General features: G+C 33.4%; 101 protein-coding genes and 2 tRNA genes (2 of these 103 only partly in view). 27 read left to right on the top strand and 76 right to left on the bottom strand.

The features are described 5' to 3' along the window. From O5O44_RS03715 to O5O44_RS03700, 4 genes are all read left to right on the top strand, one after another. Positions 1–860, top strand: the 3' portion of a protein-coding gene (locus tag O5O44_RS03715) for a 4Fe-4S binding protein (protein WP_289195789.1). 730 nt of this gene lie to the left of the window's left edge; only the last 860 of its 1,590 coding nucleotides appear in the window; its start codon lies off the left edge, out of view; its stop codon occupies positions 858–860. A gap of 116 nt (positions 861–976) precedes the next feature. Then, entirely contained in the window at positions 977–1,666 is a 690-nt protein-coding gene (locus O5O44_RS03710) for a glycosyltransferase family 2 protein (RefSeq protein WP_289195788.1), read from the top strand. Then, positions 1,666–3,156 carry a cellulose synthase family protein gene (locus O5O44_RS03705; protein WP_289195787.1) on the top strand — a complete coding sequence of 497 codons (1,491 nt, stop codon included), beginning with the start codon at positions 1,666–1,668 and terminating at the stop codon, positions 3,154–3,156. The genes O5O44_RS03710 and O5O44_RS03705 overlap by 1 nt, the downstream gene beginning before the upstream one ends. A 250-nt stretch (positions 3,157–3,406) precedes the next feature. Continuing rightward, the gene (locus O5O44_RS03700) at positions 3,407–4,795 is read left to right on the top strand and encodes an MptA/MptB family glycosyltransferase (protein ID WP_289195786.1); all 1,389 of its coding nucleotides are present in this window, start codon (positions 3,407–3,409) and stop codon (positions 4,793–4,795) included. Positions 4,796–4,828: 33 nt separating this feature from the next. Here O5O44_RS03700 and O5O44_RS03695 read toward each other — a convergent pair whose 3' ends face one another. From O5O44_RS03695 to O5O44_RS03615, 17 genes are all read right to left on the bottom strand, one after another. Beyond that, on the bottom strand, positions 4,829–5,206 hold the full coding sequence (locus O5O44_RS03695; RefSeq protein WP_289195785.1) for a hypothetical protein: 378 nt from the start codon (positions 5,204–5,206) through the stop codon (positions 4,829–4,831). Between the two features lie 144 nt (positions 5,207–5,350). Continuing rightward, positions 5,351–6,130 (bottom strand): RMD1 family protein, encoded by a 780-nt coding sequence (locus O5O44_RS03690; RefSeq protein WP_289195784.1) that lies wholly within the window; start codon positions 6,128–6,130, stop codon positions 5,351–5,353. Continuing rightward, entirely contained in the window at positions 6,130–6,540 is a 411-nt protein-coding gene (locus tag O5O44_RS03685) for a VOC family protein (protein WP_289195783.1), read from the bottom strand. The genes O5O44_RS03690 and O5O44_RS03685 overlap by 1 nt, the downstream gene beginning before the upstream one ends. A gap of 10 nt (positions 6,541–6,550) precedes the next feature. Further along, on the bottom strand, positions 6,551–6,772 hold the full coding sequence (locus tag O5O44_RS03680) for a hypothetical protein (protein WP_019386183.1): 222 nt from the start codon (positions 6,770–6,772) through the stop codon (positions 6,551–6,553). 17 nt (positions 6,773–6,789) lie between these two features. After that, a complete protein-coding gene (locus tag O5O44_RS03675; RefSeq protein ID WP_019386182.1) occupies positions 6,790–7,113 on the bottom strand; it encodes a hypothetical protein in 324 nt (107 codons plus the stop codon). Positions 7,114–7,161: 48 nt separating this feature from the next. After that, on the bottom strand, positions 7,162–8,688 hold the full coding sequence (locus O5O44_RS03670) for a GNAT family N-acetyltransferase (protein WP_019386181.1): 1,527 nt from the start codon (positions 8,686–8,688) through the stop codon (positions 7,162–7,164). A 2-nt stretch (positions 8,689–8,690) separates the two neighbouring features. Next, on the bottom strand, positions 8,691–9,668 hold the full coding sequence (locus tag O5O44_RS03665; protein WP_289195782.1) for a deoxyhypusine synthase family protein: 978 nt from the start codon (positions 9,666–9,668) through the stop codon (positions 8,691–8,693). Next, positions 9,655–11,127 (bottom strand): arginine decarboxylase, encoded by a 1,473-nt coding sequence (locus O5O44_RS03660; protein WP_289195781.1) that lies wholly within the window; start codon positions 11,125–11,127, stop codon positions 9,655–9,657. The genes O5O44_RS03665 and O5O44_RS03660 overlap by 14 nt, the downstream gene beginning before the upstream one ends. A gap of 515 nt (positions 11,128–11,642) precedes the next feature. After that, on the bottom strand, positions 11,643–12,485 hold the full coding sequence (locus O5O44_RS03655) for a pseudouridine synthase (protein ID WP_289195780.1): 843 nt from the start codon (positions 12,483–12,485) through the stop codon (positions 11,643–11,645). 182 nt (positions 12,486–12,667) lie between these two features. Next, positions 12,668–13,570, bottom strand: a complete 903-nt coding sequence (locus O5O44_RS03650) for a geranylgeranylglycerol-phosphate geranylgeranyltransferase (RefSeq protein ID WP_289195779.1) — start codon at positions 13,568–13,570, stop codon at positions 12,668–12,670. 51 nt (positions 13,571–13,621) lie between these two features. Continuing rightward, positions 13,622–14,551 carry a mevalonate kinase family protein gene (locus O5O44_RS03645; protein ID WP_289195778.1) on the bottom strand — a complete coding sequence of 310 codons (930 nt, stop codon included), beginning with the start codon at positions 14,549–14,551 and terminating at the stop codon, positions 13,622–13,624. Positions 14,552–14,622: 71 nt separating this feature from the next. Continuing rightward, positions 14,623–15,732 carry a diphosphomevalonate decarboxylase gene (locus tag O5O44_RS03640; RefSeq protein WP_289195777.1) on the bottom strand — a complete coding sequence of 370 codons (1,110 nt, stop codon included), beginning with the start codon at positions 15,730–15,732 and terminating at the stop codon, positions 14,623–14,625. A gap of 164 nt (positions 15,733–15,896) precedes the next feature. After that, positions 15,897–16,427 (bottom strand): DUF1697 domain-containing protein, encoded by a 531-nt coding sequence (locus O5O44_RS03635; RefSeq protein ID WP_289195776.1) that lies wholly within the window; start codon positions 16,425–16,427, stop codon positions 15,897–15,899. After that, positions 16,420–16,833, bottom strand: a complete 414-nt coding sequence (locus O5O44_RS03630; protein WP_289195775.1) for a DUF4174 domain-containing protein — start codon at positions 16,831–16,833, stop codon at positions 16,420–16,422. Before O5O44_RS03630 ends, O5O44_RS03635 begins: the two co-directional genes overlap by 8 nt. Before the next feature lie 2 nt (positions 16,834–16,835). After that, positions 16,836–18,053, bottom strand: coding sequence for a BaiN/RdsA family NAD(P)/FAD-dependent oxidoreductase (locus O5O44_RS03625; protein ID WP_289195774.1), 1,218 nt, complete (start codon positions 18,051–18,053; stop codon positions 16,836–16,838). Next, on the bottom strand, positions 18,050–18,724 hold the full coding sequence (locus O5O44_RS03620) for a glycerophosphodiester phosphodiesterase (RefSeq protein WP_019386171.1): 675 nt from the start codon (positions 18,722–18,724) through the stop codon (positions 18,050–18,052). The genes O5O44_RS03625 and O5O44_RS03620 overlap by 4 nt, the downstream gene beginning before the upstream one ends. A 5-nt stretch (positions 18,725–18,729) precedes the next feature. After that, the gene (locus O5O44_RS03615) at positions 18,730–19,596 is read right to left on the bottom strand and encodes an acyl-CoA thioesterase (protein ID WP_289195773.1); all 867 of its coding nucleotides are present in this window, start codon (positions 19,594–19,596) and stop codon (positions 18,730–18,732) included. 134 nt (positions 19,597–19,730) lie between these two features. On the opposite strand from O5O44_RS03615, the gene O5O44_RS03610 reads away from it, so the two are divergent. Further along, the gene (locus O5O44_RS03610) at positions 19,731–20,531 is read left to right on the top strand and encodes a hypothetical protein (RefSeq protein ID WP_289195772.1); all 801 of its coding nucleotides are present in this window, start codon (positions 19,731–19,733) and stop codon (positions 20,529–20,531) included. On the opposite strand, the gene O5O44_RS03605 is transcribed toward O5O44_RS03610, so the two are convergent. The 7 genes from O5O44_RS03605 to msrB all read right to left on the bottom strand — a co-directional run bounded on the left by O5O44_RS03605 (position 20,528) and on the right by msrB (position 28,968). Continuing rightward, positions 20,528–24,235 (bottom strand): metallophosphoesterase, encoded by a 3,708-nt coding sequence (locus tag O5O44_RS03605; protein ID WP_289195771.1) that lies wholly within the window; start codon positions 24,233–24,235, stop codon positions 20,528–20,530. The genes O5O44_RS03610 and O5O44_RS03605 overlap by 4 nt on opposite strands. A 90-nt stretch (positions 24,236–24,325) precedes the next feature. Continuing rightward, positions 24,326–25,288: an aldo/keto reductase gene (locus tag O5O44_RS03600; protein ID WP_289195770.1), complete on the bottom strand. Its 963-nt coding sequence runs from the start codon at positions 25,286–25,288 to the stop codon at positions 24,326–24,328. A gap of 42 nt (positions 25,289–25,330) precedes the next feature. Then, a complete protein-coding gene (locus O5O44_RS03595; protein WP_289195769.1) occupies positions 25,331–25,870 on the bottom strand; it encodes a peptide-methionine (S)-S-oxide reductase in 540 nt (179 codons plus the stop codon). A gap of 1 nt (position 25,871) precedes the next feature. After that, positions 25,872–27,434: a protein adenylyltransferase SelO gene (locus O5O44_RS03590; RefSeq protein WP_289195768.1), complete on the bottom strand. Its 1,563-nt coding sequence runs from the start codon at positions 27,432–27,434 to the stop codon at positions 25,872–25,874. 9 nt (positions 27,435–27,443) lie between these two features. After that, the gene (locus O5O44_RS03585; RefSeq protein WP_289195767.1) at positions 27,444–27,932 is read right to left on the bottom strand and encodes a peroxiredoxin family protein; all 489 of its coding nucleotides are present in this window, start codon (positions 27,930–27,932) and stop codon (positions 27,444–27,446) included. A 45-nt stretch (positions 27,933–27,977) separates the two neighbouring features. Then, positions 27,978–28,517 (bottom strand): peptide-methionine (S)-S-oxide reductase MsrA, encoded by a 540-nt coding sequence (gene msrA / locus O5O44_RS03580; protein WP_289195766.1) that lies wholly within the window; start codon positions 28,515–28,517, stop codon positions 27,978–27,980. Then, on the bottom strand, positions 28,507–28,968 hold the full coding sequence (gene msrB / locus O5O44_RS03575; RefSeq protein ID WP_019386162.1) for a peptide-methionine (R)-S-oxide reductase MsrB: 462 nt from the start codon (positions 28,966–28,968) through the stop codon (positions 28,507–28,509). Before msrB ends, msrA begins: the two co-directional genes overlap by 11 nt. Positions 28,969–29,123: 155 nt before the next feature. Between msrB and O5O44_RS03570 the strand changes: the two genes are divergently transcribed. After that, complete coding sequence (locus O5O44_RS03570; RefSeq protein ID WP_289195765.1) at positions 29,124–30,404, top strand: Pycsar system effector family protein; 1,281 nt, start codon at positions 29,124–29,126, stop codon at positions 30,402–30,404. Here O5O44_RS03570 and O5O44_RS03565 read toward each other — a convergent pair. The 10 genes from O5O44_RS03565 to O5O44_RS03520 form a co-directional block, all read right to left on the bottom strand. After that, positions 30,401–32,773 (bottom strand): GAF domain-containing protein, encoded by a 2,373-nt coding sequence (locus O5O44_RS03565; RefSeq protein WP_289195764.1) that lies wholly within the window; start codon positions 32,771–32,773, stop codon positions 30,401–30,403. The two genes, O5O44_RS03570 and O5O44_RS03565, sit on opposite strands and share 4 nt — an antisense overlap. A 99-nt stretch (positions 32,774–32,872) precedes the next feature. Further along, entirely contained in the window at positions 32,873–34,525 is a 1,653-nt protein-coding gene (locus tag O5O44_RS03560) for an alpha-amylase family glycosyl hydrolase (RefSeq protein WP_289195763.1), read from the bottom strand. Positions 34,526–34,579: 54 nt separating this feature from the next. After that, positions 34,580–36,460, bottom strand: coding sequence for an alpha-amylase family glycosyl hydrolase (locus tag O5O44_RS03555; protein ID WP_289195762.1), 1,881 nt, complete (start codon positions 36,458–36,460; stop codon positions 34,580–34,582). Beyond that, a complete protein-coding gene (locus tag O5O44_RS03550) occupies positions 36,460–37,644 on the bottom strand; it encodes an alpha/beta hydrolase (protein WP_289195761.1) in 1,185 nt (394 codons plus the stop codon). Before O5O44_RS03550 ends, O5O44_RS03555 begins: the two co-directional genes overlap by 1 nt. Before the next feature lie 45 nt (positions 37,645–37,689). Further along, a complete protein-coding gene (locus O5O44_RS03545; RefSeq protein WP_289195760.1) occupies positions 37,690–39,669 on the bottom strand; it encodes a glycoside hydrolase family 13 protein in 1,980 nt (659 codons plus the stop codon). An 8-nt stretch (positions 39,670–39,677) separates the two neighbouring features. Continuing rightward, positions 39,678–41,795 carry a glycoside hydrolase family 97 protein gene (locus tag O5O44_RS03540; protein ID WP_289195759.1) on the bottom strand — a complete coding sequence of 706 codons (2,118 nt, stop codon included), beginning with the start codon at positions 41,793–41,795 and terminating at the stop codon, positions 39,678–39,680. 30 nt (positions 41,796–41,825) lie between these two features. Beyond that, a complete protein-coding gene (locus tag O5O44_RS03535) occupies positions 41,826–44,135 on the bottom strand; it encodes a glycoside hydrolase family 65 protein (protein ID WP_289195758.1) in 2,310 nt (769 codons plus the stop codon). 3 nt (positions 44,136–44,138) lie between these two features. Beyond that, on the bottom strand, positions 44,139–44,804 hold the full coding sequence (gene pgmB / locus O5O44_RS03530) for a beta-phosphoglucomutase (protein WP_289195757.1): 666 nt from the start codon (positions 44,802–44,804) through the stop codon (positions 44,139–44,141). Positions 44,805–44,807: 3 nt separating this feature from the next. Then, positions 44,808–46,169, bottom strand: a complete 1,362-nt coding sequence (locus tag O5O44_RS03525; protein WP_289195756.1) for an MFS transporter — start codon at positions 46,167–46,169, stop codon at positions 44,808–44,810. A gap of 189 nt (positions 46,170–46,358) precedes the next feature. Next, entirely contained in the window at positions 46,359–47,432 is a 1,074-nt protein-coding gene (locus O5O44_RS03520) for a LacI family DNA-binding transcriptional regulator (protein WP_289195755.1), read from the bottom strand. A 321-nt stretch (positions 47,433–47,753) separates the two neighbouring features. On the opposite strand from O5O44_RS03520, the gene O5O44_RS03515 reads away from it, so the two are divergent. The 5 genes from O5O44_RS03515 (at position 47,754) to O5O44_RS03495 (ending at position 57,764) form a co-directional block, all read left to right on the top strand. After that, positions 47,754–50,921 (top strand): SusC/RagA family TonB-linked outer membrane protein, encoded by a 3,168-nt coding sequence (locus tag O5O44_RS03515; RefSeq protein ID WP_289195754.1) that lies wholly within the window; start codon positions 47,754–47,756, stop codon positions 50,919–50,921. Positions 50,922–50,933: 12 nt separating this feature from the next. Then, a complete protein-coding gene (locus O5O44_RS03510) occupies positions 50,934–52,481 on the top strand; it encodes a RagB/SusD family nutrient uptake outer membrane protein (protein ID WP_035105927.1) in 1,548 nt (515 codons plus the stop codon). Between the two features lie 20 nt (positions 52,482–52,501). Then, entirely contained in the window at positions 52,502–53,857 is a 1,356-nt protein-coding gene (locus O5O44_RS03505; RefSeq protein WP_289195753.1) for a SusF/SusE family carbohydrate-binding protein, read from the top strand. An 89-nt stretch (positions 53,858–53,946) separates the two neighbouring features. Next, on the top strand, positions 53,947–56,826 hold the full coding sequence (locus O5O44_RS03500) for an alpha-amylase family glycosyl hydrolase (protein ID WP_289195752.1): 2,880 nt from the start codon (positions 53,947–53,949) through the stop codon (positions 56,824–56,826). Positions 56,827–56,837: 11 nt separating this feature from the next. After that, on the top strand, positions 56,838–57,764 hold the full coding sequence (locus O5O44_RS03495; RefSeq protein WP_289195751.1) for a T9SS type A sorting domain-containing protein: 927 nt from the start codon (positions 56,838–56,840) through the stop codon (positions 57,762–57,764). An 87-nt stretch (positions 57,765–57,851) separates the two neighbouring features. Here the strand turns inward: O5O44_RS03495 and fsa are convergent, their stop codons facing one another. Further along, positions 57,852–58,508 carry a fructose-6-phosphate aldolase gene (gene fsa / locus O5O44_RS03490; RefSeq protein WP_289195750.1) on the bottom strand — a complete coding sequence of 219 codons (657 nt, stop codon included), beginning with the start codon at positions 58,506–58,508 and terminating at the stop codon, positions 57,852–57,854. A 13-nt stretch (positions 58,509–58,521) separates the two neighbouring features. After that, the gene (locus O5O44_RS03485) at positions 58,522–60,573 is read right to left on the bottom strand and encodes a transketolase family protein (RefSeq protein WP_289195749.1); all 2,052 of its coding nucleotides are present in this window, start codon (positions 60,571–60,573) and stop codon (positions 58,522–58,524) included. A 261-nt stretch (positions 60,574–60,834) separates the two neighbouring features. Between O5O44_RS03485 and O5O44_RS03480 the strand changes: the two genes are divergently transcribed. Continuing rightward, on the top strand, positions 60,835–61,932 hold the full coding sequence (locus O5O44_RS03480; protein ID WP_289195748.1) for an endonuclease/exonuclease/phosphatase family protein: 1,098 nt from the start codon (positions 60,835–60,837) through the stop codon (positions 61,930–61,932). A gap of 54 nt (positions 61,933–61,986) precedes the next feature. Here the strand turns inward: O5O44_RS03480 and O5O44_RS03475 are convergent. Beyond that, a tRNA-Leu gene (locus O5O44_RS03475) sits at positions 61,987–62,068 on the bottom strand. Between the two features lie 101 nt (positions 62,069–62,169). On the opposite strand from O5O44_RS03475, the gene O5O44_RS03470 reads away from it, so the two are divergent. The 3 genes from O5O44_RS03470 (at position 62,170) to O5O44_RS03460 (ending at position 65,704) form a co-directional block, all read left to right on the top strand. Then, positions 62,170–63,558, top strand: coding sequence for a dipeptidase (locus O5O44_RS03470; protein ID WP_289195747.1), 1,389 nt, complete (start codon positions 62,170–62,172; stop codon positions 63,556–63,558). Between the two features lie 100 nt (positions 63,559–63,658). Then, positions 63,659–64,519, top strand: a complete 861-nt coding sequence (locus O5O44_RS03465) for a DMT family transporter (protein ID WP_289195746.1) — start codon at positions 63,659–63,661, stop codon at positions 64,517–64,519. Between the two features lie 84 nt (positions 64,520–64,603). Beyond that, the gene (locus O5O44_RS03460; protein WP_289195745.1) at positions 64,604–65,704 is read left to right on the top strand and encodes a DUF4407 domain-containing protein; all 1,101 of its coding nucleotides are present in this window, start codon (positions 64,604–64,606) and stop codon (positions 65,702–65,704) included. Here the strand turns inward: O5O44_RS03460 and O5O44_RS03455 are convergent, their stop codons facing one another. Continuing rightward, positions 65,705–65,983: a hypothetical protein gene (locus tag O5O44_RS03455; RefSeq protein WP_019386139.1), complete on the bottom strand. Its 279-nt coding sequence runs from the start codon at positions 65,981–65,983 to the stop codon at positions 65,705–65,707. Between the two features lie 289 nt (positions 65,984–66,272). On the opposite strand from O5O44_RS03455, the gene O5O44_RS03450 reads away from it, so the two are divergent. After that, positions 66,273–66,704: a YybH family protein gene (locus O5O44_RS03450; protein ID WP_289195744.1), complete on the top strand. Its 432-nt coding sequence runs from the start codon at positions 66,273–66,275 to the stop codon at positions 66,702–66,704. 4 nt (positions 66,705–66,708) lie between these two features. Here the strand turns inward: O5O44_RS03450 and O5O44_RS03445 are convergent, their stop codons facing one another. The 5 genes from O5O44_RS03445 to O5O44_RS03425 all read right to left on the bottom strand — a co-directional run bounded on the left by O5O44_RS03445 (position 66,709) and on the right by O5O44_RS03425 (position 71,942). Then, complete coding sequence (locus O5O44_RS03445) at positions 66,709–67,956, bottom strand: NAD(P)/FAD-dependent oxidoreductase (protein ID WP_289195743.1); 1,248 nt, start codon at positions 67,954–67,956, stop codon at positions 66,709–66,711. 60 nt (positions 67,957–68,016) lie between these two features. After that, positions 68,017–69,027, bottom strand: a complete 1,011-nt coding sequence (locus O5O44_RS03440; protein ID WP_289195742.1) for a 4-hydroxyproline epimerase — start codon at positions 69,025–69,027, stop codon at positions 68,017–68,019. 21 nt (positions 69,028–69,048) lie between these two features. After that, complete coding sequence (locus O5O44_RS03435) at positions 69,049–70,635, bottom strand: aldehyde dehydrogenase (NADP(+)) (protein ID WP_289195741.1); 1,587 nt, start codon at positions 70,633–70,635, stop codon at positions 69,049–69,051. Next, positions 70,632–70,940, bottom strand: coding sequence for a DUF1272 domain-containing protein (locus tag O5O44_RS03430; protein ID WP_289195740.1), 309 nt, complete (start codon positions 70,938–70,940; stop codon positions 70,632–70,634). The genes O5O44_RS03435 and O5O44_RS03430 overlap by 4 nt, the downstream gene beginning before the upstream one ends. A 72-nt stretch (positions 70,941–71,012) precedes the next feature. Beyond that, a complete protein-coding gene (locus O5O44_RS03425; protein WP_289195739.1) occupies positions 71,013–71,942 on the bottom strand; it encodes a dihydrodipicolinate synthase family protein in 930 nt (309 codons plus the stop codon). Between the two features lie 157 nt (positions 71,943–72,099). Between O5O44_RS03425 and O5O44_RS03420 the strand changes: the two genes are divergently transcribed. Next, positions 72,100–72,945 (top strand): AraC family transcriptional regulator, encoded by an 846-nt coding sequence (locus O5O44_RS03420; RefSeq protein ID WP_289195738.1) that lies wholly within the window; start codon positions 72,100–72,102, stop codon positions 72,943–72,945. On the opposite strand, the gene O5O44_RS03415 is transcribed toward O5O44_RS03420, so the two are convergent. From O5O44_RS03415 to O5O44_RS03380, 8 genes are all read right to left on the bottom strand, one after another. Next, on the bottom strand, positions 72,942–73,520 hold the full coding sequence (locus tag O5O44_RS03415) for a PhnA domain-containing protein (RefSeq protein ID WP_289195737.1): 579 nt from the start codon (positions 73,518–73,520) through the stop codon (positions 72,942–72,944). The genes O5O44_RS03420 and O5O44_RS03415 overlap by 4 nt on opposite strands. Positions 73,521–73,638: 118 nt before the next feature. Then, positions 73,639–74,466, bottom strand: a complete 828-nt coding sequence (locus tag O5O44_RS03410) for a hypothetical protein (protein ID WP_289195736.1) — start codon at positions 74,464–74,466, stop codon at positions 73,639–73,641. 156 nt (positions 74,467–74,622) lie between these two features. Then, the gene (locus O5O44_RS03405) at positions 74,623–74,988 is read right to left on the bottom strand and encodes an MmcQ/YjbR family DNA-binding protein (RefSeq protein WP_019386129.1); all 366 of its coding nucleotides are present in this window, start codon (positions 74,986–74,988) and stop codon (positions 74,623–74,625) included. Beyond that, the gene (locus O5O44_RS03400; protein WP_289195735.1) at positions 74,988–75,596 is read right to left on the bottom strand and encodes a DUF4230 domain-containing protein; all 609 of its coding nucleotides are present in this window, start codon (positions 75,594–75,596) and stop codon (positions 74,988–74,990) included. Before O5O44_RS03400 ends, O5O44_RS03405 begins: the two co-directional genes overlap by 1 nt. Beyond that, entirely contained in the window at positions 75,597–76,346 is a 750-nt protein-coding gene (locus O5O44_RS03395) for a cyclase family protein (protein ID WP_289195734.1), read from the bottom strand. Further along, positions 76,343–77,494, bottom strand: coding sequence for a radical SAM family heme chaperone HemW (gene hemW, locus O5O44_RS03390; RefSeq protein WP_289195733.1), 1,152 nt, complete (start codon positions 77,492–77,494; stop codon positions 76,343–76,345). Before hemW ends, O5O44_RS03395 begins: the two co-directional genes overlap by 4 nt. Further along, complete coding sequence (gene ruvC, locus O5O44_RS03385) at positions 77,494–78,048, bottom strand: crossover junction endodeoxyribonuclease RuvC (protein ID WP_019386125.1); 555 nt, start codon at positions 78,046–78,048, stop codon at positions 77,494–77,496. The genes hemW and ruvC overlap by 1 nt, the downstream gene beginning before the upstream one ends. Continuing rightward, positions 78,041–78,682 carry an outer membrane beta-barrel protein gene (locus O5O44_RS03380; RefSeq protein ID WP_289195732.1) on the bottom strand — a complete coding sequence of 214 codons (642 nt, stop codon included), beginning with the start codon at positions 78,680–78,682 and terminating at the stop codon, positions 78,041–78,043. Before O5O44_RS03380 ends, ruvC begins: the two co-directional genes overlap by 8 nt. Before the next feature lie 30 nt (positions 78,683–78,712). Here O5O44_RS03380 and O5O44_RS03375 point away from each other — a divergent pair, with 30 nt between their 5' ends. The 3 genes from O5O44_RS03375 to O5O44_RS03365 are packed head-to-tail and all read left to right on the top strand — an operon-like array spanning position 78,713 to position 81,581. Then, positions 78,713–79,687 (top strand): lysylphosphatidylglycerol synthase domain-containing protein, encoded by a 975-nt coding sequence (locus tag O5O44_RS03375; RefSeq protein ID WP_434088352.1) that lies wholly within the window; start codon positions 78,713–78,715, stop codon positions 79,685–79,687. After that, positions 79,684–80,826, top strand: coding sequence for a glycosyltransferase family 2 protein (locus O5O44_RS03370; protein ID WP_289195730.1), 1,143 nt, complete (start codon positions 79,684–79,686; stop codon positions 80,824–80,826). Before O5O44_RS03375 ends, O5O44_RS03370 begins: the two co-directional genes overlap by 4 nt. A gap of 20 nt (positions 80,827–80,846) precedes the next feature. Beyond that, positions 80,847–81,581, top strand: coding sequence for a Bax inhibitor-1/YccA family protein (locus tag O5O44_RS03365; protein ID WP_019386121.1), 735 nt, complete (start codon positions 80,847–80,849; stop codon positions 81,579–81,581). 128 nt (positions 81,582–81,709) lie between these two features. Here O5O44_RS03365 and O5O44_RS03360 read toward each other — a convergent pair whose 3' ends face one another. From O5O44_RS03360 to O5O44_RS03350, 3 genes are all read right to left on the bottom strand, one after another. Continuing rightward, a complete protein-coding gene (locus O5O44_RS03360; RefSeq protein ID WP_289195729.1) occupies positions 81,710–82,186 on the bottom strand; it encodes an energy transducer TonB in 477 nt (158 codons plus the stop codon). A 112-nt stretch (positions 82,187–82,298) separates the two neighbouring features. Then, positions 82,299–83,921, bottom strand: coding sequence for a M56 family metallopeptidase (locus O5O44_RS03355; RefSeq protein ID WP_289195728.1), 1,623 nt, complete (start codon positions 83,919–83,921; stop codon positions 82,299–82,301). A 2-nt stretch (positions 83,922–83,923) separates the two neighbouring features. Further along, positions 83,924–84,286 carry a BlaI/MecI/CopY family transcriptional regulator gene (locus O5O44_RS03350; protein WP_289195727.1) on the bottom strand — a complete coding sequence of 121 codons (363 nt, stop codon included), beginning with the start codon at positions 84,284–84,286 and terminating at the stop codon, positions 83,924–83,926. A gap of 143 nt (positions 84,287–84,429) precedes the next feature. Between O5O44_RS03350 and O5O44_RS03345 the strand changes: the two genes are divergently transcribed. Next, positions 84,430–84,933: a DUF456 domain-containing protein gene (locus tag O5O44_RS03345; protein ID WP_289195726.1), complete on the top strand. Its 504-nt coding sequence runs from the start codon at positions 84,430–84,432 to the stop codon at positions 84,931–84,933. Positions 84,934–85,192: 259 nt separating this feature from the next. Here O5O44_RS03345 and O5O44_RS03340 read toward each other — a convergent pair whose 3' ends face one another. From O5O44_RS03340 to O5O44_RS03265, 16 genes are all read right to left on the bottom strand, one after another. Next, entirely contained in the window at positions 85,193–85,867 is a 675-nt protein-coding gene (locus O5O44_RS03340) for a response regulator (protein ID WP_019386115.1), read from the bottom strand. A gap of 9 nt (positions 85,868–85,876) precedes the next feature. After that, positions 85,877–87,712 carry a tetratricopeptide repeat-containing sensor histidine kinase gene (locus tag O5O44_RS03335; RefSeq protein WP_289195725.1) on the bottom strand — a complete coding sequence of 612 codons (1,836 nt, stop codon included), beginning with the start codon at positions 87,710–87,712 and terminating at the stop codon, positions 85,877–85,879. Between the two features lie 106 nt (positions 87,713–87,818). Next, positions 87,819–87,965, bottom strand: a complete 147-nt coding sequence (locus O5O44_RS03330) for a hypothetical protein (protein ID WP_289195724.1) — start codon at positions 87,963–87,965, stop codon at positions 87,819–87,821. A gap of 367 nt (positions 87,966–88,332) precedes the next feature. Next, entirely contained in the window at positions 88,333–89,337 is a 1,005-nt protein-coding gene (locus O5O44_RS03325; protein ID WP_289195723.1) for a LacI family DNA-binding transcriptional regulator, read from the bottom strand. Positions 89,338–89,538: 201 nt separating this feature from the next. Next, positions 89,539–90,120: a hypothetical protein gene (locus tag O5O44_RS03320; RefSeq protein ID WP_289195722.1), complete on the bottom strand. Its 582-nt coding sequence runs from the start codon at positions 90,118–90,120 to the stop codon at positions 89,539–89,541. An 11-nt stretch (positions 90,121–90,131) separates the two neighbouring features. After that, positions 90,132–91,184: a PAS domain-containing protein gene (locus O5O44_RS03315; protein WP_289195721.1), complete on the bottom strand. Its 1,053-nt coding sequence runs from the start codon at positions 91,182–91,184 to the stop codon at positions 90,132–90,134. After that, positions 91,171–91,632, bottom strand: a complete 462-nt coding sequence (locus O5O44_RS03310; RefSeq protein ID WP_289195720.1) for a DUF7793 family protein — start codon at positions 91,630–91,632, stop codon at positions 91,171–91,173. Before O5O44_RS03310 ends, O5O44_RS03315 begins: the two co-directional genes overlap by 14 nt. After that, positions 91,598–92,011: a hypothetical protein gene (locus O5O44_RS03305; protein ID WP_289195719.1), complete on the bottom strand. Its 414-nt coding sequence runs from the start codon at positions 92,009–92,011 to the stop codon at positions 91,598–91,600. Before O5O44_RS03305 ends, O5O44_RS03310 begins: the two co-directional genes overlap by 35 nt. 183 nt (positions 92,012–92,194) lie before the next feature. Next, entirely contained in the window at positions 92,195–94,681 is a 2,487-nt protein-coding gene (locus O5O44_RS03300; RefSeq protein WP_289195718.1) for a sigma 54-interacting transcriptional regulator, read from the bottom strand. A gap of 15 nt (positions 94,682–94,696) precedes the next feature. Next, complete coding sequence (locus O5O44_RS03295; RefSeq protein WP_019386106.1) at positions 94,697–95,068, bottom strand: response regulator; 372 nt, start codon at positions 95,066–95,068, stop codon at positions 94,697–94,699. Between the two features lie 66 nt (positions 95,069–95,134). Further along, positions 95,135–97,291 carry a sensor histidine kinase gene (locus tag O5O44_RS03290; protein WP_289195717.1) on the bottom strand — a complete coding sequence of 719 codons (2,157 nt, stop codon included), beginning with the start codon at positions 97,289–97,291 and terminating at the stop codon, positions 95,135–95,137. Between the two features lie 38 nt (positions 97,292–97,329). Further along, complete coding sequence (locus O5O44_RS03285) at positions 97,330–99,849, bottom strand: PAS domain-containing protein (protein ID WP_289195716.1); 2,520 nt, start codon at positions 99,847–99,849, stop codon at positions 97,330–97,332. A 355-nt stretch (positions 99,850–100,204) separates the two neighbouring features. Next, positions 100,205–100,822 (bottom strand): hypothetical protein, encoded by a 618-nt coding sequence (locus O5O44_RS03280; RefSeq protein ID WP_289195715.1) that lies wholly within the window; start codon positions 100,820–100,822, stop codon positions 100,205–100,207. Between the two features lie 248 nt (positions 100,823–101,070). Further along, the gene (locus O5O44_RS03275) at positions 101,071–101,901 is read right to left on the bottom strand and encodes a DUF4382 domain-containing protein (protein ID WP_289195714.1); all 831 of its coding nucleotides are present in this window, start codon (positions 101,899–101,901) and stop codon (positions 101,071–101,073) included. A 173-nt stretch (positions 101,902–102,074) separates the two neighbouring features. Beyond that, positions 102,075–102,635 (bottom strand): hypothetical protein, encoded by a 561-nt coding sequence (locus tag O5O44_RS03270; protein ID WP_289195713.1) that lies wholly within the window; start codon positions 102,633–102,635, stop codon positions 102,075–102,077. A 10-nt stretch (positions 102,636–102,645) separates the two neighbouring features. Beyond that, positions 102,646–102,855 (bottom strand): hypothetical protein, encoded by a 210-nt coding sequence (locus tag O5O44_RS03265; protein WP_019386100.1) that lies wholly within the window; start codon positions 102,853–102,855, stop codon positions 102,646–102,648. 281 nt (positions 102,856–103,136) lie between these two features. On the opposite strand from O5O44_RS03265, the gene O5O44_RS03260 reads away from it, so the two are divergent. Continuing rightward, positions 103,137–103,706 (top strand): CHRD domain-containing protein, encoded by a 570-nt coding sequence (locus O5O44_RS03260; protein ID WP_202801133.1) that lies wholly within the window; start codon positions 103,137–103,139, stop codon positions 103,704–103,706. Between the two features lie 267 nt (positions 103,707–103,973). Here O5O44_RS03260 and O5O44_RS03255 read toward each other — a convergent pair. The 6 genes from O5O44_RS03255 to O5O44_RS03230 form a co-directional block, all read right to left on the bottom strand. Beyond that, positions 103,974–104,047 (bottom strand) — tRNA-Asp (locus O5O44_RS03255). A 144-nt stretch (positions 104,048–104,191) separates the two neighbouring features. Further along, positions 104,192–105,121 (bottom strand): DUF58 domain-containing protein, encoded by a 930-nt coding sequence (locus O5O44_RS03250; RefSeq protein WP_289196464.1) that lies wholly within the window; start codon positions 105,119–105,121, stop codon positions 104,192–104,194. 142 nt (positions 105,122–105,263) lie between these two features. Beyond that, positions 105,264–105,806 carry a ClpP family protease gene (locus O5O44_RS03245; protein ID WP_019386097.1) on the bottom strand — a complete coding sequence of 181 codons (543 nt, stop codon included), beginning with the start codon at positions 105,804–105,806 and terminating at the stop codon, positions 105,264–105,266. 81 nt (positions 105,807–105,887) lie between these two features. Further along, positions 105,888–106,205, bottom strand: coding sequence for a thioredoxin (trxA, locus tag O5O44_RS03240; RefSeq protein ID WP_019386096.1), 318 nt, complete (start codon positions 106,203–106,205; stop codon positions 105,888–105,890). 237 nt (positions 106,206–106,442) lie between these two features. Next, the gene (dnaE, locus tag O5O44_RS03235; RefSeq protein WP_289195712.1) at positions 106,443–110,831 is read right to left on the bottom strand and encodes a DNA polymerase III subunit alpha; all 4,389 of its coding nucleotides are present in this window, start codon (positions 110,829–110,831) and stop codon (positions 106,443–106,445) included. A 159-nt stretch (positions 110,832–110,990) separates the two neighbouring features. Continuing rightward, the gene (locus tag O5O44_RS03230; RefSeq protein WP_289195711.1) at positions 110,991–111,455 is read right to left on the bottom strand and encodes a ferritin-like domain-containing protein; all 465 of its coding nucleotides are present in this window, start codon (positions 111,453–111,455) and stop codon (positions 110,991–110,993) included. 265 nt (positions 111,456–111,720) lie between these two features. On the opposite strand from O5O44_RS03230, the gene O5O44_RS03225 reads away from it, so the two are divergent. The 5 genes from O5O44_RS03225 to O5O44_RS03205 all read left to right on the top strand — a co-directional run. After that, positions 111,721–112,782 (top strand): lactonase family protein, encoded by a 1,062-nt coding sequence (locus O5O44_RS03225; RefSeq protein WP_289195710.1) that lies wholly within the window; start codon positions 111,721–111,723, stop codon positions 112,780–112,782. 120 nt (positions 112,783–112,902) lie between these two features. Continuing rightward, positions 112,903–113,433, top strand: a complete 531-nt coding sequence (locus tag O5O44_RS03220; protein ID WP_019386092.1) for a 30S ribosomal protein S16 — start codon at positions 112,903–112,905, stop codon at positions 113,431–113,433. A gap of 139 nt (positions 113,434–113,572) precedes the next feature. Further along, the gene (rimM, locus tag O5O44_RS03215; RefSeq protein ID WP_289195709.1) at positions 113,573–114,103 is read left to right on the top strand and encodes a ribosome maturation factor RimM; all 531 of its coding nucleotides are present in this window, start codon (positions 113,573–113,575) and stop codon (positions 114,101–114,103) included. A 59-nt stretch (positions 114,104–114,162) separates the two neighbouring features. After that, on the top strand, positions 114,163–114,822 hold the full coding sequence (locus O5O44_RS03210) for a tRNA1(Val) (adenine(37)-N6)-methyltransferase (RefSeq protein WP_289195708.1): 660 nt from the start codon (positions 114,163–114,165) through the stop codon (positions 114,820–114,822). A 185-nt stretch (positions 114,823–115,007) separates the two neighbouring features. Then, positions 115,008–115,343 carry the start of an acyl-CoA dehydrogenase family protein gene (locus O5O44_RS03205; protein ID WP_289195707.1) on the top strand. 843 nt of this gene lie beyond the right edge of the window, so only the first 336 of its 1,179 coding nucleotides appear in the window; the start codon lies at positions 115,008–115,010; its stop codon lies off the right edge, out of view.

The following is a 115,343-nucleotide window of genomic DNA, read 5'->3' as shown; positions in this document are numbered from 1 at the left end:
TTGTTTCGATTTTTGTGGTCTCACCTATATTGACTTACAAATACGGTAAACGTTGGTACTGTTCTTGGGTTTGTGGCTGTGGGGGTCTTGCCGAAACAGCAGGCGATTCTTTTAGACAATTATCATCAAAAAAACTATCAGCTTGGAAAATAGAGCGTTGGTTAATTCATACTGTGCTCGTGTTTTCAGTAATAATGACCACCGTTATGATTTACACCTATTTAGGCTACGATAAAAATGATTTCTGGCTTACTCGAGGTCTTTTTATTTCCCTAGTTATTGGACTTCTAACATTAGTTTTTACGGGCGTAATACTCTTTAAAAGACATGAATTGGGTAAAGACGCAAAATATGGTGCCATTGGCTTCTTTGTTGTAATTATGGTTTTGTTATTGATGCATTTTACTGGAACTACCAACCATGTATTTTATATAAAAGGAAGCGCAATGCGTTCTGCTTACGGCCTTTACATAGGCTCGATATTTTCAGGTGTGATAGGTACTGGTTTTTATCCCATTTTAGGTAATCGGGTATGGTGTCGATTTGGATGCCCTATGGCCGCTATTTTAGGGTTCCAACAACGTCTATTTTCAAAATTTAGAATCACAACTAATGGCGGACAATGTATTTCCTGCGGAAATTGTTCAACCTATTGCGAAATGGGTATTGATGTACGAGCCTATGCCCAAAAAGGAAAAAACATTGTAAGGTCGAGTTGCGTAGGCTGTGGTATATGTGCTGCAGTATGCCCAAGAGGTGTTTTAAAACTAGAAAACGATAGTATAGATGGACGAATTAATCCGAATGAAATATTACTAGGTAACGATGTCGTTTTAATGGATTTGGTGAATAAACAATAGCTATAAACCCGTTCATTCTAAAACAAAGATATTCAACTCAAATTACTAGTGACTAAAATTAAAAGAATAGGTTACCTTTGCAACTTTTAAAACAAGAAAATACGAAGTAGCCTTAAATGACACATATTAAAGTCATCATTCCAGCGTATAACGAAGCTGATTCAATATCTCATGTTATCAATGACATTCCTAGCAATGTGAACGAGGTTATTGTTGTAAGTAACAATTCTACCGATGATACTGAATTTAATGCTAAAAAAGCAGGAGCTAAAGTTTTAACCGAAACAAATAAAGGCTATGGCTATGCTTGTTTAAAAGGGATGCAGTATATAAGTGAGCAAAACAAAAAGCCAGATATTATTGTATTTCTTGATGGCGATTATAGTGATTACCCGGAAGAATTAAACAAAATTGTAGCACCAATAATTAACGACAATATTGATTTTGTTATTGGTGCCCGAGATAAAAAACTTAGAGAAAAAGGTTCTATGACCGTACCTCAAATTTTTGGGAATTGGCTAGCAACAACAATAATGAAGTTACTCTTTAATGCTAAATTTACAGATTTAGGGCCTTTTAGAGCCATAAAATACGACAAGTTATTAGGATTGAATATGGAAGACAAAACCTATGGCTGGACTGTAGAAATGCAGCTTAAAGCCCTTAAGCAAAATCTCACATATACTGAAATTCCTGTGAATTACAGAAACAGAATTGGTGTTTCAAAGGTGTCTGGTACGTTAAAAGGTGCTATATTTGCAGGCATTAAAATCTTAAGTTGGATTTTTAAATACAGTTTTAAATAATGATTTTACAAACAGTAGTTATAGTTATATATACTATTTCACTCTTACTCATTTTTATGTATGCTTTAGCGCAGCTAAATCTGTTATTTAACTACCTATCGTCAAAAAAGGAAGAAGATGACAGCCCAAAATTCGACTTCTCTAATCCAGACGAAATACCTTTTGTTACCATACAACTTCCTGTTTACAACGAGATGTATGTTATGAAACGTTTACTTAAAAATATCGCAAAAATAGACTACCCAAAAGATAAATTCGAGATTCAAGTTTTAGATGATTCAACCGATGAAACTGTTGAAACCACAAAAGCTCAGATAGAAAAACTGCAATCCACTGGTTTAGATATTAAACATATAACCAGAACAGACCGTAAAGGTTATAAGGCAGGTGCCTTAAAAGAAGGACTTACAGTTGCAAAAGGCGAGTTTATTGCTATTTTCGATTCAGACTTTCTTCCTAAAAAAGACTGGCTAAAGCTTACTGTTCCTTATTTTAAAGACGATTCCGTTGGGGTTGTACAAACCCGTTGGGGACATATAAACAGAAACTATTCTATACTCACAAAAATTCAGGCCTTTGCTTTGGATGCGCATTTCACATTAGAGCAAGTTGGCCGAAATAGTAAAGGGCACTTTATAAATTTTAACGGTACTGCAGGTGTTTGGAGAAAAACTTGCATTATCGATGCCGGTAATTGGGAAGGCGATACCTTAACCGAAGATTTAGATTTAAGCTACCGTGCACAACTTAAAAACTGGAAATTCAAGTATTTAGAAGATGTAGAAACTCCTGCCGAACTTCCCGTAGTCATAAGTGCTGCACGCTCACAACAATTTAGATGGAACAAAGGCGGCGCAGAAAACTTCCGTAAAATGCTTAGTCGCGTCGTAAAAAGTAAAAATATTTCTGCCAAAACAAAAATTCACGGTTTACTGCATTTACTTAACAGCACCATGTTTTTAAACGTGCTTATTGTAGGGGTATTAAGTATCCCAATGCTTTATATAAAAAACGAATATGCCCATTTACGCCCATACTTTTATGTTATGAGTTTTTTCGTAATGAGCACGGTAATCTTTTTTGTTTGCTACTGGTTTATGTACAAAAATATTTATGGTAGCGGATTCAAAAATTTTATACGCTACATTGGCATGTTTTTCGTGTTTTTCTCAATAGCCATGGGCTTCTCACTGCATAATTCTATAGCAGTTTTAGAAGGTCATTGGGGTAAAAAATCAGAATTTGTACGCACACCAAAATTCAATCTGTCAAAATATAAAGACAATTGGAAAAACAACAAATACATGAAACGCAACATCTCTGTTCATGTAATTTTCGAAGGGTTACTAATGCTCTATTTTGCATTTGGCATGTATAGCGCTTTTATAGTAGGCAACCAAGGTGGCGATTTTGGACTTTTCCCATTTCACCTCATGTTATTTATTGGCTTCGGTTATGTCTTTTTTAAATCCTTAGCTTCTAAGGTTTAAATTATTTGGGCGCCTGCCTGCCGGCAGGCAGGTTACCACAAGGGTCGCGCTTTCACTACTCGCTTCCTCCTGCGTCGGCGAGCTCAAACATGTCGTTCAATCGCTAAAGCAAAACGTATGAGTTCGCGAAATCATAAAGTATCCTACTTAGCAACTTATTAAAAATAAAGTAAATCGTGATATTATTCTGTCTATCAAAAGGAGTAAGTTTCTATTCATCATCACAAACAAATAATCATATATTTACGGCATGCTTTTAAACCCATCGTTTTTAAAACTAAATAAAACGCCATTACTCATGGTGTTGTTATGCCTAGTTTTTTATTGGGTTTTCGCTTACAATTTAGTTAGAACGGATTATATAAAACTCCTATCGCTTTACATCGCTCTATTTGTTTTGTTCTATAAACTCGTACAGCGTTTCAAAAATAACAGCTCATTTTTAACTTATTTAGCTTTTGGGTTTCGCGCTATTTTTATTTTAGCCATCCCTAATCTATCTCAAGATTTTTATCGATTTATTTGGGACGGCCGTATGATTTTAGAAGGTTTCAATCCGTATTTACATACCGTAGAATCGTTTATAAGTCAAGGCCAATTTCCAGTAGCTCAAGCGCAAGAATTACGAGCAGGTATGGGGTTTTTAAATGCATCACATTACACTAATTATCCACCTATTAATCAATTGTGTTTTGTTATTGCTGGTTTATTTGCAGGTAAAAGTATCTTAGGATCGGTTATGGTTATGCGAATCATAATTATAGCTGCAGATTTCGGAACACTCTATTTTGGAAAACGACTACTGCAACAACTTAAAATCCCAGTTTACCACATTTTTTGGTATATTTTAAATCCGTTTATTATTATTGAACTTACAGGTAATCTTCATTTTGAAGGTATTATGATTTTCTTTCTTATTTGGAGCATGTACTTGCTATATTCTGGAAAATGGTCATGGGCAGCAGTTGTTCTGGCCTTATCAATTTCAGTAAAATTGATTCCATTAATTTTTCTGCCCTTGTTTTTTCAATGGTTTACAAAACAGGATGCTTCAATTTCATATTTCAATCGCATTTCAAAATTATTAGGATTCTACAGCATTGTTGGAATTACTACTCTATTACTATTTGCTCCTTTTTATTCCTCTCAGTTTATAGACAACTACACCAAAACTGTTGCCCTTTGGTTCCAAAATTTTGAGTTTAATGCGAGTTTATATTATATCGCCAAAGCCATTGGCTACACTTTTAGGGGTTACAACGAAATTGCTATTATTGGAAAAGCAACAGCGCTAATTGTGCTGTTATTTGCATTAGCAGTTACTTTTATTCGAAAAAATAAATCTTTTATTGCACTCATTACAGCCATGTTATTGGTGCTTTCTTTTTACTACTTTACTGCAACAACAATTCACCCTTGGTATTTGGCAACACTTTTAATTTTGTCTGTTTTTACAAAATACAAATTCCCATTAGTTTGGAGTTTTGTAATTATACTAAGTTATTTAGCTTATGTGAATCTAAATTCAGCTGATAAGTCTGAAAACTTATTCGTCATTGCTTTAGAATATACCGTTGTTTACGGTGTGTTTATTTGGGAAGTGTTTATAAAAAAGGCCCCCAGAAATTTGGAAGCCTAATATTGATCTAAAACTGTAATCTATCTTTAAAAATTAAAGTTTTTCTAGCTTAGTGATGGTGTTAATTTCATCTTCATCATCCATATTATCTTCATCTTTTGAAAGTTTTAAATCTCTATTAAAAGTGATTTTGAACTTAGCGCCTACTAAAGAATTATCGTTTAAATTAAAGGCGCTCAATACATCTTCTTCAACTTGTTGAAAAGTTAACATATGCTCTTCGCCATCTTTACCTGTAGCTATAAAATTATAACCATAATCTTCTTTACCATCAAAAGTAGCATAAACAACCAAACCTTCTTGAGCAACCACCGTTTCAGAAGTATTAGCAACCATTGCAGAATTAAAACTAGATAGTGAGAATAAAGCCAATATTAATCCACTAATTAACATTATTTTTTTTGCGTTCATTTTTAAAAAATTAAAATTTTATAAATATTATTATTCGGTAATTACTAAACACCAAGCCCGAATTGCTTTGAGATGACTTCAACCTGAAACCACCTGGTAATCATTGCATTAAATATACGTTTTATTCCTTTTGTTCAGATTAAATTATGTAAAAATTTTTGCTATAAATAAATCAATAACTTCAATAACAATCAGGATAATAATAATCCATTCTAGTCGACTACTTTCTTTATGATCCATAATATCTTTAAAGAGTTCTAGGTTTTCTTTAATAATTTCAATGCGATCATGTATTAATCGGTACCTATCTTTTAAATCGAAAGAACGTTTTAAATCTTGGTTTAGTCTATTTAGCTGTTCGTTTTCCCAAGTAATTTCAGGAGAATCGAAAATATATAAGTTCTCTGAAATTTTATTTTTAATGTTCAACACCCTACCAATAAAACGTTTTAATTTATTTCCAGTGATATCTAGCTTGCCTTTTTCTTCAAGGTAAGCAGTGTGTGTATTGGTTTCATTAAGCAACTCTTCAGTAATCTCAGAATACCTATCTAAAGCAACAGATTGGGATGTGTTTAACATAACCAAACGAATCATTTCTTCGTTTAGACTAGGCAAAACAATTTTATCAAACTCTACTTTAATGGTGTTTGGTTTAACAATAACCTCAATAGATTCGGATAATTTATCAAAAAAGTAATGTGTGCAAAAAGGCTTAATTTCTTGCAAAATTTGGTCAATGGCGTTTTTTTCAACATTAAAAAAACTTACCATTCCGTACTGAAAAAGATATACAAAAGCATCATCTGATACTTTGTAATACAACTCATCACTATCTTGAAAGCGTAATTGCCATGTTAAATGCGTTTTACTTTCTTTTATATTGATGGCACTTGCTACTTGATAAGCAACAGTTACGTACATTATGAATTAAAAATGTCTTTTGGAGTTTTAAAACTTTTAAATTCCAACATATACTCGTTAGGATCTTTGACAAAAAAGGATTGGTGTTCACCAGTTTTATCTTTTAAGAATACCGATTCAGTTACTAAATCTAGATTTTGCTCTTTGAGTTTTTTATAAACTGAATTCCATGTTTCTGAATCTAAAATGACTCCAAAATGGAATGACGGCAGTATTTTACCTTCAAACACGTAATTAGGATTACTAAAATTAAATTTCCCTGATTTAATGAAAGTCATTTGATGTCCATACAAATTTACATCAACCCAATTCTGGGTTTTTCTCCCCAGAGAAGCACCAATATTGGTGTAAAAACTGCTAGTCTCTCTTACACTCTGGCAAGGTAAAGACATGTGGAAAGCTGTTTGCATATTGCATAAATTAAAGAGGTTTTAAACTTTCTACTCTATAGATAGGATTCTCGTCGTCACCATCTTCAATGAAGGTGATTCTAAACTCCGTTTCTCTTAGGCTTTTGTCATTTTTTAAATCAAATTGTTTTAATACGCGAGGATGTACTTCCTCAAAAGAGAGTTCCTCTCCATTTTCAAACCAAAACTTGTAAAGACCGTTTTTGTAAGACTTAAAAACAGCTGTTCTCATAGTACTTTATTTTTATTTTATTCTTCATTATCATCATCCATCAACTCAGGGTCTGGGTCTTGTACAGCTTCAGGATCGTTGTTATCAAAATCGTCGTAATCATCTTCATCATAATTCTCCATTGTTACAGATAGTTTTGAACTTACTTTTACCAAGTATTTGGTATCTTCAGTAGTTACTTCTACAGCTTCAATAATTTCATTATGTTGGTTTCTAAACGAAATAATATGGTCATCGTCATATCCATCTGGGTATTTTTCAACTAATAACGCCAAAATTTCAGGGGTTAATTTTTTGAAATCGACAATGACTCTTTTTAAATTATCGCTTTTGTTTTTCATTTTTTCGGTAATATTTCTTACTGACAAGTTAAATATACTATTTTATGATTATTTTTTTCGAATAACATCGTAAAAATCTTTTCTTCTATCTTTTAAATTTTTTACTGCGCCAAATGTGTGCAATTCTCTTAGCAAACTAATATCAACATCTGCCACTAAAATCATTTCGGTATTTGGAGTGGCTTCGGCCTTTATGCCATTACTAGGAAATGAAAAATCGCAAGGCGTAAATACGGCAGATTGGGCATATTGTATATCCATATTGTTTACATTAGGCAAATTACCAACGCTGCCCGCTATAGCCACATAACATTCGTTTTCAATAGCTCTTGCCTGAGCGCATAATCTCACTCTTGAATATCCGTTTTGAGTATCTGTTAAAAACGGCACAAATAGAATGTCCATTCCTTCATCCGCTAATAATCTTGATAATTCTGGAAATTCTGAATCGTAACAAATTAGAATGCCTATTTTACCACAATCGGTTTCATAGGTTTGCAAATTATTTCCTTTTTGCATCCCCCAAACTTTGGCTTCATCTGGTGTTACATGTATTTTTTCATAACGCTCAAAACTCCCATCCCGTCTACATAAATATCCAACATTATATAATTTATCATTAACCACCTCTGGCATACTACCAGATATAATATTAATATTATACGAAATGGCTAATTGTTTTAATTTGTTAATTATGGTCTCCGTAAATTCGGCTAATTTTCGAATGGCTTCAGGCTCATGCAAATGGTTAAACTCCGCCATAAGTGGCGCGTTAAAAAACTCCGGAAACACTGCAAAATCTGATCTGTATGCTGCTAAACTATCTATAAAATACTCAGATTGTTGCATTAAATCATCCAAACTATTATAGCTACGCATTTGCCATTGGATTAAACCCAAACGTACTATAGTTTTTACTGTGGCAGCTTTTTTAGTGGGTTTGGTATAATAAATATTATCCCATTCCATCAAAACTGCATATTCGTTTGATGCTGTATCGCCTTCTAAATAACCTTTTAATATTCTTACTGGATGGAAATCGTTTGAAATCTGGAAATTCAAAACAGGATCATGAATTTCTTTACGCTTTACCTTCTCAATATAATCTTTAGGCGAATACTCTTTATGCTTATGATAATTTGGCATTCTGCCACCAAAAATGATACTTTTTAAGTTTAGGTTTTCGCAAATTTCTTTACGATAATCGTACAACCGTCTTCCTAAACGCAAGCCTCTAAACTCTGGTTTGATAAAAACATCGATGCCATATAAGACATCGCCATCTGGATCGTGATTTTTGAAAGATTCACCTGCAATAATATCAGCATAGGTGTGGTTATCATCAATCTTATCATAATCAACAATCAGGGATAATGCACAACCAGCAATTTCACCGTCTATTTTAATAACTACCTGTCCTTCAGGAAAAATTGAAGTGAGTTGCTCAATATGTCCTTTCTTCCAATAAGAATCAAGTACACCTGCGTACGATTCTAGAGTTGCTTCCTTTAATTCTTGATAATCATCAAGAGTTAAATATTTAAGCTCGATATTGTCTATATTTTGTGTATCCATGGTTACTGACCTAAAAGGTATGCAAAAATTAAAGGCGCAACAATGGTTGCATCACTTTCTATAATGAATTTTGGTGTATTAATATCTAACTTACCCCATGTAATTTTCTCATTTGGAACAGCTCCAGAATAAGATCCATAACTTGTGGTAGAATCTGATATTTGACAAAAATAACTCCAAAATGGTGTATCTGTACGTTCCATATCTTGATATAACATAGGCACAACACAAATTGGGAAATCGCCCGCAATACCGCCACCAATTTGGAAGAAACCAATACCGTTTTTTGAATTATCTGTATACCAATCTGCTAAAAAGGTCATGTATTCTATGCCAGATTTCATGGTACTTGCTTTTAACTCGCCTTTTAATACATAGCTTGCAAAAATATTCCCCATCGTACTATCTTCCCAACCCGGGCAAACAATAGGTAAATTCTTTTCTGCTGCTGCATACATCCATGAATCTTTTACATCAATTTCGTAGTATTGCTCTAAAACACCAGACATTAACATTTTGTACATATACTCATGAGGCAAGTAGCGTTCACCTTTAGCCTCGGCATCTTTCCAGATTTCATAAATATGTTGTTGTAAACGACGGAATGCTTCCTCTTCTGGAATACACGTATCGGTAACACGGTTAAGTCCTTTTTCCAACAAATCCCACTCTTCTTGAGGTGTTAAATCGCGATAATTAGGCACACGTTTGTAATGTGAATGTGCTACTAAATTCATGATATCTTCTTCAAGATTAGCTCCAGTACAAGAAATGATTTGTACTTTATCTTGACGAATCATTTCTGCAAAACTTTTGCCTAACTCTGCAGTACTCATGGCTCCTGCCAAAGACACTAGCATTTTAGCACCATTGTTTAACTGAGCCTCATATCCTTTTGCAGCATCAACTAATGCTGCAGCATTAAAATGTAGATAATGCTTTTCTATAAATTGAGAAATTGGTCCTTTAGTAGTTGTCATTTTCAGAAATTTTTACAGTGTTTTTAGTACTTTCGATTTTTTTATTATTGATTTTTGTAGTGCTTTGTTTATAACCTAATATGTTTAGCAAATCTTCGCTCTTTTGTTGTTCGCTAAATAATTTGGTAGTTAAATTACCTTCATCATCTCTATCAATTAGAATATGCTTAGGCGACGGAATTAAACAGTGTTGAAGCCCGCCATAGCCGCCAATAGTTTCTTGATACGCGCCTGTATTGAAAAATCCTATATATAATGGCTTATCCTTATTGTATTTTGGCATATAAATGGCATTCATATGCTGTTCGCTGTTATAATAATCGTCGCTATCGCAGGTTAAACCGCCTAATAAAATGCGTTCGTAACTATCTTGCCACCTATTTAATGGTAATAAAATAAAACGCTTATTTATTGCCCATGTGTCGGGTAAAGTTGTTATGAATGATGAATTAATCATATTCCACTTCTCTCGGTCATTCTGTTGCTTTTGGTATAACACCTCGTAAATAGCGCCGCCACTTTCACCAACAGTAAAGCTTCCAAATTCTGTAAAAATATTTGGCACATCCACATCTTCTTCCTCGCAAGTTAATTTTATTTGATTAATGATTTCATCAATCATGTACTCGTAATCAAATTCAAAAGCTAACGAGTTTTTTATAGGAAAACCACCGCCAATATTTAAGCTATCTAAGGTTGGGCAGATTTTTTTAAGACTCGTATAGACCTTTAAACATTTAAGCAATTCATTCCAGTAATAAGCATTATCACGAATTCCTGTATTAATAAAAAAGTGTAACATTTTAAGGTTAACTTTCTTATTATTAGCAATCTGGTTTTTATAAAAAGGTAATATATTTTTATACCCAATTCCTAAGCGCGAGGTATAGAATTCAAATTTTGGCTCTTCCTCTGATGCTATTCTAATTCCCACATTAAATTTGCCTTTTATTTCTTGCGAAAGCAAATCTATTTCTTCGTAATTATCAATAATAGGAATAGCATTTTTATGCCCATCATTAATCAATCTAGCAATATTTGTAATGTATTGTGCACGCTTAAAACCGTTACTGATAACATAAGTATTATCATTTATTTTTCCTTCTGCTTTTAAATTTTCAACAATATCAATATCAAACGCCGATGAGGTTTCAATATGTATATCGTTTTTTAAAGCCTCATCTAATACGTGCTTAAAATGACTACTTTTAGTGCAATAGCAATAGTTGTACTTTCCTTTATAGTTATGCTTTTCAATGGCATTTGCAAACCAGCTTTTTGCCCTATTAATATTGTTCGAGATTTGCGGTAAATAGGTAAACTTTAATGGTGCACCGTATTGTCTGGTAAGCGCCATCAAATCAATATTATGAAATTGCAATTCGCCTTTGGCTACTTGAAATTCTTCCTGTGGAAAATCGAAGGTTTGATTTATTAAATCAATATATTTTGTATTCAAATTGTATATTTAAAAAGTTAAAGATAGAGATAGGTGTATTAACTACTAGTTAAAATAATAAAAAAATAACAATATCAAATCTGAAACTCTCGGCAAGTTGTAGGCACAAAGGCGTATTTATGCTGTATAGCATATATGGGTGAAACGGAAGTTAGCTTTAAAATTCGGTCACTTAATCTGTAAGCTGCTTTTGAATATGACTTCCTAATTTTCAAAAGCCCGAACATAGAAACAGGTATCAATGTGTTCAGCTAATAGTGCAGCAAAAATAATTGTTTTTTTGATATACAATGTTTTTTTACCTTTTTTTTTACATTTTTTTTATTCGTTTTTTTATATTGATTATCAGGTAGTTATAGCGAATTTTTGTGTGCTATTTTGGTTGTGTTTAATTAAAGATATTTTCTGAACCGATAGAAAAAGAAAATCAGTATAACTACATGGGTATTTATTAATACCCTCTTGTAAGTCACACTGATTTTGATGTAAATTTTAAAGCTGAATTAAACTGTTAACTATAACATTTTTAAAGTATTCAACTCTTGCACTGTTAAATGTTTCCAGTGCCCTCGAGGAATATCTTTTTTGGTTAAGTGCCCAATGGCTACGCAGTCTAAACTTATAATATCATATTTAAAATATTCAAAAATAGTTCGGATAATAGTATTACCTGTATTTTTAATTTTTAGTCCTATCTCTTTTTTTGAAGCACCATCTATATAACTTATTTCTTCAACTTCAATAAGTTTACCTTCTACTTTAAATCCGTTTTGAATCTTTTTTAAATCTTCTAGTTTTAAATTTTTATCGAGTTCGATATGAAATAAACGCGCCACCCCGTGTTTAGAGTTCGTGAATTTCTTAACTACAGCATCGTCGTTTGTAAATAACAACAACCCCTTTGAGTTTCGTCCTAAACGACCAATAGGCTTTATTTTAGAAGATGTAGCGTTGGCAACTAAATCCATTACTGTTCTACCTTTACCTTCGCTAGTAGTTGTTGCAAATCCTTTAGGTTTATTAAGCAATACATAAGCTTTTTTTTCTGGGTTTATTCTGGCACCATCATAACGCACCTCATCTCCTGGTTTTACTTTATAGCCCATTTCTGTTATAATTTTTCCGTTTACAGAAACTAAACCTGTAGCAATATGCACATCTGCTTCACGACGTGAACACATACCCGAGTTGGCTACATATTTATTTAGCCTTATTTCATCAGGATTACTCGCCTTTTTAGGTGATGATGGTCCTTTTTTAATGGGTGCATTTCCGCGAGCATAACTTGTAAAACGTTTGTTACCTCCTCCTCGTCCTGATGGCTTTCCTTTTCCTTTACTCCCTTGATGTCTGTTCATTACTTATAATTTTTTGCAAAGATATACTTAAAAATTATGAATCTTTATTTAAAGCTTATCGATTTGTTGCTATAACGTTAGCGATTGTAGTGGAAAGCCCACAGTGAGGCACGAACGAGGACTTGCAACGCAAAGCGCGACCTTTGTGGTAACCTGCCTGCCGGCAGGCAGGCGGCCAAAATTTAAATGCGGTTTAGTATAACACTTACATCGATTAAAAGAATGCTGAATACACCTGCAAGAATGATAAATTTTAGGATGTTGTGAAGTATTAAATACTGTATTTTGGTTTTAGACCTCCAAAGTAAAAACAAAAATATAATGAGCAGAAATATACTTAAGTAGAAGAAAAAATACATGTAACCTACCTGAAATTTAAAAAGTAACAAGTAAGCTGGCACCAGTGTTAATAGCGCTAAAATGGTTAGCATGACTTTGGATGTTTTTTCTCCATACGCTACTGGAATGGTTATATAGTTTTGTGCAATATCGCCTTTTATATTTTCGAGGTCTTTGGTGAGTTCGCGCATTGAAATCATTAAAAACAAGAAAATAGCATGGACAAAAATGACGGTTTCGAAATTTTTGTAATACATAAAAATAGCAAAGAACGGTGTAATAGTAAGAATAGCAGAAGTGAGATTACCAATAAACGGCAGTCGCTTGAGTTTATGCGAGTACAACCAAATACCAAAAATGTATAAGGAAAAGAATATTACTGCTTTGAAAGACACATAACTGGCCATTACTGCGGCTATAAAATTGAGAACGAAATAAAATGAGAGTTTGGTGTTTTGACTCACCAACCTATCTAATCTTGATTTTACGGGGCGGTTTATTAAATCTTTCTCTGAATCATAAAAACTATTTATAATGTAACCTCCAGCAATAGTTGCCGCCGATGCTAAAACTAAGACTAGTAAATTAATATCGAAAACGACTTCTTTTAAAGGTTTATCGTGCGCCAGAATGTAAATAGATGTGAGGTATTGAGCGATAACTACAACTAAAATGTTATAACCGCGAACTACAGAAAACATACTAAAAAATTTAAGTAGAATATGTTTCTGTTTACGAGATAGCATAAGTCTTTTTTTAGACTCTTCGACTGCGCTTAGAGTAACAATTTGGAAAGTTTAGAAGTTATAAACCACTTCTAATTTATATTCTGATAGTGCTTTTTTGGCCTTCTGAATATCTTCTGTAAAGCCTAAGATATATCCGCCGCCGCCAGAGCCACATAGCTTTAAATAGTAATCGTTTGTATCAATTCCTTTTTTCCATAGCTCATGAAATTGCTGAGGAATCATAGGCTTGAAATGATTAAGTACAACTTTTGAAAGTTGTTTTGTGTTTCTGAACAACGATTTTATATTACCATTAAGAAAATCGTCAACACAGGCATCGGTATGTTTAATAAATTGATTTTTAAGCATGCTTCTGAAACCTTCTTGCTTCATGTTTTCCATAAACAAGCTAACCATTGGTGCAGTTTCTCCGATAATACCACTATCAATTAAAAAGACAGCGCCTTTACCTTCGCTTTGTTGCGCAGGAATACCTGTAGCTTCAATATTATCTTGTGAATTGATAAGAATTGGAATACTTAAATAACTATTTAAAGGGTCTAAACCTGAAGATTTTCCATGGAAAAAAGATTCCATTGCAGAAAAAATAGATTTTAGTTTTAACAGTTTTTCTCTGGTTAAATTTTCTAGAACGGTAATTTTATCGAAAGCATATTTATCATAAATAGCTGCAACTAAGGCACCACTGCTTCCTACACCGTAGCCTTGAGGAATTGAAGAATCGAAATACATTCCAGAATTAACATCTTCAATTAATCTATCGATATCAAAACGAACTATACTATCGTCTATACTTTGAATGTGGTTAGCGAATTGCTTTAGACTTTGATTAGATTTCAAAGCAGCTTCAGATGGATTTTCATCCTTTTTTAAAGCGCCATTATAGAAACTATAAGGGATGGATAAACCTTTGGAATCTTTGATAATTCCGTACTCTCCAAAGAGTAGAATTTTCGAGTAAAAAAGAGGTCCTTTCATAAATAGCTATTTTAGCTGGAGTGATTTGTTTAACAAATATAGTTTTTTTTAAAACAAAAAATAAATAATTCTTATAATTTACTAGCTCCCAAACCAATAACGTCGCAAATATACTGTCCATTTTGACAATATGCAACTAATTCATTCTGAATGAATTCTAATACTGAAGTAGCTTCAGACTCAGGATATAGTACATGTACATTTGCACCGGCATCTAGTGTAAAGCTAACTTTAGAGCCTATACGTTTTCTGTAACTCCATATTTTATTAATAATTTCTAGAGTATTTGGTTTCATTAAAATAAAATATGGCATACTCGTCATCATCATCGCATGCAGAGTTAAGGCTTCACTTTCAACGAGTGCAATAAAGGCATCTAAATCACCATCTTTTAAAATAGTTACCATGTTCGTTAGATTGGTATTAGCTTGTTTAAATCGCTGTTGCGCAAAAGGATGTCCGTGCATTAAATTATGACCTACAGTGCTGCTAACTTGTTTTTCTCCTTTATCTACTAATAAAATAGTGTCTTGATAATTTTTGAAATGACTGTGAACTTCATTTGGGTACTTAACACCAAATAAATCTGAACTTCCTGAAATCGCTTCATGTTTTCCCCATACCACCAAATCGCCTTCTAAACTTCTACACGCACTTCCTGAACCTAACCTCGCTAAGAACGATGCCTTTTGAATGAAATGTTCATTACTTAGAGCACTTTCTTCTGCGCTCATGGCCTCATCAGACTCAATTATTAACTTTTCAATACTCATTAGACACAATGCCAAAGCGCTCATTCCTGATGCCGAAGAAGCAATACCAGAACTATGAGGAAATGTGTTTGATGTTTCAATTTTGAAATGATAAGCTTTCAGAAAGGGTAAATATACTTCAACACGTTTAAAAAATGTTTCAATTTTAGGTTTGAAATCGTCTTTTTTTTCATCATCTAAAAACACTTCAAAAGAGTAACTATCATGATTCTCTTTCTTCGAAAAACCCACTGTAGTAATCGTTTTACAATTGTTAAGCGTAAAACTTATAGATGGATTTTCTGGTATTTGATGTTCCTTTTTGCCCCAATATTTAACTAAAGCAATATTACTAGGAGACGACCAAGTAAAACTTCCGTTTTCAACTGAATTTGAATATTTTTTTGGGATGAAGCTTTCTTCTATCATAAACTAATTATCAGCTGACAAAGATAATAAAAGACAACCATAGTGTAGTCATTCATGAAATGACTAAAAGCAAGTTGAATTAAACTGTTTTCTAACTTGGATCCCGCTTAAAAAAGCGGGATTAGTTCAACTATCGATTATTAGTGCGTCTGTTTCTCAAACTTCTAAAAATCGTGTTTCACTAACTTTACCATGGTTTTATAATTTCTTGCAGTAGCAGTAACTTTTAATTTCCGTTCGAAAAAATTATTGCTAAATTTTGATTTCCCGTAGCCGATAGCAGAATAAAAATAAATACACGTATCCTTGATATGAAATGTTTCATTGGAATATGATAAATTTGAGACTTCTTCGACTAATATCTTATCCGGCACTTCATACAACATCATAAAATAACTATTTGTTTTCTGATCTTCCGGGAATGGGCATGCATCAAAAATCGCTTTTAATTCTTTCGATTTTAATACCAGAACTGGCACTTCAAAACCAAAATGGGCTTTTATTGCATTATGCATTTGCAACGCTAATTTTGCTTTATTTGATTCTGATGACTGAAAAATTACGTTACCACTTTGAATGTAAGTTTGAACATTTGAAAGACCCATTTTAGCAAGTAACTCACGAAGCTCCACCATTGGAATTTTCTTTTGTCCGCTAACATTAATACCACGAAGTAGTGCAATAAACTTAGTCATTTTTCTTTCTGCGATTTTCGAGTTCTTGACGTCTTATTGGCATGGTATCAATTAAATCTAAAAACACACTAACATTCTCTATTTTATTGGATTTATATTTTTGAAATCCATCCAACCCAATTAAAACACAACTATAATCACGTATTGAATTATTAATTTGAAACTTTTTCGGTTTTTGTTTCCAATTATAAAACACACAGGTATTTGCTACACATTTATAAAGGACAATTTTCCTGTCTAAAAGTTTTTGCTGTTCAACTTTAAAAAGCTCATATTGTGAATCTGCTAACTCTCGAAAATTTTCTGCAGCATTAATAACAATAACGCGGTCCTTCCATTGATGAGGTTCCAAGTTTTGAGACCACATAACGTTTGAAAGTAACAAAATAGCTATGACATATTTCATATTTATTCTGAATTTAGAATAGACTTTGCTGCAATGTAAGCCCCAGTCCAAGCATTTTGAAAGTTAAAACCACCCGTAACCGCATCAATATTTAAAACTTCACCAGCAAAATAAAGATGTTTTACAATTCTGCTTTCAAAGGTTTTAAAATTGATTTCTTTAAGATTTACACCACCTGCAGTTACAAACTCTTCTTTAAATGTACTTTTTCCATCTACTTGAAATACCGCTTGTGTTAACTGGCTCGCTAACGTTTCTAATTGTAATTTATTTAAATCTGCCCAACGTGTTTCCATAGTCATATTTGAGGCTAACACCAATTTATGCCACAATCGTTTCGGAATATCGTACTGTGTCGATTTGAATACTGTTTTTTTAGCTAAATCTTGTTTCAGTGCTTTTAATGTATCTAAACAATCTTTAAAAGTCATTTTTATAAAATTGATTTCAATTTCAAATTTATAGTTTCTTTCAGCCAATTCTAACGCACCAAAAGCTGATAGTTTTAGAATTGATGGCGCACTTAATCCCCAATGCGTAATTAATAATGGTCCTTCACTCCATAAATTTGTTCCTAATACTTTTACTTCTACATTTTTAGCCACTACACCCGGAATATCATTGATGCGTTCATCTATAATATTGAATGTAAATAACGAAGGTACAGGTTGAGCAATGGAGTGCCCTAAACGCTCTAAAAGGTTCCAGATTTTAGGATTACTCCCTGTAGCAACTAAAATTTTTTCTGCTAAAAATTCACCTTGAGAAGTTTCAATTTTAAAAGCGTCTTTTGTTCTTTCAATGTTTTTTACAGCATGATTATATAACACTTCTACTCCATATTTATCGGCTTCGTTTAAAAAACAATCTATTATAGTTTGCGATGAATTAGAAACTGGAAACATTCTGCCATCATCTTCAATCTTTAATTCAACACCTCTGTTAGCGAACCACTCAATAGTATCTCCCGTCATAAATTGATGAAAAGGTCCCAATAATTCTTTTTCACCACGAGGATAATTCTGTATTAAATCTTGAGGAATAAATTCGGCATGTGTAACATTACAGCGTCCGCCACCAGAAACCTTAACCTTGGCTAATCCTTCTTTTCCGCGTTCTAATAATGTAACTTTTAAATTTGGTTTTTGTTCTGATATGTTTATTGCTGCAAAAAAGCCTGCTGCACCTCCGCCAATTATCACAACATCCTTTTGAATCATAATCTGTCGGGGTAATCAGAAATAATACCATCAACTCCATAAGATTTAATTCGTGCGATGGGATTTAAGTTATTTACGGTATATGCATAAACCTTGAAGTTTTGTTTTAAATCTTCAACAATCTCTGCAGTTAACATCGTATAATCTATATGTATTGATTTCGCATTTATGGTTTTAGCAAAAGTAACTGCTCTATTTACATTAATATCTGTTAGTACTCCTAATGGAATTTTATCATTAATCTTAAATACGGTTTCTAACAAATCTTCGTGAAAACTTGAGATGACAATGTTTTGATAATCCCATCCTTTTTTATCTACAAAAAACGCCACTATTCTGGCTGCTTCTTTTGCCGTATCGAGTCCTTTGAGTTCAATATTTAAGAGGCATTTGTTATTTATTAAAGTTAAAGCTTGAGATAAAGTTGGAATTTCAAAATTCCCTCTTGTTTTAAATTTTTTAAGCTCTTTATAAGTTAATTTAGACACTTCTCCACTACCATTAGTCATTCTATCGACTGTAAAATCATGAAAAACGACTAACTCGCCCGAAGCACATCTGTGTACATCTATTTCAATACCATCAACACCTAACTTCAAAGCCTTTTCAATAGAAGCCAATGTGTTTTCTGCTGCGTGCCCTTTAGCACCTCTATGTCCTATTTTTAACATGTCTTTTATTTTTTTATGGGACGTATTAAACCCTCTTGAGCAACGGTTGCAACCAACTCACCGTTTCGTGTAAAAATATTGCCTCGAGCAAAACCTCTTCCCCCCGAAGCACTGGGTGACTCCGTGGCATACAATAACCAATCGGAAAAATCAAAATCTCTAAAATACCACATGGAGTGATCCAAACTTGCGGTTTGTGTATTACCCCAATGTGCTTTACTTGCGTGTGGGTTTAGAGTAGATGTCAATATATTATAATCTGAAATATACGTTAAAATTTGTTGTTTTGTATTTAAATCTAAACCATTTATATCACCTTTAAGTTTAAACCAAACATGGTGTTTTGGTGGCAAATTTTTCGGGTCTAAAGGGTTTGCAAAAGCCGTAGGTTTAAATTCAATTGGACGCTTAATTTCTAAAAACGACTTTAAACCTTTTGGTAAAGCATCTCCAAACTCTTCCCGCATCTCAGTCCAACTTAACAACTCTTCAGGTTGTTTTATATCAGAATTCATTGTTACTTGATGATTATAACCTTCCTCTTTTTTATGAAATGAAGCCGATAAAATAAAAATTGTTGAATCCTTTTGATGCGCTGTTACTCGTCTTACTGAAAAGCTCCCTCCATCTCTAACCAAACTCACATTATAAGTTATTGGCAACTCTAAATTGCCTGCTTCTAAAAAATAAGCATGCATTGAATGTAATACTCTTTTGTTAGTAATGGTCCTACTCGCCGCATTTATTGCTTGAGCTAAAACCTGACCGCCAAACACAATTGGGCTTCCAATGGCTTTACTTTCACCATTGAATTCGGTGTCACTTATTTTATCTAAAACCAGTAGATTTAACAAATCATCAACTGTTGTCATATTTTACTTTTCAATTTCAGGATAAAACTATTAAATATATTAGGGTTTTCATGCATCTTTTATAAATAGTTTATGATTTTAGCCTATAATTTAAAACTTCTAAATTGTAATTTTGAAATAAATTAAAGAAAGCTATGTATTATTTTCGAAATTTAATCATTATAACTGTTCTGTTCACCGCTTGCCACACTGGTAAACTTGATGTTATTGCCGATTTACCAAATAGCTTAGAAGAAGCTTCGGCTGTGGAAAAGGTTTCTGGGTCAAATTTGCTCTGGACGATAGAAGATGCTGGAAATAAAAACAATATTTACGGATTCAACACAAAAGGAAAACTGATAAAAGATATTGACATTAGTAATTCAAGTAATATTGATTGGGAAGATTTAACTTCTGATAATGAAGGTAATTTGTATATAGGAGATTTTGGCAATAACAGTAAAAATCGTGATGATTTTACCATTTATAAAGTTTCTGATCTTAAAAATGACAAAACAACTGCCGAACGTATTAATTTCACCTTACCAAAAAAGGTTAATTCGGAAGACTTTGAAGCATTTTTTCTCTACAATAATTTCTTCTACATTTTTAGTAAAGAAAACAAATCTAGCATATTACTAAAAGTGCCCAATAAGATTGGAAAACATACCGCTATTTTAGTTGAAAACTTTAATTTAGATGGAAAACATCATAAAATAACCTCGGCGGATATTAGCGATAATGGTGAAATTATTGTGCTTTTAAATCATGATAAACTCTGGAAAATATCAAATTTTAAAGGCGATAATTTCTTTGATGGTAACATAGACGAACAAAAGTTTGACCACGATTCTCAAAAAGAAGGCATTTGCTTTAAAAACAATACTACCGTTTATATTACCGACGAAAAAGACAAAAGCGAAGGTGGTAATTTGTATACTTTCAAATTGAATTAAAAGTTAAGTCCGAAACCGAACGAAAATCTTAATCCTTCTTTACTATTGAAAAAGTTAAAGGTTCCTGATAAACTTTCGGCTGCTGTAATCCAGAAACCGCCCCCGTAATCGTTATGCCAAAGTTTTGATGTATCGTTAGCAACCCATACTCTTCCCACATCGCCACCGGCAAAAATTCCTATTTGCAAAGGCAACGTATTTGTTTTGAATGACGGAAAGCTATAGCGCAAATCAGCACTACTAACAAAGGCATTTTTTCCTGTAAATCGCTCGGTTCTATATCCTCTCAAACCGTTTTTACCACCAATATTTGCAGCCTGATAAAATAGTAACTCATCGCCTATACGAATTTGTGTTCTTACATCTGTTTTTAAAACTAGCTTTTTATTTTTTGTCAAAGCGTTGTAAAAACCAAGATTGGAGTTTATATATCCGTAGGTGTTTTTAGTTTCTTCAAATTCTGTTTTCCCTCCAATTTGTAACATAAATGTCATACCACGTTTTGGGTTAATTTTATCATCAAAGCTTTTATAATTAAACTGCGCTTCTAAACCACCAAAATAGCGACGTTTGAAATATTCAGTCTCAGAAGCAGGAACATGATTATCGGTAATAAATCTATCTGGAGTATTTTCAATTTCAATACCTTCAAGAATGGTTCTAAACCCATAATCGCTACCAAAATTTCCTTTTTTAATTATGCCTGCTCTCACCGCATAAATACTTGTTTTTACACGATTGTAATCCAGATCTAAATCGTCATCGTTATTAACGGTTTCATTTCCGTATCCGAAAAAGTTATTTGTAAAATTCTCAGTAGTAAATTGCCCACCTAAATGCAAATTCCAATCGTTCATTATGTTAGCTATTTCACTATCATATTGTAATGAAAATCCGGAAGTTGCAAAATAGTAACCACCTTTAAATCTGTGTTGAACCGAAAATGGATTTCTTTGAAAACCTTTGGTGGTTTTAGAGAATGACACTCCCAATAAAAAACCATCGTCTGGATTAAACCCTATTGCTGGCGTAATCACACTCGACTTTGTTATATTCTTATTAAAATCAAACAAATTAAGCTTATAAACATCGGTTAATCGAATCTGCGCACCTTTGTTTTCTTTAATTGTATTTGTCTTACTCTCATGATCATACACCTTAATTTTAGTTCCATTTTTTATAATATAAGTATCGGTTTCCTGCCCACCAATGAGCCTTATAAAAATAGGATTACTTGCTTTTCCTGTAACTTCAAAAATATCTTTATCATCTAAACCATAAATCCACATTTCCTTTGTAATGTCCTTATTGAAGGTTTTATCGACAATAACTTCACCTTTTTCACCATCAATAATTCTTGATATTTTAATATTGGTTTCTTTATCACCTGTTCGTGTAATTTCAATATAATCATCTTTATCGGTTCCAGTTAAAACAACCAATTCATTTAAATAATTATAATAACGCAAAGCAATATCTTGCAAGTTACCTCTCCGTCCTTTTAGTTTTTCTTTAATATCAATGAGGGTTTTATCTTGAACTTCTATTGGTACTTTCGAGAATGCTTTTTCTATGACCTCATCGGTTACATTTTCTTGAAGAAATTTGGCGTGCTTTAACCAAGTTTCCTTATCAGCTTGTTGCACCAATACGCGATCTAGTTTTATACCTGCGGCATTCATCCATTCTATATCTTCCAACTTTTCATCATAAACTTGAAGTTGTTTTGTAGAGCCTGAAATAATTTTCATAACATCGAGTAAAGCACCGTCAAAATTTGAAAATACTTGGTCTCTATCTCTAGGAATAGGTCTATAATATTTATCGCCATTCTCCATGTTAAATTGCGCCCATCGCCACTGGTCTTGGTGTCTGTCCCAATCGCCAATAAGCATATCAAAAAGTCTTGCTCTTACAAAAGCATTTTCGTCAATTTTATGTTTTTCATCTTCTCTAATTTTCTCGATAATGTCGTGTGTACTTTCAATATCATCGGCATACCCAAAGTTTCTATCATCGGTATAATTTTCTTCAGGTCGTTCTTCAATTAAATATAATTCACCTCCATACTCTTCATTATATTCCCCTAAGTGTTTATGTTTCGGAATAAAATATAATTTAGGATTGGTATGATAAATTTTTGCAGCATCTGATAAATCTGGAACCACAGCAAACGCATATGGGTGTGCAGCCGTATAAAAATCTAGAATCAATTCTTCTATGGCTGTTTTTTCAAATTCATTTTGTACATAAGTATCTTTAAACAATACCGTTTGCAAATATTGTGTCGCACTCTTTTTTAGAGCACGCATATTTAATTCTCTACCATCTTTAGTCTTTAAACGTAACGATCTGGTTTGGTGACCTCCGCCTTTTCTAACTACTTCCAAGCCTCCGTAAAGTGTATCTAGCGTCGCTACTTTTGCCTTTATTTTTGTCCCATAAATATCGCGATAATGGCTACCCCAAACCGATTCAAAAAATCCAGAGACATCGGTTTCGTCCTTTGAATAGATGGATACTTCCACCTCCTGTGGAAATGATTCAGGTAAATGTGATAAATCGTATGTTCTTCTCGGTGGAAATACTTCTTTAGTAAACGCTAATTTTGGGTGTTCATTTTCGGCAACATAGTACCGTACCCAATTACTTCCATCTTTGAAAATAGTGAGTTCAGCAAACCCTTGTTTTCCAGTAGAAAATAATCCGCTAGTACCAAGTTCCGCAAAAGATTCTTTAGCTCCAGAACCCGATACAATTTGTTTTAATCCTCTTTGCTCAATATACTGAAGCGTATGTTCATGACCAGATACGAAAACTACATTTTCGGCATTTAAAGTCATCGTTTCTAAACGACTCATTAACTCATGGTAACGCTCGTTATAACGGTCTTGAATAGAAACGCCTCCTTGCGTTCTTAACTGAGTAATAAAAGATGCTATACCAGGAAGCGGAATTTTTTGTTGAAAAGGATAAAGATGTTTTTTTAGTGCATATTTACCTCCATGAGAACCATTTGTAAACATAGGATGATGCATTGCAAATACAGTTGTTTTATTCTGAGCTTTTTTTAATTCACCTTCAATTTCTAGAAAAAACCGTTCTCTAGTTTTTATTTCGCATTCGTCATTAATTGTGGGGTGCAAATTCCAATTTTCTAAATACCACTGAGTGTCAATAATAATTAATTGGATGGTTTCACTAACATCAATACTTTCTAACGGACAACCATTTTCAGGCTGAAAGGTATTTTTACCAACTAAATCTTCAATATATTTTTCTTCGCGTTTTAGTCCTTTTAGTCCGTTCGCGTACCAATCATGATTTCCAGGAATAAATACGGTTTTACCTTTAAACCCAGCTATCGCTTTTGCTTGCGCATTCAATGCATTTTCTGCACTGGCTCTTTTTTTAGAATTTTTAGATGGCAAACCATCAGGATAAATATTATCACCAAGAAAAATAGTATAATCGCCTTTGGTTTTTTTACCTTCAAGGTGCTTATTAAAAGCTGCTAAGGCATGAGACATGCCATCTTGGGGAGATAAACCTGCGTCTCCAACCAAATAAAACCGCTTATCAATTTCTTTATCGGGAAACTGAACTTCGTTATGTTTTTCATCGGCATATTGTGGCGCATAAGTTGCACATGCTGTAAATAGAAAAGTAATTGTAGAAATTAGCGCAATTCTTATAAACTTCATAGATCTTTTTTTGTGTTCAATTCTTAAACAAACACTTTTTTAAAACTATTGGATAAATTAATGATTAAAATATAAGTAAGCAAATTAATATTAGTTCCATGATAAAGCACTACGCTCCTGCCAGTAATTGTCTGGCGATACAACCATCGATTCTAAGATACTCAATTCAGGGTTAGTTAAATGAAACGACTTTGCTTTTAAGTTTTCTTGTAATTGATTGAGGTTTGATGCACCACTGAGTACGAAAGTTGGTTGAAGATTATCCATTACAAATCGTAACGCAATAGCATCGGCACCTACTCCATATTTTTTAGAAAGTTGATCTAAAATTCTGTAAGTTTCAGAATAATGCTGAAATTTTTCATTTTGAAAAATGCGCCCATTGGCTAAAGCTTCCTTAATAATAACCGATCTACCAGTATTCAAAATGGTCTTTAAAATTGAAAAAGTAGATTGCTCAAAAATATTATAGGTAACTTGAAAACTATCGAATAAAGGCCCATTTTCAATCTGAATTTTTAAAGCTGCTTCAATAATATCTTTTTGATTTGCACCACTTGTTGTAATACCAATTTTTAAACCTGTTTGTTTTTTAATGAAATGTAATTGATTTAAAACTTCTTCATTTTCCAAAATACCGCTATCAAAAGTTGCAGAATGCACTTGGTAATATTTTAAATTTGGCAATAGCTTTTTTGAAACCTCCCATTGCTCTAGCAGTTTGTTTAAAGAATGTTCTTTTATTTCGTGTTTACCTTCATACCCTAGTTCCCAGTTCGCCACATAAGTATAACCCCATTTTGTTCCTAAAATAACATCTTGATGCTTTCTTGTATCTATCCACTCTTGTAAAAACGCCTCTCCTTTTCCGTATGAAGGTGCCGTATCAAAATAACGAACGTCTAATTGGTAAGCTTCATCTAATACTGAAAAGGTGTTTTGCTTGAAAGCTTTTTCAGATTTATCAATAGATTCGTCCTCCCTAATATTAATGTATTCTGGTCTACCTAATGCGGCCAACCCTAATCCCAATTTTGTTATATTCTTTCCCATAAATCTATTGCTTTTGATGATTGGATTAAATGAATTTTGCTATTATTCTGAATAATTAACCAATCGCGACTCTTGTATATGTTTTAATTTGTTTTGATCTGCAAAATCGGAAAACTTATTAAGTAATAATTCTAACTTCGGATTGATAAACCTTTCGCAAAACGGTTTTTTAGGATTGCTATAATAATAATTTTGAATTTGTTTTCGAGAAGCTTTAAACTCATTAAATGGCAAGATTTGAGTAATTAATTGATGTTGAAATTGAAACTGAAATAATTCCAATTCAGATTGTACTTTTTTATTTTGCACTTCTGAAAAGGTATAAATAGCAGACCTGTATTTGCTTCTCATGGAGTGATTTGACGTGCTTTTATGTGTATGCAAATGAATTTCAATAAGGGTTTTAAGCGCTATTTTAGAATCTTCAAAATGCACAATAACAGCTTCTGAAAAACTGTTATTATTTTTAGTTGAAGCTACAAATCCTTGTTCGACCTTTAAAACTCCCTTTAGTGATTGAAACACTGCTTCTGTACACCAATGACAACCACCACCAAACGCTATTTTTTGAGCATAATTCATCTTAAGAACTACAAGATAGCATGGAACAACCAATTTTATGACGCGCCCATTCAGGACGTTTAGCAAACCAGTTTTCAAATTCTGGTTGCTCATCATAAGGTTTTTTTAGTATTTGAAATAGTTCATCTATTAAGCCATAATCAGCTTTATCAGCTGAATCAATAGCCAATTGTGCCATATAATTTCGTAACACATATTTTGGATTAACTTCATTCATTTCTTTCTGTCTTTCATTATTTGAAAGTGATTCTAGCCGCAATCTATCGGCATACCGATTAAACCAATCGTCCCAACGCGTTTCAATGTTTCCAACAATTTCATCGGGTTTGTAAAAAGCATCCCTAATTATTTTTATGCCCTCTGAAGGATTTTCCTTTTTAAAACTACTTAAATTTCTAAAGAAAATGGTCATATCCGTTTCCGTTAAGTGCAAAATATCTTCAAGGTCTTGAATCATTTTTTGATCATTCTCATGCTCATTTTGCAATCCTAGTTTAGAACGCATCATGCTAAGTAAACCCGATTCAAAATCGATTTTATATTGATTAAGAATGGCCTCTAAGGGTTCAGCTTCATCAATTAATGGATAAAGTGCATTTGCTAATTGCAATAAGTTCCATAAACCAATATTGGGTTGATTGCCATAACGGTAGCGCTTGTGCTGCCTATCAGTAGTATTTGGTGTCCAGCCATAATCGTAGCCTTCTAACCAACCATAAGGTCCGTAATCTATAGTTAAACCTAAGATTGACATATTATCTGTGTTCATAACCCCATGAACAAAACCAACCCGTTGCCAATGAATTATCATTTTTAAAGTACGTTCTGAGACTTCCTTGAAAAACTGAATATAAGTACCTTTTGAAGGTTTACCTAAATGCGAAAAATGCTGTTTTATGGTATAATCAACTAATGTCTTAAGCGTTGCTTCATCCTGTCTCGACGCAAATATTTCATAACTTCCAAAACGCAAAAAAGATTCAGCTGCCCTACATACAATGGCACCTTTTTCGTAGGCTGGATTGCCATCGTACATGATATCTCTCATAACATTATCCCCTGAAAGCGCTAAAGACAAAGCTCTGGTAGTTGGCACTCCCAAATGAAACATAGCTTCGCTACACAAATACTCTCTAATCGATGAACGTAATACCGCTAAACCATCAGCGGTTCTTGAATATGGCGTTTCGCCAGCACCTTTTAATTGTAACTGCCAGTTCTTAGAGTCATGTTCAACTTCACATAAATTTATGGCGCGACCATCACCTAATTGTCCTGCCCAATTTCCAAATTGATGTCCGCCATAGCACATGGCATAAGGTTTCGTGTTTTGTAAAACTTTATTGCCTGTAAAAATGTTTAAGAAGTCTGTGCTTTTAGCATCTTTTTCTGATATCCCCAAATTTTTCAACATTTCTGGAGACACGTGCATCAATTGCGGTTTTGAAGTCTGTTTTGGATTTACATATGAAAAACAGGCATTTGCAACCTGCCTTCTTGAGTTTTCCAGAACAGGATCTGCAGGTAAAATTTTATTGAATTTATCTTTTATGTTTAATTTCATTGTAGTGTTTTAAACAGTTTTAAGCACTTCGATAGCTGCATCTGGATTCAAATGAAAATCACTAAAAACCACATTATCGTGCTTATCTATAAACAAAAACCAAGGGGTTCCGCCTGTTTGATAGTTTTTCATGACATTAGAAATGGATTTACCATCATCTCCAGCGTCATGTCCGAAAGGTATTTTTAAATCATATTGTTTTTGAGTTTCTATAATTTTATCGAAAGTATTTTCTTCATGTCCTTCAAAAACCGTTTGAATCGCTAAAAAAGCGACATTTTCATTGCCCTTTAGAGTCTTCACCATTTTTTGTAAATCTGGAAATCCCTTTTTATGACAACCAGGGCACCAACTTTGAAAACAATATACCACCTTAAATTTTCCTCTGAAATCCGAAAGCTTTATAGCTGGCGTGGTAAATCCATGAGCATCAATCCATTCTTTAACTCCAAATTCTGGTGCTTTATACACTTGTTTATCCTCTACTTGATTAGACATATTATTGTCCCTTTCTTTTAATTTGTTTTTTGAAACACTTATTAATTATTTCAATTTATCTGCATGTAACTTTCTAAGTTTCGCCAATTTGGGCGTGATAACAAAACTGCAATAACCTTGGTTTTGATTATTCCTGTAATAATCTTGATGTTCCTTTTCCGCCTCATAGAAAACATCTAAAGGTGCTATTTCTGTAACAATAGCATCTTCATAATATTTGGCAACTTCTTTAACTACATTTTCGGCTATTACTTTTTGAGTGTCGTCATGATAAAAAATTACCGAACGGTATTGCGTACCTCTATCTGCCCCTTGTCTATTTAATGTTGTAGGATCGTGGGTCGTCATGAAAATAACCAGAATTTCTTCATAAGAAATTACATTAGGATCAAAAGTAATTTGCACCACCTCAGCATGACCTGTTAATCCAGAACAAATTTCACGATAGGTAGGATGCCCTGGTACAGTACCACCAGAGTAACCAGACACTACTTTTTCTACACCTTTTATTTCTTGAAATACGGCTTCTGTACACCAGAAGCAACCACCTCCAACCGTGGCCATTTTTAAAATTTTATTGCTCATTTGAAAACTCCTGTTCTAATTTCATAGATTCTGAATTGATACAATATCGCAAACCACTTGGCTTGGGTCCATCAGGAAAAACATGTCCTAAATGCGCATCACAAGTATTACACATCACCTCAACACGTACCATCCCAAAAGCAGTATCGCGCTCATATTTAATAGCATTCTCTTTAATAGGTTGTGTGAAACTAGGCCATCCTGTTCCCGATTCAAACTTTATTGTAGAATCGAATAATGGCGTGTTACAACACACACAATTGTATTTTCCAGCTTCATGAATACTGCAAAGTGCACCACTATGGGGGCGTTCTGTTCCTTTTAGTCTTGTAATTCTAAATTGTTCTGGAGTTAATTGAGACTTCCATTCGGATTCAGTTTTCTCGACACGTTGGTCTGGAGTTGGATTTCCTTTTACGGAAAAGTTGATAACTTCTTTCCAAGTTAGCATAATAGGATCCTTTCTTTTTTTATTAATTATTATCTGCTTTTCAAGATAAAGGTAGTCGATATTTTTGTATTTACCTTACGACATAATAGAATGCTAAATATTACTATACTTTTATTAAATTTCGTAATTTGTGAATTCAAAATAAAAAAGATTATATGTCGAAATTGGTAGAAAATGCTGAGAAATTTGTGTTCGATTTGTTTAAAAACGAATTAGATCAAACTTTTATATATCACAACTATACGCACACCGATCGTGTGTTGCGAAGCGTAAGAGAAATTACAGAAAATACAAAAATCAATAAAAAAGACGCAGAAATTCTTGAATTAACAGCGCTTTTACATGATACTGGCTATACCAAATCAAGAGAAAACCACGAAGAGGAAAGTGTAAAAATTGCAACAAAATTTTTAAAAGAACAAGAAGCAGACGATAAAGTTATTGAGGCTGTAAGCGAATGCATTATGGCAACAAAGTTTAAAGATTCGCCTAAAACAGAACTTGGCAAAATTATAAGGGATGCCGATGCCTCACATTTTGGAAAGAAATATTTTGCAGAAGCTAGTGAGTTTTTAAGAAAAGAATTAGAAGTGCAAGGTATTGCAACTTATTCGCCTTCTGAATGGCTAAATGAAAATATAAAAGTACTAACTAAACAACATGAGTTTTATACAGATTATGCTTTAAAAAACTGGCAACCACGAAAGGAAAAAAACCTTTCGAAACTCATGAAATCTAAAAAGAAAAGAAAAAGCAAACTCAACACCGAAGAGCTTAAAGCCAAATACAAAGCACAGTATAAAAATGAAAGCCCAGAACGAGGTATTCAAACTTTTTATAGGGTAGCTTTGAGGAACCATATTAAACTTAGTGATATTGCAGATACAAAAGCTAATATTTTACTCTCGGTTAATGCCATTATTATTTCTCTTGTATTAGCAAATTTAATTTCTAAACTAGATACCAATGCTTATTTGGTATACCCAACAGCCATTTTTACCTTGTCCTGTGTTATCTCAATGGTTTTATCCATTATTGCTACCAGACCAAATATTACAAGAGGCGAGTTTACAAAAGAAGATGTTGCCAACAAAGATGTAAACCTTACGTTTTTTGGTAACTTCCATAAAATGGAACTAAAAGAATATGAATGGGCTGTAAGTGAGCTTTTAAAAGACAAAAACTACGTTTACACCTCTTTAACAAAAGATTTATATTTTTTAGGAAAAGTGTTGGAGCGCAAGTATAGAATTCTTAGAGTTACTTACACTATTTTTATGATAGGTATGATCGTTTCTGTAATTTCTTTTGGAGTTGCTTTAAAAATAAATGGTGCTAAATTGGAGGATGTTTTACCTGATGAAGCTCTCCCTAATTCCAGCATTCAAAATAACATTGAACAAACTAGTAAGGAACATGATATTGTAATCTCTTAAGATTCTATTTCTTTCATTAAATCTTGGTAGGTATAAAATGCTTTATCATCTTCATTTTTATGATAAAGTACACTTACACGAATGGCTTTTAAGCCTGTTACCGCTTGTAGATCTTGAAGCTCAACAATTTCAACATCGTCATCTAAATAGTGTTTAGACTGCAAGAATTTAATATATCTTAGGTATTCTATTTCGTCTTGTTTTTGCGAGTATACAATACTTATTTTACCTTTTTGGGTAACACGCTCATTAGTCCCTTTAATAAAGGCTTTATCTACACGCTTCTTTACAATTTCGTATCGTGCATTGTAAGTTCCATCTACATCAAATTGTTTTTCGTCCATTCTAAAACTAATGGATAAAGGCTGACTAAACACTAAGATCATAGAGGCCACATCAAGAGCTACTGGAAAATCAGATTTCATCTGGTAATAATTATTTTCCATTTCGCACATCACTTGCAATTGCCATAAACGCAAATTATACAGGTAAATAGGATTGAAGCTATCTTCCCTTGTAATAGATTCACCAATGTACATATTATGCTCCACGCCATCAGTTTTAAAACGTTCAAAATAATGTGGATACATAGCTTGTGCTTCTTCTTGCTTTTTATCTAACAAGAAAGCCATTTCAGAATTTATTTTTGCGATGGTTTCATCATAAGCCTTTCTATGTTTATAAAGCACATTCAAGCTATCATCTATACTTTCGCGATATTGTTGTATTTGTTCTTTCCATTTATCATTGACTTGCAAATGCTCTAAAACGGGTTCTATGTCATCTTTTAAAAATGACGAGATTTGCTGCTCACTATCTACCTGAAAATTCGATTTTATACCTTCCAGGTAATTATTAATTTGATAAATATACTGCTCGTAAATAGGAAGCGGTTCTTCTTTTAGAACACCTTCAATAATATCTTTTACAGCTTTGAGTTGTAATGATAAATCTTGTTGCGTAGCCGTATTTCTCGCTTCTGAAGATCCTTTAATATCCATTTGCCCATAAAGAGGATAAATATTATCAAAAGCTATCTTTTTAAAATTTGGTTCTAGACCGTTAAGTTCATCTTTAATGAAGTTTCTGGCTTCCATTATAAATCGCCATTTCACACTAGGGTGAATAGAGGTGCATTCTTGCTGAATAATGGCCTCAATTAAATTTTCTTCTTCATTTTTAGAACGTTCTACCGCTGAAACGATGAATGGCATCACATCAACCAGTTTGTTGGCATTAATACTGTTTAAAACCCTTGGTTTATCGGATACAATTTCTAGAATCCCCATTAAACCATCGTCATTAGCAATGGGTGCAAAAATGGCACTTTTAATCTGTTGATTGTATAAACTTAAGATATGAGGTGCACGTCCTTTGGATTTTTTATACATGGCATCAACATCTGACACCGAAAAGTATTTATTTTCTTTTAATAATCTGTTATAAGACCAACTACACAAAGCATCAACACAACTGTTACTTTCTAAATCTCCGAGTAAATAACTATTCATTCCCACGCCATGAACATGCTGAAACGTATCCGTTTCTTCGTCATAAATTGAAAAACCAACTTTAATGTTTTTAATACCTAATAATGAAGAAAAGATTTTATGAAACTCATTCATAAAGCTTTCGTCTTTTCGCTTTTCTTCACCAATAAGACTTGATTTTATATTGGAAATGGATTGATCGTCGGTAACATCAAACATATTAGATATTACGAAGCCTTTAAATGTATAACTGTTAGGTGGAAATTTCTCTTTCCAAAGCGCTATGTTTTCAAAATTATCCAACAATTCATTGTAATCTGCTTCAGTAATTTTTTTTGCATTTTCAGTGGGAGTGATTTCGCAAAAGTCTGCATTATAAAGAATTTTATAATAACGGATGACTCCATTTGCATCCGGAATTTCGTAATAAAAGGGTCTTTTAAAATTTAAATCGTAACCGTAACAGAAATTTAAAATAATAGCACATGCAAAAATGTAGGTATCATCTTCTGGCATGTTTTTTATTTGAAGTTCAAAATCTTTCCCTGCCGTTTTTATTATATTCTTAAAACGTTCTGAAGCATTAAATACCAAATTATGAAGAGGTACTGATGCTGTTTTAATCTCGTTATGAGTTAAAATAGGATTAAAGGTATCGCGCAAGACAGCTTTAATTTCGTTTTCTTTACTTTTCAGCATAGATAAATCGCTAAAACCCTCACGTAACTCTGGGTGGTTTTTAGCAATTTTTAAAATGCGAGAAGCATTAGCAACTACAAATTCGTCTTTGCTTTTAGCCAAAGTTTCATAGTGCTCTAGCAACTTACTAAAACTAATTTTTAATTTAAAAGGCGAATTAATATTGTCGTTGATATCCATTGAATAACATGCTTATAATACAAAGTTACAAATTAATGACTTAGTCGATATCTAAGAGACTACCTAACAGCATTTTTGTTACTCCAATAACGTATCATTTTAAAGCTTTTCCAGAAGAACAATATTGAATTTTGAATCTATAATAATTTTGCCATCCTTTACTTTCTGAGACTTATTAGAATAGTTATCTAGTAACATATCTCCATCATTGAATATTCTAGAAACATTAATAACCTTTTGGCCTAAAGGTAAATCTAAACCTACAACCACTAAGTCATTAAAGTTATCTTTTGAAAAGCTTCTATAAAAAACATAGGGTTCTTCCGTAATCATTTGGTGCATACCAGCTCCAATGGCAGGATGGTTCGCCCTAAACTTCCCTAGTTTTTGCCAATGTAATAATATGTGTTGTGTTTCCGGATTATTATCAATAGCCTCCCAATTCATGAAAGAACGCAAAGTAGCATCTCCAACAGTGCCTTCTACAACCAAGGAGCGTGCAGATTCATCACCATAATACACCTGAGAAGCACCAGGACATAACAATAATTTCGTTGCAGTTTCAAATGGCTTTTCTCTGTTTGCATCAAAAGGCTGTCCGTCGTCATGAGAACTTAAATAATTCAAAACGCTATAGCCTTTTAATTCTGAATTTAAAATATCAGAATATTTTTTAAACATAGCCTCAGTTGATATTTGAGACGCATTCCATTTTAACTCAAAATTGATTAAACCGTTAAAAGCATCGTCAAAATAGTTGACTTTTTTATCGCCAAAGTCAAACGCTTTTGCAGCCGAAATTCCATAATTATAAACTTCGCCAACTAAATAAAAATTATTATTATCAAGAACTTTATCTGGATTATTCTGTTTAAACTTTTCAAAGGCATAATCACACTCGTCTTTAAATTCTTGCCAAACATATTCTTCAACATGCTTTACGGTATCCACTCGATAACCATCAATCCCAAATTCTGTTATGTAATCGGTAAGCCATTTCATAATGTAAAATCTCGGAGCTCTTGGGTGTCCTGTTCGTTCAAAAAAAGCATTTAACTCTTCAACCTCCTTATCATATCTGCCTTCTGCTTTCCACTTTTCTACAAGTTGTTCTGGCAATTCTACAGGCTCGTTACTCTCTGTTTTAATATCTGGTAAGTTTTTAACCAAAGTACAAGTAATAGTATTCTCGTAAGATTGATAATCGCATTGCGGTTCTGTTCTAACCCAGCTTGATGGCCATACTGGGTCTTTTACTGTTACTGGCCCTGTGTGATTTATAACCGCATCTAATAAAACACGAATGCCTTTTTTGTGTGCAGCTTCAATCAATTCGTGCAAGTCTGCTTTGGTTCCAAAATTAGGATCTAAGGTGGTCCAATCGCTAGCCCAATAACCGTGAAACCCATAACTTAAACCAGTGCCTTCATCTGTTCCACCATGAATTTGCTCCACAATCGGAGTCATCCAAATAGCATTTATTCCTAAATCGGAAAAATAGTCCTCGTTTATTTTTTGTGTAACACCTTTAATATCGCCACCTTTAAATCCACGAAGTTTTCCTGTTTCCAGTGATCTATCAAAATTAACATCGTTAGAGGTGTCGCCATTATTAAACCTATCGGTAAGTAAAAAATAGATATTGGCACCTTCCCATACAAAAGGCGCTTCTGGTTTTTCTTGGGCTACTGTTTTTTTGTTATCGCAATTAAAAAAAACTAAAAAAGCAAAGAGGATTAAATAATACTTCATGATGTTTCTATTTTTTACAACTTTAAGGGTTTAAAAATAAGTTAGACTTATTTATTAATTCAATTTCAAAATAAACGACTCCAATGGTTTAATATCCACCCTAACTTCTGCTTTATTACCGCTAACTTTTAATTTCGAAGTATAGCTTTTATATAATTGATCAACAACAGTATAATCACCATTTTTTAAATCCCATTTCTCTATAATATTTTGAGGAATACTTAACTCAAATCCGTACGTGTTTTTTGCATTAAAATTTGAAATAATTATTAATTTTTCATTATGACTCCAACGTACAAAAGACAGCACTTTGTTATTATACCATTCGGTATTTTGAATGTTATGTATGTGTATGTCTTGATAATATCCTGTTAGAGCAGAACTGTTTAAGGTGAAGTTTAACAACCGCTTATAAAAATCTCTTAATTCATTTTCATCTGAAGTCAGTTGACCACCATCAAATTTTTTATTATTTAACCAACGCTGATGCGCGGGAACACCAATATAATCAAATATTGACGTTCTGGTTGGTGATCCAAATCCTGCATGTTCTGATCCATCTTCGCCTACTTCCTGTCCGAAATAAATCATTGTAGGAGCCGTTGTTGATGTTGCAGAAACAACCATAGCAGGCTTGCCTTTTCTAGCATTTCCTGCAAAATCCGGACTTGCAATACGTTGTTCGTCATGATTCTCAAGAAAATGAAGCATATGGTGTTCTATATCTTTTAAATCATCTAAAATTGGAGGGATGTGCTTGGTTTTGCCTTTACCCTGCATGATGCTTTTTATGGTATCATACAACTGTACTTTATCATACAGATAATCCATTTTTCCCTTTTTTATATAATCTCTATACAATGTAGGATTGTAAACTTCGGCCAATAGAAAAGCATCGGGGTTTTTCATTTTTATAGCTGAGTTCATAAAACTCCAAAATTCAACTGGAACCATTTCTGCCATATCGTAACGAAACCCATCCACACCTTTTTCTATCCAATACAAAGCAATATCTCTAAACTTAATCCATGAATTAGGAACTACTTTATCTTGCCAAAATTCGAAATGCTTTTTATAATCTTCATTTTCAAAGCCTGCTGGAAGCTCATCAAAATCTTTTTGACCGTCAGGAGTAATTCCGTAATTTACCTTTACCGTTTCATACCAATCGTTCATGTCAGGTTGAGACTTTCTTGATCCATTTCCTGTCCATTTAGAGGGCTTTTCTAAAAATTTCCCGTCTTCTAATGGGTGCTTTTCATCTCCCAAAGGCGAGTAACCATGTTTCCATATTGGTACTTTAAAACTTTCGTTCGGATTGTAATAGAAGTTATTGTTTACATGATAAACCACCGAATTGTCATCTTCTTCTCCGAAATCTTTAACTCCTTTTGGTTTTGATAAACTTATATAATTTCGTGCTACATGATTGGGCACAATATCAATAATCACCTTCAAGCTAGCTTGATGAGTTCGTTCAATCAAGGCTTGAAATTCTTCCAACCTATTTTCAACATTTTCTGCCAAATCTGGATTTACATTGTAATAATCTTTTACCGCATAGGGAGATCCTGCACGTCCTTTTACAACATCTGGGTCGTCGTTTGAGATACCAAATTTTGAATAATCGTTTATAACAGCGTGGTGAGGAACACCAGTATACCAAATATGACTTACACCCAAATCTTTAATTTCTTTTAAAGCTTTCTCTGTAAAATCGTTGAATTTACCTATGCCATTTTCTTTAATGGTTCCCCAAGGTTTATTAGTGGTATTTGTATTACCAAACAAACGTGTAAAAACCTGATATACAACGTACTTCTTCTTTAAAGTTACATCTTCATTTCCTTGCGTTTCCTGATCCGCTTTCTTACTATTTTCGCAGCTTAATCCCATTATCATTATTACTAAAACTATATTTTTTATTGATTTCATTATTTATTGTTATTCAAATTAAATAACCAGGTTATGGCTTCTTTAAACTCAGATTTCCAAAACGACTCACTGTGAATTCCATTGGCAACTGTTTTTTCATGAATATTTTCACTGTTAAACCCATTTTCTTTCATGAGCGAAACCATGTTTCGAGCGTTTTCCACCATATTATCACTCTCTTTTCCACCTGTTAAAAAATACATGCGGTTCTCTTTTAAATTAGCACGCGATTTTGTGAATTCAAAACTTTCATTCGCGTACCAAAAAGAAGGAGAAAAAACACCTGCTTTTCCAAATATCTCTGGTTTCGACATAGTAGCATAAAACGAAAATAAGCCTCCTAAAGACGAACCCATAATAGCGGTATGTTCAGCATCCGATTTGGTTCGAAAAGCCTTATCTATTTCAGGCTTTAATGTATTTATAAGGAAATCTAAATATTGCTCCCCTTCACCTTTGCCATATTTATCATTGTCCCATGCCGAATATTCATTTATCCGTTTTTCTTCACCATGATTAATAGCAACCACAATGAGACCAAAACCTGATTCTTGATGCAATGTGTTTAAAGTTTCATCAACCTCCCATTCACCACTATAAGAGGTGGAAACATCAAAAACATTTTGCCCGTCTTGAATATAAAGTACGGGATAATGAGATTTGGTAGTTTTATAATTGGGCGGCAAATACACACTTATTTTTCGCTTTCTATTTAATTGAGGAATGAAAAATTCTTCTGAAAAAATATGAACATTTTCAGTGGCAGTTGATGGCTTACTTTGTAGCTGTCCATCATTCCAATTCAAGATACTTACTAAAACTGTGTCCTTAGTATTATTAAACGAATAAATGCGGTTATCAATAGGGTTTCCATCTAATTTACACTCTACATTACCCCAGTTTCCTTTTGTGAATTTATAACTTATGGTTTCCTTATCCTTTGGTATGTTTATAAGGTAGGTGTTCTTAACTTTTTTTAATTTGAATGGTTCTTGACCACCCGTCCACCCTTCAAAATCACCCGAAATAAAAACTTTATCTTTAAAATTGTGATTTTTGGGCAAATCTTTTACAATGAAAGTTACAACCTCATCTGCTAAAATAGTATTTTCAGTTTGTGCCTGTGTTGTAACACAAGAGAATTGAATTAAAACTAAAAAAATTATGAAAAACTGATTTTTCATTTGATACAAAGATTACTAAAATTACTCTAAATTATTAAAACCTATTTAATTTAGTTTCGTGGTTAAAATCACGCTTCCTTTATCTTCTAAAGTAATATTATCACTCCAAAAAAATTGATGATTTGATATAATATTTGTAACAGCCTTTCCTTTTAATCCTATTTCTGCAAATCTAGTTAAATCTAATTCAAAAGGTTTGTCATTTTTATTTATAATATGAATGACGGTCTCATCTTCGTGAATTCTAAACAAAACATAAACTCCATCTTCTGGTGCAAAATGAATGGTTTTTCCTTGGTGAATGGCTTGACTCGTTTTTCTATAATTTAGAACCTTTTTCAAGTAGGATTGCATGTCTTTTTGATCTTCGGTGAGCCCTTCCTCAGTAAATGCATTAACTTTGTCTCCATCCCAACCTCCAGGGAAATCTGTACGAATTAATCCATGGTCTCCAGGTTTATCAAAATCATTCATTAAAATTTCGGTGCCGTAATAAATCTGCGGAATACGTGGTAAGGTTAAAATATAACTTAACGCCATTTTTGTATTAGTAATATCACCTTTTAATTGAGTATAAATCCTGCTCATGTCATGATTATCTGGAAAAACCATAAGATCCTGAGGTTTTACATAAGCAAAATCATTAGCCAATGCTCTATAGATTTCAATTAAACCAGAACCCCAATCTTCTTCTTCAGAAAGCCCTTTAACCACTTTTTCTTGCATCGCAAAATCCATTGGTGATTTAAGATTGGAATTATAACCGTCTTTATTAGGATTTCCTTGTTGCCAATAGGCAATCAGTAGTGGATTACTTGTCCATTCTTCGCCAACAATACTGAAATTAGGATACTCATTCATTATTTCACCTGCCCAACGACTCATGAAGTTTTTGTCTGGATACGGATATGTATCTTGACGAATCCCACCTAAATTTGCAGTTTCTATCCACCAAATGCTATTTTGAATCGTGTATTGAGCCATAAATGGATTGCGTTGGTTTAAGTCTGGCATAGCAGAAACAAACCAACCTTCCGTCATGCTTTTTTTATCAATGTTTGATGCATAAATATCCTGATTGGTAGTTCTACGATGATTAGTAGTGATGCTTCTATAGCCATCTGAATTATGGGCATTCTTTTCGAAATGTGCTTGATGATTTATCCAATCTTTAAAAGGTAAATCTTTCATCCACCAATGCTCTAAACCGCAATGATTCGCTACTTGATCCATTATTAATTTCATGCCTTTTTTAGACATGGAATCAGACAATTCCAAATATTCTTCTAATGTTCCAAAACGCGGGTCTATTTCATAAAAATTAGTCATGGCATATCCATGATACGATCCTTGAGGCATATCATTGGTAAGTAACGGACAAGGCCATATAGCAGTGAAACCTAAATCTTCTATATAATCTAAATGCTTTGTAATGCCTTGAATATCTCCACCATGCCTAGCGTAGTTATCATTTCTATCAATGGTTTTTTCGTTAAGAGATTCTACAATATCGTTATCTGGATTACCATTTGAAAAACGATCTGGTGTAATTAAATAAATAGCATCACTACTATTAAAACCTACATAGTCTTCTGATGGTTTTTGTCGTGGTTTTAATTCGAAAGTATACAATAAATCCTGATCATCTTCCTTTTTAAAAATGATGTTGAATTTACCAGCATGTGTGTCTTCGGAAATATCTAAATCAATAAACAGATAATTTGGGCTATCAGCTTTATGAACTTTATCAATTGATACGCCTTGATAATTAATTTCTACTGTTCTTTTTGAAATATCAGGATGCTGAACAAGAAGTTGCAACTTTGGGTTTTTAAATCCAACCCACCAGTTTAAAGGCTCTACTCTAGCAATATCTCGTCTGTCAGTTATTGAAGTAGAATCTTGTTGCGCATCTGCATCCATTTCATTGTTATTTTTACAAGATAAATTTACTGCAAATACAATTAGAATCATCATAAAACCCAAGTGTTTTAAAATGTTTTTTTCAATGGCGTAAGTTTTCATAAATCGCTTTATTTAATTTCTTTAATACTTATTGCAAATCCACCACCTGGTGCAGACCAAATTGATAATTTTGATTTGTAATTTACTTTTTTTGATGAAATCGTATAAGCTTGCGGGTTTGTTTTATAATGGGCATTTTTTGCATCGGCATAAATAGTAGCTGTATATTTTTTGCCTTTTTCAAGAAAATCTAGATTAAAAGTTGATGTTCTTGCTTTTGTTCCGTTTACATTACCAACAAACCAATTGGTGCTTCCTTTTTCTTGACGGGCAATAGTTACATAATCTCCTGGTTCAGCCTCTAAATACCGGCTTTTATTCCAATCAATGGCAACATCTTTTATAAACTGAAAGGCATCCATAAACTGCTCGTAATGTTCAGGTAAATCTGCTGCCATTTGTAACGGGCTGTACATAGTAACATACAATGCCAATTGATTTGCCAATGTACTATTGACATGTGAGTTATTGTTTGGATTTAATTTTGAAATATCCATCTCGAAAATCCCAGGCGTATAATCCATAGGCCCTCCTATTAATCTTGTAAATGGTAAAACAGTAACATGATTAGGTTTTGAACCGCCGAAGGCTTGAAACTCGGTTCCTCTAGCCGATTCATTACCTATTAAATTAGGATATGTTCTGCAAATACCTGTAGGTCGTGCAGCCTCATGAGCATTAATCATAACTTCGTATTCAACAGCTTTTTCAAGAGCATATTGATAGTGATTTACAATCCATTGGCTGTAATGATATTCTCCTCGAGGCAAAATATTACCAACATATCCGCTTTTTACCGCGTTGTATTCATGGTCTTTCATGAATTGATAGGCTTTATCCAAATGGCGCTCGTAATTTCTAACAGAACCTGATGTTTCGTGATGCATTATCATTTTCACTCCTTTACTTTTGGCGTAATGGTGAATCTCTTCAACATCAAAATCTGGATAAGGTGTTACAAAATCGAATACGTAATCTTTAGATTTTCCGAACCAATCTTCCCAACCTTCATTCCAGCCTTCAACTAAAACACCATCAAAACCATGCTCTGAAGCAAAATCGATATAGCGTTTTACATTCGCATTATTAGCGGCGTGATTATCGTTTGGTTTTACTTTTGAATAATCGGTGACACCTAATTGTACCGAAGGCAAATCATTAGTATAAGCCCAAGAACTTTTACCGGTAATCATTTCCCACCAAACACCAATATATTTTACAGGTTTTATCCAAGAAGTATCTTCGATTTTACAAGGTTCGTTTAGATTTAATGTTATTCTGGAAGCTAAAATATCTCGAGCATCATCACTTACCATAATAGTTCTCCATGGTGAACTACAAGGCGCTTGCATGTAGCCTTTATCGCCATTTGCATCAGGTGTTAACCACGATTCAAAAATCATGCTTTCGTCATCTAAATTGAGGTGCATACATGCATAATTAATTAAAGCGGCTTCGTGTAAATTAATGTATAATCCATTTTCGGTTTTCATCATTAATGCCGTTTGTACACCAGTTTTAGAAAATTGTATTTGTGAAGCGTTTCCAGTTACTGCATTATCAAATTTTGAGCTTATTTCTGAAAGTTTTGATTTTGTATAATCATATTCCTGACTATCATAATCACCTGGAATCCAAAAAGCTGTATGATCGCCAGTCATTGCAAATTGCGATCGCTCTTCCTTTATAACGAAGTAAACCAAATTTTCCTGTGAAGGAAACTCGTATCGAAAGCCTAAGCCTTCATTAAACAATCTAAAACGAATGATAATAGTTCGATTGGTTTGGTTTTGTTTTAGACTTACTGCTAATTCATGATACTCATTTCGTATTTCCTTTTCTTCGCCCCAAACTGGAGTCCAAATTTCATTAAAGGTTGAATTTTCAGTATTAAGGATTTCGAAATCATCTAACAACGATTTTTCATCATCTTTCAACTCCAATCCTAAATGACTCGGCTTTATAACTTCTTGATTTTTATAAGATAATTGATACGTTGGTACGCCTCCATCTTCTAAATAAAAATTCATTGTAATCTCGCCATTGGGTGATTTCAGCTCTTGAGCATTTCCAAAATTGAAAATTGACAATAAGATTGTAAGACTTAAAATATTCAGAAATTTCATTCTTTATTTTTTTAATTAAGTGGTTCTATATTAACTAACCGACTTCAAAATTTTATTTTTCAATACAACTGGTTTGTTGTTAACCAAAATTTCTAAATCGTTGCCTGTGAGCAATTCAAAATTTAATTGCTGTTGAGATACATTAATTTTTATAATCTGGTTTCTGAAATTTATTTTGAAGGAATACGCTTTCCATTGTTTTGGGATTTTTGGTGTAAACGAAAGTTTGTTATCTATAATTCGCATACCTCCGAAACCTTCAACAATACTCATCCAAGTTCCTGCCATTGAGGTAATATGTAATCCTTCATGTACTTCGTGGTTATAATCGTCTAAATCTAATCGCGATGTACGTAAATAGAATGTATAAGCTTGATCCATTCTATTCAATTTTGCAGCTTGTATACTATGAACACAAGGCGACAACGAACTTTCATGCACAGTAAACGGTTCGTAAAAATCGAAATGTTGTTCCAATTCTTCTTCCGTAAATTGATCTTCAAAAAAGTAGAAACCTTGCAAAACATCGGCCTGTTTAATATAAGGTGAACGCAAAATTCTATCCCAACTCCATTTTTGATTTATTGGTCTTTCTGATTTTGGTAAGTTTGCTACAGTTATTAGTTCTTTATCTAAAAAACCATCTTGCTGTAAATAGACTTGATGTTTTTCTGAATAAGGAAAGTACATATTATCTGCAACAGCCTTCCATTCTTTAATTTCAGCCTCAGATAATTTTATTTTGTTCATGATTTTGGTATAATCTGTGGCGTATTCTGCAGCTACTTTATTTATATTTTCAATAGCATAATTGATGCACCATTTTGCAAGATAGTTTGTATACCAGTTATTATTTATATTATTTTCATATTCATTTGGTCCTGTAACGCCTAAAATGACATACTTATTTTTATCAGTAGAAAAGTTAGCACGTTGATGCCAAAAACGAGCAATGGCAATTAATACTTCAAGCCCCTTTTCTGGAATATAACTATAATCGCCTGTGTAACGATGGTAATTGTAAATAGCAAATGCAATAGCACCGTTTCTATGAATTTCCTCAAAAGTAATTTCCCATTCGTTATGGCACTCTTCGCCGTTCATAGTTACCATTGGATATAACGCAGCGCCATTTTTAAAGCCTAATTTTTCAGCATTTTCAATAGCTTTCTCTAAATGATTGTAGCGATATTCCAGAAGTGCACGCGCCACATTTTGATCTTTAGTAGCCATATAAAACGGAATACAATACGCTTCGGTATCCCAATAGGTACTTCCGCCGTATTTTTCGCCAGTAAATCCTTTTGGTCCTATATTTAATCTAGAATCTTTCCCTAAATAAGTTTGATTTAATTGGAAGATATTAAAGCGAATGCCTTGTTGCGCTTTGGTATCGCCTTCTATAGTTATATCTGCCATTTCCCAGATATTCGCCCAAGCTTGATTTTGATCTTCAAGTAATTGATCGAAGCCCTTTGTAATGGCGGTTTTTAATACCACCTTTGCTGCATCAACAAGTTTAGTCTTATCATGATTTCTATCTACTGTATAACCACCAAATTTTTGAATGCTATATGTTTCACCCTTTTTTATTTGGTTAACATAGCTTAAAGCAATGTAATTAGATTCTTTTTTAACCTTTGGTGCTGAGAAAATGGGGTCTCCAGAACTAAAAACTTTAGACTCCATAAATGTACAAGTATGGAAATCGGTTTTCATGGTTTTCGATTCAATAAAGGCTTGATTATCTTCGAAACTTATATTTGTTGTGTCCCAAAACTGATCGTCCCAATTGGAATCTTCATTGGTAATACCAGAATCTAAATATGGTTGAAATTCAATTTCAGCATCTGTATTTAAAGGTTTAACTTGATAATGAATAGCACCAACTTCATCTAAAACTAAACTCAAAAAGCGTTTAACAGATACCTCAACTTGAACATTATTTGGCAATGTTGCGATGAAATGTCTGGACAACCAGCCTTCTTTCATATTGAGCTCGCGTTTAAAACCTTCTACAGTTTTACAGGTATTTAAATCTAATGGTTCTCCGTTTATTGTAACGTTTATTCCTATCCAATTTGGTGCATTTAATACTTTAGCAAAATATTCAGGATAGCCATTTTTCCACCAACCTACTCTGGTTTTATCTGGATAATAAACACCAGCAATATAACTCCCTTGAAAGGTATCGCCAGAGTATTGCTCTTCAAAATTTGCACGTTGACCCATAGCACCGTTGCCAATACTGAACAAACTTTCTGAGGATTTAACTTGACTTGCATCAAATCCTTCTTCTATGATGGACCAATTATTTGGTATTATGTAATCTTGGTTCATTTTTTACATTATTTTTTCTGGAATTACCGCAGTAAAGAAATCATGTGGTATTTCAGTTAAACTTTTAAAATTAAAATCGGCTTCGTGGAGTGTATTACTATCTCCAATCCCGACAGATATCATATTTGCTTTATTTGCAGCTTCAACACCCGCAATAGCATCTTCAAAAACCACGCATTGTTCGGGCTTTAAATTCAATTTTTGCGCACCAATTAAAAACACTTCTGGGTCTGGTTTGGCTTTAGTAACACTATTGCCATCAACAATTCCAGAAAATCTTTCAAACAGATTCACTTGTTTCAAAATTAAGGGCGCATTTTTACTTGCAGAACCCAAAACATATTCTATGCCTAAGTTATCTAATTTATCTAAAAGGGCATTAGCACCAGGAAGTATTTCTTCTGGCCCCATTTTCATTATGTATTTTAAGTAATGTTCATTTTTACTTTTTAGATACTCTTGTTTTTTTTCTTCGGAAAGTGAAACCTTACCAATATCTAAAAGGATTTCTAGAGAACGCACACGACTAACACCTTTTAAAAGTTCGTTATGTGCTTCTGTAAACTCGAACCCTAAGTGGTTAGCAAGTTGTTTCCAAGCTAGAAAATGATATTTAGCGGTATCTACAATAACTCCGTCTAAATCGAATATAACTCCTATTTTGTTCATCTTTTATGATTGAATTACGTCATCAACATCCTTAACTTTATACACTAAAGATGCTGCAATTAAAAAACTAAATCCACTCATCATTAATGCGAAAATGGCATGATTGTCATAAGCATATTTAACAAGTGGACCGCCAATTAAGGCATTGATAATTTGAGGTATTACTATGAAGAAATTGAAAATCCCCATGTAAACACCCATTTTTTTTGGTGAAATTGAACCAGCTAGAATTGCGTAAGGCATTGCCAAAATACTTGCCCATGCTATACCAACACCTATCATTGAAACGATAAGCCAATTTTTATCTGGCATAATGTAGATGGATAATAATCCTAGTCCTCCAATAATAAGCGATACTGAATGTGTTTTTTTACGACCTATTTTTTTAGCTATGTAAGGGAGAGCAAAGGCGTAAAGTGCAGAAATTAAATTATACACTCCAAAAAGAATGCCTACCCAATCGCCTGCATTTTGGTACATAGAACTGCTACTATCGGTATATGGTAAACCGTAAACATGTTGCGCAATGGCTGGTGTAGCAAACACCCACATACCAAACAGCCCAAACCAAGAAAAAAACTGCACCCAACTTAATTGGCGCATCGTTGTTGGCATTTTTTTAAAATCTTCAAAAATATCCAACAAACTTGATTTTACATCTTCAGTTTCAACTGTTTTATCATTTGCTTCCAAATGTGCTTTTTCAAAACTTACTAACTCTTGTGGAGTATATTCTTTAGTTGTAAAAACAGTAATTAAAATTGAAACGATTAATACAATGGCACCAATAATAAAAGATAAGATTAAATTAAATGGCACCGTACCTTCAATAGTTTCGTTTGAAATACCAAACCAATTGGTTAATACATAAGGCAACCATGACCCAACAACGGCTCCAAAACCTATGAGTGCAGTTTGCACACTAAATCCTAAAGTACGTTGATCTGTTCTTAAATTATCTCCTACCAATGCACGGAATGGCTCCATGGCAATATTGAAAGAAGCATCCATAATCATTAGCATTCCGGCACCAACCCAAAGCGCTGGCAAAAATGCTATAAAAATATCTGCTTGTGGCATGAGCACTAAACCAATGGATGCTAGAATGGCCCCTACTAAAAAAAAAGGTTTACGTCTACCAAATTTCCCCCAAGTTTTATCGCTGTAGTGTCCAACTATTGGCTGAACAATTAAACCCATTAAAGGTGCTATTATCCAGAACCATGATAGTTCGTGAACATCGGCTCCAAAAATTTGAAGAATTCTACTTGCATTGGCATTTTGGAGTGCAAACCCCATTTGTATTCCTAGAAACCCAAAACTCATGTTCCAGATTTGCCAGAAACTTAATCTGCGCTTTTCCATTAAAAAGTATTTAACATTGATACTATTTGATAAGCAATAACACACCTCATAATTTATTAAGCTATATGGATGCACCTTATCAAAACTTATTCATGAGAAGTGAAAATATAAGTTTTGATTTCGAATCAAAGATAAAAAAGAATTTTGTTTTTCCTAATACATACATTCATGTGTTGGGATTCTACGAAATTATTTAGTTGATTCTCTTTCAATAATTTCGGTTTCAATTACCACTTTTATAAAGTCTTTTTTTTGTTCATTATTTGTAAAGTATTGCTCGGGTTCAGCTTCTTCAGCCTCCAACCTATCTATCAATAAATTGGCAGCTTGCTCACCAATTTTTTGCCCATGTTGGCTAACGGTTGTAAGGCTTGGTGTTGCGTGTTTAGACAAAACTCCATCGGTAAACCCAATAACCTGAACATCGTCTGGTATTTTTAGCCCGAGTTTCCTAGTCACTTTCATAGCAGAAACTGCATAAAGCTCATTAACCGCAAAAACGCCATCAATATTAGGATTCGATTTAAAAAATTGCGCTATTTCTGCTTCCAAAACATCCAAATTATTTTCAACATCTAAGCTATCGTCAATTTTTAAAATAAGATTAGAATCGGCTTCTATTCCATTACTTTGTAAGGCCTCTAAATAGCCTTGAGTCCTTAATTTACCCACGCTTACATAATCTAACGTGGTAATTAAAGCTATGTGTTTGCAACCGTTTCCAATAAGTTTCTTTACTGCTTTTACAGCGCCATTAAAATCATCGACAATTACCTTGTCGCAATTTACTTCATCAACAACCCTATCAAACATAACAATAGGCATACCTTGGTTTATTGTGGCATTAAAATGATGATAATCTTGCTTTAGCAAAGTTTCTTTTGAAATGGAAAGAATAAACCCATCAATACTACCATTAGCAAGCATTTCCATGTTTATAATCTCTTTGGTAAACGACTCATTTGATAAACCTACAATAACGTTATAACCTCTACGATTGGCTACGCGCTCTATACCTCGAATAACTGTAGAGAAAAAGTGATGCACAATTTCTGGTATTAAAATACCTATGGTTTTAGTTTTTCTGTTCTTTAAACTAAGCGCTATATTATTGGGTTTATAATTATATAATTTAGCAAAAGCTTGGATTTTTTGAGTAGTATCTTCACTAATTTCTTTGCTATTGCTAAGCGCTTTAGAAACCGTAGAAACCGAGACATCCAACTCTTTTGCAATTTGCTTTAATGTTATCTTTCTTTTCATATAATTAAAATAGTGTACCGCTTAAGCAGAAATATTTTGTTTAGTAAACGTAGTGAGATAAAGGTTTTACCAACACGTTTCTTAATGTAAAAATAGCTATAAAAATATTGTTGCTGTAAAGATAGAAGATTATTTAAAATAGCGCTAAATATATGAAATTCTTATTTTAAAGCCTGAAAATTAAAAAGTTGTTAACACGAAATCGTTTTCGTAGAATATTTCGTAATTCAAATTTACTTCTTTACAAACGCTTTACATATTTTTGACATGAGGAGTGAAAATATAACTGAATTATTCAAACTAAAATTTAAACCAAATTATATGAAAACAAGTATTCATAGTTTGCTGTTTATACTGTTAATGGCACCCGTCTATGTTTTTGGACAAACATCATTATCAGGAACAGTAACAGAACAATCTACTTCCTTACCGCTCCCGGGTGTTAATGTTGTTGTAAAAGGAACAAATACTGGTTCTGCAACAGACTTTGATGGGAATTACCGGATTGAAGTGAATAACGGCGACGTTATTGTATTCTCCTATATAGGATACCAAACATTAGAAGTAACTTACACTGGGCAACTAAATCTAGATGTACAATTAACAGAAGACGCTTCGCAATTAGACGAAATTGTAGTTATTGGTTACGGTAGTGTTAAAAAAGAAGATCTCACAGGTTCAGTAGATGTTATTTCTTCAAAAGATTTTAACCAGGGAGCAGTGATTTCTCCAGATCAATTACTTCAAGGTAAAGCTGCTGGTGTTAGAATTACTAGTGCTGGTGGACAACCAGATGCTGCTCCAAATATTAGAATTAGAGGTGGATCTTCCCTTTCCGGAAACAATTCTCCTTTAATTGTTATTGATGGTGTGCCGTTAGATAACGGTGGTGTTGCTGGTGTAGGCAACCCTTTAAGTTTAATAAACCCGAATGATATTGAAAGCTTCAGTATTTTAAAAGATGCATCGGCAACCGCTATTTACGGTTCTCGTGCCTCTAATGGTGTACTTATTATTACTACTAAAAAGGGAACTTCTGGTGAAGCTAAATTTAATTTTTCTGCTAGAACCTCAATAAGTGAAATTGGTACTAACAATCAAATACCTGTGTTTGATGGCAACGAATTTTTACGATTTGCTAATCAATATTTCCCAGATGATATCGGTTCTATAGGTGTACCTTTAGGCTCTGTAGATACTGACGAACCTTTTAGAGTTTTTAACACGCCTGCAGGCGATCGTGCTATTTACAATACCAATTGGCAAGATGCTATTTATAGAACAGCCGTAACTCAAGATTACAATTTTGGAGTTAGAGCTAATTTATTTGAAAAAATACCATTTAGAGCATCTGTAGGTTACAACGAAACGGAAGGTGTTGTTAAAACAAACGATTACGAAAGATTTACGGCATCTATTAGATTAACGCCAAAACTTTTAGACGATCATTTAAAAATAGATTTTAATGCGAAAGGTACATCGGTTAACAAGAATGCTGTTGATGAAGGTGGTGCTTTAGGTGGTGCAATTTCTGCAGACCCAACAAAACCTATTTATGATGCAAATTCTATGTTTGGTGGATACTATCAGCAATTACAATTGTCTTCGTTTACAAATGCACCAAATGCGAAAGCTGGAGCTAGTAACCCATTAGCGGTATTGCTACAAAGACAAAGACCTGAAAAAGTAAAGCGTATTTTAGGAAATTTAGAATTAGACTATAAATTCCATTTTTTACCAGAATTACGTGCTGTTGTTAATTTAGGTTTAGAAGCCTCAAGAGCTGAAATTGAAGAGCAGTATTTAGACAATGCAGTTAATAGCTACACACAGATTTTTAGTGCAGATTTAGCTAATCCGCTTGCAGATGGAACTTATATTCTTCAACCAGGTTTAACTTATGCTGAAAGACAACACATTACCAACGTAACTGCTGAATATTATTTAGCTTATCGAAAAGAATTTGATGATTTGTTCATTAACAATTTCGATGTTCAAGCTGGTTATTCATATCAGAATTTTAAAAACGATGGTAATAAAGATGAGTTTCAATCTGACCCAATTGCAACAGCTGATGGTGTAGCAGGTGAAGATTTTGATTTAGATCTTGATGGTATCACAGGAGATAGAGTTCCAAACATCAACCCTAATAATCCTAACAGTAGATTTTTTAACGAACTAAACTTACAATCGTTCTTTGCTAGAGCCAACGTTAATTTAGGCAACAAGTACTTGGTAACCGCTTCGTTCAGAGCTGATGGCTCGTCTTTCTTTACTGAAGAAAATCGTTGGGGTTATTTCCCTTCAGCTGCTTTAGCGTGGAAAGCGAAAGAAGAAACATTTTTACAAGATGTTGATTTCATAAACGATTTTAAAGTACGTTTAGGTTGGGGTGAAACTGGTCAGCAAGATATTTCTGGTCAAGTTGGTTTCTACCCTTCAATTCCATTGTTTGAAATTGGATCACAGAACAGTCAATATCTTTCTGGTGTTAATCTTTATAACGCTAAAGAATTTAATCCTGATTTAACTTGGGAAAAAACAACAACTTACAATTTAGGTGTTGATTTCGACTTTTTCAAAAACAGTTTTATATCTGGTTCTTTCGATATTTATAAAAGAGACACTAATGATTTATTAGTATTAACTGGGGTGCCTCCAGGGCAAGCCTTAAGTGATCAAGTTATTCAAAATGTAGGTTCTACTGAAAGTAAAGGTTTCGAGTTAAACTTTAATCTTAACCCAGTTAGAACTACAGATTTTAATCTTTCATTTAACGGAAACCTATCCTATAACTTCACCGAGGTTACAGACTTAAAAGGTGTAGAACAAATCAATGCGCCAAATGGCGGATTAGCAATTGGTACAGGTAATATTTTATTACGTCATGCTTTAGGTGAACAAGCTGGTTCTGCTTGGGTTTTAAAACAAGTATATGATGCTGACGGCGATCCTGTTTTAGGTTCGTTTGTAGACTTAAATGATGATGGTAGAATTACAGAGGCCGATAGATATTACAGAGCCATTCAACCAAACTGGACTTTCGGTTTTGGATTTAACATGACTTACAAAAATTGGGATTTCAGTGCAAGTTTTAGAGGTCAATTAGATGGAGAAATTTACAACTCAAGACGTTTAACACATGGAGCTATAGATAATGCTAAATCATTAGATGGTACGTTCTTCGTGAACTCATTAGACTTCTATAGCGGAGAGGCAAACCCAGTGTTTACTGATATTCTAGATCCAGTTCAGTATTCTGATTACTTCTTAGAAGGCGCGTCCTTTTTAAGATGTGAAAACATTGTAATTGGACATACTTTAACTAATTTAGTAAAAAACGCAAACGTTAAATTATACGGTGCAGTTAACAATCCTTTCTTAATCACAAATTATTCAGGGCAAGATCCAGAGAATTTTACGGGAATCGATAACGACTTCTACCCGAGAGCTACTGTATATAACATTGGTGTAAATATTGATTTTTAAACTATGAAAATTATGAAAAATAACATTTTAAAATTTCTATTTGGTTTAGTGGTTGTTTGCACTTTCACGGTGAGCTGTACAGACGACTTAAATACCGAACCTCTAATAGAATTATCTTTAGATGAGCTTTTAGCTCAAGACCCACAAGCTGTTGAAGGCATTGTGTCTAGACTTTATGGTTCTTTCGCGCTTTCTGGCGCAAACGGTCCTGGAAGTTCAGATATTAGTGACGATGCAGGAGAATCGCCTTTTTTAAGAGGAATTGTTAACCTTCAAGATTTTGCAGCAGATGCTATGAAAAATCGTTGGGGAGATAATGGTTTAGACCAATTAACAACAACTAGTGATTGGACTGCCGAAAATAAATTCTTCAGATATTTATACAATAGAATATTCTTTACGATTCCGCAGTGTAATAACTTGCTTTCTATTTTACCAAATGTTGATGTTGAAAACAAAGACGCGGTAATTTCTGAAGTGAGATTTATTAGAGCACTTGCAAACTATTATTTAATTGACGTATTCGGAAAAGGTGTAATTGCAACTGAAGAAAACTTTGGGCAATCAGAATCATTACCAGAAGCTTCAAGACAAGAATTATTCGAATATGTAGAATCTGAATTATTGGAAATTGAAGCACTTCTACCAGAAACAAACACTTATGGTAGAGCAACTAAAGGTGCTGCGCAAATGCTACTTGCTAAATTGTATCTTAACGCAGAAGTATATACAGGTACGCCGGAATATGACAAGGCAGCAACATTTGCTAATAAAGTTATTACGGAAGGCCCTTATAGTTTAGCTACAGATTTCGTGAGTATTTTTTCCGCTGATAATGATTCATCGCCAGAAATTATATTCCCCTTAATTGCAGATGCTCAAGTGAGTCAAAGTTTCGGAAACACAACTTATATTGTAAATGGAAGTTTAAATTCTGATACTACGCCATTAGCGCAATTCGGTGCAACTGAAGGTTGGGGAGGTCACAGATCTTCAAAAGCCTGGTATAGTTTATTTGGCGATTTAGGTACTTCAACCGATGTGAGAGCAAGTTTATTCTGGACAGACGGACATAATTATGAAATGGAAGATTACAAAGAATGGACCGATGGGTATCCTGTTGTAAAATTCAGAAACACTAGTTTTAGTGGTGCTTCTTCTCCATCTGCTTTTTCTAGTACAGATTTTCCATTATTCAGACTAGCCGATGCCTATTTAATGTATGCAGAATGCGCTGTTCGTGGAGCTGCAGGTGCAGATATGGGAACTGCTGTGCAATACGTTAATGCAGTAAGAACAAGATCGAATGCGAGCAGTATAACGCAAACAGATTTAACAGAACAATTTATTCTTGACGAGCGCGCAAGAGAGTTAAATCTTGAAGGTCACAGACGTACAGATTTAATTCGATTTGGAAAGTTTACCGGAGGGTCTTATTTATGGCCTTGGAAAGGTGGTGTAAAAGATGGTACTTCAATACCAGATACTTATAATTTATATCCTATTCCGTCTTCGGCATTACAAGCAAACCCTAATCTAACACAAAACCCAGGATTTTAAAAAACTAAATTTAAACGATTATGAAAAATATAAAAATTTTATCACTCTTATTACTAGCTATCATTGGCTTCAATGCCTGTGATCAGGATGATGATTTAGTATTCACCGCACAAGAACCTACCGATGGTATTGTATTCTCTAATTCATTTTTAGATGAGTATGTTCTTACTGTTGCAGCTTCTAATAATTTAGGTGAACGCTTCACTTGGAAGGATGCTAATTTTGGAGTTCCAACAAATGTAACTTACGAATTAGAAAATTCAATCATAGGTGATTTTACTGATGTAACAACAGTAGGCACTACCGACGGGAATGAACTTGCAGTGACCATTGGTAAAATGCTCGAATTTGCCACAGCAGCTGGTTTAGATAACGACCCAAATACTGATTTACCGAACACAGGAACACTTTACTTTAGAGTAAAAGGGTTTATTGGAACCGAAGGGCTTCCAACCTATTCTGCAATACAAGAATTAAACGTTGTATTACCAGAAGAAGTTGTTGGTGGCGGTGGCGCTTTTGAAATTGCATCGTGGGGTGTTGTTGGTTCTGGTTATAATAACTGGGGCGCATTTGCCGATGGTAAATTTTACACAACGGCAACGCCAGGAGTTATCGTATCATACGTTAATTTACTAGATGGTGAAATTAAATTTCGCGAAAACAATGCTTGGGATAATAGCTTAGGTGATGCTAATAACGATGGTATTTTAGATACAGATGCCGATAATAATATTGCGGTAACAGCTGGTGATTATAAAATTACTATTGATACTAATGATAACGCTTATACTATCGAGCCATTTTCATGGGGTGTAGTTGGTTCTGGATTTAATGATTGGGGAGCAACGCCTGATGCTAAATTCTACTACGATTACACAACCGATACTTTTAAAGCAGGCGTTCAATTATTAGACGGCGAAATTAAATTTAGAATGAATAACGCATGGGATGTTAGTTTTGGTGATGCCAATGCTGATGGTATTTTAGATACTGATGCTGATAATAATATAGCATCAACTGCCGGACACTACTTAATTACAATTAACCTAAATGATAATTCTTATACCATAGAAGAATCAAATGTATATGGTGTTGTTGGTTCTGGATATAACGATTGGGGAGGCGCTGGACCTGATGCTTCATTAACCGAAATTCAACCAGGTGTATGGTTTGCTGAAAACATCACGTTGTTAGATGGTGAAATTAAATTCCGTCAAAACAATACTTGGGATGTAAGTTATGGCGATGCTACTGGTGATAATATTTTAGATACCGACGCCGACAATAACATTGCATCTGAAGCTGGAAACTATGTTATTAGCATAGACTTTAATGATGCCGAGGGTATTAAATATTCTATCGGAAAAAGGTAAACTCTTTAAAAAGAAGTAAATTTTTTTTGAATTAAAAAGAGGTTGCACGCTTAAAATATGCAACCTCTTTTTTTATAAAACATTATGGCATGAAGAAACTTGTACTTATTTTTTTATTATTTATTAATTGGTGTTTCGCACAGCAGCAAACAGTTACACACACTGTTTCGCCTTCTCCTTTTGAGGAAGACGATAACATAACCATTACCATACAAGGCAGCAGTATTAATGAAGTAACTTGGGGCGTAACAGGAAACGAACTTTATCTTTGGGCTTGGTCTTTAGACACCAATTTAACCAACGAACAAGGCTGCCCTACTAATGGCTCTTGGGACAACTCTAATGAAGCGAATAAACTAACCTATAATAGCGGTGCAGACACTTATACTATTTCATTTGTACCTACCGCATTTTTTTCTAGAACAAATATTGGAAGAATTGGCTTTTTAGTTAAAGCTAAAGATGGTTCTGGCGATAAAAAATCGCAAGATATCCTTGTTGATGTTGGTGCATTTCAACTATCACTTACTGCTCCTACTAACACGACTACCATTCTATCTTCAGGCAGTAATTTAAATATTACGGCAACAAACACTGGTGGCAACGCAAATTATGTTTTAAAAGCAAACGGAAGTACTATTAATACGCAAACAGGTATTTCTTCATATTCGTATACAGACTCTAATATTACAATTAATAAAAATTACACCCTTGAAGCTACTTTTAACGGAACTACAAAATCAAAATCATTTTCTGTTATTGTTGATCCAGGATCAGATTTTAGCATCATGCCACAAACCTATTTAGATGGTATCAATTTTGATGACACCGATCCTACCACTGCGACTTTAGTACTATATGCGCCGGGTAAAGATTTTGTTTATGTTGCAGGGAGTTTTAATAATTGGGAACCAGATGCAGCGTATGCCATGAAAAGAGATCCTTCTAGAAACAATAAGTTCTGGATTACCCTAACTGGTTTAACACCAGGACAAATTGAAACGTATCAATATTGGGTTGTAGATAAAACACCGGCAACGAATTCACCTGCATTGGTAAAAACTGCAGATCCTTATTCAACTTTGTTATTGTCACCTTTTGATGACCCTTGGATTCCTTCTAGTACATATCCTAATTTACCCGCTTATCCAACAGGGCAAGAACGTGAAGTTACGGTTCTACAAACCGACAAAACACCTTATAACTGGCAAATTACAAACTTCAATAAGCCTAAAAAAGAAGACTTAGTTGTATATGAGCTTTTAATTAGAGATTTTGATGCAGACAGGAATTTTCAAGATGTTATTGATAAAATAGATTACTTTAAAAATTTAAACATCAATGCCATTGAACTCATGCCTGTAATGGAATTTGAAGGCAATGAAAGCTGGGGTTACAATACAGCGTATCATATGGCTTTAGATAAATTTTATGGTACCGAAGATAAATTTAAAGAACTTGTAGATGTTTGTCATCAAAATGGTATTGCTGTTATTCTAGATGTCGCATTAAACCATGCTTTTGGTAGAAACCCAATGGTACGTATGTGGATGAACGACCCAGATGGTGATGGTTGGGGCAATCCAAGTTCTGAAAACCCTTATTTTAACGAAACTGCAAAACACGCTTATAGTGTTGGTTCAGATTTCGATCATTCAAATTCTTTTACAAAAGTTTACACAAAACGTGTTGTAAAACATTGGATTGAAGAATTTAAAATTGATGGTTTCCGTTGGGATTTAACCAAAGGATTTACACAATTATGTTCTTCCGGAGATGAGGGTTGTACAAATAGTTACAAGCAGGACCGTGTAGATGTTTTAAAAGAGTATGCCGATTATTCATGGAGCTTAGATGAAACTCATTACGTTATTTTTGAACACTTAGGAGCTGATAATGAAGAACAGCAATGGGCTAATTACAGACTAGGAGATGCCATTCCTAAAGGTGTTATGATGTGGAGTGAAATGTGGACGCCTTATAAAAACTTAGCTCAAGGGCAGTCAAGCGATATCAATTTCGATAGAATGGGACATACCGCACATGGATTTACAGAAAAACGAACATTAGGATACCCAGAAAGTCATGATAAAGATCGTATCATGTACGAAATGACAGAATTCGGTATAAGTACCAATCCATCTCATGATGTTAAAGATTTAAATACAGCTTTGTCAAGAATGTCCGCTTTAGGAGCAGTAACTTTAACTATTCCAGGTCCTAAAATGGTGTGGCATTTTGCAGAATTAGGAATGGAAAACTCTATATGGACATGTAACAATGGCGTAGTTAATTCTGATTACGACGGTAATAATGATGGCGATTGTAAGTTAGATACTAAACCACAACCACAATGGGTTAACAACTGGCTTAGTGATCCCAACAGAAGTCAAATTTATAACGATTGGGCTAGACTAAATGCTTTAAAAATTAACGAACCTGTATTTGAAGGTAGTTACAACATAAGCTCAGGTACACAAACACCAAGAATAAGTATTTACACTGGTAATGAAAACACTTCAGGTACCGAACTTAAAAATGTAATTGTTCTTGCTAATTTTTCAGTAACAACTCAAGTGGTAAATCCAAATTTTCCTTATACCGATGATTGGTACGATTTGATGGATAATACCGGGAGCACGGTTATAGCTGGAACCACAACTGCAATCACTCTTAATCCAGGGGAATTTAGAGTGTATGGAAATCAGCCTTCAACATTAAGTTCGAATAATGAAATTTTTGCTGGTGATTTTGTTATTTATCCGAACCCTGCAAATAACAACTTTAGCATCAACAAAGCCGTTGAATCTGTTTCAATTTATGACACTACTGGAAAATTAATTTCAACTTTTAAAGGCGGCTTTCAAATGAACCATGAATTTAATATTTCGAACATAACCCAAGGTCTATATATTGTGAGTTTTAAAACTGAATCTGCTTCTGTTTCTAAACGATTAATTATTAACTAAATTTTTAAATTATGAAGAACTTTTACTTTTTATTATTCTTTATCTCAGCTGGATGTTTGAGCGCACAAACAACTGTGAATTATGTTCAACAAGCTGAAAATTACAATGCTTTTTTTACTGATAGCGGTGGATCGTTTAACAATGGAGCTACCGAATTCGGAATGTGGGCTAATGGCGGAGGTGCTAAACAATCAGTGGCTTGGAGAAACTTTACTCAAGACGGAACCACCACTGGAACACCATCAACAATGGCAATAGGAGATAAATTCACTATTACAGTATCTGCAACCCAAGCATCATTTGGTGTAATTGGTTTAGCATTATTATCTAGTCCAACAGCAACAACAACTTGGGCAGACAGAATTAATAATTATGCGGTACAGGTGAATTTAAATGGAAATAGTGGTGCAAACGACCCGTGGGAGGTTGTTTCAAACGGTGGAACAACAAATGCGTCAAGCATTGGTAGTTCTGATAGTTATGCTGATTTTAAATTTGAGTTTACATTAAATACAGCAACTACAATGACCGTATCCATAAATGATGGAGCCGAAGTTTTCAATATCACATTAAATAATCAAGATATTACAGGTTATTCTGTTTATTTTCAAGATGATTGGAATGGTACTGCGAATGCGAATATTTATTGGAAACCAACAAGCGAATATACCTATGCGGTTACTTTAAGCACTAGAAAACTTGCAACTAATGATGGTATAAAAGTATTCCCTAATCCAGTTTCAAAAAGTTTTTCACTTAACCAAAATGTTGAGCGATTAGAAATTTATACAATTACAGGTAAACTTTATAAAACTACTATAGGTAGCTTCGAAGTAGGACATGTTTTTGATGTTTCAATGCTAAATAAAGGTATTTATTTAGTAAAAGTAATTAATACTGAAAACGAATTAAGCATTATTAAGCTTGTAAAAAATTAAAATAGCAAACTTGTTTATTCCAAAAAAAAGCTTCTCAATGCCTTTAAGGGAAAAGAGAAGCTTTTACTTTTTAAGGAATCCTGTTAACTAGCTGTTTCCTTTTTTATAATCTTCCAAAAATTTAGCAAGACCTATGTCAGTTAATGGGTGTTTTAACAACCCTTTAATGGCCGATAAAGGTCCAGTCATAACATTACTTCCTAATTTAGCGCAATCAATAACATGCATGGTGTGACGAACAGATGCTGCTAAAATTTGAGTTTGAAAACCGTAGTTATCATAAATCTGTCTGATTTCTGCAATTAGATTTAATCCATCGGTTGAAATATCATCTAACCTTCCTATAAAAGGAGATACATATGTTGCACCCGCTTTTGCTGCTAAAAGTGCTTGTCCTGCAGAAAACACTAATGTTACATTAGTCTTTATCCCTTTATCTGAAAAGTATTTGCAAGCTTTTATTCCATCTGCAATCAATGGTAATTTAACTACAATTTGAGGGTTTAAAGCAGCTAAAGCTTCACCTTCTCTCACCATACCTTCAAAATCTGTTGAAATCACTTCTGCACTCACATCGCCTTCAACTAAGTCACAAATTTTCTTGTAATGTGCAATAATATTGCTTTCACCAGTAATGCCTTCCTTAGCCATTAACGATGGATTAGTGGTTACACCATCTAAAACACCTAAAGCTTGTGCTTCTGCAATATCATCTAGGTTTGCTGTATCTATAAAAAATTTCATCTTATTGTTTTATTTATTGTTTAACTGAAACGGTTTCGTTAATATATTCTAATACATTTTTAGCTACTTTCTCACCAGTAAAACCAAATTTATCGTCTAATACTTTCGCTGGAGCTGAATAACCAAAATGTTCCAAACCAAAAACTTTCCCGTTTTCTCCTACTAGTCCTTCTAAATTCACTGGCAAACCTGCTGTTAAGCCATATAGTGGTTTGTTTTTTGGAATCACACTTTCTTGGTATGCTTTTGATTGTTGTCTGAAGACACCTTCTGAAATAATAGACGCAATACTAACTTTTAAATTCTCTTTTTCTTCCAGAATTTGTGCGGCATCAATTAGTGTTGAAACTTCAGATCCGTTAGCTATTAATACAACATCAGGATTATCAACCTTTTTCACTAAATACCCGCCTTTTGTAGCTTCAAGTGCTTCATGATACCTCGATTGGCCTTGAGCCGGAATATCTTTGATGCCTTGTCTTGATAAAATTAAACCTGTTGGTGTAGCATTGTTTTCTAAAGCCATTTTCCAAGCCACACTTGTTTCTGCCGAATCTGCAGGACGTAATGCTAGGAAGCTTGGTTTACCACTATGATTTTTTAATTTTTCTAATAAACGAATTTGAGCTTCTTGTTCAACAGGTTGATGTGTTGGCCCATCCTCACCTACTCTAAAGGCATCGTGTGTCCAAACATATTTCACGCCTAATTCTTGAATTCCACTTAATCGAATGGCAGGTTTCATATAATCAGAAAACACAAAGAATGTTGCTACAACCGGAATAATACCACCGTGTAAAGCAATACCATTTGCAATACAAGACATGGTTAATTCGGCAACTCCAGCTTGTAAAAATGAACCTGAAAAATCTCCTTTTTGTAATGCAGACGATTTCTTCAAGAACCCATCAGTTTTATCACTGTTCGATAAATCTGCTGAAGACACAATCATATTTTCAACATTATCAGCTAAATAAGCTAATACATTTGACGATGCTGCTCGTGTTGCTAATCCTGCTTTGTGTTCGATTGATTCAAAATCTAATTCTGGCAGTTTTCCAGATAAGAAAAAATCTAATTTATCGGCTAATGCTTTATTTTCGTTTCTCCAAGCATTTATTGTAGCTTTCTTTTTAGCTGCTTGTGCTGTTTTTTCTGAAATCAAATTCTTGTAAAAAGCACTTACATCGTCGTAAATATCAAATGGACTCTCAACTGAGGCCCCTAAATTCAATAGGGTCTTTTCGTAATCAGCACCGGTATGTCCTATTGGCTGACCGTGTAATTCGCAGTAGCCTTCAAACATACTGCCATCGGCTGCAACAGCTCCCTTACCCATAATGGTTTTTCCAATTATAAGTGTTGGTTTTTCTGTTTCGTTATTTGCATCATTTAATGCTTGTCTGATTTCATCGTGGTTATGACCATCAATTGTCACAACTTTCCATCCCCAAGCTTCATATTTTTTAGCGGTATCTTCACTTGTTACCTCATCTGTGGATGTTGATAATTGTATATCGTTTGAATCGAAAAACATAATAAAGTTATTCAATCCTAAATGCCCTGCAATTCTACCAGCACCCTGTGATATCTCTTCTTGAACACCTCCATCGGAAATAAAACCATATACTTTATGGTTCATCCAATCACCGAATCTTGCCTTTAAAAATTTGGCTGCAATAGCAGCTCCTACTCCCATAGTATGTCCTTGTCCTAATGGACCAGATGTGTTTTCAATACCTCTTGCTACATCAACTTCTGGATGCCCAGGTGTGATAGACCCCCATTGTCTGAAATTTGCAACATCTTCCTTCGCATAGTTTCCTAAAAGGTAATATTGTGCATACATTAAAGTAGATAAATGCCCTGCATCCATAAAGAAACGATCTCTAAATGGCCAAGTCATATCTGAGGGATCATAATTAAAAAATTCTGAATAAAGAATATGCATGAAATCTGCTCCTCCCATGGGACCACCTGGGTGACCCGAATTTGCCTTTTCTACCATGGCTACTGCTAATGCTCTTATATTGTCGGCAGACCTTTGATCAATGTTTTTGTTCATTTTTTAATTATAATTTATGTTTATTTTCTATTCTTCAGGAGACTTACTATGAAGGCTTTAATGAAAATTATAAACCTTATTTTATTGAATAAACCACCAAAAAAACCTAAGTTTTTGCAAATATATAATCTTTACTTTGCTTAGCTGTCCTGTATCTGAAAATAATTTAATAACAGATGTTAACATCTATATTTTTATTACCTTTAAGTCTCCTTAATCTTTTCGATAGTACTCTAACCCATTCATTAAGAAATTTAAATTATGAGTACCATTAAAATCGCAACTTTCAATGTAGAAAACCTATTTGAACGTCCTATTGTTTTTAACTTTAAAGACCACTCTATAGGTGACGAAATTCTAGAAAACGTAGATAAACTTAGGAAACTTTTAAAGTATACTAACTACACCCCCTATAGAAAAACTAGAATTTTGAATCTGTACAAGGATTTGAAAAAATATATCATTATTCGAGAAGATCGAGGTAAATTATTCAAAAAAAGAGGATGGGCAGTAATTGGCGTAAAAGCGAATGGTAGCGGTGATTGGGATGGCTCTATTGAGTATAAAAAAGCAAGTTTTTCTGATATGGCCCGCGAAAACACCGCCAAAGTAATTAAAAAAGTGAATGCCGACATTGCATGTGTTATTGAAGCAGATAACAGAATTGCATTAAAACGTTTCGATACACATTTGCTTAATTCAAAATACAAACATGAAATGCTAATTGACGGCAACGACCAAAGAGGAATTGATGTTGGAATAATCAGTAAACATGTATTTGGCAATATTCAAACCCACATCTATGATAAAAAAAGTAACAAAACGGTTTTTAGTAGAGATTGTTTAGAAGTAGAAGTTAAAATTTCAGCTACTAAATCTATTCACTTCCTTATAAATCATTTTAAAAGTAAAGGTTATGATATGGATGGCTCATCAGCAACTAAAAGAAAACGGCAAGCAAATCGAGTTAAAGAAATCCTCCAAAACTATGATTTGGATAATGATCTCGTTGTCGTTGCGGGCGATTTAAATGACACACCAAACAGCGATCCTTTAAAACCACTTTTAAACATGACTAAAATGCACGATGTTTTGTTTTTAGAGCACAGCAACGACATGTCGAAAAGATGGACGTATCATTATAATGATTTCGAGCAAATTGATTACATACTTGTTTCGAGCGCATTAAAAAATCATTTTGTAAGCGCAGGCGTTGAACGAAGAGGTATGTATAATTTAAAGAAGCTCACTACAAATTCTAATGGAGCCATTCCCATTGAAGAACAATTTGACACGGTTACCCATTGGACCAATCAGGCTTCAGACCATGGTGCGGTTTGGGCTAAATTTGATATTTGATTATCTCCCAAAATAAAAAAAGCTTCTTGTTAACAAGAAGCTTTTCCTTTACAGTGCGGGCGGGGAGACTCGAACTCCCACACCTCGCGGCACTAGATCCTAAGTCTAGCGTGTCTACCAATTCCACCACGCCCGCTAAAGGACTGCAAATATAAACAACATTTTTAAATTGCAAACTTTATAGTCTCAAAAAACATTCTTTTTTATACTTTTGGTTTTATCCTTACAAAAACAACTATGAAGCAATTACAATCCTATATTTCAGAACATAAAGACCGATTTTTAAATGAGCTTTTCGATCTTCTAAAAATCCCATCTATTAGTGCAGATACTGCCTATAAAAACGACGTTTTAAAAACTGCGCAAGCCATTAAAATAAGTTTAGAAAAAGCAGGTTGCGATCATGTTGTAATTTGTGAAACCGATGGCTATCCTATTGTTTATGGCGAGAAAACCATCGATAAAAATCTACCAACAATTTTAGTTTATGGGCATTATGATGTGCAACCACCAGACCCTTTAGATTTATGGACGTCTCCACCCTTTGAACCCGTAATTAAAAAAACAGAAAAACATCCAGACGGTGCTATTTTTGCTCGAGGTGCTTGTGATGATAAAGGCCAAATGTACATGCACGTTAAGGCTATGGAGTTTATGACAAGTACGAATCAACTGCCTTGCAACGTTAAGTTCATGATAGAAGGTGAAGAAGAAGTAGGAAGTGCAAACCTCGCAACCTTTGTAAAAAACAATCAAGAAAAATTAAAAAACGATGTCATTCTCATTTCAGACACAGGAATGATTGCTAATGATGTGCCATCAATTACTACCGGACTAAGAGGTTTAAGTTACGTTGAAGTTGAAGTTACAGGACCCAATCGCGACTTGCATTCAGGTTTATACGGTGGCGCCGTAGCCAACCCCATAAATGTATTAACCAAAATGATTGCATCGCTTCATGATGAAAACAATCATATAACCATTCCCGGATTTTACGATAAAGTTGAAAACCTATCAAAAGAAGAACGTGCAGAAATGGCTAAAGCACCTTTCAACCTCGAGAATTACAAAAAGGCTTTAGATATTGAGGCTGTTTACGGTGAAGCAGGCTACACCACCAACGAACGTAACTCAATACGTCCAACACTCGATGTCAACGGTATTTGGGGTGGCTACACAGGCGAAGGCGCTAAAACCGTTATTGCGAGTAAAGCCTATGCCAAAATCTCCATGCGATTGGTACCTCATCAAGACTGGATAGAAATTACCGAATTATTCAAAAATCATTTTGAAAATATTGCTCCCAAAGGCGTAAAAGTAAAAGTAACCCCACATCACGGTGGTCAAGGGTATGTTACTCCAATAAACAGTATAGGCTATCAAGCGGCTAGTAAAGCTTACCAAAATACGTTTGGAAAAACCCCAATTCCACAGCGTAGTGGTGGCAGCATTCCTATTGTTGCACTTTTCGAGCAAGAATTAAAAAGTAAAACTATATTAATGGGCTTTGGTTTAGATAGCGACGCCATTCATTCACCAAATGAACATTTTGGCATATGGAATTACTTAAAGGGTATTGAGACTATCCCCTATTTTTACAAATATTTTACAGAGTTATCTAAATAAATTTTGGGTGTTACCACAAGGGTCGCGCTTTACACTATATCTTTTGCAAAAAAAGCAAAAGGATGCCGTTTCAATCGCTAACACGTATTAGCAACAAACAATGAAAAACCAACATAGCAATCACCTTTTATTACTCGCCTTTGCCACCTTACTCATTAGTACTTCGGGTGTTTTAGGGAAATTTATAGATTTACCAACTCCCGTAATCATTTGGATTAGAAGTGCATTAGGCGCAGTTTTTCTATATGTTTTTTGTCGTTTTAAAAAGTTAAATCTTAAAATTCAATCAAAAAATGACATTCCAACTATTATTTTAGGCGCTATATTATTAGGCGTCCATTGGGTTACCTATTTTTATGCCTTAAAATTATCCAATGTTGCCATTGGCATGCTCGCTATGTTTACGTTTCCTGTAATTACGGCATTCCTAGAACCCTTGTTTACAAAATCTAAATTAAACCCAATCCATATTATTTTGGGTCTCATGGTTTTATTAGGCATTTATATGCTCGCACCCGATTTAAATTTTGAAAACACCTATTTAAAAGGGATTCTAGTCGGTATTTTTTCAGCTGTTTGCTATTCCTTAAGAAACCTCATTTTAAAACGTCATGTACACAAATATGATGGCACGGTACTTATGATGCAACAGGTTTTTATTGTTAGCATCCTATTACTTCCTGTTATGTTTACAATGGATATTAGTAATATTCAATCGCAAGTACCATACCTTCTGATTCTAGGGTTAGTTACCACCGCAATTGGTCATTCATTATTCATTAGTAGTTTTAAGCATTTCTCGGTAAGTACTGCCAGTATTATTGGAAGTGCACAACCTATTTTCGGAATAATTATGGCTTTCTTTTTCCTTAATGAAATTCCAACCTTAAACACCTTTTTTGGAGGATCTTTAATCATTGCAACCGTAATTATTGAGAGTGTTCGATCTAGAAATAGATAAACACATTGATTTTTTGTTGCTAAAAATGTAACAAACTCACCTGTTTTACGTTCTAATAGTCAATCAATCAACAAAACGAAAATCATGTTAAAAAAATTCTTCATCATCTGCTCTGGTGCAGACACACATATTCTAGAAGATTGTTCCATAGGTGAGCAAAACAAATACGCAGGAATTGGCGCTACTGTTTTCTTTACCGCCGTTATGGCATTTATTGCTGCTAGTTATGCGCTTTATACTGTTTTCGATAACTTATATACATCCATTTTCTTCGGACTTATTTGGGGCTTACTTATTTTCAATCTAGATCGCTATATCGTTTCAACCATAAAAAAAACAGGAAATGCTATTGACGAGCTCATTCAAGCCTCACCAAGAATTGCACTAGCAGTTATTATAGCTATTGTTATTTCAAAACCATTAGAACTTAAAATTTTCGAGAAAGAAATCAATCAAGTTTTATTAGAACAGAAAAACGCCATGTCGTTAGCAAATAAAATTCAACTTGCTGAACAATACACCCCAACTATCACATCCCTCCAAAACCAAATTTTGAGCTTACAAAATGATATTGAAATTAAAGAAGCAGAAGTTAATGCGCTTTACAACACTTATATCGCTGAAGCCGAAGGGACTGCAGGCACCAAACTACTAGGAAAAGGACCAGTTTACAAAGAAAAAAGAGAAAAGCACGATGCGTTATTAGCCGAATTGCAACAGCTTAAAATCGAGAATAAAGAAAAAATAAATAACATCGAAACAGAAATAGCCTCTCTTAAAGGCGAATACGATACCCAAGTTGCAACTACGCAGCCCATAATTAATAATTTTGATGGTTTAATGGCACGAGTGAATGCCCTAGGGAAACTACCTTGGCTACCATCGTTTTTTATATTCATGCTCTTTTTGGCTATTGAAACCTCTCCAATATTCGCTAAACTTCTGTCACCAAAAGGCGCATACGATTTTAAACTAGACGACCAAGAATCTGCTTTAAAAACAAATGTGCTACAAAATAAAAACCAGCGCGAAGCATTATTAAAGACAGATTATGCCATTAACGATCGTATTTACAGCGATATCGAACAAGAGGATGAATTATACACCTACAAGCGCAAAAAAGCGAGGGAACTTATGCAGTTGCAGGCAGATGCCTTCTATAAAAAACAGAAAAATATTTTATAATTAAGCTGCCTTTTCCGTTTTAAAATGATCGTATAATTCTTTACAACCGAATCCGACGATAGATAATCTTTTGTTTTTTGATAATGCCTCTTCATGAAGTTTGGCAATAGCATCAACACCATATTTATCCATACTTTCTATGTCTTCAATACTGATAGTTAAGTTATTTACACGCTCAAAAACATTTTTAAATTCTTTTTGAAAAAGGTTGAGACTGTTCTTATTAAGAACACCTTTCATTTTGAAAAAATTGTTGCAATTAGTAATTTGAAATTCCATAATAAACTGATTTTAAAGGATTAATATAATAGATCTGAGAGAGAGAAAGTTTTTGATTAGTGTTTAAATTTAAAAAATCATTTACGCAATTCATCATTTTTTCGACTAAGAGAAATTTACAATAGATAAAAAAATTCTTTCTGCTCATTTCATCGATGAGCAACCTTTTTTAGTTCCAAGATTTTGTTACTTTTACTTTCGATTAACAACTATTAAAGTAATATTGGTATGGCTTTTGTTTAATCATGCCCGAATGAGAATCTAATTAAGTAGAGAAATATTTATAGTTATGAAGAAGTTGATTGTATTATTATGTCTGGTATGTTTTTGTAATACCTATGCTCAAAGTAATGAGGAAGATGACATCAAAGCGATAAACAAAGTTTTGAAAAAACAACGTATTGCTTGGTCTAACAATAATCTGGAAGAATTTATGGAAGGGTATTGGAAGAGTGACTCCTTAAAATTCTACGGTAGTAATGGAGTGACTTATGGCTGGGATAATACTTTAGAACGCTATCAAAAAGCATATCCAACTAAAAATCATACAGGAAAACTTAGTTTTAGGATAAATGATGTGACTAAAATAAGTGAAGGTGCATACTACGTTTTAGGCGAGTATCATATTAAACGTGAAGTTGGGAATGCCGATGGTATTTTTATGATCATCCTTAAAAAAATAAATGGCGAATGGAAAATAATCGCAGATACCTCTACTTAATGCCTTAAAACCGTCGATCTGGATGAAAAGCATCAATATTTAAAGAGGTTTTAGCATTCGAAATAATTTCCGAAACCAACTTCCCTGTTGCTGTTCCCATACTCCATCCCAACATGGCATGACCAGTTGCGATAGTTAAATTAGCACATTTTTTTGATTTCCCGATATAGGGTAACCCATCTGGTGAAACAGGACGTAAACCTACCGCAACATTTTCCATTTCTTTAGGAGTCAACTTTATTTCTGGATAATAATTGCTAACCGCATTGGCTATGGCCTCCACTCTAACCTTATTAATGTTATGGTTGATTCCCGCGATTTCCATAGTACCTGCAAAACGAGTAAAACCACGCATTGGTGTTATCGCCACTTTAGCCTCAGTTAAAATAGCAGGAATAGTTATTCCGGTATCGCTCATAGAATTTATGCGATAACCTTTCCCTGCTTGAATTAAAAGTTTAAGACCTACTTTTTTACTTAAAATTGGCGCCCAAGACCCTGTTGCCAGAACAAACTCATTAGCTTTGTAAGTCTGTTTGCTCGTCTTAATAGCCCTTATTTTTCCATTATCAAACGCTACATCTTCAACCTTTTCATTGGTTAAACATGTAACACCATTTGATTTTAAATAAGATTTCATGTCTTTCATGAACTCATGTGGCGTCATGTGCGAATCGCATTTAAAATGTACAGCTCCTTTAACATTCAATTCTACTTGAGGCTCTAGTACTTTTAACTCCTTTAAACTAAGGTGACTCACGTCTAGTCCGTTTTGTTTTGCAATTTCGGCCACTTCAACTTCCTTGGCGAGCATTTCTTCGGTTTGGCAAAGCATCAAAAGTCCTTTTTTATCCAAATGAAAAGTGAATTGACCTTCCTGTTTAATATTATCATAAAGCTCTTGACTAAACACAGTTATATCTTTTATAACGGGAATCGATTTATTTACATTTTTTGATGAACAGGATTTGTTGAACGCCCAAGTCCACCTTAAAAAATCAGCATCCAATCGAGGTTTTATATAAAGTGGACTTGATGGATTAAACATCCACTTAACTCCAGTTTTAACTACGCCAGGAGCGGCTAACGGGATTAGGTGACTTGGTGACAAATACCCTGCGTTAACATAAGAAGCCCCAGAATCCATGTTAGATTGATCTATAACAGTAACCTGATGCCCTGCTTTATGCAGATAATACGCAGAACACAAACCTATAATTCCGCCTCCAATAATTATGACTTCTTTTGACATTTAAATCTCTTATTATTCTGATAAATCTCTTGTTATTCTGAAAAGTTTCAGAATTTTGTATTAGAAAACTTGAAAACCATGAGCGTAATAATCCTCTTCAGAATCAATTATAATTTTGTTATAGCCATACACTTTTGCCCAACCTTTAATACTCGGAATAATGGCTAATTTCCCATCAATTGTTGTTTCTTCCTCTACACAACCAACAAAAGTGCTTCCTATAAAACTTTCATGTATAAAATCTTCACCAATTTTTAATTTCCCCTTAGCATATAGTTGCGCTAATCTTGCCGATGTTCCAGTTCCGCAAGGGCTTCTATCGATAGCTTTATCACCATAAAACACGGCATTTCTTCCAGAGGAATTATTATCAAGAGTTTCACCAGTCCATTGTAAATGAGTAACATCTTTTATCGTTGGGTTTTCAGGATGCACGAACCTATTAGGATACTTTTTATTGATATTTTTTCGAACAGTTTGTGATAACTGAACAATCTTACTCGCCGTAAAATCTTGAATACCTGAGAAATTTTTCTGTGGATCTATTATCGCGTAAAAATTCCCGCCGTAAGCCACATCAAACACAATTTCCCCTAATTCTGGACATTCAACTGTAAGATTTTCAGCAGCCAAATAACTTTTTACGTTTGTGAATTTTACCCATTCTACCTTATCACCGTTTTTTTTATATTCAATGGTTACTAATCCAGCAGGCGCTTCCATTTTAATTTGTCCTTCAACTTTAGGTGTTATAAGGCCTTCTTGTATTGCTATGGTTATGGTTCCAATAGTACCATGTCCACACATGGGCAAACACCCAGAAGTTTCGATAAACAATATGGCAAAATCATTTTCAGGGTTATGTGGCGGATAAAGTATACTGCCACTCATCATATCATGACCTCGAGGTTCGAACATTAAACCCGTTCTTATCCAATCATAATGTTTTAAAAAATGAAGACGCTTGTCGTTCATAGTTTGTCCTTCCAATTCTGGGCCACCGTGTTTTATAACTCTCACGGGATTTCCGCAAGTATGAGCATCAATACATTCAAATACGTGTCTGGACATATTTTGAGCAAATTTATTTTGTTATGAAATTTTATCTGTTGTGTTTTGATTGTTTACCAATCTGGAAATTTGAAGCGGATTTTCATTTTTCAATGCATCTGGAAGCAATTGATTTGGCCAATTCTGAAAACTAACCGGTCTTACCCATCGCTTTATGGAATGAATGCCTACTGCAGTAAATCTGGAATCTGTAGAGGCAGGATAAGGACCTCCATGAACCATAGAAGGGCAAACCTCAACACCTGTTGGCACGCCATTAAAAATTAATCGACCTACTCTGTTTTGAAGTGCGTTTACAATATTGGTATATTTACTAAGTTCGCGCTCTTCCCCTAAAATAGTTCCTGTTAACTGACCTTCCAGCTTCGTAATAACACGTTCTAGTTCATCAATATTTTCACATTGAACCACCATAGAATAAGGCCCAAAAACCTCTTGATGAAGTTGTGTGTTTTCTAAAAACACTTGTCCTGAAACTGTGGTTACCGTTTGTTTCGCATAATTATTTTTGACTTGCGTATTAAAATCTGCTGCTACGTGTAGTCCTTTTTGAGACAAGGCTGCTTCTTTATTCCTGTTATATGTTTGATGAATGTTTGGATGCAACATACATGTAGGATCTATTTTTATGATTTCTTCAGAAAGGATTTCAACAAACTCCACTAAATCAGCTCCTTTAATGCCTAAAATTAAACCAGGATTGGTGCAAAACTGCCCCGTGCCCAATGTAATGGAACCCGCATAGGTTTTAGCAAGCGACTCTTTACGAGTATGAAGTGCTTCAGGCAAAATAACAACCGGATTGATACTTCCCATTTCTGCAAATACGGGTATGGGCTCATCGCGTTGTGCGGCCATATTATATAAGGCTCTTCCTCCTTTTATACTTCCTGTAAAACCAACCGCCTTAACATGCGGAAGTTTTACCAAACGCTCGCCTACCGAAATGCCACTACTATTCAAATTAGAAAATACACCTTCAGGCATTCCCGTTTTTTGTACTGCTTTAATTATTGCGCTAGCCACTAATTCTCCAGTGCCTGCGTGCATAGGATGCGATTTTACTATTACAGGGCAACCTGCTGCCAATGCTGCTGCAGTATCGCCACCTGCAGTAGAATACGCCAATGGAAAATTACTAGCACCAAAAACAACTACAGGACCAAGTGGTGTTAACATTTTACGAATATCTGGTTTTGGCATGGGTGTTCTATCTGGTTGAGCGGTATCAATTGCTGCTTCTACCCACGAACCTTCTAGAACTAAATCTGCAAAACTTCGCAATTGAAACACTGTACGTCCGCGCTCTCCTTGTGCTCTTCCTTCTGGTAATCCTGTTTCTGAGCAATAGGTTTTAATAAGCTCGTCATCTAAAGCCAAAATTTCGTCGGCAATGGCATTTAAAAACTCAGATTTTTTAGCTCCAGACACAGATTGAAAGACCTTGAAAGCATCATTTGCAAGTCTTAATGCCTTATCAATTTCTTCTGGAGTTGCCTCGGTAAAAACATGCTTGTTTTCAATATTTAATTGCGGGTTAAACGTTTTATAAGTTGTTTTCCCTAGCGCTGAAAGCTGGTTTCCGATATAATTTTTGCCTGTTATCATGTTTTATTTATGCTTTTTAAATGTGCTTCAACATTAACCGGTTTATAAACTGTTTTTGCTGACACTGGATATTTAGATAATAAATGACTTGGTCTTATTGGGCGTGGTTGAAAATCGCCACCGCAATTTGGACATACTAGTTGCAAGACATGATCTACACAGTCTTTACAAAACGTACATTCGAAAGTACAAATCATAGCTTCCTTGGAATTATAAGGAAGTGCTTTATTACAATGTTCGCAAGTTGGTCTTATTTCTAACATTCCAATTTGTGTTAGGAGTTGCAGTGAAATTTTTTTCTTCATGAATCTTTAAAAAAAAATTATATTCTTGAATAAAATCTCACCCGCGTCAATACGCGGTCGCTTCCCAATTATTTAAACTAAAATACTTAGATTTTTATAATCTGGAAGCTTTGGTCTTACCGAAATTGCGTCTGTTATGATTTTTTCGATTCTTTGGCGTTCTTCACCTTGTAACACTAATCTTGGAGCGCGAACATGCTCAGAGCCTATATTAGTAAATGATGCGGCTAATTTAATATACTGCACCAATTTTGTATTGATATCGAGTTCGAGTAAAGGCATAAACCATCTGTAAATTTTGATAGCTTCTTGTATTTTACCGGCTTTTTGAAGTTCGTAAATTGCTACTGTTTCGGCTGGAAATGCATCTACTAAACCTGCTACCCAACCATCGGCACCAATAAGTAAACTCTCTAAAGCTATGGTGTCCACACCACACAAAACGGCTAAACGATCACCAAATTTGTTTTTTATTCTTGTAATGTTTGTGGTATCTCTGGTAGACTCTTTCACGGCTTGTATGTTTGGACATTCTGCTAACAATTCTTCAAACATATCAAGGGTAACTTCAATTTTATAATCTACAGGATTGTTGTAAATCATAATCGGAAGATTAGTGCTTTTGGCAACGGCTTTAAAATAGGCAACAACCTCTTCATCGCTTGCTTTATAACGCATTGGTGGCAACATCATAAGGGCTTTAGCACCATCTTCTTCGGCTGTTTTTACTAAATTTATGGCGGCTTTAGTAGTTTGTTCTGCAATATTCATAAGCACAGGTACTTTACCATTAACCAATGCAACGGTTTCTCTGGTTAAAATACTGCGTTCTTGATCTGTTAAAGTACTGGCTTCTCCTAATGTGCCACCTAAAACAATACCATGAACACCTGCGTTTAATTGTGTAGTTATATTTTTTCTGAATAGTGGTAAATCCAACTCATCTTGTGCAGTAAATGGTGTTATTACTGCTGGCATGACACCTTTCCATTGAATACTCATAATAATTAGTTTTTTGTTATTGTAAAATTAATGCAGTTATATGTTTTTCATGAATAGTTTGTTATTCATAATACATACTATATTATCCAATTAATATAAAATTATATTATAATTGAATATTATTTGTGTAATTTTAATTTCTAGTAAATTGAATTTAATGAAAGTATTACCATTTAAAATACCGAAACCTGAAGAAGATGCTCTTATTTATCAGGTTGATTATGGCACTACGTTTTACGATAAATTGCATCAGCATAAAGAGATTCAAATTAGTTTTATTGTTGAAGGCAAAGGCACCTTAGTTGTTGGAGATTCAATAAATGAGTATGCTAAAAATGATGTATTTATTATTGGCAGTCATATTCCGCATGTGTTTAAAAGTGATTTGCATAAAACCGTACCATCGCACATGATATCCTTGTTTTTTACTAAAGAATCGTTTGGAACAGACTTCTTTAATCTTTTGGAATTAAAAGCTTTACAATCTTTTTTTAAACGTGCTAAACATGGTTTTAAAGTTTCTAGCAATCTAAAAAGATTGAAAGATATATTTTTTCAGCTTGAAAAGGAAAGTAAGTTTAACAGGTTTTTGACACTGCTTCAAATTTTAAAAATTACCGCAAAATCTCAAGGAAGAAGTTTGTCAGCTTTTATTTATGATAAAACGTATTCGGATAACGAAGGAGAACGCATGCGCGCTATTTTTGAATATACCATGAATAATTTTAGAGAAGAAATAACGTTAAATCAAATTTCGAATGTAGCGAACATGACTAAAAATGCCTTTTGTAAATATTTTAAAAAGCGAACTAATAAAACCTACATTCTGTTTTTAAACGAGTTGAGAATAGAGCACGCTTGTCGTATATTACAAGCTAAAGACGAACAAACGATTACGGAAATTGCAGAACAGGTTGGGTTTAACAACATGTCTAATTTCAACCGGCAATTTAAAGCTTTAAAAAGCTGTAATCCCTCGGAATTTAAAAAGATTTCTTATTAAATTTTCTTGACGTATTCTGTAATAATTACAATTTGTTGAGCGCTAACTTTACCTTCAATGTATTTATCGTTTTCATGATCTAAACGAATGTTTCTAACTGCAGTACCTTGTTTTGCCACCATACTCGAACCTTTTACTTTAAGATCTTTTACAAGTACAACACTATCACCATTTTCAAGTATAACACCGTTAATGTCTCGATGGATAATTTTTTCGCTTTCGTCTTTGTCTTCTCCAGTTGCTCTTGCTAATGCTAAAGCTTCATCATCTAAATACATCATATCTAGCAAATCTTTTGGCCAACCTTCGTTACGAAGTCTTTGAAGCATTCTCCACGCCATAATTTGAACCGCTACATGTTCGTTCCACATACTATCATTTAAACAACGCCAATGGTTTGGATCCATATCTTGGTCGCCATTAATTTGACCCAAACAGGTTTTACAAACCAACACATCGTTATCCACATTTTCATTTAAAGATGGTGGAATGGTGTACTGCTTTAATTCTTCGGTAGAAGTACATAATTCGCAGGTATTATTACTTCTTTCTTGTAAAGTTTGAAGAACACTCATAAGTAGTTAGATAAATTTTTGCAATGATAAGATTAAATGCAAAGTTGAACAAATTCTAGCCATAACAATAAAAAAAGGATGCGAAAGCATCCTTTTTAATCATTAAAGTCAATTTATTTTATTTTCGAAGTTCTGGAACTACACTATAAACCGCATCACCATGAACTCCCGTAAAGTATTTCCCTCCTTTTTCGTCCATTTTTTTTCTAGCTGCTTCGTCTTTCCAGTGTGCATTATAGAGTTCACCATTTTTGTCGAACATTTTATCCATATCTGATAATGAATCTAAAAAATAAGCTTCTATAAATTCACGTCCGTCAGCTCCATAGGCATGGGACATAGGATAATAACCTTTAATGTATTCGTTTTTATGAGTTACATTTTCAACGTATTCTTTAAAGGTTTCATTAAACTCGGCATTGGAACCATCTTTTGGAAAGTTGAAATGACTAGTACGTACATAAACGATACTACCATCTTTCACTTCGTTTACAGCTTTAGCGTTGGCCATAGTGGCATAAATTTCATCGGAATGCATCGATGTATAATAAGCATTTTGCTTATCAAAAAAAGCTTTTCTAGCATCTTCATCAGCCCAAGCTTCTTTCGCTAACTCTCCATTTCTTTTAGAGGCTAAATCAATAGCGTTCCAACTTGGAAATGCCTGCACATACACTAACTCGGTATTATCCGGTGTGATACTGTGCAAGTAAAAACCAGCAGACATAATATGCTCGTTCTTTTTAGTTACTTTATCCATGTATTCTTTTTCAGTGGCTTTCCATTCGTCCTTATTAAAATCTTCGATATCCATATTCCAATGTAAAGTAGTCATTACGACATACTGTGGTCCTTTTGGGGCTTCATCTTGTGCAGAAATTGTAATTGTACTAAACAGCAATATTGCAGCAGCAAACGCTGTAAAAAATCGATTGGTTGTTTTCATAATCTGTTAAAAATTAAAGTTAATATTATTGATTAAAATAAATTCTACTTTAAGATTTTGAGGCGGTAATGATTATGCTACGAAATGTAAATAGGGAATTGAGAGAACCTAAATATACAACAAAAAATAATTGATTATTAGATAATTACAAATTAATTATTGCTTCAATTGATCTCTTAGTTTTTTAGGCATGCCTTTTACAACCATATCGTAAGAATGATTTATTAAGTCTAAAATTAACTGAGGTTGTAATTCGCCTTCGTGCAGATATAACGTATTCCAGTGCTTTTTGCTCATGTGAAATCCAGGACGGATACTATTATGCGAGGCTCTAAGTTCTTCAGAATACTCCGGGTCCGCTTTTAAATTTATGGCAGCTTCACCACTTTCCCACTTCTTTAAAGAAATGAGCGCAAACATCTTACCTAATACTTTAAAAACTAAAGTGTCCTCGTCAAACGGGAAATCTTCGCTAGTTCCCTTTTTACTCAAGCAAAAGTCGCGAATTTGTTCAATATTCATTATTGAAGTTTTTTAGTGCTTGTCGAATCTATTTCTAAAGCTGTATAATCCAGTTTCCACCCTATTGTTTCAACTATAGTTTCAATAAGCAATATAGTTTCTAAGGCTTCTTTTTGAGCAACTTCTATAAGACCACTTTCCGGAATTTTATCCTGAATATGTTGTTTTGCCTCTTTATGTAGCCCTGTTAAATCCCTTGCTTCAAACCTATTAAAATAACCTTCGGTTTTATCATAATAATTGAGGTTGGTTTCTATTGAAAGAACTTCAGGTTGCGGAAAGTGCTTTAATATAATTTTCTTTTTATCATTATCTGCCTGTAATTCAATCTTAGATAAATCATATCCTACATGTGCTTTAGCATTGATAACAACGAGTGCTTTTTTTCGGCTAGATAGGAGTTTTAAGAAACGTTCTTTAACGTCCTCATAATGGTAAATTTCGGCAAAATCGCCTTCAACTGTGATAAATTTACATACTTTCTTAATCTTATCTAAAAGTATCGTAGACTGCGAATTTACCAGTTGTTTTTTCTTGATAGATTTTATAATGGTAACCACACCTAAGGTTACTAAAATCGTAATGATAACAGCTAAAAACATTTCCATTTAACTCAATACTTTATATAAAACAGGTTTACTTGGTGCTGCATCATTTTCAAATGGTGCTACTTGTAAATTCAAGAAATACTCGCCATCTTCTATTTGATTTGACACGTAAATTAACTCGGTGATTGTGGCATCCATACGTAGTTTACCAGTAGTATTCCAAAATGCATTGTGTCCTAATAATTCACACTCATCTTTTTCTTTGTCAATACTTGGTAAATCTATAAGTAAATGTTTAATGCCTTTATTTACTAAGAATTTTACAGCATCTTCTTTTAAATACGGCCAATTGGTATTTGAATATTGACGCGATAATTTACTTTTTGTATTTGGGATAGTTCTTAAGATAACAGCATCTCGCTTTTTATTCCCTAAAGCGAATTGAATTTGTTTTTGTGAAATAACGCTATCGCCATTTTCCTGTTCTGGCGCAACAGTAATGACTTCAGCTAGGAAAAAAAATGTCTTTAAATTTTGATTTATGGAGTGCACCTCTTCTGTAATATGCCCTACACATTCGGTGTGTGTACCGTGTGCATGTGGATTAAAATGAATGTTATTAAAATTAATACATGCACCATCTTTTACAGAAGCTATCCATTCGTCATCCTTTACGGGTTCTATAATAGGAGCATCGACATACCATGCATTCACATTATCTTTTGACGACTTAAGTGGCATGGAAATATCTAATGGCTGTGATAAATCTATTTGTAATTTTCTAGAATTGTATTGTATTGTTGCAATCAAATTAAATTAATTTTAAAAAGGTTTGAAGCGATTCCATCACTTAAAAATTTACCTTTTTTTGTAGTTAATAAATTGTCTTCTTCAATATACAATAATTGTTCCTTAATATAAATTTCTGCCTGCTGTAAAAGGTGATTTTTATAAGTTATACCAAAATTTTCCTCAACCTTTTCAAGTGAAACACCCCAAATGGTACGCAGACCTGTCATGATGTATTCATTAAACTTATCTGTTTTTGAGAGTATTTCTACTTCTGATGGCAACTCATTTAATTGAATGGATTTTATGTACTTTGTATTATTAGACACGTTCCAACTTCGTTGGTCACCGTTAAAAGAATGTGCTGATGGACCTATACCTAGATAAGGTTTCCCTTGCCAATATGCAGAATTGTTTTTGCTAAAATAATTTGATTTCCCAAAGTTGGAAAGCTCATAATTTACAAACCCATTTGCTTCTAACTTATCAACAAGAATATTGAATTGTTCTTGAGCCAAATCATCATCAACATTATCAATTAATCCTTTTTTTATGAAAGATTCTAAAGCAGTTTTTGGTTCAACTGTAAGAGCATAACATGAAATATGAGGAATGTTAAATGCGAGAACGGTATCAATGTTTTCAATCCACTCGTTATTTGTTAAACCCGGAATTCCATAAATTAAATCGACAGATATATTATCAAAATACTTGGTTGCTAATGTCAAACAATCTTTAGCTTCATGTGCATTATGTGCACGATTCATCAATTTTAAATCGCGCTCGAAAAACGATTGAATGCCTATTGACAATCGGTTTATTCCGATGGATTTATATTCTTCAAAAATAGTTTTTGATTGCCCCTGAACTGTTATTAAATCATCTGGGTTTGCTTCTAAAGTTATTTCTGGATTCTCAACTACTGTATAGTTTTTGAAAACAGAATCAATCAACAATTTAAGTTCATTAATTGATAAAAGACTTGGTGTTCCTCCACCAAAATAAATAGTTTCAACGCTAATATTTTTTAATTCACCTTTTCTTAATACCAGTTCTTGAATAAGTGCTTGAAGAAGTTCGTCTTTCTTTTTTAAAGATGTCGAAAAATGAAAATCACAATAATGGCAAGCTTGCTTGCAAAATGGGATATGAATGTAGATTCCGGCCATTATTTTTTAACTCTATCTTCATTCTGCTTAACAAAGGCATTCCATCCGGAGTAACTCTTACCTACTTCAATTCTTCCCGAATTATAAAAATGACAAACCGCTGCCGCTAAACCATCAGTAGCATCTAAATTCTTTGGTAAGGTTTTTAACCCTAATAAACTTTGAAGCATTTTTGCCACTTGCTCTTTACTGGCATTACCATTTCCTGTAATAGCCATTTTTATTTTTTTTGGTAAATATTCTGTAATAGGTATTTCTCTGCTTAATCCGGCTGCCATGGCAACGCCTTGTGCTCTCCCCAACTTTAACATACTTTGTACATTCTTTCCATAAAAAGGCGCTTCAATAGCTATTTCATCGGGGTTATGAGTGTCAATAAGTTCTATGGTGCGTTCAAAAATGAGTTTTAACTTTAAATAATGGTCGTCGTACTTTTTTAAATCCAATTCATTAAGCTGCATAAATTGCATGGTCTTACCTACCACTTTTATGAGTCCGAAACCCATAATAGTTGTTCCTGGATCTATACCCAATATAATTTTTTCTTTAGTCATTTTCGCAATAATAGCAACCACTCAACGAAATAGATGCGCCAATGGTTATGGTTAATAAATCTCCGTTAAACGAGCCAAAACCATTCGATTCCGGGTTAAAATTATCACTAAATCCTTTTATGTATGAGGCGTCAATATAAATAGAAAGTTTATCGGAAATGCCATAATGGACCTCAAGACCTCCCATAACATTTAAATACGACAGATTATTATCTCCGTAATTCCCTAAAGGCTTCACCATAGAAAACCCTGGTCCAGCATGAATAAAAGTGCCTATTTTATTTGAAATATTAAAAATACTCGACCCATCAAAAACTACTTGTAAATTGATTCGAGAATAATTCACTTTGAACTCGGGCGTGTTGTTTAAGTTTGAAAATCGGTTAAAGCCAAAATCTAATTTAGCTCCAAATGGCGACTTAAACATATATTGTAGACCCAAATTAATAGTCGGAAAATTAATAGTATTCGCTTCAAAATCGCTAACAAATCCATTGGTTGAAGGGTTATTTACTCCCAAAGCAAATTGTGCTTTAACTTTTCTCGTGTCACTTTGAGAAAAACTTGAAAAACTGTAAAACAGAAACATGAAAACAAACCAAAAATGGCGATTCAATTTAAAATCTAAGGTCATGTGGTAATATTAATTTAATTTGCAACACCAATGATATACGCGTTACCATACAAAACTAAACAATTCTTTTTTGTGCTAATCAAATTAAGCATTGTAGTTGGAGCATTTTATTTTATCTACCAAAAATTAGCAACGAACAATCATTTAAGTTTTTCCGAATTTATTCAACTTTTAAGCAAAAACAACACGTTTTCGGTAAAAAACATCATTTTTTTACTGATTTTTAGCTTTTTTAATTGGTTTTTTGAAATTCTAAAATGGAAAACTCTAGTTAGTTATGTGATGCCCATCCAATTTAAAAATGCGATTCAGCAAAGTTTAGGCTCTTTAACTGCCTCGCTTTTTACACCTAACCGAATTGGTGAATATGGTGCTAAAGCTATTTACTTCACTTCAAACTTAAGAAAACGAATTCTGCTCGTAAACCTAATGAGTAATTTGCTCCAGATGAGTATCACCTTGTTACTTGGTATCATCGGATTTTACTATTATATCTCAAAATATAATCCGGACATTAATTATTTCCGAATATCAAAATTCATAGTGTTAGTTGTTATTGCCGTTATTCTATTCAGCTTCGGTATAACTTCAGATAAATTTAAAATAAAAGGGTTTTCAATTGATAAAATCAAGCATTTTGTTTTTAGATATCCTAAAACTAAATTATTAGCCGGATTTCTATTGTCATTACTTAGGTATTTAATTTTCTCATTTCAATTCTACGTTCTGTTGCAGATTTTTCATGTTGAATTAAATTATATAGGCGCTATGACCATTATTACGTCCATGTATCTATTAGCATCAATAGTACCTACTATTTTTATTTTTGATGTGGTTATAAAAGGAAGTGTGGCGGTTTATTTATTTTCGCTGGCAGGAATTAACGAAATAGTTATACTTGCAATCATTACTCTCATGTGGATATTGAACTTTGTACTCCCAAGTATTATTGGAAGTTATTACGTGCTTCGTTTTAAACTACCTAAAACCAAAAGTGAACAATGATTTTAATTTTTACAATTATAACCATCATTTACCTTATTCTAATTGGAAGCTTTGTTTTTGGTTTTAATAAAATACCAGAGTACAAACCACAAAACCTTGCGAAACAGACGAAGTTTTCAATTTTAATTCCGTTTAGAAATGAAGCCGATAATTTGCAAAATTTAATCGATTCCATTATTAAATTAGACTATCCATCAGAATTATTCGAAGTTATTTTTATTGATGATGCTTCAGAAGATTCGTCTGTTGAAATTATAAAAAGTGGATTCATCTTTACGCAATCAGAGCATGGTGTTCAAATCAATTTTAAAATTATTTCCAACGAAAGATTAACCAATTCACCTAAAAAAGATGCGATATCTTCTGCAATACAAAAAGCTCAATATGACTGGATAATTACCACCGATGCCGACTGCCAAGTGCCAAAACTTTGGTTACATAGTTTCAACGATTTTATTCAAAACCATAGTCCGCGTTTTATCGCTGCACCTGTTATTTATGACGATAATAGCTCGTTTTTAAATCGCTTTCAAATACTGGACATGTTAAGTTTACAAGGCGCCACAATTGGCGGTTTCGGACTAAATAATCCTTTTTTGTGCAACGGTGCTAATTTGGCGTATAAAAAAGAGACATTTCTTGCAGTAAACGGTTTTAATGGCAATACCGACATTGCTAGCGGCGACGATATTTTTCTTCTCGAAAAAATAGTGAAGACATACCCTAAACAAACACACTATCTAAAATGTAAAAACGCCATAGTAACAACCCAACCTCAACCTACATGGAACGATTTAAAAGCCCAACGATTGAGATGGGCAGCAAAAACTACCGCATATAACAATTGGTTTGGAAAACTCACAGGCTTAATCGTTTTACTGATGAATGCGTCAGTTTTAGTAGGTTTAATATTTTCACTTCTAAAAATTATAAGTTTCAAATCATTCTTTTATGTATTGTTTATCAAGTTTAGCATCGATTTTTATTTAATTTATAAATCGGCTGTCTTTTTCAATCAAAAACACCTGCTTATAACATATATTTTCGGCTTTGTTTTATATCCTTTTTTTAGTGTTTATATTGCCGTTTTATCGGGCTTTAAAGGCTATAAATGGAAAGGGCGACATTTTAAAAAATAATTTTAGTAGTTTTATCTCTTATGGATTTATTCAACAAAACTTCAAACCCCGCATTTACCAATCACTTTTTTGGAGGTAAAAGCGCCTCACAAAAAACAATGACGGTTACTGGAATTTTCATTAAATCTATGCTTTCCATTACTATAATAGTTATTATTTCTATTGGCATGTGGAAACTTCATGCTACCGGAGCACCCATAAAATGGTATTCTTTAGGCGGTATGTTAGCGGCTATAATTATAAGTATAGTTATTTCCGTGCGCCAGCATTGGGCACATATTTTAGTACCCATGTATGCCATCGCCAAAGGCTTTTTTCTAGGCGCCATGACAGTTTATGCACATGCCCAATTTCCTAATTTACCATATCAAGCCATCGGTATTACCATCATTACGTTTATTGTAATGCTAGTACTTTATCAAACCCGAATTATCGTAGTTACTAAAAAACTTAGAAGCGTGATAATCACAGCAGCAGCTAGTATTTTCGTAATCTATATTATCTCATGGATTTTAAGTTTTTTCGGCATAAAAGTATTCATTTGGGGTACCTCATGGCCAGCCATAATATTCAATATACTCGCTGCCATATTCGCGTCATTATCGCTTTTACTCGACTTCGATTATATTGAGCGCCATAAAAACAAATCGCCCAAATACAAAGAATGGCTCGCTACCTGGGGGCTTCTCGTTACATTGGTTTGGTTGTATATGGAAGTGCTAAGGCTCATGCGAAAACTAGCTATTAAGTTTTAAATTTTTATGGCGTTACCCAAAGGGTCGGGCTTTACAATTCAAGTCCTCGCTCGTACCTCGCTGTGGGCTTTCCTTTGCAATCCCTAACGCAGCTTCAATTTGTGGCCCTAGCACATTTTAGAGTGCTTTTAATTCACTTGAATAACCACAGGAATTTTAAATTCGGTAGTCACTTGTTGTCCACGCTTTATTGCAGGAAATAATTTGGGTAAACTATCTAAACTATTTTCAAGTAAATCTTTAATATTTGGAATTTCTTGAAGTGTGAGGGAATCAATTTTAGCATGTATTAAAGCCAACTCACCTTTTTGAGATACTCTAAATTTGAGCATCAAGGTATCATGAATATCTTCAGAAACTACAATACGCTCCGCTTCTAAAAAATTGGCAATAGTTGTCGTTATCGTTTGTTGAAAACAACGAGTTTTTTCAGCTTTAGTTTCAGAAGAATCGCAAGCAGAAAAATTTGGATATTCGTCCACATCATTCCAATTAAAAGTTTGTAATTCTTCATTCAGAATAGCTTCAGAAGATGTTTTTTTTACATTAAAATATTCACACGAAGTGCATGATAAAATGACTATTAAAACTAGGAGGTTCCTCATGGATTGCAACTGAAACCGAAAAATACAATTTTTTTAGATTTTATATACTCAAAAAAACAAAAACCGAAGATTAGTCTTCGGTTTTTGGGCTTATTCAAATATGTCTAACTTTTTATTGTTTAGGCTTATTCTCAGCAATTTCAAATATTATAGGTAAAGAATAGGGCACATTAACTTTTTTACCTTGATGTTCACCTGGTGTAAATTTAGGCAGTGTATTAATAACACGTATAGCTTCGGCCTCTAAACCAGGGTGTGGTGCTCTGGACCGAACATCTACAATATCACCCGTATTACTTATTTTAAAAATCACATTTATACGTTGTCTACCTGTTAATTTTAGGCTATCTGCTAATTTGGTATTAAAATTATTATTAACATGCATTGAAATGTTTTTAGACATACATTTCTTTTGTTCATTTGCTGGTAAATTTTCACAACCTGGAAATACGGGTGGCTGATCTATAATTGCAAAAGGGATATCTACATACTTAATTACATCCGCAAAAAACGGATCGTTAAAACCATCATCACTTGTTAAAACCAGTAAACTTTTAAGTGCAACATCTTCGCCTTCGCTAATATGTCCTTGTACCTGAATTTGTTCAAAAACAGCAACTATCTTCCCTACTAATTCAGACTCTGTTTTTTGGGAAGTATAAGCAGTAACCTCATCTAACAATGCCTGATTAAATTCTCTGCCTTTAGCTGTATTCAATAACAACCTTAAGCCTTTCTCTTCATGGTCGTTCAAGTTACCTTGCTTTTGAATTTGGTTTTTTAAAGCCTTAATTTTTTTGATTAATGGCGTTTCATTTTTAAGTTCTTGATGAACACTAACGCTAACCTCTTTGTTGTTAGTAGCATCAAGACAAGAAGTATAAATTAACATTCCAAAAACAATTGGAACAATTAAAACATACTTAAATAAGCTAACCTGTTTTGATTTTGTTTTTTGTAACATAATGATTCGTTTTTTGATTAATGATTTTTTAAAAAATGGATTGATGAATGAAATATTTCTAGTCTCAAATACTTGCGATAACAAGTTTTGATAATACGCGTTTTTACTTTGACTTTTTACTGCCTGTGCATCGGCTATATATTCATGTAACGACATGATTCTATTTTGGTACATGTATACCAACGGATTAAACCAAAACAGAATTCGTAACAGTTCAAAAAACAATAAATCTAAAGTATGTTTTTGTTTTACATGTACTAATTCGTGCTTTAAAACTGCCGCTCGTTCTTCTTTCTTAAGTAGCTCACCTAAAAATATATAGTTGAAAAACGAAAAGGCCATGTTGCTTCTTAACAAGCTAACAACATAAAAATTGCTTTCAAGATGTTTCGGATTATTTTTAAGTAAAAACAGAATCTTACTAAGTTTAACTAAAAATAAAATAAAGGCAACAAATAATCCTAGATAAAAAATAAACTCCCAAGTAACAAAGGATTTTTCTTGTGTTGCAAATTGTGTTAATTCTGTAATTGGTAATTCTGATGGTGTTGAATTTCCAATAATAATTTCTGGTAAATTGATGATGTATTCTTTGGATATAATATGTTTAAAACTACTTATCTTAATAAATGGTAAAATCAGAGAAAGTAAGGCGGTTACCAGTAAATATACCCTGTTCCAATTAAAAAACGTTTCTTTTTTAAGAAAAACATCAAACACAATTATAAAGAATAATTGAAAAGCAACTATTTGTATGATATAATTTAACATGCTTACGATTCTTTTTTGTTGATTTCATTTAAAACCGACTCTAAGTCCTTTACATTCATATCATTTTTCTTCACAAAAAACGACACCATACTTTTAAAAGAACCTTGAAAATAATTATCTACCAATTTATTTATTGATTGGTTGCTGTAATCTTGTTTCGCAATAAGCGGAAAATACACATGCCCTTTACCTTTCTTTTCGTAATCAACGAAACCCTTACTTTCTAAAATTCTAACAATTGTTGAAACTGTGTTATACGCTGGTTTTGGCTCAGGAAATTCTTCAATAATGGCTTTTACATTGGCCTTTTTTAGTTGCCAAAGTATTTGCATAATATCTTCTTCTGCTTTTGTAAGTTGCTTCATAATTCTAACCTATTAAATTATTCAACTAAACTTTTAGTTACACAAATATAACTAAAAAATTAGTTTAAACTAATGTTTTAGTTTAAAATGTAACAATTGGCATGATTTTTAGTCTAACTTAATGAATAACTTAAACTTTTTTAATGGATATTATTTTAATTATCATTGCTGCCCTTTTAATGTTTTTAGGAATTATAGGCAGTTTTATACCCGTATTGCCTGGACCACTCACTAGTTGGGTTGGTCTGTTGGTACTTCATTTTACAGATGCCATTCCTATAGATCAATCGTTTTTAATAATTACTTTGATTATTGCTTTATTTATTTGGCTGCTAGATTATATTATTCCTGCCTTAGGCACAAAACGATTTGGCGGTACTAGATACGGTATGATTGGCACGACGATTGGACTTATTGTTGGTCTTATAGCTCCTATTCCTGGTGGTATCATTATCGGTCCGTTTATAGGTGCTTTAGTTGGTGAATTAATTAATAAAAGTGATTCTAGAACTGCAACAAAAGCAGCTTTTGGCTCTTTTATTGGGTTCTTAACTTCAACTTTTATAAAGTTTGTTGTTGCCGTCATATACCTTGGCCTGTACATTGGTATTCTATGGGACTATAAAGATGCTTTATTTCACTTATAAAAAGAAGAAACCCTGTGGGTCTCTCACCTCCACAGGGTTTTGTAAATTGCTATTATCAACAAAAAAATTGAGGGATTAATTAATTTTTTTGAAGTGTTGATATTCAAATCTAAACATAACTATTGTTTTCGAACTGCGGGAAACCCACAGCAACTTTACGGACTCTTCGTAGTTTTGAGGTATAGCAAGGGTTTCGAGCCAAAAAAAAAAGTGATTTTTTTTAATAAAAATCACTTTTTTTTACTTTCTGTAGTACTTACTACACAAATCCTTTTTTTCTAGCCTCATTTAATAGGGTTTCATCTTGCCCATCGTTAACATCAAAAATCTCTCTGAGCTGTTTTTTTCTTTTTTCAATGGCACTTAATGAAATATCTAAATGCGTAGCTAAATTTTTTGTTTTCACACCTTGTGATAACAGATATAAAATCTTTCTGTTTTTATCGTCTATTACAATATCACTTGTAATTGTTTTTCTAATATGGCTGTTAACGGTTCCACTATAAAATGGAGGGTTATTTAAAACAGCTTGAAAAGCACTTGCAAGTTCACTAGAAGTAAGATCGCTTTTAATCATGAATCCCTCCGGATCAATAGTTTTAATGATATTGTGAATTCTAAAGGATTCATTAAACATGGTTAAAATAATAATTTTAGCTTTTGGCAATATTTTTCGAGCATACTCAGCTAAATCTTCACCAGAACTCATAGATCCATCGGTTGATGGTGGCAAGCTTATATCAACAAACAACACATTATATGGTCTTTCATTTTTAATAGATTTATCCATATAAAGCACGGCTTCATCACAATTATTAGCAATGTCGATTTCTAATTCTTGATTGTCCTTTTTTGTAAAGAGTAAAGTATTTTGATAACCTTCAATAATCATGGGATGGTCATCAATCATAAGTATCTTTATTTTTTCTGACATAATTAGTTTTTAGGGAATGGGAACTTCAATATTTACCGTTGTTCCAACTTCAATTTGAGATGTTATTTGTAAACTTCCGTTAATTTCTTTTATTCTAGAATTCATGTTTTTTAACCCAATGCCTGATTTTGCTTTGTTTAAATCAAAACCAGAACCATCATCTTCAATCATCAAGCAAATTACATTATTTTTTAATTGAAAACTAATTTTTACCTGTGATGCTTGGGCATGTTTATATATGTTGTGGAGTGTTTCTTGAATTATTCTGTAAATATGTATTTTCTTTTTATTACTTACAGAATCCCAATTGATATCATCATTATGTTCTAATTTAAAATCGAGTTGATAAGCAATGGCTTGGGTTTCTATTAATGTTTTTATAATATCTATAAATCCAGATCCCGAAACAAAATCGGTATTTAACTCATGAGACACTTTTCTTATATCGTCTTCAATGGTTTTGAGTTTGTCTATGTATTGACTTCTTGTTTTAATAGCCTCATCACTATTACTCATATTTAAACTATCTAAACTTAAACGTGTTCCAAATAATCGACCGAGAACACCATCGTGTAGTTCTTCAGATATTCTTTTTTTCTCCATGGTTCTGGCCTCCTCAATACTTTCGTTTTGCGATAACATGAGATTATAAATCTCTTCGTTTGTTTCTTGTTGTTTTTGAATAAATTGTAATTCTTTATTTTTTATGCGTTGCGTAATTACCAGGTATAGTAGAAAGGACGATAGTATTACAATTACAGATATAATAAAAAGCCAAAATCGTTCTTTCGTAATTTTTATATTTTCTTGTTCAATTTGATTGGTTTCAAAACGAATTCTGGTAAACTTATTTCTAATAGCACGTTCACTTTTTTGCAAACTATCGTTGAGTTTAATGTATGCTTTTAAATGTTTTGCAGATTCCTCCCCTTTTTCAATAGTTGATAAAAGAAGTAATGAATTAAGTAAGTCATCATTATGATATTGCTCCGCAATTTCTTTAGCCCTATAAGCGTAATATTTTGCAGAATCGGCATTTGCCTTTTCAAAGAAATATTCTGCTAAATGTTGATTAATTATTATTGAATTATACCCGTTAGGGTTTACACTATCTGTTATTTTTAGAGCTTTGAAATATAATTCTGGTAATTCTGAAAGCTGTTTAGAGAGGTATAAGGTATGTGCATAATTATCAAGAATTAATGCGTAAATATCCGGTCTCTCATTAAACAAATTATTATTTTCTAAAATTTCTTCATATGTCTTAAGCGCTAATTTATAATCGCCTTTATTTTTATAGGAAAAACCTAGATTATTCATTGAATTAATAATGGTACTGGTATTATCACCCTTTAGAAGTTTTTTCAAGTTCAGAGACTTTTTATAATACTCAATAGATTCTTCATACTGCCCAAGCTGACCTAAAACTAACCCCAAATTGTTATAAATAAACGATTTGTACTTTCTTACTTCATTAGTTTCGATTAAACCCTCTAACAATGATATGGCTCTAATTGATGTTAACTCACTGCCCGTTAAATCTTTTTCATTTTTTTGGATTACAGCAATACCATATAGCGTGCGTGCTAATTGAAGTTTTTCACCAAGTTTTTCGTAATATTTCTCGGCTTTATGATAATAGTAATAAGAGCTATCTGCCAAGTAACTGTATCGGTAATGTTCTCCTATTGTAAAATTAGCATTTGCAATGGTAAGCGAATCTTTTGTATTAGATTTTAGAACATTCTGAGTAATGGAATCAATAGCTTTTATTCTGGTTTCCGATTGACCATTGGAATAAAAGAAGCAAGGCAAGAGAATTAATAAAGAAAATAAAGATTTCAAAAAAATGAATTTGCTATTTCATCAAATGTATTTATAATTTTCGAATTAGCGCAAAAAAAAGCCCTTCACTATGAAGTGAAGGGCTTTAAATATTATTTTGTAAATCTTAGTCATCTATTCCACCACCAGTATAAGAAACTACTTCATTATCTGGAGTTACTTGGATATCATCTTCGGTTAAGTCCTGCTTAGTACAAGAAGTTAAAGAGACAAAAAATAATGCTAAAATTAGTGTAATTTTTAGGGTTTTCATATGTATTCAAATTTTAAGGTTATACAGTTTTCTAAATTTTTTAAATAAAAAATGTTACTAAGACTTTAAAAAATTAAAATCTTGGTAAGAGGGAAAAATGGATAATTAACTTAAAATCGATTACAATAAATGCAGTACGACTTTATTACTTTTTTAATGAGGGAATTTGACTTAAACAGTCAAAGTGTGGATTAATGATTCTTAACTGTACTTAGGGATATTCGTGGGTCGCACAATTAAGGACTGCTAAAATAATAGAACATGTAAGATGTATCGATTACTTTTTCGATGAAATGTAAAATATTCGACGAAATGCATACTTTTTTATCGACGAAATGCAAATCCAATTAATTCTGTATGTATTCGGTTACAGTGTAGACTCGTTTTTTACCAAAGTTGTTTTTACAATTTTAGTTTTTACATCTTCAGTAGAGCCAGTATTTTGAATTCTTTTAATTAATAATTCTGCAGCAATTGCACCAATATCTTTAGCATGTTGCCGAATAGTAGTTAATTTTGGCATAGCTAAATCCGACTCAGATTTACTAGCAAACCCAATTATTGAAAGCTGTTTTGGAACTTTTAATCCTAAATTTACAGCAGTATTTATAGCAATAATGCTCGAAGAAGTATCGGCTGCTATAATTCCATCAATGTTTTTATTCTTCTTAAAAAGGGATTTTATCTCTTGTTGATGATCATCCTCCTTTTTAATTTTTATAACTGTAGGCTGGAGATTACTATTTTCAATTATGGCCTTATTATATCCATGCTCTCTAAGCTTTCCTACACTTAAGTCGTATATATTACTGATAAACACAATATGCTTTCGACCTTCTTCTATTAAGCTTTTGGTAGCATTGTAGGTAGAATCAAAATCGTCTACAATTACTTTATCGCATAACACATCGTGTGCAACCCTATCAAACATAACTATAGGTAAACCTTGTGTAATAGTATTTCTAAAATGCTCAACTTCATTTTTTATTTGAGATTCCTCAGCTACCGATAAAATAAAACCATCAACACTTCCATTAGCTAACAATTGTAAACTTTCCTTTTCTTTGGTTAATGATTCGTTAGAAATACAAGTAATAATATTGTAGCCGTGTTTAGAAGCTTCGCGTTCGATACCAAAAAGTACTTTGGCTAAAAATCTATTAAGAATGTTAGGAATAATAACGCCTATAGTTTTTGTTTTATTATTTTTTAAACTTAAGGCAACTTTATTAGGTCTATAATTATACAATTGGGCAAGTTCTTTAACCCGTCTAACAGTTTCCTCACCAATTTCTTCGCTATTGTTTAATGCTTTTGAAACTGTGGATATTGATACGTTTAATTCTTTTGCTAATTGCTTTAAAGTAACCATTCTTATAACTCGTTATTTAAATTAATGCAATTTACAAAATAACTTATTGTAACTACTATTTATTTAATTCTCTAAATTTGGTTATATTGTACCTGCTATTATCAAAACAATTTAACTTTACGTAAAAAATAAAGCACCCCTCCTTACTAAGTAAATCAGGATGCTTCTTTCCGGGGCCCGTCTCACCAAAACCCCTAGCTATTAATCACTAATAAAATTTAATGAGAGAATATCTAATGCTAAAACACTATCGTTTAATATCCTTTGTTCCCATATTTCGATAAAATCATTTGTTGAGAACTCTACTTTTCCAGTAATAGAATTTCTTAATTTGCTTGTTTTTATTATTTCTGAACTGTTTTTATTCATTATAAAATAATTAGCAAACTTCGTTTCTTCATTTTCAATTTCTGGACATACAGCATTAATTTGAAACGCTCTTGTTTTTTGCCCTAAATATGTCACTCTATTATTGAAAGGTGTTGATAGACTAAATAAATCGATAGTATTATCAGTCCCAGCAACATTTATTTTTTGTATTTCACATTTATAATAGGTATGACCTGATGACGAATCAACTAGCCCATCATTCTTTAATCCTTTATTAAAAAATAGAGTACCGTTGTTATTTATAATGGAGCCTTTTTTATTAATCAATTCATTTTCAAAATACACATTGGTTGAATCTGATATATACAATACGCCTTCATTAACAATTTGAGCATGGCCAAACATGAAATTAAATAATACCAAACCTATATTTATAAGATTTTTATAATTCACATTTCTATTTTTTACTTAGATATTATATCTAAATTAATATCCTTCCTTTTGTAATTATAAATCCCTAATTCAGGATTATTACTCTCAAACGGAGTATGACGTTTATCAATATTTGTTGTTCTATTAGCAAATTCTATATTTGCTATTTCTTTCTCATGAGTTATTACTTCTTCGTTGTTTAACAAATCAGGAAATTCTTCTGATACGGAATCTTCGTCTTGCTTAGATCGCTTTAAAAACAATTCTAAGACCTTAGTTTTCAATGTTAATTTGTTTCCTAATTCTTTGCATTTGGTAATGTCTAGCATACTAGCACAGTAAAAATTACTATTATCTAAACTCAAACTATTTAATGTAAATTCAACCGGAAACTCACTGCCATTTTTACGAATGCAACACAACTCAATTATATCTGTGTTTTGGCTTTCTTTAATTTTACTTATTATTGCCAATAATTCTTTAATATTTCCTTTTCTATATTTAATAGATAATAAAATTGAAAGTGGATGCCCCAGTATTTCAGCCTTTGAATAGCCAAATGCTATTTCTGCTCCTTTATTCCATTCGGTAATATTTCCAACATTATCGGTAACAACTATTATACCTACATCTATTGATTGATAAATGGACATATACTTTGAATACGCAATTTTACTTTCTAATAGTTGCGTGTTTTCTAATTCATATTTGGTTACATCTTTATATATGGCTACATATTTTATTCTATTTTCTTCTTCATTTATTATGGGAACAATAGTGGTATCTAACCAGAAGAGTTTTCCTGTGTCGGAAATATCATTTAGTACACCTTGCCATTTGTGTCCTGCTTTTATAGTTTTCCACAACTCTTTATAGACCTTATTAGCATGCAGATGCGATTTTAACAATTCATGTGTTTCTCCAACAAGTTTGCTAACATCGCATTCCATTATTTTGCAATAATTATTGTTGGCGTATTCTATTCTACCCAAAGCATCGGTTATTGTAATAATGGTATTTTTAGATATTACTTCTAATAAATCATTATTGAGACCGTCTAATATGTTATAATTAATTGCTTCCATAAAACCTGTTTTTTGTTTCAAAACAATAATTCTTAGCTGCTTCTAATTCACTAAAAACACCAAATGGTGTCATTGGGTTGTAAATTCTTTTATAGGCTGTGATTAACAATCTTATTCCTATAGTGTTAGTAATAAATGATTCAGAAATCCTAAGTTTTACAAGCTCTGGATTATTAGTTATTAATTTTGCCGCTGAAATTGAAAATGTGCCTTTAGTATCTCTAACATCAATTAGAAAAGGCATAGGCTTACCATTACATAATTTAACTATGGCATTGATATATTGACCTGCCCGACTATAAGTTAATTTTGAATTTGAATCTTCATTATTGAACTTACAATAAAGAATCTCTGTATTATCTGTCCAAAACATAGCGTTTTCAAATATTACAAGTTCGTCTGTAAACTTCTTTTTAATAAGAGGCATTAAATTGTGCATAATTTTCATTACAAAATTTTAATGTATCAGTATAATCGGTTGATATTTTTATTGGCACTATAGTTGGACTTCCTATCTTGAACAACTCTAGAAAAAATTTTAAATCCAATGACTTAACAATAAATGATTTTGAAAGTACTAAAGATTTAATTTGAGCATTGCTTGAAAACAACTTGAATAATCGAATTGAATTTAGTCTACTAACTCCTGATAAATCAATTAATATTGGTCTATATTTTCCATAAGACATAGCCTTAATTACTTCAATAAAAATAACTTCAGCTTCAAATTCAATAAAACTTTTATCTACATGGCTATTAAAAGTAGCATGTATTATGTCTTGGTCTAGCCAAAATTTTACGTTATCTAAGATAATTTCGTTTTTCATTTCTTAATCATTGTAAAACTTTACGACAATGGGTGTGCCAAAATACACTTACAACAACAAAATAAGTGTAATTATCTGATAATGTGATATTTAAATATTTTCATGAAATAAAATACACCATAAATATGCACGAAATACCGTGCATATTTATGGTGTATTGCAAGAAGTGACGGAATACCGTTACTAGATATTCGGTTTTGTTATGCCTAATTTAGACATTCTATCGCGTAATGTACTAGGTTTTAAATCTAATAAAGCCGAAGCTCCATTTGATCCACTAATTTTCCATTCGCATTGTTCTAATACTTGAAGAATATGATTTCGTTGAGCAGCATCTAAAGACAAATCTTTATTTTTAATATGCTGCTTGGTTTGTTGAGCTGTAGATTCGAAACCTGGAATTAATAAGGTTTCGTTAGTTGAAAGAATTACTGCCCTTTCTATTAAATTCTCCAATTCTCGAATATTACCCGGCCAATCATAAGATTTGAGTTGATTCATCGTATCATCAGGAATAAATTTGATACCCTTATCATACGATTTATTAAACTTATCTACAAAATGCTCAATCAGTAAAGGAATATCATCTTTCCGCTTTCTAAGCGGAGGAACATCAATTGGAAATACATTAAGCCTGAAATATAAATCTTCTCTAAATTGCTTTTTTTTAATTTCCTCTTTGAGATTTCTATTAGTTGCTGCTATTACACGAACATCCAATTTTTTTGACCCAACACCACCCACAACTTCAATTTCGCCTTCCTGTAAAAACCTTAATATTTTTGGTTGCATATCTAATGGTAATTCACCAATTTCATCTAAAAATAAGGTACCTCCATCTGCCAATTCAAACTTGCCTGTTTTGTCGCTAAACGCTCCAGTAAATGAACCTTTTTTATGACCAAATAATTCACTTTCTATTAATTCTCTAGGAATTGCTGAACAATTAACCTTTATAAGAGGTTTATTATTTCGAAGACTTGTATTATGTATAGCCCTTGCTATTAATTCTTTACCCGTTCCAGATTCTCCCAATAATAGCACCGTAGCATTTGTTGGAGCTACTTTTTCAACTTCCGTTAGTACATTGCTAAATTCTGCGCTACCATAAACCATATCTTCATAATTAAAAACGAGGTCTAATTCATTTCTTAAATAGAAATTTTCCTGTTCTAATTGATTACGAAGTTTATTCAATTCTTCGTTGGCCGTTTTCAGATCTTTATTGGCTAAAACAAGATTTTCTTCTGCCTGTTTACGTTCAGCACTTTCAACCATTAAAGACACAATATTAGCAATAGATGTGGCGAATTCTTGATCTTCGGCAGTCCAATCTCTTTTCTTTTTTCCAACATGCTCGAAACAAATAATACCATAATGACCATTAGTACTATTAATAAACACATCCATAAGGGAAGTAATATGGTTTGGTACCAAATAATCTTTTGCAAATTTTTCAGTTATCTCATCATTTAGAGCGTCACTAATACAAATTGTTTGATTTTCGCGTAAGGCGTTAAAATAGTTTGGATTATCGTCATATTTTAATTCAAAACCTGTTTCGTGTAAATCGCTTTGTAACTTATACAATTTTTGGCAAAAAATGGCACTTTTAGCTTTTTCAAAACTCCAAACACTCACCCTTTCAACATTTAATGTTTGAGCAGATAGTTGCGTAATTTTATTTAATGAATCATTAAAACTTTTTCCAACAAGATTGGCTAATTTTAGAATAACCTCCTTCTTTTGATTAGACTTTAAAGCTTTTTCCTCTAAAATAGTCCTCGCTTTTTCTTCATCTGTAATATCCTTTATTGTTGCGAATAAAGCTATGACCTCTCCTTTATCATTTAAAATGTTTCCTGATAAAAAGGACGCTCTGAACTTCTTGCCATTTTTCTTTATAAAATCTAATTTAAACGATCTTGCTTCACCCTTTGTAACATCTTCTTTTATAGCTAACATTAATTCTAAATCTTCGGTCCTTGCAAAAGGATAGGGTAAATTAAGCCCAATAAGTTCCTCCTTTTCATAGCCTAGAATTTCGCAAAACGAATTATTAACCATAATTATTTTTCCTTCAAGATCGACTATTAACAAGCCTTCTTGCATGGACATAATGAGTTTATCTGTAAATTCTTTGGCAAATATGAGTTTCTTTTCGGCACTTTTGCGCTCAAGAATCTCATTTTCAAGATCTAAATTTTTCTGTTCAAGTTTACTTATGAGTCTTTTACTGTAAAGTTTTAAAACTTCTTGCTCTGTGAATTCAGGCTTTTTTTCTGGTTTTGCTTGTGGTTTCGTTTCAGAAAAGATGTTTTGAACCAGTTTTATAATGGTATCAGAATCTGTTGGTTTTCTTAAAAAGTGAGTTGCACCCAGTTTAATGGCAAACTCTTCATCTAATTTTTCTGTGTAAGTAGAAGTATAAAAGACAAAAGGGATGTTCTTAAATGTTTTATCCTTTTTGCAGGCTTGACAAAACATGTAGCCGTCCATTACAGGCATTAAAATATCTGAAATAATCAGGTCAATTTTATTTTTCTGTAATTTATCTAAGCCTTCTTTTCCATCATAAGCCTCCACTATTTTATATCCAGCCTCTTCTAGTATTACCCTTAATAGGTAAAGATTCTCATACGTATCATCTACTATTAAAATAGTTTTCATCTTGTCAAAATTCTATTATCGGGTATTATGAATTTTTTCCATTTGACTCACAAAAGTTTCTGGGTTTATAGGTTTCTCAATGTATCCATCCGCCCCGGCTTCTATGGCCTTTTCTTTATCACCGCCCATGGCATAAGAGGTTACAGCAATAATGGTGGTGTTTTTAGGCAACCCATTATGTCTTAATTTAATACAAATTTCGTAACCGTCCATATCGGGTAATTGTATATCTATTAAAATAATTTCTGGATGTTTTTCGTGCGCTATTTTTAAACCTCGTGCGCCATTATATGCTTTTAGCACATTATAACCATTATTTTCGAGTAGATATGAAAGCATGTACATATTTTGCTTATTATCTTCAATTATTAAAATGGTGGACTTCATGTTCTTAGGTAAAAAGTTGATAGTGAAACGTTAATGTTCTAAATATAAACTTTTTGATGTTATATTTTAATTATTTTTGTCTGAATTTTCTAATGGTAAAGAAAAAGTAAAGTTACTTCCTTTTCCTACAGCACTTTCTACTTGAATTGAACCTCCTAATTTTTCAACTAAATTCTTAGAGATCGCCAACCCAAGCCCCGTACCATCATGATTTCTGCTCAAACCAGTTTCAAGCTGAATAAAAGGCATAAATAATTTAGCTAGATTTTTTTTACTTATACCTATGCCTTCATCAATAACTTGCGTAATAAGCATATTATCTTTTCTATCTACTTTAACCTTAATAGTCCCTTTTTTAGAAAATTTAATGGCATTAGAAAGTAGATTAAGCAGAATTTGCTCAACACGCCTTTCATCACTATTAAGTGTTGTGCTAGTTACCTGAATATCGGTATCTATATTTAGCCCTTTAGCCGAAGCTTGTGGTAACAAAAAGGCAACAACTCCATTTAATGTTGCCAAATAATCAAATGGATATAATGACACTTTTAATTTACCTGCTTCTATTTTAGAAATATCTAAAATATCATTTATTAATCCTAATAAATGCTCGCCACTCTTCTTTACCATAGCAAGTTGCTTTTTTTGCTCTTCATTTAGTGGGCCTGCTAATTCTTTTAACAATATTCCCGTAAACCCAATTATTGAATTCATTGGTGTTCTTAATTCGTGCGACATGGTGGCTAAAAATGCAGACTTCATTAAATCAGCAGATTGGGCTTTCACCTTTTCTTTTTCCAATTCAATTGATTGCGAATTTATATCTTCTAAAAGATTTAATAATGCATCTTTGCTATCATTAAGTTCTTCGGTTCTTAAATTCACTATCTTCTCTAAATTGTTTTTATAGTTTAACAATTCCTTTTCGTTATGAACTCTTGCTGTAACATCTTGCGTTGTTCCAAAGAATTTTATTGGTTTCTGGTTTTTATCATAATAAATTTCGCACTGTTCATCAACATGCTTAATACGCTCACCATCAAGTAATAATCGATAAGTTATATGATATGTATTTTTGTTTTTTAAAGTATCTGTATGTGTTTTAAGCACAAAATCTCTATCGTCTGGATGTACGTTATCAAAAAACGCCTCATATGTCACTTCAAAGTTGTTCGGATCTTTTTCAAATATCCTATACATTTCGTCGGACCACGATAATGTATCTAACTCTAGATCCCATTCAAAGCTACCCAAACTTGCAATTTGTTGTGCTTTATTTAAATTAGACTCACTTCTTTCTATCTTAACTTTAGATGTTTCATAAATAGATTTCAATTCGGATTCTTGACTAATAAGTTTAATATTAATAAGCCGTGTTAATCGTTCTGACTGTCCTGCTAAAAACCAAACACCCCAACCACCATTAATTGCAAGTATTAACCCAAAAAGGGCGAACCATAAACCAGAATTTAATTCGTTTTGCTTAGGTACTACGTATAGTTTCCATTCTCCGAAAGACATCTCTATTGGAACAGCGAATTCCTTATAATTAGACATATCACTATCTAGAAAAAAGTCTTCTTCACCTGTTTTATTATTCACCCTTGAGAGTTGATACATAAAACGTTCATCCCTAGATGTATTTATTTTTAAATCATTAAAAAAGGTTGAAAGTGTAGTTATAACTGCTGAAAATCCTGCAAATTTTTCGTTTATAAAAATGGGTTGTCTGCTAATTATGCCAACGCCGCCTTGTTTTAAATTAACAGGACCTGCAATAAAAAAATCTTTTCTTTTTATTGTGGTTAATACACCGCTAAGCGCCTCATTGCTTTTAAAAATATTAAAACCAATAACGTTATTATCTTTTAAAGGATAAACATGCGTGATTGTACCTGTGCTATCAACTAACTCTACAACATCAAAATATTCATGATTATCTAATAATTCAATGGCGATATCATCAAAATCATCTGGTACTCCATTTCGTTCAACTATATATGCCAGTGCTTTTGTAGCTGAATAACTATACATGACTAATGCTTGTAGTTTTTCTTTTATTAAACTTACCTCATTATCAATTTCTACTTTTTGCTTGTTTTCATTCAATAAATATTGTTGGTAAGCTATATATTGCGTACTAAACAATAAAATTAAAAAGGCAGTAGTACCAGCCACAAAAGGTTTTTTTAGTAAACGGTAAAACGTACTACTTTTCATCATAAAACAAATTATAAGATAACCATATTTTAGAAGTAATTCTAAAGTTCATTTTTCTTCTGAAGTTCTTTGATAATATTCTTAAGTTCTTTCATTTTTAATTCTCTTCCTACAAATAACTTGTTCATACGTTCTAATTCGGTATTTTTAGCGTTAACTTCGGCAGTGCGCTGTTTAACTAACTCCTCTAGGTGATTTCGATGTTTTTCGAGTTCAATTGCAGCTTTTTTACGATTAGTAATATCTCGAATTACACCAATGAGGAATATATTGCCCTTTTCGTCTACAAATCTGGTTTTTTTTGTTAGTATGACTCGGCTCTCCCCACCTTTTATTTTTAATTCGATTTCATCAGCATATTCTCTTCCAGTTGAAATAACTTGCTTATCGGCTTTTAAATATCTCTCTCGTTTTTCTTGAGGCACATCTTCAGCAAAAGTTTTGCCAATGATATCTTCTTCTGTCCGATTAAAAAACTTATAAAAAGCATCATTAGCAATAAGGAATTTACTGTTCTGATCTTTAACAAATACTGGGTCACCAATATTGTTTATAATATTCTTTAAATATTTTTCATTACTTTTTATACGTTCTTCAATTTCTTTTCGCTCGGTAATATCTAACGTCATACCTATATAGCCATACAAATTATTATTGGCATCATATGTTTCAACGGCCTTAACAGATATCCAGGTTATGTTATTGTTCTTTTTATTCTTAAATCTGAATTCTATTTCAAAATCGCCTCCGGTTACAACATATTGTTGCCAAGCCTGAACAACTCTTTCTCTATCCTCAAAATAAATGGCATTAGACCAACCAAATCCCATAGTTTCTTGAAAAGACATTCCTGCATAATTAAGCCACTCTTCGTTTACATAATTACAAGAGCCTTCTTTATCTGTCTGAAAAATTCCTACTGGAGCGCTAGAGGTTAATCGACGAAATAGAAGTTCACTGTTTTTTAAATCCTCTTCAGCTTGTTTATGCTCTGTAATATCCCTTGTAACACCCAACAATGAAATAATTTTTCCTTCCATATCTTTGAAAGGTACCACATGGGTTTCCATCCATCTTTTGGTACCTTTAAGTCCTGTTAATTCAAATATAAGCTTACTTGAATTTCCTTGAAAAACATCTTCAATTTGTTTTTTAAACGCCTCTCTATAATCAGAATTCACAAGATTGAGAACAGATTTTCCAATAACAGCATCTAAACTATCTGCTTCAATCATATCTAACCCTGCCGGATTCATGTACAACAATTCTCCCTTTCGGTTAAGTTGTTTTATACATTCTGGTTCTGATTCTAAAATAGTTCTTATATGGTTCTCACTCTCTTTTACTGCGATTTCAGCCTTTTTCTGCTCTGTAATATCGGTGAAATAAATAGTGATGCCATCTGGAGATGGATAAACTCTATTTTCATACCATTTATCCATGGGCTCGTAATAATCTTCAAATGAAATTGTTTGTTGGGTTTTAGCCGCCTCATTATACGCCTTATAAATAGGGAGATTTACACCATCTGGGAATTCTGTCCAGATATGTTTACCAATTAAACTCTCAGGTGTTTTACCCATAAATTCTGCTGCTTTTTTATTTAAATAGGTATAGCACCAGTTTGTATCAAGAGAAACAAATCCATCTGAAATATTATGCAATGTAGTCTCTAATTGCGACGTTAACTTTTTCTCTACTTTTGCTTTTTCAATTTTTAGATTTTCAAATTGTTTCCTGTACTTTATTATTGAAAAAATATCTCTTTCTTGTTTAGCTATAAATGAAGTAGTTTCTTTTTCGCCGTCTAAATACCTTATATACAAATACAGTGTTAATGAATAAAAAACGGCCGCGATAGATTTACCTATAATATGACTTATTAATGATGTTTTTAGCAGTGGTGTTCCATAAAACAAAGCCAAATTAAAGGCAAAAGCATCAAACATTAAAATAGTGCCTAAAGATAAGAGTAACACCAAAAAATAAGGTAGATTTTTAAATTTGCTGATTAAAAATTGATAAAGAATAACTATTAGTAAAAAATCTACAAGTAGTATGACTGTTCCGCTAAATAAGTACTTAAAGTTGATATCATAAAAAGCACCCATTGGGCCCACGATATCGCTCATTTTACTAATAATGCCATGTTGTACGTATGTAATTTCAAATACTAACGACATGATTATATTTGAAAGCACCACACCTATAATAAGAGCGCGAGCACTAGCAACACCTTCTTTTGTATAAATTAATAAAACTGCAAATAAGAGTCCGCTGAATAGTATTATGGAGCCTGGGTATATAACGTAATCTTCAAACAACTTAAAACTAAAGGAAGTTCCTAAATTGGCTTGCAAATATTGTAAAGCTCCTAAAAGTATATATAGCGGCGCCAAACCAATTTTAGGTCTGAGTTTAAATAAAATAAGTATACTCGATACTACAAGTATAAACTCAATGATTATGGTTGCGTAAATTTCCATGCAATAATTCGATGCTTTATATGGATTTAAATCTGCTTTAAATGGAGAAATAACCTTTCCAATAGCTACTAACATGAATAGCGCTTAAAATACAGAAGTTTATAAATATACTATTTGTGAGATTAAATTTGAATTAAAATCAGTACAATTTAATAGAAAAATTGACTGTCGCTCTTAATTGAAAGCGAAAAATGCAATGAAAATGATTTAAAGTTATTGTAGATTTCTCTGGTACTGTATTGATCTCAGAACCTTTATTATATTTTTTATACATCTTGATGAATTTGTCCAAAAAAAAAGCCCTAATTTCTTAGAGCTTATTTCTTGCCATATAACTTCCCTATTTATGAGGTAAGCATTCATTTTTAATTTGAAGTTTATAAAACCGAAACCAAATGTATTCGTTCTTTAACTTAATATCTTTTTTGTACTAATGAGCCGGTGGCCCACCACCATCATCATCATCTTCATCGCCACAATCTATCAAATTGGCTTCAAAATACATGGCCCAACTATTACCTCCAAAATCTTCACCTTCAGCCCAAGCAGTTTCGCCAGATGGACCATCAACTTCTGCATGTGCCGCAAAGCATAAAGTTCCAGTAATTTCACCAATATCAATGGCATACGTAACTTGAGTAGTTCCATCTTCATGCTCACTCGCATAATCAAAATGGCCAATTTTAGGGTTATTTGCACCTGTTGTCGGGAAACCATCCTCTTCGCAATTACTAATATGTAAATGTGTGGCATCTAAAACCCAATCGCCATTTGTTGTGTATGTTACAATTAAAAAATCGCCTTCAATGTTTATGGATACTGTTCCTATTTCATGATGTTGACCTGCAATTAAATTTACCTCATGACAATAACTAGCTGTAGTTTCATTAGTTGAATTATCAGTCTGAACAACTTCAAAATCTTTATTTTTCTTAGTTGATTTTTCTTCGTTATTAATTTGAATATCTGATTGTTCAATGCTTTCTAAGTTACATCCAAAAAACAACAATCCTAGACTCAAAAGAGACATGCGTACAAGATTTTTCATAACATTTTATTAAGTAGGTTAACAATTCAAACTTAGTCTGAATCAGCTAAAAGACAAAATATTTTCGTTGTATGACGTATAATTTTTAAAAATGAAAGCTAAATATTACATATTTTATAGATTAAAGTATTAATTCAATTATACAAGTTCTTAATTTTGTCCCTAACTCAATAAGTATCTTAATTTATTGATAAAAAAAACCCACTCTAATAGAATGGGTTATTTATTGACTTAGAAGGATGTGTTATTTATTCTAATTCAAGAATAATAGTTCCAACTGATTCTACATTACCAACTTCAACATTTACTTCTAATGATTCATAAGCCATATAGGATTCCTTCATAATCTTAATAATATATCCTCCCGCTTCAAGTCCTTGAATTACAAAATCTCCATTTTCATTAGTTAATGTATCCTTTACTAAATCTCCTTCTGTGGTATAAACTTCTATTAATTGGTTTGCAATTGGAGTTTCAATATCTTCAATAATTTCAACAACCTTACCACTTATTGAGCCTGAATTTACCTCTGCATTCACTTTAATGACTGGTTTTAAAATATATTTTCCTGAATTACCAGCTTTAACAATAGACTTCTGAACATTCCAGTCTAAAATAAACGAATAAACAAATCCTGCTTCCAATTCTTTATCTAAGTTTAGTTTTAATCCTGATTGTTGAGCACTTGGTGTATCTAATGGAATTAAATCATCTTCACCTTCAATTTTTAGGGTATTATTATCACTAAGCACCAATCTTACTTGCTTTAAAAGCCCAACAGGAACAACTTCATCTGTTAATAGCAAACTATTACCTGCAATAAGTTCTGTAATATCAACATTTAAAGGATACCCGCTTTCAGGAGTAAAGCTTTGCCAACTTTCGTCTTCTTCAGTAGATCTGTATTGAATGTCTATTATCTCAATATTTACTTGCTCATAATCTCCAGGTTCATCAACCAATTTCAGTTGAATTCTGGCAGTTTCACTTTTATTACTATCTGCATTATCACAGTTTACCATTAGCATTAATGCCATCATAGTTATTACTGTTCCAAAAATTGATTTTAAATAATTCATTCTCATAACTTCCTTTTTTATAGATAATTACAAAAGTAAGACCTCCTTTAAAACTTGTCCTACTATTAACAGTATTTTCGTTGAAATGCCACGTTCTTTAACTAATAAATAAAAAGGCTAACCGATAATATGGTTAACCATTATAAAAACTTTGTGAAGTGCCATTAATTATGTTATGACTTTCTCAATTTTTTACCTTTTTCAATTTTCTGTTCCAATGAATCTGTTTCTTTTTCAATAGCTTCTATTCGTTCTAATTTGTCATTGTACTCTTTATCAGTAATCCTACCTTGACTTTTTTGAGCTTTAAGATTGTCTTTAACTTCCTTTACTTTTTCTCGAGCTTTATTCGCTTTCTCCTTTCCTTTCTCTAAGGTAGTCTCAAACTCCTTAGTCTTTTCTTCTTTATTTAGTTTAGCTTGTCTTGCTCGCTCTTGCCCATAAGTTTTCCCTTCTAATCCATATTTATCTTTACCAAATGAATTGCCTTCTTTTTCAACCTTTTCAGATTTTTCCTTTTTCTCTTTTTTAATCTTTTTCTCTACCTTTTCTTTCTTTTGTTTCTTTTCTTTAACTACTTCTTCAACATCTTCATTTAACTCTTTCTTCTCCTTCTTAATTTTCTTTTCTACTTTTTCCTTTTTTCCAGCTTGTTCAGGTTTTTGAGCAAATCCGATAGTTATACAACCAAATAAAAAAGCAATAATAAATAATACTTTTATTGAATTTTTCATAATACTAATTTTATATTTCATTTAACATGTCATCCAATTTTTTAATGGATGCTTCGATACTTTCTTCTGTACTCTTAAGTTCTTTAGTAGCCGCTTCTATAGAATCTATTTCTTGTATTAACTCAATTTCATTGCTTTCTGATTGATTTTGATTTTTTTCTTTTCCACCACAACTTAAAATAAAGCTTGATAGTAAAAGAATTAAAATTTGTTTTTTCATAATAAATGAGTTTGGATTATCAATATAATTTTGACACTTATTGATGTTATTAGTCACTTTTTATATCGAGATGTTAAGGCAGCGACCAAGCAAAAAACTTAAAAACCCGAAAAAAAGGCAACGTGAATAACTGCAGATTATTACCCCTAAAATACTAAATATCAGATATTTTAACTATATTTAATTATTAACTTCTGTTCTAGAAGTATTGGAATAAAACTTCCCCACAATCTTCACTTTTTAGACCAACTCACTTCTAAACACTAAAAAAATTATTTGTTATGATTAAATTACTTTTAAAATTAACAGGATGCATCTGCCTGTTAATGGCTTTAGGGCTTTCGTTATCAGGATGCAGTAACCAAACACTTGCAGACTTGCAAGAAGAAGAAACTTTAGCTACTACTTTGATTGCTAAACAAAGCAAATCAAAAAAGGGCAAATTGAATTTTACAACCCACTTAAGTGGCGACAACGAAGTGCCAGCCAAAGAGACAAAAGCTACAGGGCAGGTTATAGTTCGGGTAAGTAAAGATGAATCGTCTGTTTATTTTAAACTTATTGTTGCCAATGTTCAAACAAACATTTCAGGCTCCCATTTTCATATGGCGCCTGCTGGAACTAATGGAGGCGTTGTTGTTAACCTATTAAATGCTAGTGACTTTACACCACAAACGGAAGCACCTGTAAATGGCGTTTTAGCAGAAGGAACTATTACAGAAAGCAATTTAGCTGGCGACTTTGCCGGTAATCCATTAAGTGATCTTATTTCGGCTATTAGGGCCGGCAATATTTACATTAATGTTCATACTGATAAATATGGTAGTGGCGAGTTAAGAGGTCAATTATAATTTAAAATTCCTACAAAAATATAACCCTAGTTGAAATCGAACTTTCATACTAGGGTTTTTTATTATACATATTTAACAACTGAATCACAAACTGCTCCAAAACAAAAAAGCATCCCAATCTTCTGTAAAGAAAAAAGGAAAGCTTTCCATTGGATTACCAAATTGCTTTGGTAAACTACATCCCGAATTCACTTCGGGAACAACACAACATCTTGCTATTGCCAAAAAAAGCCCTAATTTCTCAGAGCTTCTTTCTTGCAATTTTTGCGGTCTGGACGGGACTCGAACCCGCGACCTTCGCCGTGACAGGGCGACATTCTAACCAACTGAACTACCAGACCGTTGCTTTATTGCGGTTGCAAATATACACGCCTTTTTTTATATGTCAAATCTTTTTTTCTCTTTTTTGTGTAAAATTTCAAAAAAAATGAGTTTAAAATCTTATCAATTTAAAATAACATAATTATTTCCTTAATGCTGAGGCTTTAAGCAAATTTTTGACGCTCTATCATGTATGTTGTAAGGATGTTATTAAAATCTTTATTTATATCGGCTTCAACATATTTTATCTTGTATTGTGCACATTTTAATCGTAAGGCTTCAAAATACGATTCTACTTTGTCGTGATAACTTTCTTTGATAGAATCTGCATACAAATTAATATACTCGCCCGTTTCAACATCAATAAAACGTTTTGGTTTGTTATCAAAATCAAAATGAAACTCTTTCTTTTTATCGAATACATGAAATAAAATTACCTCATGTTTATTGTATTTTAAATGCCTTAAGGCTTCAAATATTTTTACCTCATCTTCAATGGTTTGAAACATATCTGTAAATAAAAATATCATAGAACGCCTATGAATTTTTTCTGCTATTTCATGGATGTATTTAAACGTTTCCGTTTGTTTGTTTTTAGGCTTCGAAATAACAGCTTCACTTAAGTGATTCAACAACATCTGGTGGTGGCGCTCACTGCCTTTTTCTGGAGCGTAATAATCATAATCATCACTATAAATACTTAATCCAACAGCATCACGCTGCTTTTTTAATATTTGCATTAATGACGCTGCTGCTAATGCCGAAAAACTAATCTTATTTAAACTATCAATTGAAAACGATTCTAATTTAGGGTAATGCATCGAGCTGCTATTATCTAAAATGATATGACAGCGCAAGTTAGTCTCGTCGTCATAACGTTTTGTATAAAGCTTATCGGTTTTGGCATACAGTTTCCAATCAATATGGCGAGTACTTTCTCCTTGATTGTAAATTTTATGCTCTGCAAATTCTGCCGAAAACCCATGAAACGGACTTTTATGCATACCAGCAATAAACCCCTCAACCACTTGTTTTGCAAGTAATTCTAGGTTTTTAAAACCTTCAGCTTTATTAAGTTCGTTTTGTAAGTTCATAGAAAAGCCCCACCTAACCTCCCCAAACGGGGAGGAAATACTCATGAGGTAAAAAATATACGTTAAATATCAATTTAATTAAATCTAAACTTTCCATTTCATTGGAAAGCGTAAGAGTTCCCCCATCTGGGGGTTAGGGGGCCTATATTACTCCATCAACAATGCCATAGGCCACAGATTCTTCAGCGCCCATCCAATGGTCGCGATTAAAATCTTTCATAACCTTTTCAAAATCTTGCCCACAATTTTCAGCTAATATTCTAGCACTAATTTCTTTAGTTTTTAAAATTTCTTGAGCCGTAATTTCAATATCACTAGCTTGCCCTCTGGCACCACCGCTCGGTTGGTGTATCATAACTCTGGCATGTGGTTGTATAAAACGCTTGCCTTTTGTTCCTACAGATAACAAAATAGAACCCATAGACGCTGCTAAACCAGTACAAATGGTAGAAACATCGCTCTTTAAAGACTTTATGCAATCATACATGGCAAAACCAGAAGTTACATACCCGCCAGGGCTGTTTATATACAATTGGATGTCTTTAGTTTCTAAAGCATCTAAATATAGTAATCTATCTATAACGTGTTTCGCAGATTCATCATCTACTTGCCCCCATAAAAAGACTTTACGTTCTTCAATTAACTTGCTATCAATAGCATCTTGTACTTTTGTTGGTTTACTCATAATTCATTTTTAATATACCTCTAAAATAAAAAAAGGTTCACCATTAAGGCAAACCTTTTTAACTTTCTTTTTCTTTATTTATTACAAAAGCGAATCAATAGCCTCTGTATATGCATTTTTAGGTGCAACACCTACTTGTCTTCCAACAACTTCTCCGTTCTGAAAAACCAATACCGTAGGTATGTTACGCACGCCATATTTTGCAGCAAACTCTTGATTAGCATCAACATCAACCTTACCTACAACGGCTTTACCTTCGTACTCATCACTAATTTGTTCAATAATTGGTCCAACCATTCTACATGGTCCACACCAAGCAGCCCAAAAATCAACCAATACAGGTTTATCACTTTTTAATACCGTTTCTTCAAAGGTTGCATCTGTTATCTCTAATGCCATAATATTTATATTTTAATCTGTTCTTAATTTATTTTAATTACACAAAATTAGTCAAAAAAAACTCGAAAGCTTACAAACCAACAATTTGTTTTCCTTATACCTACATTGGCTGCAGTTATTTTATTTATTTTGGCGCATCCCAAAGGGTCGGGCTTTCACTACTCGCACCTCCTAGGTTGGGCACTCAAACATACCGTTCAATCCCTTGCGCGGGTACAGAACTTCAAAATATTGGTTTTAATTCAATTTAAACTTAACATCTTGCGCCTCCAATTCGCTCAACAATTCCTGACAAACTTTTACTTTCTGTCTTCTACTAGGCATGGTTAATTTCATTTTCTCCTTGGTATCATAAACCAAAAAATTCAGGGCTTGATTTCCTGGATGCATACTTAGCAATTCTTTTAACGAAATTATTTTCTGCTCATTTAAATCTTTTATATCCACCTGTATCGAGAGTTTTTTGGTGTATTGCTCCATAACATCGTGCAACAACTGAAAATTATTAAACTGCAACCTCGGATCACTTTTCTTTCCAGTATCCTTATTCACCCAGCCTTCGCGCACAAAGGTTTTAACAAATACAAAACTATTTTTCAATAAAAAATGTCTGAATTTTAAATACTCCTCTCCAAAAATTCTAAACTCAAAACTATCGGTATAATCTTCAATAGTAAATAGCGCCCATCCTTTACCTTGTTTACTTACTCGATGTTGTACATCGGTAACCACACCACCAAATACCAATTCTCGGTTTACATAAGGCTCCAAATTATTAAACATCCCCACAGTGGCATTACAATAAGTTGTCATTTCAGTTTTAAAATCATCTAACGGATGTCCAGAAATGTAAACCCCAACAACTTCTCTTTCTTTGCTCAGTTTTTCCATCGTGCCCCATTCCTCACACGGAGGGACTTCGGGTTCGGCTATCTGTACTTCACTAGCTTCACCAAACAAACTTACCTGCGCCGAATTTTCATTTTCCTTATGCTTTTGGGCATACTTAATGGCCTTTTCTAAAAAGGTAATGCCATCGCCATCATCATGAAAATATTGTGCCCTATGCGTATCGGCTAAACTATCAAATCCTCCAGCTAAAGCTAAATTTTCAAAGGATTTTTTATTGGCTGCTCTTAAGTCTATGCGTTTTGCTAAATCAAATATTGATTTATAAGGCCCGCCTTCTTTTCGGTTTTCTACAATGGTCATAACCGCACCATGACCTACACCTTTTATGGCACCCATTCCAAAACGTACCGCACCATCTTTGTTTACCGAAAACTTGTAATACGACTCGTTAACATCTGGCCCCAAAACATCTAGCTTCATACGCTTACATTCTTCCATAAAGAAAGTAACTTGTTTGATGTCGTTCATGTTATTGGAAAGTACCGCAGCCATATATTCCGCAGGGTAATGCGCCTTTAAATAGGCGGTTTGGTAAGCTATCCACGCATAACATGTGGAGTGCGATTTGTTAAAAGCGTAACTCGCAAAAGCTTCCCAGTCTTTCCAAACTTTTTCAAGTATTTTAGCATCATGTCCATTAGCACTGGCTTGCTCGATGAATTTAGGTTTCATTTTATCGAGAACTGCAATTTGCTTTTTACCCATCGCCTTTCTCAATACATCGGCTTCACCTTTTGTAAAACCTGCCAAACTTTGAGATAATAACATCACTTGCTCTTGATATACCGTAATACCATAAGTCTCCTTAAGGTATTCTTCCATGGCTGGTAAATCGTATTCTATCTCTTCATCACCATGTTTTCTTCTAACGAAACTAGGAATGTATTCCATAGGCCCCGGACGATACAAGGCATTCATAGCAATTAAATCTTCAAAAACCGTTGGTTTTAAGTCCCGAAGGTGCTTTTGCATTCCAGGAGATTCATATTGGAAGACGCCCACTGTTTCTCCACGTTGGAAAAGCTCATAGGTTTTTTCATCATCTAAAGGAAAATTCTCCGGATCGAGTTGTATATCGTGTTTAGCCTTTACAATTTTAACAGTATCCTTAATTAAGGTTAAGGTTTTAAGTCCTAAGAAATCCATTTTTAGGAGTCCTGCTGATTCCACAACCGAGTTATCAAACTGCGTTACATACAAATCGGAATCTTTAGCAGTAGCTACAGGTACAAACTTGGTAATATCATCAGGCGTAATAATCACTCCACAAGCATGAATTCCTGTGTTTCTAACCGATCCTTCAAGTGTTCTTGCTAAATTTACAGTTTCAGCTTGCAAATCGCTCCCGTCTGCAATATTCAAAAGCTCATTGACCTTCTCTAAATCTTCAGCTCTAAATTTTTTACCTAATTCCTTTTCATCTAACCCAAAAATCTTTCCGAGTTTAGACATGGTTGGTATTAACTTTGCAATTCTATCGGCATCAAACAACGGTAAATCTAAAACACGTGCCGTATCTCGAATTGAAGATTTGGCAGCCATGGTGCCATAAGTAATAATTTGCGCTACCTGGTTACTACCATATTTATCAATCACGTATTGCATAACGCGACCACGACCTTCATCATCAAAATCAATATCGATATCGGGCATGCTAATACGATCTGGATTCAAAAAACGCTCAAAAAGTAAATCGTACTTTAACGGGTCTATATTAGTAATCCACAAACAATAGGCGGCTACCGATCCTGCCGCAGAACCACGCCCAGGACCAACCGAAACATCCATGTTTCTGGCTTCGCGAATAAAATCTTCAACAATTAAAAAGTAACCTGGATAGCCTGTATTTTCAATAACACTTAGCTCAAAATCTATACGTTCTTTAACTTCATCAGTAAGCGGTTCACCATATCGTTTTTTGGCGCCTTCGTATACCAAATGTCTTAAATAGGCATTTTCACCGCGCTTACCGCCATCAACCTCATCTTCAGCATGTTTAAACTCGTCTGGAATATCAAACGCAGGTAATAAAACGTCACGTGCTAATTGAAAGGCGTCAATTTTATCAACAACTTCTTGAATATTGATAATGGCTTCAGGAACATCCTGAAACAATTTTTTCATTTCCTCAGAAGATTTGAAATAATACTCTTGATTTGGCAAACCGTAACGATACCCACGACCACGACCAATAGGTGTGGCTTGTTTTTCACCATCTTTTACACACAGTAAAATATCGTGTGCATTGGCATCTTCTTGTTTTCTGTAATACGTGTTATTTGATGCAACCAACTTAACATTGTGCTTTTTTGCAAGCTTAATCAAAGTTGGGTTTACTCGATTTTCATCTTCTTGATTGTGTCGCATTAACTCCACATACAAATCTTCACCAAACTCTGCTTTCCACCATAGCAATGCTTCTTCAGCTTGATTTTCACCAATATTTAATACTTTACTCGGAACTTCGCCATATAAATTCCCGGTAAGCACAATCAAGTCTTCTTTATATTGCTGAATAAGCTTTCTGTCAATTCTCGGCAAATAATAAAATCCGTCTACAAATGCATGAGACGATAATTTAGCTAAATTATGGTAACCATTTTTATTTTTAGCAAGCAGAACAATTTGATACCCATTATCTTTTCTGGTTTTATCTTCATGATCATCACAAACAAAAAACTCGCAACCTACAATAGGCTTTATTAATTTTGCCGTTGGTGTTTCGCCTTTTTCTTCAGCTTCAGCAATTTTTGCTTTTATTCCGCTATTGACTCTATTTACGGCATTTACAAAATGAAACGCCCCCATCATGTTAGCGTGATCTGTTAAGGCTACAGCTGGCATATTATGTTCTGCCGCTGCAGCAACAATATCAGCAACACTCATGGTAGATTGTAATACCGAAAACTGAGAATGGTTATGCAAATGCACAAAATCAACATCGGCTAGTTCACCTACATTTTGTTTTATTTCTTCAGAAGAGATTGTACTCGTTTGAGCCTTTTTTATGCGTTCGCGAATTTTAGCACTTTCCTTCTTAAGATTGATATGCTTTAAACCAATAAGCTGAATGCTCTCAGGGTTTTCTTTTTTGAAATTCTCGAAATAATCAGGCTGAACATCCAACTCCTCTTTGGTGAATTCACCTAAACGAATCAATTCCAAAAAGCATCGTGTTGTCGCCTCCACATCGGCAGTAGCATTGTGGGCTTCATCAAAAGGCTCGTTGAATAAAAATTCGTGTAACTCGGTTAATGTTGGTAATTTAAACTTACCATAACGACCTCCAGGAATTTGACACATTTCCGCAGTGTGCTCAGTACACGTATCTAAAACCGGTAATTCTTGAAGTGGGTTTTCAACATTACCACGAACAAATTCGGCACCCATAATATTTAGGTCGAATTTCACATTCTGCCCTACTACAAATTTTGTTTTTCCTAAAGCTTCATTAAATTTTTCTAAAACTTCTGCCAATGAAATACCTTGCTCTTGGGCTAATTCGGTAGAAATGCCATGAATTTTCTCTGCGTCATAAGGAATATTGAAGCCTTCGGGTTTTACTAAAAAATCTTGACTCTCAATACAATTACCCATGGCATCGTGCAATTGCCATGCGATTTGAATACACCTAGGCCAATTATCAGTATCTGTAATTGGTGCATCCCAGCGTTTAGGCAATCCGGTGGTTTCAGTATCGAAAATTAAGTACATGCTTTAAAATTATGTGTTGATTTATTTTATCGTTTAGAGCAAAAACGAAGTGTATAAAAATACATAGAATTTATACTTTTTTAAACTGAAGTTATAAACAGTTGTAAACAAAAAAACGCAACCTAATAGGTTGCGCTAATCTTAACCAAAAATTAATGTTTAAGACACTAATTCTTCATGTACTTTTTCTGTATTAATTGCCGCTTGAATGGCATTTTTTTGCTTCGTTAAAAGAGAATCAATAGTTGGTGGCAAGGTTCTGTCTTTAAGAATTTCATTATATTCTTCTAAACTGGCTTCCTCACCTCTAATAGCTTCTTCTAAAATAGCTTCAGCGTTATTTGAACTAAATAGCGATTTTAAAGTCATCCAGTTTCTATGCAATATTCCTTTAAAACTTCCTGAGTCTTCCGGCAATTCGCCGTAGCGCAAGATTTCGGTTCTTAGTTCTTTTGCAAACTCACTTCTTTCCGTGGCACGTCTTTTAAAGAACATTTTCAATTTATCGCTATCAACATTTTCAATAGCATTTAAATACCCTTTTTCGGCATCATAATTTTTTACTAATAACTCATTTAATTGGTTTGAAATTTTTTCACTGTACTTCATATTATTCATTTTCATTTTTAAATTTCATGTGTTTATTTTATGATTTTCAAAAGCTTAAAACACTTTTGAGGCATAAACAAATTATTAAACACACATAAACAATTTGTTTAACCTTAAATTTTGCATTAAACGTGAATTACTTCACATCAACTTTATTTAATATAATAGAAAAACTTAGCGTTGTCAAGGGTTTTAACGGTGTTTGTGATAATTTTAAGAGTATTTAACACTATTGGCAGCCTCCATAAATTATACTACTTTTGAAAAATAACTACTAGCCATGAAACATGTATTGTATTTAATATTAGCTTGTACACTTTTGAATTGCCAACAACAGGAAACAACGCTTTACATAGGAACTTATACTGACGGCGAAAGCGAAGGCATCTATCAGCTAAAGTTTAATCCTAATACAGGAATTTTAAGCGATTTAAAATTGGTTGCAACTACCAAAAATCCATCTTTTTTAGCGTATTCGCCCAATAAGAAATTCTTATATGCTGTTGGAGAAACTGAAAACGGAACCGTTTCTGCTTTTAAAATTAACGAAAATGAAAATTTAGAATTAATTAATACTGAAAAAACATTTGGTGGCGCTCCTTGTCATGTTTCTGTAAACTCTGAAGGCACCAAAGCAGTAGTTTCAAATTACCTGGGAGGAAATATAGCCTTATATAATTTGAATGACGATGGTAGCTTGACCGAAGCCTCTCAAGTATTTGACCACAACGATACCATTCAGAAATCCCACGCTCATTCTGCTCAATTTTACAAAAATGAACTTTATGTAGCAGACCTCCGCAGAAATTCTTTGTTTCATTATAACAAGAACAACACCGGCGACTTTGACTTAATATCGAGCAATTTGGTAGATTTCCCAGAAAATGCAGGCCCAAGACATTTTGCTTTAACTAAAGATGGTCATTTTATCTACATTATTAATGAATATGCCGGTAGTATTACTGCTGCGAAAAAAGTGAATGCCAACTTTGAATTAATTGACCATTATTCAACACTTGACAGTAATTATACTGGACCAAATTCTTGTGCCGATATACATTTAAGTCGTGATGAAAAGTTTCTTTATGGTTCAAACCGAGGCGAGAACTCCATTGCTGTTTTTAAACGAAATACAACTAACGGGACACTTGAAAAAATTCAAAACATGAATGTTCATGGGGATTGGCCCCGTAATTTTACTTTAGATCCTACCGGTAAATTTTTGCTAGTAGCCAATAAAAAAAGTAATAATATTTCCGTTTTTAGTGTTGATGCTAATACTGGAAAACTCACGTTTATGTACGATGTAAAAGTGCCATCTCCAGTATGCTTATTATTCTAATTTTTAATGGATTAAATATTTACTTCAAATACTAAATTTACTGTTGTAATTTAAAAATAATAGAGTATCTTTGCGCCCTTATTAATAACCGAGGTCGAGAACCTCAAATAATTAATTATTATGCCAGTAAAAATTAGATTACAAAGACACGGTAAAAAAGGAAAACCTTTTTACTGGATCGTAGCAGCTGATGCACGTTCAAAAAGAGATGGTAAATACCTTGAAAAATTAGGAGTTTACAATCCTAACACAAATCCAGCAACTGTTGAATTAAACGTTGACGGTGCTGTTACTTGGTTACAGAATGGTGCACAACCAACTGATACCGCTAAGACTTTATTGTCTTACAAAGGTGCTTTATTAAAAAATCATCTTGCAGGTGGTGTTAAAAAAGGTGCTTTAACTGAAGAGCAAGCAGAAGCTAAATTTACTGCTTGGTTAGAAGAAAAAGCCGCTAAAATTCAAGCGAAAGCTGATGGTTTATCAGATGCTGAAGCAAAAGCGAAAGCTGATGCTCTTGCTGCTGAAAAAGCTGTTAACGAAGCAAGAATTGCTGCAGCTGCTCCAGCTCCTGTTGAAGAAGAGGTTGCTGAAGAAGTTTCTGAAGAAGCTCCTGCTGCTGAAGCTAAAGCTTCAAACGAAGAAGAATAAAAAATTATTTTTTATACTTTTAAACTCCGATAGAAATATCGGAGTTTTTTATTCCCAAGAATGTCACATCGATCGCAGTCCAGATGTTTTAAGTTGACATTTAATAGTTCTCGACTGCGCTCGAACAGACAATTATAGCATGAAAAAAGAAGATTGTTTCTATTTAGGTAAAATCGTAAAAAAATACAGTTTTAAAGGGGAGGTACTCGTAAAATTAGATACCGATCAACCTGAGCTTTACGAAAACTTAGATGCTATATTTCTAGAACTAAGAAACAACCTTGTGCCTTTTTTTATTGAAAGCTCACAATTGCATAAATCTGAACTTTTACGTATTAAATTTGAAGATGTGGATACGGAAGCGGATGCCGATTCAATTATGAAAAGCGGCCTGTATTTGCCTTTAGATCTGTTACCAAAACTAGAAGGAAACAAGTTTTATTTTCATGAAGTTATTGGTTTTACAATTGATGATAAAAACTTCGGGGAAGTTGGTAAAATAACTGGTATAAATGATTCGACGGCTCAAGCCCTTTTTGAAATTGACAGAAATGGTATTGAAATTTTAATTCCTATGAACGACGAATTTATAGTAAAGGTAGATAGAGCTAATAAAACCATTTTGGTTGAAACCCCAGAAGGATTAATCGATTTATATTTAGAAGATTAGCCGTGTCTAAAGCCCCATTTAAATTCAAGCAATTCACTGTAAACCAAGACCAGTGTGCAATGAAAATTGGCACCGATGCTGTTTTACTTGGTGCGTGGGCAAGCATAGAACAACAACCATTTTCAATTTTAGATATTGGCGCCGGTACAGGCATTTTAGCTTTAATGTTGGCCCAAAGAAGTCAAGCTGAAATTATTGATGCTCTTGAGATAGATGATCTAGCCTACGAGCAATGTGTTGACAATTTTGAGCAATCACCTTGGGGAGACCGATTATTTTGTTATCATGCTTCTTTAGTTGAATTTGTTGAAGAAATTGAAGACCAATACGATTTAATAGTTTGCAACCCTCCTTTTTATTCTGAAGATTACAAAACAACAAGTTCGCAGAGAGACATGGCCCGATTTCAAGATGCGATGCCATTTGAACATTTACTAGAAAGTGTTTCAATTTTGTTATCTAAAAACGGTCTGTTTACAGTAGTTATACCATTTAATGAAGAAGATAAATTCATTGAAACGGCACAAAAATTCAACCTGTTTCCAAATAAAATGCTTCATATAAAAGGCAATCCTGATTCCGATATCAAACGAAGTCTTATTGAATTCTCCTTCCGCGAAAGCAAAACATCGATTAAATCTTTAATTATTGAAATTGAAAGACATCAATACACCCAAGATTATATCAAACTTACAAAAGATTTCTACCTTAAAATGTAATAGATACTATTTAAGCTATCAAATCACATATTCAAACTTATTCATTTTTTGAACGCTATTTGATAACTTAATTAGTATAATTCAATAAAGATTATTTAAATTTGAAGTGTAAAAATGATTATTTGATAATAAAAACGTCATTTTACTAATTATTTTCCTTTAAAACCTATTTAACTTCAGTCTTTATGCGACCAGATTTATTCGAAGCACCCGATTATTATAATTTAGATGAATTATTAACCGAAGAGCACAAATTAGTTAGAGATGCGGCCAGGGAATGGGTAAAACGAGAAGTTTCTCCTATAATTGAAGATTACGCCCAAAAAGCTGAGTTTCCAAAACAAATTATTGGTGGTTTAGCTGAAATTGGTGCTTTTGGACCATATATTCCAATGGAATACGGCGGCGCGGGATTAGACCAAATATCTTATGGTTTAATTATGCAAGAAATAGAACGTGGTGATTCTGGAGTTAGATCTACCGCTTCGGTACAATCTTCATTGGTAATGTATCCTATTTGG

Origin of the sequence: Algibacter luteus (assembly GCF_030344935.1) — a bacterium.
Lineage (GTDB): Bacteria > Bacteroidota > Bacteroidia > Flavobacteriales > Flavobacteriaceae > Arenitalea > Arenitalea lutea.
Note: the sequence above shows the minus strand (reverse complement) of the source record. Positions and strands in the feature narration are given on the sequence as shown.

What these genes read in the sequence shown, in the direction of transcription:
- O5O44_RS03500 (WP_289195752.1), top strand. Translation starts at nt 53,947, where the DNA reads ATGAAGAAACTTGTACTTATTTTTTTATTATTTATTAATTGGTGTTTC.
- O5O44_RS03375 (WP_434088352.1), top strand. Translation starts at nt 78,713, where the DNA reads ATGATATACGCGTTACCATACAAAACTAAACAATTCTTTTTTGTGCTA.
- O5O44_RS03230 (WP_289195711.1), bottom strand. Translation starts at nt 111,455, where the DNA reads ATGAAAATGAATAATATGAAGTACAGTGAAAAAATTTCAAACCAATTA.
- O5O44_RS03415 (WP_289195737.1), bottom strand. Translation starts at nt 73,520, where the DNA reads ATGAGTGTTCTTCAAACTTTACAAGAAAGAAGTAATAATACCTGCGAA.
- O5O44_RS03705 (WP_289195787.1), top strand. Translation starts at nt 1,666, where the DNA reads ATGATTTTACAAACAGTAGTTATAGTTATATATACTATTTCACTCTTA.
- O5O44_RS03625 (WP_289195774.1), bottom strand. Translation starts at nt 18,053, where the DNA reads ATGATTCAAAAGGATGTTGTGATAATTGGCGGAGGTGCAGCAGGCTTT.
- O5O44_RS03555 (WP_289195762.1), bottom strand. Translation starts at nt 36,460, where the DNA reads ATGAAATCAATAAAAAATATAGTTTTAGTAATAATGATAATGGGATTA.
- O5O44_RS03210 (WP_289195708.1), top strand. Translation starts at nt 114,163, where the DNA reads ATGAAAATTGGCACCGATGCTGTTTTACTTGGTGCGTGGGCAAGCATA.
- O5O44_RS03600 (WP_289195770.1), bottom strand. Translation starts at nt 25,288, where the DNA reads ATGGGAAAGAATATAACAAAATTGGGATTAGGGTTGGCCGCATTAGGT.
- O5O44_RS03360 (WP_289195729.1), bottom strand. Translation starts at nt 82,186, where the DNA reads ATGAGGAACCTCCTAGTTTTAATAGTCATTTTATCATGCACTTCGTGT.
- O5O44_RS03695 (WP_289195785.1), bottom strand. Translation starts at nt 5,206, where the DNA reads ATGAACGCAAAAAAAATAATGTTAATTAGTGGATTAATATTGGCTTTA.
- O5O44_RS03485 (WP_289195749.1), bottom strand. Translation starts at nt 60,573, where the DNA reads ATGAACAAAAACATTGATCAAAGGTCTGCCGACAATATAAGAGCATTA.
- O5O44_RS03275 (WP_289195714.1), bottom strand. Translation starts at nt 101,901, where the DNA reads ATGAATTATTTAAAATCAATTTTTGGAACAGTAATAACTATGATGGCA.
- msrB (WP_019386162.1), bottom strand. Translation starts at nt 28,968, where the DNA reads ATGCTAACTTGGAAAGAAGTTATCAACTTTTCCGTAAAAGGAAATCCA.
- O5O44_RS03615 (WP_289195773.1), bottom strand. Translation starts at nt 19,596, where the DNA reads ATGACAACAGTTGATGATTTGTTAAATCTACTGGTTTTAGATAAAATA.
- trxA (WP_019386096.1), bottom strand. Translation starts at nt 106,205, where the DNA reads ATGGCATTAGAGATAACAGATGCAACCTTTGAAGAAACGGTATTAAAA.
- rimM (WP_289195709.1), top strand. Translation starts at nt 113,573, where the DNA reads ATGAAAAAAGAAGATTGTTTCTATTTAGGTAAAATCGTAAAAAAATAC.
- O5O44_RS03650 (WP_289195779.1), bottom strand. Translation starts at nt 13,570, where the DNA reads ATGCTATCTCGTAAACAGAAACATATTCTACTTAAATTTTTTAGTATG.
- O5O44_RS03565 (WP_289195764.1), bottom strand. Translation starts at nt 32,773, where the DNA reads ATGGATATCAACGACAATATTAATTCGCCTTTTAAATTAAAAATTAGT.
- O5O44_RS03675 (WP_019386182.1), bottom strand. Translation starts at nt 7,113, where the DNA reads ATGAAAAACAAAAGCGATAATTTAAAAAGAGTCATTGTCGATTTCAAA.
- O5O44_RS03445 (WP_289195743.1), bottom strand. Translation starts at nt 67,956, where the DNA reads ATGTCAAAAGAAGTCATAATTATTGGAGGCGGAATTATAGGTTTGTGT.
- O5O44_RS03480 (WP_289195748.1), top strand. Translation starts at nt 60,835, where the DNA reads ATGAGTACCATTAAAATCGCAACTTTCAATGTAGAAAACCTATTTGAA.
- O5O44_RS03680 (WP_019386183.1), bottom strand. Translation starts at nt 6,772, where the DNA reads ATGAGAACAGCTGTTTTTAAGTCTTACAAAAACGGTCTTTACAAGTTT.
- O5O44_RS03225 (WP_289195710.1), top strand. Translation starts at nt 111,721, where the DNA reads ATGAAACATGTATTGTATTTAATATTAGCTTGTACACTTTTGAATTGC.
- O5O44_RS03570 (WP_289195765.1), top strand. Translation starts at nt 29,124, where the DNA reads ATGTCGAAATTGGTAGAAAATGCTGAGAAATTTGTGTTCGATTTGTTT.
- O5O44_RS03340 (WP_019386115.1), bottom strand. Translation starts at nt 85,867, where the DNA reads ATGTCAGAAAAAATAAAGATACTTATGATTGATGACCATCCCATGATT.
- O5O44_RS03330 (WP_289195724.1), bottom strand. Translation starts at nt 87,965, where the DNA reads ATGAAAACCCTAAAAATTACACTAATTTTAGCATTATTTTTTGTCTCT.
- O5O44_RS03310 (WP_289195720.1), bottom strand. Translation starts at nt 91,632, where the DNA reads ATGAAAATTATGCACAATTTAATGCCTCTTATTAAAAAGAAGTTTACA.
- O5O44_RS03220 (WP_019386092.1), top strand. Translation starts at nt 112,903, where the DNA reads ATGCCAGTAAAAATTAGATTACAAAGACACGGTAAAAAAGGAAAACCT.
- O5O44_RS03535 (WP_289195758.1), bottom strand. Translation starts at nt 44,135, where the DNA reads ATGAACCAAGATTACATAATACCAAATAATTGGTCCATCATAGAAGAA.
- O5O44_RS03345 (WP_289195726.1), top strand. Translation starts at nt 84,430, where the DNA reads ATGGATATTATTTTAATTATCATTGCTGCCCTTTTAATGTTTTTAGGA.
- hemW (WP_289195733.1), bottom strand. Translation starts at nt 77,494, where the DNA reads ATGGCCGGAATCTACATTCATATCCCATTTTGCAAGCAAGCTTGCCAT.
- dnaE (WP_289195712.1), bottom strand. Translation starts at nt 110,831, where the DNA reads ATGTACTTAATTTTCGATACTGAAACCACCGGATTGCCTAAACGCTGG.
- msrA (WP_289195766.1), bottom strand. Translation starts at nt 28,517, where the DNA reads ATGAGCAATAAAATTTTAAAAATGGCCACGGTTGGAGGTGGTTGCTTC.
- O5O44_RS03245 (WP_019386097.1), bottom strand. Translation starts at nt 105,806, where the DNA reads ATGAGTAAACCAACAAAAGTACAAGATGCTATTGATAGCAAGTTAATT.
- fsa (WP_289195750.1), bottom strand. Translation starts at nt 58,508, where the DNA reads ATGAAATTTTTTATAGATACAGCAAACCTAGATGATATTGCAGAAGCA.
- O5O44_RS03280 (WP_289195715.1), bottom strand. Translation starts at nt 100,822, where the DNA reads ATGAAAAATCTTGTACGCATGTCTCTTTTGAGTCTAGGATTGTTGTTT.
- O5O44_RS03605 (WP_289195771.1), bottom strand. Translation starts at nt 24,235, where the DNA reads ATGAAGTTTATAAGAATTGCGCTAATTTCTACAATTACTTTTCTATTT.
- O5O44_RS03285 (WP_289195716.1), bottom strand. Translation starts at nt 99,849, where the DNA reads ATGTTAGTAGCTATTGGAAAGGTTATTTCTCCATTTAAAGCAGATTTA.
- O5O44_RS03350 (WP_289195727.1), bottom strand. Translation starts at nt 84,286, where the DNA reads ATGAAGCAACTTACAAAAGCAGAAGAAGATATTATGCAAATACTTTGG.
- O5O44_RS03400 (WP_289195735.1), bottom strand. Translation starts at nt 75,596, where the DNA reads ATGGAAATGTTTTTAGCTGTTATCATTACGATTTTAGTAACCTTAGGT.
- O5O44_RS03370 (WP_289195730.1), top strand. Translation starts at nt 79,684, where the DNA reads ATGATTTTAATTTTTACAATTATAACCATCATTTACCTTATTCTAATT.
- O5O44_RS03595 (WP_289195769.1), bottom strand. Translation starts at nt 25,870, where the DNA reads ATGAATTATGCTCAAAAAATAGCGTTTGGTGGTGGTTGTCATTGGTGT.
- O5O44_RS03290 (WP_289195717.1), bottom strand. Translation starts at nt 97,291, where the DNA reads ATGATGAAAAGTAGTACGTTTTACCGTTTACTAAAAAAACCTTTTGTG.
- pgmB (WP_289195757.1), bottom strand. Translation starts at nt 44,804, where the DNA reads ATGAACAAAATAGGAGTTATATTCGATTTAGACGGAGTTATTGTAGAT.
- O5O44_RS03265 (WP_019386100.1), bottom strand. Translation starts at nt 102,855, where the DNA reads ATGAAAAAACAAATTTTAATTCTTTTACTATCAAGCTTTATTTTAAGT.
- O5O44_RS03620 (WP_019386171.1), bottom strand. Translation starts at nt 18,724, where the DNA reads ATGTTAAAAATAGGACATAGAGGTGCTAAAGGGCACGCAGCAGAAAAC.
- O5O44_RS03645 (WP_289195778.1), bottom strand. Translation starts at nt 14,551, where the DNA reads ATGAAAGGACCTCTTTTTTACTCGAAAATTCTACTCTTTGGAGAGTAC.
- O5O44_RS03430 (WP_289195740.1), bottom strand. Translation starts at nt 70,940, where the DNA reads ATGAAGAAAAAAATTTCACTGCAACTCCTAACACAAATTGGAATGTTA.
- O5O44_RS03380 (WP_289195732.1), bottom strand. Translation starts at nt 78,682, where the DNA reads ATGACCTTAGATTTTAAATTGAATCGCCATTTTTGGTTTGTTTTCATG.
- O5O44_RS03610 (WP_289195772.1), top strand. Translation starts at nt 19,731, where the DNA reads ATGTATTATTTTCGAAATTTAATCATTATAACTGTTCTGTTCACCGCT.
- O5O44_RS03585 (WP_289195767.1), bottom strand. Translation starts at nt 27,932, where the DNA reads ATGTCTAATCAAGTAGAGGATAAACAAGTGTATAAAGCACCAGAATTT.
- O5O44_RS03540 (WP_289195759.1), bottom strand. Translation starts at nt 41,795, where the DNA reads ATGAAATTTCTGAATATTTTAAGTCTTACAATCTTATTGTCAATTTTC.
- O5O44_RS03425 (WP_289195739.1), bottom strand. Translation starts at nt 71,942, where the DNA reads ATGAGTATTCAATGGAAAGGTGTCATGCCAGCAGTAATAACACCATTT.
- O5O44_RS03670 (WP_019386181.1), bottom strand. Translation starts at nt 8,688, where the DNA reads ATGGATACACAAAATATAGACAATATCGAGCTTAAATATTTAACTCTT.
- O5O44_RS03655 (WP_289195780.1), bottom strand. Translation starts at nt 12,485, where the DNA reads ATGAACAGACATCAAGGGAGTAAAGGAAAAGGAAAGCCATCAGGACGA.
- O5O44_RS03300 (WP_289195718.1), bottom strand. Translation starts at nt 94,681, where the DNA reads ATGAAAACTATTTTAATAGTAGATGATACGTATGAGAATCTTTACCTA.
- O5O44_RS03505 (WP_289195753.1), top strand. Translation starts at nt 52,502, where the DNA reads ATGAAAAATATAAAAATTTTATCACTCTTATTACTAGCTATCATTGGC.
- O5O44_RS03405 (WP_019386129.1), bottom strand. Translation starts at nt 74,988, where the DNA reads ATGAATATTGAACAAATTCGCGACTTTTGCTTGAGTAAAAAGGGAACT.
- O5O44_RS03470 (WP_289195747.1), top strand. Translation starts at nt 62,170, where the DNA reads ATGAAGCAATTACAATCCTATATTTCAGAACATAAAGACCGATTTTTA.
- O5O44_RS03440 (WP_289195742.1), bottom strand. Translation starts at nt 69,027, where the DNA reads ATGTCCAGACACGTATTTGAATGTATTGATGCTCATACTTGCGGAAAT.
- O5O44_RS03460 (WP_289195745.1), top strand. Translation starts at nt 64,604, where the DNA reads ATGTTAAAAAAATTCTTCATCATCTGCTCTGGTGCAGACACACATATT.
- O5O44_RS03550 (WP_289195761.1), bottom strand. Translation starts at nt 37,644, where the DNA reads ATGAAAAATCAGTTTTTCATAATTTTTTTAGTTTTAATTCAATTCTCT.
- O5O44_RS03710 (WP_289195788.1), top strand. Translation starts at nt 977, where the DNA reads ATGACACATATTAAAGTCATCATTCCAGCGTATAACGAAGCTGATTCA.
- O5O44_RS03325 (WP_289195723.1), bottom strand. Translation starts at nt 89,337, where the DNA reads ATGGTTACTTTAAAGCAATTAGCAAAAGAATTAAACGTATCAATATCC.
- O5O44_RS03260 (WP_202801133.1), top strand. Translation starts at nt 103,137, where the DNA reads ATGATTAAATTACTTTTAAAATTAACAGGATGCATCTGCCTGTTAATG.
- O5O44_RS03465 (WP_289195746.1), top strand. Translation starts at nt 63,659, where the DNA reads ATGAAAAACCAACATAGCAATCACCTTTTATTACTCGCCTTTGCCACC.
- O5O44_RS03560 (WP_289195763.1), bottom strand. Translation starts at nt 34,525, where the DNA reads ATGAAGTATTATTTAATCCTCTTTGCTTTTTTAGTTTTTTTTAATTGC.
- ruvC (WP_019386125.1), bottom strand. Translation starts at nt 78,048, where the DNA reads ATGACTAAAGAAAAAATTATATTGGGTATAGATCCAGGAACAACTATT.
- O5O44_RS03355 (WP_289195728.1), bottom strand. Translation starts at nt 83,921, where the DNA reads ATGTTAAATTATATCATACAAATAGTTGCTTTTCAATTATTCTTTATA.
- O5O44_RS03410 (WP_289195736.1), bottom strand. Translation starts at nt 74,466, where the DNA reads ATGAAAACAACCAATCGATTTTTTACAGCGTTTGCTGCTGCAATATTG.
- O5O44_RS03590 (WP_289195768.1), bottom strand. Translation starts at nt 27,434, where the DNA reads ATGAAATTAAACATAAAAGATAAATTCAATAAAATTTTACCTGCAGAT.
- O5O44_RS03495 (WP_289195751.1), top strand. Translation starts at nt 56,838, where the DNA reads ATGAAGAACTTTTACTTTTTATTATTCTTTATCTCAGCTGGATGTTTG.
- O5O44_RS03435 (WP_289195741.1), bottom strand. Translation starts at nt 70,635, where the DNA reads ATGATAACAGGCAAAAATTATATCGGAAACCAGCTTTCAGCGCTAGGG.
- O5O44_RS03525 (WP_289195756.1), bottom strand. Translation starts at nt 46,169, where the DNA reads ATGGAAAAGCGCAGATTAAGTTTCTGGCAAATCTGGAACATGAGTTTT.
- O5O44_RS03635 (WP_289195776.1), bottom strand. Translation starts at nt 16,427, where the DNA reads ATGACTAAGTTTATTGCACTACTTCGTGGTATTAATGTTAGCGGACAA.
- O5O44_RS03455 (WP_019386139.1), bottom strand. Translation starts at nt 65,983, where the DNA reads ATGGAATTTCAAATTACTAATTGCAACAATTTTTTCAAAATGAAAGGT.
- O5O44_RS03270 (WP_289195713.1), bottom strand. Translation starts at nt 102,635, where the DNA reads ATGAAAAATTCAATAAAAGTATTATTTATTATTGCTTTTTTATTTGGT.
- O5O44_RS03315 (WP_289195721.1), bottom strand. Translation starts at nt 91,184, where the DNA reads ATGGAAGCAATTAATTATAACATATTAGACGGTCTCAATAATGATTTA.
- O5O44_RS03545 (WP_289195760.1), bottom strand. Translation starts at nt 39,669, where the DNA reads ATGAAAACTTACGCCATTGAAAAAAACATTTTAAAACACTTGGGTTTT.
- O5O44_RS03250 (WP_289196464.1), bottom strand. Translation starts at nt 105,121, where the DNA reads ATGAACTTACAAAACGAACTTAATAAAGCTGAAGGTTTTAAAAACCTA.
- O5O44_RS03520 (WP_289195755.1), bottom strand. Translation starts at nt 47,432, where the DNA reads ATGAAAAGAAAGATAACATTAAAGCAAATTGCAAAAGAGTTGGATGTC.
- O5O44_RS03640 (WP_289195777.1), bottom strand. Translation starts at nt 15,732, where the DNA reads ATGATAGAAGAAAGCTTCATCCCAAAAAAATATTCAAATTCAGTTGAA.
- O5O44_RS03690 (WP_289195784.1), bottom strand. Translation starts at nt 6,130, where the DNA reads ATGTACGTAACTGTTGCTTATCAAGTAGCAAGTGCCATCAATATAAAA.
- O5O44_RS03305 (WP_289195719.1), bottom strand. Translation starts at nt 92,011, where the DNA reads ATGAAAAACGAAATTATCTTAGATAACGTAAAATTTTGGCTAGACCAA.
- O5O44_RS03510 (WP_035105927.1), top strand. Translation starts at nt 50,934, where the DNA reads ATGAAAAATAACATTTTAAAATTTCTATTTGGTTTAGTGGTTGTTTGC.
- O5O44_RS03665 (WP_289195782.1), bottom strand. Translation starts at nt 9,668, where the DNA reads ATGACAACTACTAAAGGACCAATTTCTCAATTTATAGAAAAGCATTAT.
- O5O44_RS03700 (WP_289195786.1), top strand. Translation starts at nt 3,407, where the DNA reads ATGCTTTTAAACCCATCGTTTTTAAAACTAAATAAAACGCCATTACTC.
- O5O44_RS03515 (WP_289195754.1), top strand. Translation starts at nt 47,754, where the DNA reads ATGAAAACAAGTATTCATAGTTTGCTGTTTATACTGTTAATGGCACCC.
- O5O44_RS03295 (WP_019386106.1), bottom strand. Translation starts at nt 95,068, where the DNA reads ATGAAGTCCACCATTTTAATAATTGAAGATAATAAGCAAAATATGTAC.
- O5O44_RS03685 (WP_289195783.1), bottom strand. Translation starts at nt 6,540, where the DNA reads ATGCAAACAGCTTTCCACATGTCTTTACCTTGCCAGAGTGTAAGAGAG.
- O5O44_RS03365 (WP_019386121.1), top strand. Translation starts at nt 80,847, where the DNA reads ATGGATTTATTCAACAAAACTTCAAACCCCGCATTTACCAATCACTTT.
- O5O44_RS03420 (WP_289195738.1), top strand. Translation starts at nt 72,100, where the DNA reads ATGAAAGTATTACCATTTAAAATACCGAAACCTGAAGAAGATGCTCTT.
- O5O44_RS03450 (WP_289195744.1), top strand. Translation starts at nt 66,273, where the DNA reads ATGAAGAAGTTGATTGTATTATTATGTCTGGTATGTTTTTGTAATACC.
- O5O44_RS03630 (WP_289195775.1), bottom strand. Translation starts at nt 16,833, where the DNA reads ATGAAATATGTCATAGCTATTTTGTTACTTTCAAACGTTATGTGGTCT.